Source organism: Klebsiella sp. 141161 (assembly GCF_050600815.1).
GTDB classification, from domain to species: Bacteria; Pseudomonadota; Gammaproteobacteria; order Enterobacterales; family Enterobacteriaceae; genus Klebsiella; species Klebsiella aerogenes.
In genome coordinates, this window is record NZ_JAQIRN010000003.1 from 230687 (window position 1) to 346029 (window position 115343).

General features: G+C 55.1%; 107 protein-coding genes, 1 tRNA gene and 1 other annotated feature (1 of these 109 cut by a window edge). Of the genes, 56 read left to right on the top strand and 52 right to left on the bottom strand.

The features are described 5' to 3' along the window. Nucleotides 1-686 carry the start of an EAL domain-containing protein gene (locus PGR79_RS09430; protein ID WP_087860361.1) on the bottom strand. It extends 874 nt beyond the left edge of the window, so only the first 686 of its 1560 coding nucleotides appear in the window; the start codon lies at nucleotides 684-686; its stop codon lies beyond the left edge, outside the window. 222 nt (nucleotides 687-908) lie between these two features. Here PGR79_RS09430 and PGR79_RS09435 point away from each other — a divergent pair, with 222 nt between their 5' ends. Together PGR79_RS09435 and ykgO are read left to right on the top strand one after the other, a co-directional pair. Next, complete coding sequence (locus PGR79_RS09435) at nucleotides 909-1169, top strand: type B 50S ribosomal protein L31 (RefSeq protein ID WP_015367923.1); 261 nt, start codon at nucleotides 909-911, stop codon at nucleotides 1167-1169. Between the two features lie 2 nt (nucleotides 1170-1171). Further along, complete coding sequence (ykgO, locus tag PGR79_RS09440; protein WP_003859006.1) at nucleotides 1172-1312, top strand: type B 50S ribosomal protein L36; 141 nt, start codon at nucleotides 1172-1174, stop codon at nucleotides 1310-1312. On the opposite strand, the gene PGR79_RS09445 is transcribed toward ykgO, so the two are convergent. Continuing rightward, nucleotides 1309-2019, bottom strand: coding sequence for a GNAT family N-acetyltransferase (locus PGR79_RS09445; RefSeq protein WP_087860360.1), 711 nt, complete (start codon nucleotides 2017-2019; stop codon nucleotides 1309-1311). The two genes, ykgO and PGR79_RS09445, sit on opposite strands and share 4 nt — an antisense overlap. Nucleotides 2020-2121: 102 nt before the next feature. On the opposite strand from PGR79_RS09445, the gene PGR79_RS09450 reads away from it, so the two are divergent. Beyond that, on the top strand, nucleotides 2122-3576 hold the full coding sequence (locus PGR79_RS09450) for a PLP-dependent aminotransferase family protein (RefSeq protein ID WP_308958850.1): 1455 nt from the start codon (nucleotides 2122-2124) through the stop codon (nucleotides 3574-3576). On the opposite strand, the gene PGR79_RS09455 is transcribed toward PGR79_RS09450, so the two are convergent. The 6 genes from PGR79_RS09455 to acrA form a co-directional block, all read right to left on the bottom strand. Next, nucleotides 3551-4015, bottom strand: coding sequence for a YlaC family protein (locus PGR79_RS09455; protein WP_087860358.1), 465 nt, complete (start codon nucleotides 4013-4015; stop codon nucleotides 3551-3553). The genes PGR79_RS09450 and PGR79_RS09455 overlap by 26 nt on opposite strands. A 128-nt stretch (nucleotides 4016-4143) precedes the next feature. Further along, on the bottom strand, nucleotides 4144-4704 hold the full coding sequence (maa, locus tag PGR79_RS09460) for a maltose O-acetyltransferase (protein WP_087860357.1): 561 nt from the start codon (nucleotides 4702-4704) through the stop codon (nucleotides 4144-4146). 131 nt (nucleotides 4705-4835) lie between these two features. Continuing rightward, nucleotides 4836-5054, bottom strand: a complete 219-nt coding sequence (locus PGR79_RS09465; protein ID WP_015367918.1) for an HHA domain-containing protein — start codon at nucleotides 5052-5054, stop codon at nucleotides 4836-4838. Nucleotides 5055-5080: 26 nt separating this feature from the next. Beyond that, nucleotides 5081-5455, bottom strand: a complete 375-nt coding sequence (gene tomB / locus PGR79_RS09470) for an Hha toxicity modulator TomB (protein WP_015367917.1) — start codon at nucleotides 5453-5455, stop codon at nucleotides 5081-5083. Nucleotides 5456-5927: 472 nt separating this feature from the next. Continuing rightward, nucleotides 5928-9074 (bottom strand): multidrug efflux RND transporter permease subunit AcrB, encoded by a 3147-nt coding sequence (gene acrB, locus PGR79_RS09475; RefSeq protein WP_015704610.1) that lies wholly within the window; start codon nucleotides 9072-9074, stop codon nucleotides 5928-5930. A 22-nt stretch (nucleotides 9075-9096) separates the two neighbouring features. Then, a complete protein-coding gene (gene acrA / locus PGR79_RS09480; RefSeq protein ID WP_087860356.1) occupies nucleotides 9097-10296 on the bottom strand; it encodes a multidrug efflux RND transporter periplasmic adaptor subunit AcrA in 1200 nt (399 codons plus the stop codon). A 141-nt stretch (nucleotides 10297-10437) separates the two neighbouring features. On the opposite strand from acrA, the gene acrR reads away from it, so the two are divergent. Together acrR and mscK are read left to right on the top strand one after the other, a co-directional pair. After that, on the top strand, nucleotides 10438-11088 hold the full coding sequence (acrR, locus tag PGR79_RS09485) for a multidrug efflux transporter transcriptional repressor AcrR (protein WP_045393528.1): 651 nt from the start codon (nucleotides 10438-10440) through the stop codon (nucleotides 11086-11088). A 129-nt stretch (nucleotides 11089-11217) separates the two neighbouring features. Next, complete coding sequence (gene mscK, locus PGR79_RS09490) at nucleotides 11218-14562, top strand: mechanosensitive channel MscK (protein ID WP_430921529.1); 3345 nt, start codon at nucleotides 11218-11220, stop codon at nucleotides 14560-14562. Between the two features lie 37 nt (nucleotides 14563-14599). Here the strand turns inward: mscK and rsmS are convergent, their stop codons facing one another. Next, nucleotides 14600-14773: a pleiotropic regulatory protein RsmS gene (gene rsmS / locus PGR79_RS09495; protein WP_015704613.1), complete on the bottom strand. Its 174-nt coding sequence runs from the start codon at nucleotides 14771-14773 to the stop codon at nucleotides 14600-14602. A 12-nt stretch (nucleotides 14774-14785) separates the two neighbouring features. After that, nucleotides 14786-15313 carry a primosomal replication protein N'' gene (gene priC, locus PGR79_RS09500; protein WP_015367910.1) on the bottom strand — a complete coding sequence of 176 codons (528 nt, stop codon included), beginning with the start codon at nucleotides 15311-15313 and terminating at the stop codon, nucleotides 14786-14788. Nucleotides 15314-15382: 69 nt separating this feature from the next. Here priC and PGR79_RS09505 point away from each other — a divergent pair, with 69 nt between their 5' ends. The 9 genes from PGR79_RS09505 to PGR79_RS09545 all read left to right on the top strand — a co-directional run bounded on the left by PGR79_RS09505 (nucleotide 15383) and on the right by PGR79_RS09545 (nucleotide 24795). Then, a complete protein-coding gene (locus PGR79_RS09505; protein ID WP_015704615.1) occupies nucleotides 15383-15760 on the top strand; it encodes a DUF454 family protein in 378 nt (125 codons plus the stop codon). Nucleotides 15761-15910: 150 nt separating this feature from the next. Beyond that, on the top strand, nucleotides 15911-16462 hold the full coding sequence (gene apt, locus PGR79_RS09510; protein WP_047076200.1) for an adenine phosphoribosyltransferase: 552 nt from the start codon (nucleotides 15911-15913) through the stop codon (nucleotides 16460-16462). 92 nt (nucleotides 16463-16554) lie between these two features. After that, a complete protein-coding gene (gene dnaX / locus PGR79_RS09515) occupies nucleotides 16555-18465 on the top strand; it encodes a DNA polymerase III subunit gamma/tau (RefSeq protein ID WP_213794242.1) in 1911 nt (636 codons plus the stop codon). Continuing rightward, nucleotides 17798-17862 (top strand) — a sequence feature (DnaX frameshifting element). Its footprint overlaps the gene before it by 65 nt. Nucleotides 18466-18522: 57 nt before the next feature. Then, nucleotides 18523-18855, top strand: a complete 333-nt coding sequence (locus PGR79_RS09520; RefSeq protein WP_008805448.1) for a YbaB/EbfC family nucleoid-associated protein — start codon at nucleotides 18523-18525, stop codon at nucleotides 18853-18855. Further along, complete coding sequence (recR, locus tag PGR79_RS09525; RefSeq protein WP_430921532.1) at nucleotides 18855-19460, top strand: recombination mediator RecR; 606 nt, start codon at nucleotides 18855-18857, stop codon at nucleotides 19458-19460. The genes PGR79_RS09520 and recR overlap by 1 nt, the downstream gene beginning before the upstream one ends. 114 nt (nucleotides 19461-19574) lie before the next feature. After that, nucleotides 19575-21467 carry a molecular chaperone HtpG gene (gene htpG / locus PGR79_RS09530; RefSeq protein WP_430921534.1) on the top strand — a complete coding sequence of 631 codons (1893 nt, stop codon included), beginning with the start codon at nucleotides 19575-19577 and terminating at the stop codon, nucleotides 21465-21467. Between the two features lie 224 nt (nucleotides 21468-21691). Then, nucleotides 21692-22336, top strand: a complete 645-nt coding sequence (gene adk / locus PGR79_RS09535; protein WP_015367904.1) for an adenylate kinase — start codon at nucleotides 21692-21694, stop codon at nucleotides 22334-22336. 128 nt (nucleotides 22337-22464) lie between these two features. Then, nucleotides 22465-23427: a ferrochelatase gene (gene hemH / locus PGR79_RS09540; RefSeq protein WP_430921536.1), complete on the top strand. Its 963-nt coding sequence runs from the start codon at nucleotides 22465-22467 to the stop codon at nucleotides 23425-23427. Nucleotides 23428-23490: 63 nt separating this feature from the next. Further along, nucleotides 23491-24795 (top strand): inosine/guanosine kinase, encoded by a 1305-nt coding sequence (locus tag PGR79_RS09545; RefSeq protein ID WP_015367902.1) that lies wholly within the window; start codon nucleotides 23491-23493, stop codon nucleotides 24793-24795. 40 nt (nucleotides 24796-24835) lie between these two features. On the opposite strand, the gene ybaL is transcribed toward PGR79_RS09545, so the two are convergent. Together ybaL and PGR79_RS09555 are read right to left on the bottom strand one after the other, a co-directional pair. After that, nucleotides 24836-26512 (bottom strand): YbaL family putative K(+) efflux transporter, encoded by a 1677-nt coding sequence (ybaL, locus tag PGR79_RS09550; RefSeq protein ID WP_015367901.1) that lies wholly within the window; start codon nucleotides 26510-26512, stop codon nucleotides 24836-24838. Between the two features lie 235 nt (nucleotides 26513-26747). Further along, on the bottom strand, nucleotides 26748-27968 hold the full coding sequence (locus PGR79_RS09555; RefSeq protein ID WP_045393513.1) for an MFS transporter: 1221 nt from the start codon (nucleotides 27966-27968) through the stop codon (nucleotides 26748-26750). Nucleotides 27969-28263: 295 nt separating this feature from the next. On the opposite strand from PGR79_RS09555, the gene ushA reads away from it, so the two are divergent. Further along, nucleotides 28264-29916 carry a bifunctional UDP-sugar hydrolase/5'-nucleotidase UshA gene (gene ushA / locus PGR79_RS09560; protein WP_430921538.1) on the top strand — a complete coding sequence of 551 codons (1653 nt, stop codon included), beginning with the start codon at nucleotides 28264-28266 and terminating at the stop codon, nucleotides 29914-29916. A gap of 57 nt (nucleotides 29917-29973) precedes the next feature. Here the strand turns inward: ushA and ybaK are convergent, their stop codons facing one another. The 3 genes from ybaK to copA form a co-directional block, all read right to left on the bottom strand. Continuing rightward, nucleotides 29974-30453, bottom strand: a complete 480-nt coding sequence (gene ybaK / locus PGR79_RS09565; protein WP_015367897.1) for a Cys-tRNA(Pro)/Cys-tRNA(Cys) deacylase YbaK — start codon at nucleotides 30451-30453, stop codon at nucleotides 29974-29976. A gap of 201 nt (nucleotides 30454-30654) precedes the next feature. Then, nucleotides 30655-31449, bottom strand: a complete 795-nt coding sequence (locus tag PGR79_RS09570) for a TraB/GumN family protein (RefSeq protein WP_113373765.1) — start codon at nucleotides 31447-31449, stop codon at nucleotides 30655-30657. Nucleotides 31450-31582: 133 nt separating this feature from the next. Further along, nucleotides 31583-34084: a copper-exporting P-type ATPase CopA gene (gene copA / locus PGR79_RS09575; RefSeq protein WP_430921540.1), complete on the bottom strand. Its 2502-nt coding sequence runs from the start codon at nucleotides 34082-34084 to the stop codon at nucleotides 31583-31585. Nucleotides 34085-34189: 105 nt separating this feature from the next. Between copA and cueR the strand changes: the two genes are divergently transcribed. Next, nucleotides 34190-34600: a Cu(I)-responsive transcriptional regulator gene (gene cueR, locus PGR79_RS09580; protein ID WP_087860348.1), complete on the top strand. Its 411-nt coding sequence runs from the start codon at nucleotides 34190-34192 to the stop codon at nucleotides 34598-34600. On the opposite strand, the gene PGR79_RS09585 is transcribed toward cueR, so the two are convergent. Both PGR79_RS09585 and PGR79_RS09590 read right to left on the bottom strand, forming a co-directional pair. After that, on the bottom strand, nucleotides 34597-35055 hold the full coding sequence (locus PGR79_RS09585) for an NfeD family protein (RefSeq protein ID WP_430916998.1): 459 nt from the start codon (nucleotides 35053-35055) through the stop codon (nucleotides 34597-34599). The two genes, cueR and PGR79_RS09585, sit on opposite strands and share 4 nt — an antisense overlap. Further along, a complete protein-coding gene (locus PGR79_RS09590) occupies nucleotides 35052-35969 on the bottom strand; it encodes an SPFH domain-containing protein (protein WP_020079443.1) in 918 nt (305 codons plus the stop codon). The genes PGR79_RS09585 and PGR79_RS09590 overlap by 4 nt, the downstream gene beginning before the upstream one ends. Nucleotides 35970-36108: 139 nt before the next feature. On the opposite strand from PGR79_RS09590, the gene fetA reads away from it, so the two are divergent. Together fetA and fetB are read left to right on the top strand one after the other, a co-directional pair. Beyond that, complete coding sequence (fetA, locus tag PGR79_RS09595) at nucleotides 36109-36786, top strand: iron efflux ABC transporter ATP-binding subunit FetA (protein WP_087860346.1); 678 nt, start codon at nucleotides 36109-36111, stop codon at nucleotides 36784-36786. Continuing rightward, on the top strand, nucleotides 36773-37555 hold the full coding sequence (gene fetB, locus PGR79_RS09600) for an iron efflux ABC transporter permease subunit FetB (protein ID WP_015367890.1): 783 nt from the start codon (nucleotides 36773-36775) through the stop codon (nucleotides 37553-37555). Before fetA ends, fetB begins: the two co-directional genes overlap by 14 nt. Before the next feature lie 94 nt (nucleotides 37556-37649). Here fetB and PGR79_RS09605 read toward each other — a convergent pair whose 3' ends face one another. From PGR79_RS09605 to tesA, 3 genes are read right to left on the bottom strand one after another with little or no spacing between them, the layout of a single operon-like run. After that, nucleotides 37650-38504, bottom strand: coding sequence for a co-chaperone YbbN (locus PGR79_RS09605; protein WP_430921543.1), 855 nt, complete (start codon nucleotides 38502-38504; stop codon nucleotides 37650-37652). Between the two features lie 58 nt (nucleotides 38505-38562). Continuing rightward, on the bottom strand, nucleotides 38563-39369 hold the full coding sequence (locus tag PGR79_RS09610) for an SDR family oxidoreductase (protein ID WP_430921545.1): 807 nt from the start codon (nucleotides 39367-39369) through the stop codon (nucleotides 38563-38565). Continuing rightward, the gene (gene tesA, locus PGR79_RS09615; protein ID WP_087860429.1) at nucleotides 39359-39985 is read right to left on the bottom strand and encodes a multifunctional acyl-CoA thioesterase I/protease I/lysophospholipase L1; all 627 of its coding nucleotides are present in this window, start codon (nucleotides 39983-39985) and stop codon (nucleotides 39359-39361) included. The genes PGR79_RS09610 and tesA overlap by 11 nt, the downstream gene beginning before the upstream one ends. Here tesA and ybbA point away from each other — a divergent pair. From ybbA to PGR79_RS09630, 3 genes are all read left to right on the top strand, one after another. Beyond that, nucleotides 39953-40639 (top strand): putative ABC transporter ATP-binding protein YbbA, encoded by a 687-nt coding sequence (gene ybbA / locus PGR79_RS09620; protein ID WP_047049495.1) that lies wholly within the window; start codon nucleotides 39953-39955, stop codon nucleotides 40637-40639. The genes tesA and ybbA overlap by 33 nt on opposite strands. Then, nucleotides 40636-43050, top strand: coding sequence for a putative ABC transporter permease subunit YbbP (ybbP, locus tag PGR79_RS09625; RefSeq protein ID WP_430921547.1), 2415 nt, complete (start codon nucleotides 40636-40638; stop codon nucleotides 43048-43050). Before ybbA ends, ybbP begins: the two co-directional genes overlap by 4 nt. Nucleotides 43051-43231: 181 nt before the next feature. Further along, the gene (locus PGR79_RS09630; protein ID WP_087860342.1) at nucleotides 43232-44377 is read left to right on the top strand and encodes a porin; all 1146 of its coding nucleotides are present in this window, start codon (nucleotides 43232-43234) and stop codon (nucleotides 44375-44377) included. 107 nt (nucleotides 44378-44484) lie between these two features. On the opposite strand, the gene mnmH is transcribed toward PGR79_RS09630, so the two are convergent. The 7 genes from mnmH to ppiB form a co-directional block, all read right to left on the bottom strand. Further along, nucleotides 44485-45561 (bottom strand): tRNA 2-selenouridine(34) synthase MnmH, encoded by a 1077-nt coding sequence (mnmH, locus tag PGR79_RS09635; protein WP_113373772.1) that lies wholly within the window; start codon nucleotides 45559-45561, stop codon nucleotides 44485-44487. Nucleotides 45562-45670: 109 nt separating this feature from the next. Then, nucleotides 45671-46738, bottom strand: a complete 1068-nt coding sequence (gene purK, locus PGR79_RS09640; RefSeq protein ID WP_087860340.1) for a 5-(carboxyamino)imidazole ribonucleotide synthase — start codon at nucleotides 46736-46738, stop codon at nucleotides 45671-45673. After that, the gene (gene purE, locus PGR79_RS09645) at nucleotides 46735-47244 is read right to left on the bottom strand and encodes a 5-(carboxyamino)imidazole ribonucleotide mutase (protein WP_087860339.1); all 510 of its coding nucleotides are present in this window, start codon (nucleotides 47242-47244) and stop codon (nucleotides 46735-46737) included. The genes purK and purE overlap by 4 nt, the downstream gene beginning before the upstream one ends. Before the next feature lie 96 nt (nucleotides 47245-47340). Then, nucleotides 47341-47679 (bottom strand): hypothetical protein, encoded by a 339-nt coding sequence (locus PGR79_RS09650; protein WP_113373773.1) that lies wholly within the window; start codon nucleotides 47677-47679, stop codon nucleotides 47341-47343. Nucleotides 47680-47687: 8 nt separating this feature from the next. After that, on the bottom strand, nucleotides 47688-48029 hold the full coding sequence (locus PGR79_RS09655; protein WP_430921550.1) for a hypothetical protein: 342 nt from the start codon (nucleotides 48027-48029) through the stop codon (nucleotides 47688-47690). Between the two features lie 105 nt (nucleotides 48030-48134). Beyond that, a complete protein-coding gene (gene lpxH / locus PGR79_RS09660; protein WP_087860336.1) occupies nucleotides 48135-48857 on the bottom strand; it encodes a UDP-2,3-diacylglucosamine diphosphatase in 723 nt (240 codons plus the stop codon). A 3-nt stretch (nucleotides 48858-48860) separates the two neighbouring features. Next, nucleotides 48861-49355, bottom strand: coding sequence for a peptidylprolyl isomerase B (gene ppiB / locus PGR79_RS09665; protein WP_015367878.1), 495 nt, complete (start codon nucleotides 49353-49355; stop codon nucleotides 48861-48863). A 173-nt stretch (nucleotides 49356-49528) separates the two neighbouring features. Here ppiB and cysS point away from each other — a divergent pair, with 173 nt between their 5' ends. Further along, nucleotides 49529-50914 carry a cysteine--tRNA ligase gene (gene cysS, locus PGR79_RS09670; RefSeq protein WP_045393462.1) on the top strand — a complete coding sequence of 462 codons (1386 nt, stop codon included), beginning with the start codon at nucleotides 49529-49531 and terminating at the stop codon, nucleotides 50912-50914. A gap of 45 nt (nucleotides 50915-50959) precedes the next feature. On the opposite strand, the gene PGR79_RS09675 is transcribed toward cysS, so the two are convergent. The 5 genes from PGR79_RS09675 to folD all read right to left on the bottom strand — a co-directional run bounded on the left by PGR79_RS09675 (nucleotide 50960) and on the right by folD (nucleotide 53960). Continuing rightward, a complete protein-coding gene (locus tag PGR79_RS09675) occupies nucleotides 50960-51790 on the bottom strand; it encodes a DUF2145 domain-containing protein (protein WP_113373775.1) in 831 nt (276 codons plus the stop codon). Then, nucleotides 51787-52218 carry an STM0539 family protein gene (locus PGR79_RS09680; RefSeq protein ID WP_113373776.1) on the bottom strand — a complete coding sequence of 144 codons (432 nt, stop codon included), beginning with the start codon at nucleotides 52216-52218 and terminating at the stop codon, nucleotides 51787-51789. Before PGR79_RS09680 ends, PGR79_RS09675 begins: the two co-directional genes overlap by 4 nt. A gap of 9 nt (nucleotides 52219-52227) precedes the next feature. Then, nucleotides 52228-52761 carry a metal-dependent hydrolase gene (locus PGR79_RS09685; RefSeq protein WP_430921552.1) on the bottom strand — a complete coding sequence of 178 codons (534 nt, stop codon included), beginning with the start codon at nucleotides 52759-52761 and terminating at the stop codon, nucleotides 52228-52230. A gap of 118 nt (nucleotides 52762-52879) precedes the next feature. After that, nucleotides 52880-53092 (bottom strand): ribosome-associated protein YbcJ, encoded by a 213-nt coding sequence (ybcJ, locus tag PGR79_RS09690; protein WP_015367876.1) that lies wholly within the window; start codon nucleotides 53090-53092, stop codon nucleotides 52880-52882. Nucleotide 53093: 1 nt separating this feature from the next. Next, on the bottom strand, nucleotides 53094-53960 hold the full coding sequence (gene folD, locus PGR79_RS09695) for a bifunctional methylenetetrahydrofolate dehydrogenase/methenyltetrahydrofolate cyclohydrolase FolD (RefSeq protein WP_087860332.1): 867 nt from the start codon (nucleotides 53958-53960) through the stop codon (nucleotides 53094-53096). 319 nt (nucleotides 53961-54279) lie between these two features. On the opposite strand from folD, the gene PGR79_RS09700 reads away from it, so the two are divergent. The 6 genes from PGR79_RS09700 to PGR79_RS09725 all read left to right on the top strand — a co-directional run bounded on the left by PGR79_RS09700 (nucleotide 54280) and on the right by PGR79_RS09725 (nucleotide 59586). Then, nucleotides 54280-54356, top strand: a tRNA-Arg gene (locus tag PGR79_RS09700). Between the two features lie 160 nt (nucleotides 54357-54516). Next, nucleotides 54517-54918, top strand: coding sequence for a hydroxyisourate hydrolase (gene uraH / locus PGR79_RS09705; RefSeq protein ID WP_015367872.1), 402 nt, complete (start codon nucleotides 54517-54519; stop codon nucleotides 54916-54918). A gap of 401 nt (nucleotides 54919-55319) precedes the next feature. Beyond that, the gene (gene kdgT / locus PGR79_RS09710) at nucleotides 55320-56318 is read left to right on the top strand and encodes a 2-keto-3-deoxygluconate transporter (protein ID WP_411325652.1); all 999 of its coding nucleotides are present in this window, start codon (nucleotides 55320-55322) and stop codon (nucleotides 56316-56318) included. A gap of 58 nt (nucleotides 56319-56376) precedes the next feature. Then, entirely contained in the window at nucleotides 56377-57213 is an 837-nt protein-coding gene (gene kduI, locus PGR79_RS09715) for a 5-dehydro-4-deoxy-D-glucuronate isomerase (protein WP_113373778.1), read from the top strand. 255 nt (nucleotides 57214-57468) lie between these two features. Next, entirely contained in the window at nucleotides 57469-58776 is a 1308-nt protein-coding gene (locus tag PGR79_RS09720; protein ID WP_087860327.1) for an MFS transporter, read from the top strand. Nucleotides 58777-58785: 9 nt separating this feature from the next. After that, nucleotides 58786-59586, top strand: coding sequence for a substrate-binding domain-containing protein (locus tag PGR79_RS09725; protein ID WP_430917023.1), 801 nt, complete (start codon nucleotides 58786-58788; stop codon nucleotides 59584-59586). Here PGR79_RS09725 and PGR79_RS09730 read toward each other — a convergent pair whose 3' ends face one another. Together PGR79_RS09730 and PGR79_RS09735 are read right to left on the bottom strand one after the other, a co-directional pair. Then, complete coding sequence (locus tag PGR79_RS09730; protein WP_213317136.1) at nucleotides 59587-60486, bottom strand: LysR family transcriptional regulator; 900 nt, start codon at nucleotides 60484-60486, stop codon at nucleotides 59587-59589. Between the two features lie 118 nt (nucleotides 60487-60604). After that, nucleotides 60605-61471 carry a GNAT family N-acetyltransferase gene (locus PGR79_RS09735; RefSeq protein WP_020079430.1) on the bottom strand — a complete coding sequence of 289 codons (867 nt, stop codon included), beginning with the start codon at nucleotides 61469-61471 and terminating at the stop codon, nucleotides 60605-60607. A 603-nt stretch (nucleotides 61472-62074) separates the two neighbouring features. On the opposite strand from PGR79_RS09735, the gene PGR79_RS09740 reads away from it, so the two are divergent. From PGR79_RS09740 to PGR79_RS09750, 3 genes are all read left to right on the top strand, one after another. Further along, the gene (locus PGR79_RS09740; protein ID WP_045393439.1) at nucleotides 62075-62911 is read left to right on the top strand and encodes an alpha/beta fold hydrolase; all 837 of its coding nucleotides are present in this window, start codon (nucleotides 62075-62077) and stop codon (nucleotides 62909-62911) included. 287 nt (nucleotides 62912-63198) lie between these two features. Next, a complete protein-coding gene (locus PGR79_RS09745; protein ID WP_087860324.1) occupies nucleotides 63199-64119 on the top strand; it encodes a Kdo(2)-lipid IV(A) acyltransferase in 921 nt (306 codons plus the stop codon). Between the two features lie 228 nt (nucleotides 64120-64347). Beyond that, entirely contained in the window at nucleotides 64348-64620 is a 273-nt protein-coding gene (locus PGR79_RS09750) for a DUF1471 domain-containing protein (RefSeq protein WP_015367862.1), read from the top strand. Nucleotides 64621-64730: 110 nt separating this feature from the next. Here the strand turns inward: PGR79_RS09750 and PGR79_RS09755 are convergent, their stop codons facing one another. Beyond that, complete coding sequence (locus PGR79_RS09755) at nucleotides 64731-65837, bottom strand: alkene reductase (protein WP_087860323.1); 1107 nt, start codon at nucleotides 65835-65837, stop codon at nucleotides 64731-64733. Nucleotides 65838-66042: 205 nt separating this feature from the next. Between PGR79_RS09755 and cadC the strand changes: the two genes are divergently transcribed. From cadC to lysS, 5 genes are all read left to right on the top strand, one after another. Beyond that, a complete protein-coding gene (gene cadC, locus PGR79_RS09760) occupies nucleotides 66043-67569 on the top strand; it encodes a lysine decarboxylation/transport transcriptional activator CadC (protein ID WP_087860322.1) in 1527 nt (508 codons plus the stop codon). Between the two features lie 365 nt (nucleotides 67570-67934). Then, complete coding sequence (gene cadB, locus PGR79_RS09765; RefSeq protein ID WP_015367859.1) at nucleotides 67935-69272, top strand: cadaverine/lysine antiporter; 1338 nt, start codon at nucleotides 67935-67937, stop codon at nucleotides 69270-69272. A gap of 82 nt (nucleotides 69273-69354) precedes the next feature. Beyond that, entirely contained in the window at nucleotides 69355-71502 is a 2148-nt protein-coding gene (gene cadA, locus PGR79_RS09770) for a lysine decarboxylase CadA (RefSeq protein ID WP_015367858.1), read from the top strand. A gap of 60 nt (nucleotides 71503-71562) precedes the next feature. Then, nucleotides 71563-73035 carry a dipeptide permease DtpD gene (dtpD, locus tag PGR79_RS09775; RefSeq protein WP_032705564.1) on the top strand — a complete coding sequence of 491 codons (1473 nt, stop codon included), beginning with the start codon at nucleotides 71563-71565 and terminating at the stop codon, nucleotides 73033-73035. 204 nt (nucleotides 73036-73239) lie between these two features. Next, nucleotides 73240-74757: a lysine--tRNA ligase gene (gene lysS, locus PGR79_RS09780; protein WP_015704650.1), complete on the top strand. Its 1518-nt coding sequence runs from the start codon at nucleotides 73240-73242 to the stop codon at nucleotides 74755-74757. Between the two features lie 58 nt (nucleotides 74758-74815). On the opposite strand, the gene PGR79_RS09785 is transcribed toward lysS, so the two are convergent. From PGR79_RS09785 to PGR79_RS09810, 6 genes are all read right to left on the bottom strand, one after another. Continuing rightward, on the bottom strand, nucleotides 74816-76204 hold the full coding sequence (locus PGR79_RS09785) for an amidohydrolase family protein (protein WP_430921556.1): 1389 nt from the start codon (nucleotides 76202-76204) through the stop codon (nucleotides 74816-74818). A gap of 17 nt (nucleotides 76205-76221) precedes the next feature. Then, nucleotides 76222-77172 (bottom strand): carbamate kinase family protein, encoded by a 951-nt coding sequence (locus PGR79_RS09790; protein ID WP_430921558.1) that lies wholly within the window; start codon nucleotides 77170-77172, stop codon nucleotides 76222-76224. A gap of 127 nt (nucleotides 77173-77299) precedes the next feature. Beyond that, a complete protein-coding gene (locus PGR79_RS09795) occupies nucleotides 77300-78718 on the bottom strand; it encodes a DUF1116 domain-containing protein (protein WP_015367853.1) in 1419 nt (472 codons plus the stop codon). Beyond that, nucleotides 78718-80265: an acyl-CoA synthetase FdrA gene (gene fdrA, locus PGR79_RS09800; RefSeq protein WP_271032029.1), complete on the bottom strand. Its 1548-nt coding sequence runs from the start codon at nucleotides 80263-80265 to the stop codon at nucleotides 78718-78720. Before fdrA ends, PGR79_RS09795 begins: the two co-directional genes overlap by 1 nt. After that, nucleotides 80255-81118: a DUF2877 domain-containing protein gene (locus PGR79_RS09805; protein ID WP_430921560.1), complete on the bottom strand. Its 864-nt coding sequence runs from the start codon at nucleotides 81116-81118 to the stop codon at nucleotides 80255-80257. Before PGR79_RS09805 ends, fdrA begins: the two co-directional genes overlap by 11 nt. Before the next feature lie 39 nt (nucleotides 81119-81157). Then, on the bottom strand, nucleotides 81158-81763 hold the full coding sequence (locus tag PGR79_RS09810) for an ankyrin repeat domain-containing protein (protein WP_430921728.1): 606 nt from the start codon (nucleotides 81761-81763) through the stop codon (nucleotides 81158-81160). A 259-nt stretch (nucleotides 81764-82022) separates the two neighbouring features. Between PGR79_RS09810 and PGR79_RS09815 the strand changes: the two genes are divergently transcribed. Together PGR79_RS09815 and PGR79_RS09820 are read left to right on the top strand one after the other, a co-directional pair. After that, nucleotides 82023-82508 (top strand): DUF1097 domain-containing protein, encoded by a 486-nt coding sequence (locus tag PGR79_RS09815; protein WP_271032031.1) that lies wholly within the window; start codon nucleotides 82023-82025, stop codon nucleotides 82506-82508. A gap of 110 nt (nucleotides 82509-82618) precedes the next feature. Further along, a complete protein-coding gene (locus PGR79_RS09820; protein ID WP_430921562.1) occupies nucleotides 82619-83557 on the top strand; it encodes a LysR substrate-binding domain-containing protein in 939 nt (312 codons plus the stop codon). Between the two features lie 78 nt (nucleotides 83558-83635). Here PGR79_RS09820 and PGR79_RS09825 read toward each other — a convergent pair whose 3' ends face one another. Continuing rightward, complete coding sequence (locus tag PGR79_RS09825) at nucleotides 83636-84646, bottom strand: acyltransferase family protein (RefSeq protein ID WP_430921564.1); 1011 nt, start codon at nucleotides 84644-84646, stop codon at nucleotides 83636-83638. Nucleotides 84647-85067: 421 nt separating this feature from the next. Here PGR79_RS09825 and PGR79_RS09830 point away from each other — a divergent pair, with 421 nt between their 5' ends. The 5 genes from PGR79_RS09830 to PGR79_RS09850 all read left to right on the top strand — a co-directional run bounded on the left by PGR79_RS09830 (nucleotide 85068) and on the right by PGR79_RS09850 (nucleotide 88475). Further along, entirely contained in the window at nucleotides 85068-85724 is a 657-nt protein-coding gene (locus PGR79_RS09830) for a helix-turn-helix domain-containing protein (protein ID WP_430921566.1), read from the top strand. A 93-nt stretch (nucleotides 85725-85817) separates the two neighbouring features. Continuing rightward, nucleotides 85818-86153 (top strand): DUF3302 domain-containing protein, encoded by a 336-nt coding sequence (locus PGR79_RS09835; protein WP_015367844.1) that lies wholly within the window; start codon nucleotides 85818-85820, stop codon nucleotides 86151-86153. Continuing rightward, nucleotides 86153-87295, top strand: a complete 1143-nt coding sequence (locus PGR79_RS09840; protein WP_430921568.1) for an HlyD family secretion protein — start codon at nucleotides 86153-86155, stop codon at nucleotides 87293-87295. The genes PGR79_RS09835 and PGR79_RS09840 overlap by 1 nt, the downstream gene beginning before the upstream one ends. Nucleotides 87296-87410: 115 nt before the next feature. Next, nucleotides 87411-87836 carry a hypothetical protein gene (locus PGR79_RS09845; RefSeq protein WP_045393394.1) on the top strand — a complete coding sequence of 142 codons (426 nt, stop codon included), beginning with the start codon at nucleotides 87411-87413 and terminating at the stop codon, nucleotides 87834-87836. A gap of 174 nt (nucleotides 87837-88010) precedes the next feature. Then, nucleotides 88011-88475, top strand: a complete 465-nt coding sequence (locus PGR79_RS09850; RefSeq protein WP_113373789.1) for an RcnB family protein — start codon at nucleotides 88011-88013, stop codon at nucleotides 88473-88475. A gap of 89 nt (nucleotides 88476-88564) precedes the next feature. Here the strand turns inward: PGR79_RS09850 and PGR79_RS09855 are convergent, their stop codons facing one another. After that, a complete protein-coding gene (locus tag PGR79_RS09855) occupies nucleotides 88565-89155 on the bottom strand; it encodes a YSC84-related protein (RefSeq protein ID WP_430921570.1) in 591 nt (196 codons plus the stop codon). A gap of 236 nt (nucleotides 89156-89391) precedes the next feature. Between PGR79_RS09855 and PGR79_RS09860 the strand changes: the two genes are divergently transcribed. From PGR79_RS09860 to PGR79_RS09870, 3 genes are all read left to right on the top strand, one after another. Continuing rightward, nucleotides 89392-90570, top strand: coding sequence for a M20 aminoacylase family protein (locus tag PGR79_RS09860; RefSeq protein ID WP_087860309.1), 1179 nt, complete (start codon nucleotides 89392-89394; stop codon nucleotides 90568-90570). A gap of 19 nt (nucleotides 90571-90589) precedes the next feature. Beyond that, a complete protein-coding gene (locus tag PGR79_RS09865) occupies nucleotides 90590-91366 on the top strand; it encodes an ABC transporter substrate-binding protein (RefSeq protein WP_113373791.1) in 777 nt (258 codons plus the stop codon). Between the two features lie 129 nt (nucleotides 91367-91495). Continuing rightward, entirely contained in the window at nucleotides 91496-92449 is a 954-nt protein-coding gene (locus tag PGR79_RS09870) for an aldo/keto reductase (RefSeq protein WP_113373792.1), read from the top strand. Nucleotides 92450-93225: 776 nt separating this feature from the next. On the opposite strand, the gene PGR79_RS09875 is transcribed toward PGR79_RS09870, so the two are convergent. The 4 genes from PGR79_RS09875 to PGR79_RS09890 all read right to left on the bottom strand — a co-directional run bounded on the left by PGR79_RS09875 (nucleotide 93226) and on the right by PGR79_RS09890 (nucleotide 97873). After that, a complete protein-coding gene (locus PGR79_RS09875) occupies nucleotides 93226-94017 on the bottom strand; it encodes a MoaF C-terminal domain-containing protein (protein ID WP_113373794.1) in 792 nt (263 codons plus the stop codon). A gap of 25 nt (nucleotides 94018-94042) precedes the next feature. Beyond that, on the bottom strand, nucleotides 94043-94819 hold the full coding sequence (locus tag PGR79_RS09880; RefSeq protein ID WP_113373795.1) for an SDR family oxidoreductase: 777 nt from the start codon (nucleotides 94817-94819) through the stop codon (nucleotides 94043-94045). A gap of 88 nt (nucleotides 94820-94907) precedes the next feature. Further along, nucleotides 94908-96641 (bottom strand): arylsulfatase, encoded by a 1734-nt coding sequence (locus PGR79_RS09885; RefSeq protein WP_113373796.1) that lies wholly within the window; start codon nucleotides 96639-96641, stop codon nucleotides 94908-94910. Between the two features lie 44 nt (nucleotides 96642-96685). Next, nucleotides 96686-97873, bottom strand: a complete 1188-nt coding sequence (locus PGR79_RS09890) for an anaerobic sulfatase maturase (RefSeq protein WP_430921574.1) — start codon at nucleotides 97871-97873, stop codon at nucleotides 96686-96688. A 425-nt stretch (nucleotides 97874-98298) separates the two neighbouring features. Here PGR79_RS09890 and PGR79_RS09895 point away from each other — a divergent pair, with 425 nt between their 5' ends. From PGR79_RS09895 to PGR79_RS09915, 5 genes are all read left to right on the top strand, one after another. Further along, nucleotides 98299-98982: a helix-turn-helix transcriptional regulator gene (locus PGR79_RS09895; RefSeq protein WP_015367829.1), complete on the top strand. Its 684-nt coding sequence runs from the start codon at nucleotides 98299-98301 to the stop codon at nucleotides 98980-98982. Nucleotides 98983-99099: 117 nt separating this feature from the next. After that, nucleotides 99100-100293, top strand: coding sequence for an MFS transporter (locus tag PGR79_RS09900; RefSeq protein WP_113373798.1), 1194 nt, complete (start codon nucleotides 99100-99102; stop codon nucleotides 100291-100293). Next, nucleotides 100290-101405 carry a class II histone deacetylase gene (locus PGR79_RS09905; protein WP_430921577.1) on the top strand — a complete coding sequence of 372 codons (1116 nt, stop codon included), beginning with the start codon at nucleotides 100290-100292 and terminating at the stop codon, nucleotides 101403-101405. Before PGR79_RS09900 ends, PGR79_RS09905 begins: the two co-directional genes overlap by 4 nt. Before the next feature lie 116 nt (nucleotides 101406-101521). Continuing rightward, nucleotides 101522-101824, top strand: a complete 303-nt coding sequence (locus PGR79_RS09910) for a type II toxin-antitoxin system HigB family toxin (RefSeq protein WP_045393363.1) — start codon at nucleotides 101522-101524, stop codon at nucleotides 101822-101824. Further along, entirely contained in the window at nucleotides 101825-102187 is a 363-nt protein-coding gene (locus tag PGR79_RS09915; RefSeq protein WP_172408062.1) for a helix-turn-helix domain-containing protein, read from the top strand. Nucleotides 102188-102205: 18 nt separating this feature from the next. On the opposite strand, the gene PGR79_RS09920 is transcribed toward PGR79_RS09915, so the two are convergent. The 4 genes from PGR79_RS09920 to PGR79_RS09935 form a co-directional block, all read right to left on the bottom strand. Continuing rightward, entirely contained in the window at nucleotides 102206-102760 is a 555-nt protein-coding gene (locus tag PGR79_RS09920; RefSeq protein WP_113373800.1) for a DUF3156 family protein, read from the bottom strand. Then, a complete protein-coding gene (locus tag PGR79_RS09925; protein WP_087860299.1) occupies nucleotides 102738-104237 on the bottom strand; it encodes an APC family permease in 1500 nt (499 codons plus the stop codon). The genes PGR79_RS09920 and PGR79_RS09925 overlap by 23 nt, the downstream gene beginning before the upstream one ends. A 373-nt stretch (nucleotides 104238-104610) precedes the next feature. Next, nucleotides 104611-104976, bottom strand: a complete 366-nt coding sequence (locus PGR79_RS09930; protein ID WP_430921580.1) for a cupin domain-containing protein — start codon at nucleotides 104974-104976, stop codon at nucleotides 104611-104613. A gap of 13 nt (nucleotides 104977-104989) precedes the next feature. Next, complete coding sequence (locus PGR79_RS09935; RefSeq protein ID WP_113373802.1) at nucleotides 104990-106291, bottom strand: NAD(P)/FAD-dependent oxidoreductase; 1302 nt, start codon at nucleotides 106289-106291, stop codon at nucleotides 104990-104992. Nucleotides 106292-106449: 158 nt separating this feature from the next. Between PGR79_RS09935 and PGR79_RS09940 the strand changes: the two genes are divergently transcribed. The 5 genes from PGR79_RS09940 to pheP all read left to right on the top strand — a co-directional run bounded on the left by PGR79_RS09940 (nucleotide 106450) and on the right by pheP (nucleotide 114758). Further along, complete coding sequence (locus tag PGR79_RS09940; RefSeq protein WP_430921582.1) at nucleotides 106450-107934, top strand: aldehyde dehydrogenase family protein; 1485 nt, start codon at nucleotides 106450-106452, stop codon at nucleotides 107932-107934. A 327-nt stretch (nucleotides 107935-108261) separates the two neighbouring features. Beyond that, the gene (locus PGR79_RS09945) at nucleotides 108262-109566 is read left to right on the top strand and encodes an NAD(P)/FAD-dependent oxidoreductase (protein WP_113373804.1); all 1305 of its coding nucleotides are present in this window, start codon (nucleotides 108262-108264) and stop codon (nucleotides 109564-109566) included. Between the two features lie 368 nt (nucleotides 109567-109934). Then, nucleotides 109935-111017, top strand: coding sequence for a YncE family protein (locus tag PGR79_RS09950; RefSeq protein ID WP_113373805.1), 1083 nt, complete (start codon nucleotides 109935-109937; stop codon nucleotides 111015-111017). A 59-nt stretch (nucleotides 111018-111076) separates the two neighbouring features. Further along, a complete protein-coding gene (locus PGR79_RS09955) occupies nucleotides 111077-113275 on the top strand; it encodes a TonB-dependent siderophore receptor (RefSeq protein WP_113373806.1) in 2199 nt (732 codons plus the stop codon). Between the two features lie 106 nt (nucleotides 113276-113381). Further along, nucleotides 113382-114758 (top strand): phenylalanine transporter, encoded by a 1377-nt coding sequence (gene pheP, locus PGR79_RS09960; RefSeq protein ID WP_047054926.1) that lies wholly within the window; start codon nucleotides 113382-113384, stop codon nucleotides 114756-114758. 36 nt (nucleotides 114759-114794) lie between these two features. On the opposite strand, the gene PGR79_RS09965 is transcribed toward pheP, so the two are convergent. Beyond that, nucleotides 114795-115211 (bottom strand): Exc2 family lipoprotein, encoded by a 417-nt coding sequence (locus PGR79_RS09965; protein WP_113373807.1) that lies wholly within the window; start codon nucleotides 115209-115211, stop codon nucleotides 114795-114797. Nucleotides 115212-115343 lie beyond the last annotated feature (132 nt).

Genomic DNA, 115343 nt, shown 5'->3' on the forward strand with positions numbered 1-115343 from the left:
CAACTTGCGACGCCAAGACCCAGTTCCGGGATAATATGCACGCGATAGACGGTGTTATTCAGCGTTAGCGTCTCGCTATGGAGGTTTTTAATTCGCGTCCAAACCGCGGGATCGAGAGGTTGGCTGCTGATCACCACCTGATCGTGCTCAGTGCCGAATAATATCGTATGGATCTTTTCCTGGCCGCTGGCAATAACATCAATAAATGATATCGGGTCGATCATCACAATATGATTTTTGTTGCCGAAGGCGGTCATGCGATGTTGCAGGCCGAGGTCATTGATCGAGGTAAGCCAGGTACTGTAGCCGTCGGCGGTCACGTGATCGGGTTGTGGGAATGTCACTGAAACCCGATGATCTTCAAGTGATGAGCACATCGGTACCGAATTACGCAACCATAGTACCTCCTGCACGTAGCGATGGGTGTAGGCAATGCGGCGCATATTCAGCAAATGTTCTGGTGAACAGGCGGTGGCGCTGTGAGCATCGGCTTCTTGTAATGCTTCTTTGGCCTGAGTGGCGACCTGTTCCACGCGCATCACAATACGCTTTGAGTAGTGGTCGAGCTCGCTATAAAACTGCGCCTGCGCCTGACGCATTGCCAGCCAGATGCTTAGGGCGATGGGGAGTACGATAGCGAGAATAAGCACCCCTGTAACCAGACTCATTAAATGGCGAGTCGTCATGGGTATGTCCTTATTTTAACGGGGATTGCACAGAGTATACGCGAAAGCGGAAAAAAGACTCGGATCGCGAATACCGCGATTTGGAGGGGAGGGGGCCGCAAATCATCGTCCATTGAGGCTCCGCGTGGTGCTCGTTGAAGCCGCTAATTTCGTATGGTTGATCTTTAGCTATGAACGGTGTACCTTAATTGTTATGTTATAACGTATTGATTGAGGTTCGCCATGAAAGCTAATATTCATCCGCACTACCGTACCGTCGTTTTCCACGATACGAGCGTGAACGAGTACTTCAAAGTGGGATCCACCATTAAAACCGAGCGTGAGATTGAACTGGATGGCGTGACCTATCCGTATGTCACCTTAGATGTTTCGTCTAAATCCCATCCGTATTACACCGGTAAGCAGAAAACGCATGCCACCGAAGGTAGCGCCGCCCGTTTCCGTCAGCGCTTCGGTGGTTTTATTGATGCCAAAAGGAGCTAAATATGCAGGTACTGAACTCATTGCGTAGCGCTAAACAGCGCCACCCGGATTGCCAGATAGTGAAACGCAAAGGGCGGTTGTACGTTATCTGCAAAAGTAACCCGCGCTTTAAAGCGGTGCAGGGGCGTAAAAAACGGCGTTAATTCGTAGGCTTGCGAAAGCTCTCCAGCGTGCGATATTGCTGGCCGTTGGCATCAAAATTACCGGCGGCCAGCCACTGACGCATTGCGCTATCCACCTGCGGCCACTCGCTATCAATAATGGAAAACCAGTCGGTATCGCGATTGTGGCCTTTTATCACCAGCGCTTGTCGAAAGCGCCCCTCGAACTGAAAGCCTAAGCGCAGCGCCGCGCGCCGCGATGGTTCATTCAGGCTATTGCATTTCCACTCATAGCGGCGGTAGCCGAGCGACTCAAAGACATAACGCATCAGCAGCCACTGTGCTTCGGTGGCCATTGCTTTGCGGCTTAGCAGCGGCGAAAAGTGAACATGGCCGACTTCAACGACGCCGTTTTTGGCGTCAATACGCATCAGCGCTAGCGATCCGACCGGTTGCCCACTGCGTTCATCAATCACCGCGAAGTGAAGCGGATCGTTTAGCTCGCTGATGCTGGCAATCCAGGCGCTGAACTCGGCAACGCTGTTTTCCGGTTCACGCAAAAGCCAGGTCCAGGCGCGGGTATCAGGCGCCTGTCGATAGGCGTTGAACAGCGCTTGCGCGTGTTTGACGGCAAGCGGTTCCAGGCGGCATGACTGTCCTTGCAAGGTCTGGCGCTGCGGCCAGGGACGCGGCTGCCAGTCAGGTAAAGCGTCGCCAACGAGTTGGTTAAATTGGTTGTATTGCGTCATCGGTCAAGTCCTGTTTGCGGGAAGAGTCCTGAGATTAAACGTCTACTGGTTCCATAAAAAGGGCCATAAGGGTATCTTTTGATGGTGCCACGAGGAGCCATGATGAATATTCCGGATGATGCTTTTTTTACCCTGCTGACGCGCGGGATACAGCAGCGGGGAGACGCGACGCTACAGCGCGCGCTCTATCAGGCGCTGCGCGAGGCCATTTTACAGGGCGAGCTACTCAGTCATAGCCGGTTGCCGGGGGCGCGCGTTATTGCTCAGCGTGCTGGCGTATCGCGCAATACCGTAAACAGCGCGCTGGAACAGCTGGCGATAGAGGGATATCTGATCCGCAGTCGTCAAGGGACGTATGTCGCGGCGCTCAATACGCTGGTGGAAAGCGAACCGACGCCGCCAAAGGTTGTGTTACCTGAGCGCTTGCGCGCACTACCGCTGCCGGGGCGACGGGATTCGCCGGCACTGTTGCTGACTACCGGCATGCCCGCGGTGAACTACTTCCCGCTGGCTATCTGGCGCCGTTTGCTCGATCGGGTGCTGCGCGAGGACGGCAGCACGATTCTTGGGTATGGGGAGGCGGCCGGTGAACCGGCGCTGCGCGAGGCGATTGCCCGTCATCTGGCCTTATCCCGGGGCATTCGCTGCACAGCGCGGCAAATTGTGATCACTGAAGGCGCGCTGGAGGGGGTTAATCTTTGCACGCATCTGCTGAGCGAGGCGGGGGATACCGCCTGGGTCGAAGAGCCCGGTTATTTCGGCGCCAAAAGCGTGTTTATTAAAGCCGGTCTGCAAATAAAGGGAATTGCGGTTGATAGCGATGGCATGCGGCCAGATACCGCGGAAGAGCGGGCGCCGAGGCTTATTTTTACCTCACCTTCGCACCAGTATCCGAGCGGGGCGGTGATGAGCGCCGGGCGCCGTCTGGCGTTGCTGGAGTATGCCCGCCAGCATGATGCGTGGATTATTGAAGATGACTATGACAGCGAGTTTCGCTACAGCGGCGAACCCATTCAGGCGATGCTCGGCATGGTGGCGCAGGCGCCGGTGGTTTACCTTGGTACCTTCAGTAAAACGCTCTTCCCGTCACTTAGGATAGGATTTGCAGTAATGCCTCCGGCGCTGGCCGAGGCGGCGCAGGAGGCGATCGGCGCGCTGTTGCGCGGCGGCCATCGGCTGGAGCAGCGTGCGCTGGCGCTGTTCATCGAAGAGGGGCATTATGCGCGCCATCTGGCTTCAATGCGCCGGTTGTATCGTCGGCGTCAGCAGCTGTTACGCGAGGCGGTCGCAAGCGAATTCGCGCTGGCGAATGAGATTTGGGGCGGAGAGGGCGGGCTGCATTTAACCGTCGCCATTGATGGCATCGACGATGTGCAAATTGTCGAGCAGGCGCGACGTTATCAAATGGCGCCAGCGGCGCTAAGCCGCTTTTATCTTAACCAGCAGACCGCGCGTAGCGGCCTGGTGTTGGGATATGGTAATACGTCAGCGGCGCATTTCGTACCGGCGCTGCGGACGTTGAACCGGCTAATCAAGCAGCAACGCGGGTCAAGGTGAAAACATCGTAGAACGAGAGTTCACCTTTCGTGGCGATCATTTTCTGCAGTTGGGCTTTCTGCTCATGAGCGACCTGCGGCGATTGCAGAATACCGTCAATCAGCTGCTCAGGGACGAAACGGGTGTTATACCATTCGCCGTTATAACAGACGCGAAAATCGAGCACGTCGATATCTTCATAACGGTAACGCGGGTAGACGTCAAAGAAGAAAAAGCCGTTCAACAGAACAAACAGGACGACCAGCAGCCATACGGAATCAACCAGCGTCTCAGAGCGCAGCATGACGACGAGAGTGGCCAAAAAGGCGGCGTACATGGCGACAAATAGCCACGGGTGATTGCGAATAAAACTGATACTAAAACGCGGGCGATTATCGCGTTTTTCTTTTTCGTTCAGTTCCTCAATGGTGTTGGTTAGCAGGCGCTGTATTTCTGTCATTTTAATCCCCGAATTCTTCGTAGAGCCCGGCATTTCAGGCTCTACGGCTCAGTTTGGCAGTTATTTTATGTTGCCGGAGACTGGGGTTAAAGTAACAGATCAGTTACAGAAAAGCATAACAGTTACTATTATTCGGTTAATAGCTGCTTGATGATTTTTGCAGGATTACCGCCGACCACCGCATTGGCCGGCACATCTTTCACCACCACGGCGCCGGATGCGATAACCGCGTTGTCGCCGATTGTTACGCCGGGGTTGATAACCGCCCGGCCGCCAATCCACACGTTATGGCCGATAACCACCGGTTTTCCGTACTCAATACCGCTATTGCGTTCCGTCGGATCCAGTGGATGGGTGGCGGTATAGATATGGACGCCCGGCGCCAGCATACAGTTATCGCCAATCCGGATCGGGCAAACATCGAGCATCACGCAGTCAAAGTTAGCGTAAAAATTGGCGCCGAGGCTGATGTTATAGCCGTAATCGCAGCGGAAAGTGGGTTCAATATAGGCGTCGGTCGCCTTGCCAAAAAGTTCAGCCAGCAGCGTGGCGCGTATTTCGCGTTCATCCGGCGCAGAGTGATTGTAACGGTGCAGTACCTGCCTGGCGTGCAGGCGGTCTGCTTTTAAGGTGGCGTCTCCAGCCAGATATGGCTCGCCGGCGATCATTTTCCTTTTCTCTTCGCTCATGGTCTTCTCCTGGTTAAAGAAGAAACAGTATAAAGCGAAACCGGTTTCATATGCAGCAATACGGGACTCAGACGTTTAATATTCTGATCAATCCCTGTTGAGGTGCCGTTGTATTAATGACAGAAAATAAACTAGCGGATAAATTTCCATACTGAAGTTGGGATTTTGTCGTATAGCTTATTCATGGTCAATTCAGCAAGACGATGATCGGCTGCTGAGTAAAATACCGCCAATTCATTGTCGGAAAGTTCATATTTATTCTTTTCAATTACGCGCTCCAGCGTATCAATTGTCTGACAGCGGCGTAAACGCATCAAATAGTCTGTTTTAGTTAATGGTTTACCAGACATCATTTCACCTTTTGAATGTAATAATTCTAACAAGAAAGACTCGCCGGGTTCTCCCGGCTGGCGTTGACAAAGCATCGGAATAGGCGATTGCCTGATTTGCGCCATTTTTGGAGATCGCTTGTGTTTATGCCATAACTACTGAACAGCATAAAAGTGTCATCCAGGTATTCGTCAAGCTGAGAAATCAGCTTATTATCCTCAGCATACTTAATTTTATAATTAAGCGCGTAAGTTGCTATGTGCTCGATCAATTCATTTAATTGAAGATTCACCGCCGAAGTGGGGTCGTTAACCCAGCCGCGGTTGCTCTCTTCCAGGTTTGCAAGGCAGTCATGATACAGGGTTTCGCAGAGAAATCTAAGCTGCGCGATATCATGTCTTTTTGGCGAGTACTCGTCCATAACACATCCCCTTGTAAGTGGTTTAAACGACGACTAACAAACACCGTTGTGGGATGAAGACCAGGCTCAAACATTGTAATCCTGTGATTTAACTATAATCCAGTCTCAAAAACATTTCACCGTGCTATTACGAAAAATTACAATAAATACGGTTAATTTATCTTAAAAAAACAGATCCTATTATACGGATTCCTTTTATGTTTGGCGAAACTGGAACGTCAGCCTTATATATCATCAGTTTATCTGATTGACGCCTGCCTGCAGCGAGAAGGTTGTCGGGAAGTTGTTGGTGATTAAGAATATTCTGAATAAAGCCTGATGGTGAAGCCGATAACGGAAATCTTAATAAAGATAGAACAACGTTCATCAATGTATATTATATGTCAGAACGTAAAATAAACAATAACAATGTGTGCGTTTAAATACCCCTAAAGAAAAAGGGCCGCAAACGCGGCCCTTAGCTTAAGCAAGATTAATGATGCTCAACCGGATGGTTATGCTCAATATCTTCAGTTTTCTTACTGAAGCGGCGACGAACCACCACGAAGAACACCGGCACGAAGAAGATCGCCAGAACCGTCGCGGTCACCATCCCGCCCATTACGCCGGTACCGACAGCGTTCTGCGCGCCGGAACCTGCGCCTGAGCTGATAACCAGCGGCATGACCCCGAGGATAAACGCCAGAGAAGTCATCAGGATTGGGCGCAGACGCATACGAACCGCTTCCAGCGTCGCTTCAATCAGGCCTTTGCCTTCTTTTTCCATCAGGTCTTTGGCGAATTCAACGATAAGTATCGCGTTCTTCGCCGACAGGCCGATGGTCGTCAGCAGGCCGACCTGGAAGTAAACGTCGTTAGTCAGCCCGCGGAAGGTTGCCGCTAACAGCGCGCCAACAACACCCAACGGTACCACCAGCATGACGGAGAACGGAATCGACCAGCTCTCGTACAACGCCGCCAGACACAGGAAGACGACGATAAGCGAGATAGCATACAGCGCCGGGGCCTGGTTGCCTGACAGGCGTTCCTGATAGGACATACCGGTCCAGTCGTAACCGACGCCTGAAGGCAGTTTGCTTGCCAGCTGTTCCATCATCGCCATCGCTTCACCCGTACTGCGGCCCGGGGCTGCCTGACCGAGGATTTCCATCGATGGCAGACCGTTGTAACGCTCCAGACGCGGTGAACCATATTCCCAGTGGGAAGTGGAGAAGGCGGAGAACGGCACCATTTGGCCATCGCTGCCGCGTACATACCAGTTGCCGATATCTTCTGGCAGCATACGGTATTTCGCTTCAGACATGACGTACACTTTCTTCACGCGACCGCGGTCGATGAAGTCGTTGACGTAGCTGCCGCCCCACGCTGCGCCGAGGGTGGTGTTAATGTCGCTAATTGAAACACCCAGCGCCTGCGCTTTTTCCTGATCGATATCGATCTTGAACTGCGGCGTATCTTCCAGGCCGTTAGGACGCACGCCGACCAGCAGATCGGGATGCTGCGCGACCATACCAAACAGCTGGTTACGCGCCTGAGTTAATTTCTCATGCCCTAAACCACCCTGATCGATAAGCTGGAAGTCAAAGCCGGTAGCGGTACCCAGTTCGACGATCGCCGGCAGGTTAAAGGCGAAGACCATCGCATCTTTAATCTGCGAGAAACGGGCCATCGCGCGACCGGTAATCGCTTCAACTTTGTTTTCTGAACCCGGGCGTTCGCTCCAGTCTTTTAACGACACGAAGGCGATACCGGTGTTCTGACCGCGACCTGCAAAACCAAAACCGTTAACCGCGAACACCGATTCAACGTTGTTCTTCTCTTTGGTCAGGTAGTAGTCAGTCATCTCGTCGAGGACTTTCTGCGTACGTTCCTGACTCGCGCCCGCCGGAAGCTGCGCCATACTCAAGAACACGCCCTGGTCTTCGTCCGGCAAGAAGGAGCTTGGCAGACGAACGAACAGGTAGGCCATACCGACGACGATAATCAGATACAGCACCAGGTAACGACCGGTACTACGCAGAATGTTGCCTACGCTGTCGGTGTAATGGTGCGTGCTCTTATCGAACATGCGGTTAAACCAGCCAAAGAAGCCTTTGTGCTCGCCATGGCCGCCTTTCTGAATCGGTTTCAGCATGGTGGCGCACAGCGCTGGCGTCAGAATCAGCGCTACCAGTACCGACAGCGCCATCGCGGAAACGATAGTGATCGAGAACTGGCGATAAATCGCGCCGGTTGAACCGCCGAAGAAGGCCATCGGGATAAATACCGCAGACAGCACCATCGCGATACCGACCAGCGCGCCCTGAATCTGACCCATCGACTTACGGGTCGCTTCTTTCGGCGGCAATCCTTCCTCCGCCATTACGCGCTCGACGTTTTCTACTACCACGATGGCGTCATCCACCAGCAAGCCGATGGCCAGCACCATCCCGAACATCGTCAGGGTGTTTATCGAGAAGCCAAACACCGCCAGGATGGCGAATGTCCCAAGCAATACCACCGGTACTGCAATGGTCGGGATCAGCGTGGCGCGGAAGTTCTGCAGGAACAGATACATGACCAGGAACACCAGGATGATCGCTTCCACCAGCGTTTTTACCACTTCATGAATAGAGATTTTCACGAACGGGGTAGTATCGTACGGGTAGACGATTTTCAGGCCTGACGGGAAGTACGGTTCCATCTTCGCCAGCTCGGCACGGATGGCGTTGGCGGTATCCAGGGCGTTAGCGCCGGTGGCCAGTTTAATCCCCAGACCGGAAGCCGGTTGGCCGTTAAACTTCGCGATGATGTCGTAGTTTTCGCCGCCGAGCTCAACTTTCGCCACGTCGCGCAGACGAACCTGTGAACCATCCTGATTGACTTTCAGCAGAATCTTACTGAATTCATCAGCGGAAGTCAGACGCGTCTGGGCGATGATCGAGGCGTTCAACTGCTGGCCTTTCACCGGCGGCGTACCGCCTAACTGACCTGCCGCGACCTGGGCGTTCTGCGCTTTAATGGCGTTGATGACATCTACCGGAGTCAACTGGAAGTTGTTTAGCTTCGTCGGGTCCATCCAGATACGCATCGCGTACTGGGAACCGAACAGCTGAACGTCGCCGACGCCGGAGGTACGGCTGATGGCATCCTTCATATTGGCGCCCACGTAGTCGGAAATATCCTCCTGCGTCATGGTGCCGTTAGTGTTGATAACCCCGACAACCATCAGGAAGCTACTGGAGGATTTCTCCACGCTCACGCCCTGTTGTTGTACTTCCTGCGGCAGCAGCGGCATCGCCAACTGCAGCTTATTCTGCACCTGTACCTGGGCGATATCTGCGTCAGTACCGGACTGGAAGGTAAGGGTGATCTGCACCGTACCGGTGGAGTCACTGTTCGAGGACATGTACATCAGGTTATCGATACCGTTCATGTTCTGTTCGATAACCTGTGTCACGGTATCCTGCACCGTTTTCGCATCAGCCCCCGGGTAGGTGGCCGAGATCGTCACTGCTGGCGGCGCAATCGTTGGATATTGCGCCACGGGGAGTTTCATAATTGAAAGCCCCCCGGCCAACATGATGATTATGGCGATCACCCATGCAAATATGGGGCGATCGATAAAGAAATTAGGCATGTCTTAACGGCTCCTGTTTAAGTTAAGACTTGGTTTGTTCAGACTGAGCGTTCGCGTTGCCGGCGGTTTGCTGTTGGTTGTCTGAAGCTACTTCCTGCGCTTTTACCTGTACGCCTGGTTTGACTTTTTGCAGGCCAGCGACGATCACGCGATCGCCTGATTTCAGACCCTCGGTCACTAACCACTTATCGCCGATAGCCTGAGTTGCGGTGACCTGGCGAACTTCAACTTTGTCGCCTTCGCCGACCACCATTACGCTGGCATCGCCGCGCGGGGTACGGGTAACGCCCTGTTGTGGAACCAGCAGCGCATCCGGGTTAATACCTTCTTCCAGACGTGCGCGGACGAACATCCCTGGCAGCAGAGTGTGGTCCGGGTTCGGGAAGATAGCGCGCAGCGTGATAGAACCGGTGGTCTGGTCAACGGTAACATCGGAGAATTCCAGCGTACCCTCTTGCGGGTACTTCAGACCGTCATTGGTGACCAGTTCGACTTTGGCCTTACCGTTTTCCTGCTTCAGTTTACCGTTCGCCAGTTCCTGTTTCAGACGCAGGAAATCGTTGCTCGATTGGGTAACGTCAACATAGATAGGATCCAACTGCTGAACGGTAGCCAGCGCGGTGGTTTGCCCGTTTTGCACCAGCGCGCCTTCGGTGACCGTAGATTTACCGATGCGTCCGCTGATTGGCGAAGTCACTTTGGTATAAGCCAGATTGATACGCGCAGTTTCAACAGCAGCCTTGGCGGCAACGACGGCGGCGTTGCTTTGCTGAGCATCGGCAACGGCTGAATCATATTCTTGTTGGCTGATGTATTTGGTACCAACCAGTTTCTGGTAGCGTTTAACCGTCAACTGAGCGATGTTTGCGGCGGCCTGGGCTTTCGCTAAGTCGCCTTTGGCGCTTTCATAGCTTGCCTGATAGGTTGCCGGATCGATCTGATAAAGAGACACCCCCGCCTGAATATCGCTGCCTTCAGTGAAGTTACGTTTCAGAATAATGCCACTTACCTGAGGACGGACTTCTGCGACACGATAAGCATTGGTACGACCAGGAAGTTCAGTGGTGATTTGTAGAGGTGCGGATTTGAGCGTGACAATACCGACTTCCGGCATTTGCTGGGCTCCTTGTTGAGCCGGTTTATCGTCACATCCTGTTAGCGCTAAGCTGCCTGAGAGCATCAGAACGACCGCCAGAGGCGTTAACCCTCTGTTTTTGTTCATATGTAAACCTCGAGTGTCCAATTTCAAATTTTCAGTGGCTCAAACGTCCACAAACCCACTTCAGTCTTTCTATTATGGTCATGCTATGGTACATACATTCACAAATGTATGTAAACGCAACCTCTGTAAAGTCATCAACCTATGGCACGAAAAACCAAACAACAGGCACTTGAAACCCGGCAACTGATTCTTGACGTTGCCCTGCGTTTGTTTTCGCAGCAAGGCGTATCATCTACCTCGTTGGCCGCGATTGCAAAAGCTGCCGGAGTGACCAGGGGCGCGATTTACTGGCATTTCAAAAACAAATCCGATCTGTTTAATGAAATATGGAGTCTCTCTGACGCCAGCATTAGCGATCTCGAAGTTGAGTATCGGGCAAAATTCCCTAACGATCCACTGTCAGTTGTTCGCGAAATACTGGTCTATATCCTCGAAGCGACGGTAGTAGAGGAACGTAGACGCCTGATGATGGAAATCATCTTCCATAAATGCGAATTTGTCGGAGAAATGGCCGTTGTCCAACAAGCACAGCGCAGTTTATGGCTTGAAAGCTACGATCGTATTGAGCAAACATTAAAAGAGTGTATCACTGCTCAACAATTACCTGCGAATTTACTCACTCGCCGTGCGGCAATTCTGATGCGCAGTTATCTTTCCGGATTAATGGAAAATTGGCTCTTTGCGCCCGAGACCTTTAATCTCCATGCGGAAGCCCGCGCTTATGTAGACACGCTCATTGAGATGTACCAAACCTGTCCATCGTTGCGTAGCCCGTCTGCAATTGTGGCCTGACGACCAGCAGTAAATAAAGGTAAATTTTACTTATCTCTGCCGCTATTCGTGCGCAGGGAGAAGTGCTATTCTGCGCGCTGCGACGACCCCCGGTATTCTCCGGCATTTGCAACCATTCATGTTAATACTATGCAGCATACAAATCGTTGGCCTCATGCTATTTCCACCATTGTCTTTGCACTGGTCCTTATAGTTGGCACTCTGAGCTTCAGCCAGGTTCAGGCTGCAGATTTACCTGACCGTTCTGACATTCAAAGCCAGCTCACTACGCTAAATAAGCAAAAAGAACTCACGCCGCAGGAAAAATTAGTTCAGCAGGACCTGACCCAGACTTTAGAAACGCTCGATAAGATTGAACGTATAAAGTCTGAAACCGTTCAACTGCGTCAGCAGGTTGAACAGGCGCCGGCGAAAATGCGTCAGGCGGTAGACAGTCTGAATGCGCTGAGCGACGTTCCTGATGATGAAGTCACCCGTAAAAGTCTGAGCACGTTGTCGCTGCGACAGCTTGAGTCGCGCGTGTCCCAGGCGCTCGACGATCTGCAAAGCGCGCAGAACGATCTGGCGACCTACAACAGCCAATTAGTTTCGCTGCAGACTCAGCCGGAGCGCGTGCAGAACGCGATGTATTCTGCCTCTCAGCAATTACAGCAAATTCGTAACCGCCTCAACGGCACCGCGCCGGGCGAAGAGACGTTGCGCCCGACGCAGCAGGGGTTGCTGCTGGCGCAGCAGGCGTTGCTGAATGCGGAGATCGAACAGCAGCGTAAGAGCCTGGAAGGCAATACCGTTCTGCAGGATACGCTGCAGAAACAGCGCGACTACGTCACCGCCCACAGCAACCGGCTGGAACATCAGCTACAGCTCTTACAGGAAGCGGTGAACAGCAAGCGGCTGACGCTCACCGAGAAAACCGCTCAGGAAGCGGTCTCGCCTGAGGAGACTACGCGGATCCAAAATAATCCGCTGGTTAAGCAGGAGCTTGATGTCAACCACCAGCTCAGCGAAAAGCTGATTCAGGCGACCGAAAACGGCAACCAGCTGGTGCAGCGTAATATCAGAGTCAAAAACTGGCTCGACCGCGCGCTGCAGTCCGAACGCGATATCAAAGAGCAGATTTCCGTATTGAAAGGCAGCCTGCTGCTGTCGCGTATCCTTTATCAGCAGCAGCAAACGTTGCCATCAGCGGATGAGCTGCAGGATATGACCAACCGCATCGCCGACCTACGCCTGGAGCAGTTTGAAGTTAACCAGCAGCGCGATGCGTTATTCCAGAGCGATGCCTTCGTGGCAAAACTGGAAGAGGGCCATAGCAGCGAAGTCACGCCGGAGGTTCACGCCGCCCTGTTGGAGGTTGTGGACATGCGCCGTGAATTGCTCGACCAGTTTAACAAACAGCTGGGGAACCAGCTGATGATGGCCATCAACCTGCAGATTAACCAGCAGCAGTTGATGAGCGTCTCCAGCAATCTGAAATCAATTCTGACCCAGCAGATTTTCTGGGTGAACAGCAATAAACCGATGGATTGGGAGTGGATTAAATCCTTCCCGGAAGCGCTGAAAGGCCAGTTCAAATCGATGAAAATCACCGTCAACTGGGAAAAAGCCTGGCCGGCGGTGTTTATCGCGTTCCTTGCCGGGCTGCCGCTGCTGCTGATTGCCGGTCTCATCCGCTGGCGCCTGCAGTGGCTGCGTGATTACCAGGCGAAGCTGGCCTCTCAGGTAGGTCAGTTACGCAACGATACCCAGCTCAACACGCCAAAAGCGATCCTGATTGATTTGATCAGAGCGCTGCCGGTGGTGCTGCTCATCCTCGCCGTCGGGCTTATCCTGCTGACCATGCAGCTGAATGTCAGCAACCTGCTGTGGGCTTACAGTAAGAAGCTGGCGATGTTCTGGCTGGTGTTCGGCCTGTGCTGGAAGGTACTGGAAAAAGACGGCGTGGCGGTGAAGCATTTCAATATGCCCGCGCAGCTAACCAGCCACTGGCGACGGCAGATCGTCCGCGTCAGCCTGGCGCTGCTGCCGCTGAATTTCTGGTCGGTTGTTTCTGAGCTCTCTCCGCTTAATTTGATGGACGATGTACTTGGGCAGTTTGTTATCTTCGTCAACCTGCTGCTGATTGCGGTGCTGGTGTGGCCGATGTGCCGCGAAAGCTGGCGTGACAAAGAGTCGCACAGCCTACGCCTGCTGACGGTGACCGTGCTGTCGATTGTACCCGTCGCGCTGATGGTCCTCACGGCGACCGGTTACTTCTATACCACGCTGCGTCTGGCTGGCCGCTGGATTGAGACCGTCTATCTGGTAATGATGTGGAACCTGCTGTACCAGACCGTGCTGCGCGGCCTGAGCGTAGCGGCGCGACGTATTGCCTGGCGCCGGGCGCTGGCGCGTCGCCAGCATCTGGTGAAAGAAGGGGCGGAAGGCGCTGAACCGCAGGAAGAGCCAACGATCGCGCTCGAACAGGTTAACCAGCAAACGCTGCGTATCACCATGCTGGTGATGGTGGCGCTGTTCGCGGTGCTGTTCTGGGCGATTTGGTCCGATCTGATAACCGTGTTCGCCTATCTCGACAGCATTACGCTCTGGCACTACAACGGCACTGAAGCCGGGGCCAGCGTGGTGAAAAGCGTGACCATGGGCAGCCTGCTGTTTGCGATTGTTGCCTCGATGGTCGCCTGGGCGCTGATCCGTAACTTACCGGGCCTGCTGGAAGTGCTGGTGCTGTCGCGTCTTAATATGCGCCAGGGCGCTTCCTATGCGATAACGACGATCCTCAACTACGCGATTATCGCCATCGGCGCGATGACGGTATTCGGCTCGTTAGGCGTGTCGTGGGATAAATTGCAGTGGCTGGCCGCGGCGCTGTCGGTTGGTTTAGGTTTTGGCTTACAGGAGATCTTCGGTAACTTCGTCTCCGGCCTGATCATTCTCTTCGAACGCCCGGTGCGTATCGGCGATACGGTCACTATCGGTACCTTCTCAGGCACCGTCAGTAAGATCCGTATCCGCGCGACGACCATCACCGATTTCGATCGCAAAGAGGTGATTATTCCAAACAAGGCCTTCGTGACTGAACGGCTGATCAACTGGTCGCTCTCCGATACCATCACCCGCGTGGTGATCCGCCTGGGCGTGGCCTACGGATCCGATCTCGATAAAGTTAAAGAGGTGCTGCTGCAGGCGGCGCATGAACATCCGAAAGTGATGCAGGAACCGGCGCCGTCGGTCTTCTTTACCACCTTCGGCGCCAGCACGCTGGATCATGAACTGCGCCTCTACGTGCGTGAACTGCGCGATCGCAGCTACGCGGTGGATGAGCTTAACCGCTCTATCGATCGCCTGTGCCGTGAAAACAATATCGATATTGCCTTCAACCAGCTGGAAGTTCATCTGCGTAACGAGAAGGGAGATGAAGTGACGGAAGTGAAGCGCGATAATAAAGGAGATGATACGGCGCCAGGCGTCGCATAATCGCTAATCGGGGCGGCATATGCCGCCCCGAATCGTTTTATTCTTCTGACAGGGGCGCGTCAGGTTGGGCGTTTTTCAGTTTGTTTTCATAGTCGCGCTTAATAATATCCAACGCTCCCAGCACCGTTTTTGCGCTGACCCGGTTTTCCTCCAGCAACATGATTAAATCGACGGCCAGTTTGACCTCGTCCGGTGCATTTTCCAGCGACATAATCCTCTCCTGTTAGCGCGTTAAACGCGCCAGTACGTTTTCAATATTTTCCAGCGCATCGCGACAGCGGGCCAGGCGCCCGGCATAGGCCTCGACCTCTTTCGTTAGCCGTTGCTGTTCGGCAAGCGTCGTTGCCGACGCCAGCTGACGTTGGCGATCGTTGCGCATTGCTAGCAGGCGGCGTTCATACTCCTGGTGCTGCAGGCGGCGGCGTTGCCAACGGTTTAACGTCGGCGAGGCGCTGTCCCATTGGCGTAACGACCAGGTCGCCGTCTCACGGCTAATGGCGGCAATCTGCGCCACCAGCCGCTCGGCGAGCCAGGCGACCTGGGGCAGATGCTGATGCTCAACGGCATGCTGGAGCTCGGCGAGATTATGCTGTGCTTCGTCGAGATACGCCTGCATCTGGGTGTCGCGGGTACGGAACAGCTGGCGGTCGAAACGCGGGCTCAACGTAGCGTGGCTGGACAGCGGCGCCACCTGAAGCGCCAGTTCAGCCAGCTGATTTTTCAGCGTTTGTAAAAGCCGGGTTGTTTTCAAATAACTCCTCCATTCCCTACTCAGCAACTGTGCTACAGTAGCGACATCTGCTTGATAACGATTCGCATTATGCCACGTATTATTTTAATCATCATTGGCTGGCTGGCGGTAGTGCTGGGGACGCTGGGCGTCTTCTTACCGCTGTTACCGACAACGCCATTTATCCTGCTCGCCGCATGGTGTTTTGCCCGCTCGTCGCCGCGCTTTCACCACTGGCTGCTGTATCGCTCGTGGTTTGGCGGCTATCTTCGCCACTGGCAGCAGTACCGGGCGATGCCGCCGGGGGCCAAGCCGCGAGCCATTATCATGATTTTACTGACCTTTGCCATTTCTCTGTGGCTGGTTAAGCTTATGTGGGTGCGCATCCTGCTGCTGGCAATCCTCGCCTGCCTGCTGATATTTATGTGGCGCATTCCGGTGGTTGACGCAAAGCAACAAAAGCACTGATGCGCAATAATGCCTGTTGCAATTGTTGGCGACAGCCAGTAAATTCTGGCGTTTTCGAGCGCGGGTAAGCCTGGTCAAAGGTTAAACAAATGTTTCTTTGGCCCATTTTGCACGCCCGTGGGTAACACCGTTTCAATCAGGCATACACTTATGACCGCAACTGCACAGCAGCTTGAATATCTGAAAAACAGCATCCAAAGCGTCCAGGATTATCCGAAACCGGGCATCCTTTTCCGCGATGTCACCAGCTTGCTGGAAGACCCTAAAGCCTATGCGCTTAGCATTGAACTGCTAACCGAGCGTTATAAAGACGCCGGCATCACCAAAGTGGTGGGGACCGAAGCGCGTGGTTTTCTGTTCGGCGCCCCGGTTGCGTTGGCGCTGGGCGTTGGCTTTGTTCCGGTTCGTAAGCCGCGCAAGTTGCCGCGCGAAACCATCGCCGAAAGCTATGAGCTTGAATATGGCACCGATCAGCTGGAAATCCACGTTGATGCCATCAAAAAAGGCGATAAAGTGCTGGTCGTTGATGACCTGCTGGCGACCGGCGGCACCATTGACGCCACCGTGAAGCTGATTCGTCGCCTGGGCGGCGAAGTTCACGATGCCGCTTTTATTATCAATCTTTTCGATCTGGGCGGCGAACAGCGCCTGGAAAAACTGGGCATCAATTGCTTTAGCCTGGTGCCTTTCCCGGGCCACTAAGCAAATCCCGACACATAGCCTCGCCGATCCGGCGGGGCTGTGATAGCATTACCCCCTCGTGAATTCACCTTCCAGCGTTTCAGAGCCAGCCCATGAGTTATCAGGTCTTAGCCCGTAAATGGCGCCCACAAACCTTTGCTGACGTCGTCGGCCAGGAACATGTGCTGACCGCACTGGCGAACGGCTTATCGTTAGGGCGCATCCATCACGCATATCTCTTTTCCGGTACCCGCGGAGTAGGGAAAACTTCCATCGCCCGGCTGTTGGCGAAGGGGTTAAACTGCGAAAGCGGTATTACCGCGACGCCGTGCGGCGTCTGCGATAACTGTCGCGAAATAGAACAAGGCCGCTTTGTCGATCTGATCGAGATCGATGCCGCCTCGCGCACCAAAGTGGAAGATACCCGCGATCTGCTTGACAACGTCCAGTACGCGCCGGCCCGCGGTCGCTTCAAGGTCTACCTGATCGATGAAGTGCACATGCTGTCGCGTCACAGCTTCAACGCGTTATTGAAAACGCTGGAGGAGCCGCCCGCGCACGTCAAATTCCTGCTGGCGACTACCGATCCGCAAAAGCTGCCGGTGACGATTTTATCCCGCTGCCTGCAGTTCCACCTCAAGGCGCTGGATGTCGAACAGATCCGCCATCAGCTTGAACACATTCTTGGCGAAGAGCAGATCGCGTTTGAGCCGCGCGCGCTGCAGCTGCTGTCGCGCGCCGCGGATGGCAGCCTGCGCGATGCGTTAAGCCTGACCGATCAGGCCATCGCCAGCGGCGATGGCCGCTTAAGCGCGCAGTCCGTCAGCGAAATGCTCGGCACCCTCGATGACGATCAGGCGCTATCCTTGATAGAAGCGCTGGTGGCCGCCGACGGCGAGCGCGTGATGGCAGGCGTCAGCGACGCCGCCGCGCGCGGCGTTGAGTGGGAAGCGCTGCTGGTGGAAATGCAAAGCCTGCTGCACCGTATCGCGATGGTCCAGCTCTCGCCATCGGCGCTGGGGGCGGATATGGCCGCCGTCGAGCTACGAATGCGCGAGCTGGCTCGTACCGTACCGCCGGCTGATGTGCAGCTTTACTATCAGACGCTGCTGATTGGCCGCAAAGAGCTGCCTTATGCGCCGGACCGGCGTATGGGAGTTGAAATGACGCTGCTGCGCGCGCTGGCTTTCCATCCGCGTCAGCCGCTGCCGGAGCCGGAAGTGAAGCCCGTTCAGGTTCCAACCTCTGCGCCGGTACAACAAGCGGCACCGCCCGTATCGTCGCCATCAGCGCCGCCGCAGAATCTACCGCAAAGCACCAGCCAGGTGCTGGCGGCGCGTAGTCGGCTGCAGCGAACCCCGGGAGCAACCACCCCAAAAAAGAGTGAACCGGCAGCCGCATCCCGCGCGCGGCCGGTGAATAACGCTGCGCTGGAACGACTGAGTTCGATTACCGAGCGCGTACAGGCTCGTCCGGCTGCGGCCGCGCTTGAGCAGGCCCCGGCGAAAAAAGAAGCCTATCGCTGGAAATCGACGGCTCCGATTGAAGAGACCAAAGTCGAAGTCGCCACGCCAAAAGCGTTGAAAAAAGCGCTGGAGCATGAAAAAACGCCGGAGCTGGCGGCGAAACTGGCCGTGGAAGCGGTCGAGCGCGATAGCTGGGCGGCGGAAGTGAGCCAATTGGTGGTACCGAAACTGGTTGAGCAGGTCGCGCTGAACGCGTGGAAAGAGCAGGACGGCAACCGCATTTGCCTGCATCTGCGCCCGAGTCAGCGCCATCTCAACTCCGCCGGCGCGCAGCAAAAACTGGCCGAAGCGCTGGGCGTGTTGTACGGCGCGCCGGTTGAATTGACCATCGTTGAAGACGATAATTCGGCGATGCGCACGCCGCTGGAGTGGCGACAGGCAATTTATGAAGAGAAGCTCGCGCAGGCGCGCGAGGCAATTATTGCGGATAACAACGTTCAGACCCTGCGAAGATTCTTCGACGCCGATCTGGATGAAGAGAGTATCCGCCCCATTTGATCGCCAGTCTGACTGGCGTTCAGTACCCTTAACGATGACTTACTGAGAGAGAAGCCTATGTTTGGTGGAAAAGGCGGCCTGGGTAACCTGATGAAACAGGCCCAGCAGATGCAAGACAAAATGCAGAAAATGCAGGAAGAGATCGCGCAGCTGGAAGTGACCGGTGAGTCCGGCGCGGGTCTGGTAAAAGTGACCATCAACGGCGCGCATAACTGCCGTCGCGTGGAAATCGACCCAAGCCTGCTGGAAGACGACAAAGAGATGCTGGAAGATCTGGTGGCTGCCGCGTTCAACGACGCTGCGCGCCGCATTGAAGAGACCCAGAAAGAGAAAATGGCCTCCGTTTCTGCCGGCATGCAGCTGCCGCCAGGCTTCAAGATGCCGTTCTGATGCAAACCAGCCCGCTGTTAACTCAGCTTATGGAAGCGCTTCGCTGTCTGCCGGGCGTTGGCCCCAAGTCGGCGCAGTGCATGGCGTTTACGCTACTGCAGCGCGATCGCAGCGGCGGTATGCGTCTGGCGCAGGCGCTGACGCGCGCAATGTCGGAAATCGGCCACTGCGCTGATTGCCGCACCTTCACCGAGCAGGAGGTGTGCAATATTTGCAGCAATCCGCGTCGCAAGGAAAACGGTCAGATCTGCGTGGTGGAGAGTCCAGCGGACATCTACGCCATTGAGCAGACCGGGCAGTATTCCGGCCGCTACTTCGTGCTGATGGGCCACCTGTCGCCGCTTGACGGCATCGGGCCGGATGACATCGGGCTCGATCGTCTTGAACAACGTCTTGAAGCCGAGTCAATCAGCGAGCTGATCCTCGCCACCAACCCAACGGTTGAAGGCGAGGCGACGGCCAACTACATCGCTGAGCTCTGCGCGCAGTATGGCGTTGACGCCAGCCGCATCGCCCACGGCGTACCGGTTGGCGGCGAGCTGGAAATGGTCGACGGCACCACGCTGTCGCACTCACTGGCCGGGCGTCACAAGATTATTTTCTGAACAAATGGAGGCTGCGTTCGCCGCCTCCGCTTGAAAAATCTCGCACCTATCCCCATCTCCTCCCCAACACGTTATTTCCATTAATAATAAATGGCATTGTTGAGGTCGACTTACATGAAAGGACAAGAAACCCGTGGTTTCCAGTCAGAAGTGAAACAGCTTCTGCACCTGATGATCCATTCTCTTTATTCCAACAAAGAAATCTTCCTGCGCGAGCTCATCTCCAACGCCTCGGATGCGGCGGATAAGCTGCGTTTCCGCGCGCTTTCCCAGCCGGATCTGTATGAAGGCGACGGCGAACTGCGCGTACGCGTATCGTTTGATAAAGACAACCGTACGCTGACCATCGCCGATAACGGCATCGGCATGAACCGCGACGAGGTCATTGACCATCTCGGAACCATCGCCAAATCCGGCACCAAGGCGTTCCTCGAATCAATGGGCTCCGATCAGGCGAAAGACAGCCAGTTGATTGGCCAGTTCGGCGTCGGCTTCTATTCGGCCTTTATCGTTGCCGACAAAGTCACCGTGCGCACCCGCGCCGCGGGCGACAAACCGGAAAACGGCGTGTTCTGGGAATCGGCTGGTGAAGGCGAATATACCGTCGCCGATATCACCAAAGCCGATCGTGGGACCGAAATCACGCTGCATCTGCGTGAAGGCGAAGATGACTTCCTTAACGACTGGCGCGTGCGTTCTATCATCAGCAAATACTCTGACCATATCGCGCTGCCGGTTGAGATTGAAAAACGCGAAGAAGTGGACGGCGAAACCGTTATTTCGTGGGAAAAAATCAACAAGGCGCAGGCGCTGTGGACCCGCAGCAAATCTGAAGTCAGCGACGACGAATACAAAGAGTTCTATAAGCATATTGCCCATGATTTCAGCGATCCGCTGACCTGGAGCCACAACCGCGTCGAAGGTAAGCAGGAGTACACCAGCCTGCTGTATATTCCGTCGCAGGCGCCGTGGGATATGTGGAACCGCGATCATAAGCACGGCCTGAAGCTGTACGTACAGCGCGTCTTCATCATGGACGACGCCGAGCAGTTTATGCCGAACTACCTGCGTTTCGTTCGCGGCCTGATAGACTCCAACGATCTGCCGCTGAACGTGTCGCGTGAAATCCTGCAGGATAGCAACGTTACCCGCAACCTGCGTACCGCGCTGACCAAACGCGTGCTGCAAATGCTTGAAAAGCTGGCGAAAGACGACGCCGAAAAATATCAGACCTTCTGGAAACAGTTTGGCCTGGTGCTGAAAGAAGGCCCGGCGGAAGATGCCTCCAACCAGCAAGCCATTGCTAAACTGCTGCGCTTCGCCACGACGCATACTGATTCTTCCGCGCAGACCGTGTCGCTGGAAGAGTACGTTTCGCGCATGAAAGAAGGACAGGAGAAGATCTACTACATCACCGCCGACAGCTATGCGGCGGCGAAGAGCAGCCCGCATCTCGAGCTGCTGCGTAAGAAAGGTATCGAAGTTCTGCTGCTGTCCGATCGCATTGACGAGTGGATGATGAGCTACCTGACCGAGTTCGACGGCAAGGCGTTCCAGTCGGTCGCCAAAGCCGACGAGTCGCTGGAGAAACTGGCGGACGAAGTTGACGAATCCGCCAAAGAAGCTGAAAAAGCGCTGGAGCCGTTCGTTGAGCGCGTGAAAGGCCTGCTTGGCGAGCGCGTGAAAGAGGTGCGTCTGACGCATCGTCTGACCGACACTCCGGCGATTGTCACCACCGATGCCGACGAAATGAGCACCCAGATGGCGAAGCTGTTCGCCGCTGCCGGTCAGGCGGCGCCGGAAGTGAAGTACATCTTCGAGCTGAACCCGGCGCATCCGCTGGTGAAACGCGCCGCCGATACCCAGGACGACGCGCAGTTTGGCGAGTGGGTTGAGCTGCTGCTGGATCAGGCGCTGCTGGCGGAACGCGGCACGCTGGAGGACCCTAACCAGTTCATCCGTCGTATGAACCAACTGTTGGCATCCTACGCTTTACCCTCACCCTAACCCTAACCCTCTCCCTAAAGGGAGAGGGGACTGCTCGCCGCAGAGGGGCTTTTCTCCCTCTCCCTGCGGGAGAGGGCCGGGGTGAGGGCCTTAATCTTCCTCAACCGTAAAATATCTCACCATTAACCGTTTCAGCCGCACCGCCTTCCTTGAGCCATGGCCGTTCTGGTGGTATGGTTTAGCGTTTTTTGAAAATTGAAACGACATTTGAGGGGATTTTCGTAATGCGTATTATTCTGCTTGGCGCTCCGGGCGCGGGTAAAGGAACTCAGGCTCAGTTCATCATGGAGAAATACGGTATTCCGCAAATCTCCACCGGCGATATGCTGCGCGCCGCGGTAAAATCCGGCTCCGAGCTCGGTAAACAAGCGAAAGACATTATGGACGCCGGCAAACTGGTTACCGATGAGCTGGTCATCGCGCTGGTGAAAGAGCGTATCGCCCAGGAAGATTGCCGTAACGGTTTCCTGCTGGATGGCTTCCCGCGCACTATCCCGCAGGCTGACGCCATGAAAGAAGCCGGCATCGCCGTTGACTACGTGCTGGAGTTCGCGGTACCGGACGAACTGATCGTCGATCGTATCGTGGGCCGCCGCGTACACGCTGCTTCCGGCCGCGTCTATCACATTAAATTCAACCCGCCGAAGGTGGAAGGTAAAGACGATGTGACCGGCGAAGAGCTGACCACCCGTAAAGACGATCAGGAAGAGACCGTCCGTAAGCGTCTGGTGGAATACCATCAGATGACTGCGCCGCTGATCGGCTACTATCAGAAAGAAGCGCAGGCGGGTAACACCCAGTACGCGAAAGTCGACGGCACTAAAGCGGTGGCAGACGTGCGCGCCGATCTGGAAAAAATCCTCGGCTAATTAAGCCCTTTCTCATCCTGCTGCGGCAGGATGAGAACACCTCTCATTTCTACCTTTTGCTATGATTGGTTCCGTTTAACGCCATTTACGCTACAATTGTCAGCGATTCAAATGGTTAAGAGGCGGTAATGCATCAGACGAAAACAGGTATTTTGCTAGCCAATTTAGGCACTCCCGATGCGCCCACGCCCGATGCGGTGAAGCGCTATCTGCGACAATTTCTTAGCGACAAACGGGTAGTGGATACGCCTCGTCTGCTGTGGTGGCCGCTGCTGCGCGGCATCATACTGCCGATTCGCGCTCCCCGCGTGGCGAAGCTCTATCAGTCCGTATGGATGGCGGAAGGCTCGCCGTTGATGGTGTATAGCCGTCAGCAGCAGCAGGCGCTGGCGGCCAGATTACCGGATGTCCCGGTGGCCCTGGGGATGAGCTATGGCTCGCCGTCGCTGGCAAGCGCTGTCGATGAGCTATTGGCTCAGGACGTTGACCATATCGTGGTATTGCCGCTGTATCCGCAATATTCGTGTTCTACCGTGGCGGCGGTATGGGATGAACTGGCGCGGATCCTCGCGAAAAAGCGCGCCATCCCGGGCGTTTCGTTTATCCGCGACTATGCCGATGACGCTGACTATATCCACGCGCTGGCGGCCAGCGTGCGCGCTTCGTTTGCCGTTCACGGCGAACCGGATGTGCTGCTGCTCTCCTATCACGGTATACCGCAACGCTACGCCCATGAGGGCGATGATTACCCGCAGCGCTGCCGGGTAACGACCCGCGAGCTGGTCTCAGTGCTCGGGCTGCCGCCGGAGCGGGTGATGATGACCTTCCAGTCGCGCTTTGGCCGTGAACCCTGGTTGACGCCGTACACCGACGAAACGCTAAAAATGCTCGGCAAGAAGGGCACAAAGCACGTTCAGGTTATCTGTCCGGGCTTCTCCGCCGACTGTCTGGAAACGCTGGAAGAAATCGCGGTGCAGAACCGGGAAATTTTCCTTGAGGCCGGCGGTAAGCAATATGAGTATATTCCGGCGCTTAATGCCGATCCTGCGCATATTGAGATGATGGTGAACCTGACCGCGTCGTATCGCTGATCGCGCGCGTGGCGGGGAATATGCTACTATTCCCCGCTTGTTCCCTGTCATTAAATCGCCACTATGAAATTTCCCGGTAAACGCAAATCTAAACACTATTTCCCCGTTAGCGCTCGCGATCCGCTGCTGCAACAAATTCAGCCAGAAAATGAGTCCAACGTCTCCTGGGTGGTTGGCATCGACCAGACGCTGGTGGATATCGAAGCGAAAGTGGATGAGGCGTTTATCGTACGCTACGGCCTGAGCGCCGGTCATTCGCTGGTGATTGAAGATGATGTCGCCGAAGCGCTGTATCAGGAACTGGTACGCGACGGCCTGATCACCCATCAATTTGCCGGCGGCACCATTGGCAATACCATGCACAATTATTCGGTGCTGGCGGACGACCGCTCGGTGCTGCTCGGCGTGATGTGCAGCAACATTGAGATCGGCGGCTACGCTTATCGCTACCTGTGCAATACTTCCAGCCGTACCGATCTCAACTACCTGCAGGGCGTCGATGGCGCCATTGGCCGCTGTTTTACGCTGATTAGCGATAGCGGCGAACGTACCTTTGCCATCAGTCCAGGCCACATGAACAAGCTGCGTCCGGAAAGCATCCCGGAAGAGGTGATTGCCGGCGCTTCCGCGCTGGTGCTGACCTCCTACCTGGTGCGCTGTAAGCCGGGCGAGCCGATGCCGGACGCGACGATGAAAGCCATTGAGTATGCCAAAAAGCATGATGTGCCGGTGGTGCTGACGCTGGGAACGAAATACGTGATTGCCGACAACCCGCAATGGTGGCAGCAGTTCCTCAAGGAACACGTTTCGATTCTGGCGATGAATGAAGAAGAAGCGGAAGCGCTGACCGGTATCGCCGACCCGCTCACCGCGGCGGATAAAGCGCTGGACTGGGTTGACCTGGTGCTGTGTACCGCAGGACCGGCGGGTCTCTATATGGCGAGCTTCACCGAGGAGGAAGCGAAGCGTAAAACGCAGCATCCACTTCTGCCGGGGGCGATTGCCGAGTTCAACCAGTATGAATTCAGCCGCGCGATGCGCCATCAGGATTGTGTTAATCCGCTGCGTATCTATTCGCACATCGCGCCTTATATGGGCGGCCCGGAGAAGATCATGAACACCAACGGCGCAGGCGACGGCGCGCTGGCGGCGTTGTTGCATGATATCACCGCCAATAACTACCATCGTAATAACGTGCCGAATTCCAGCAAACATAAATGCAAATGGCTGACCTACTCATCGCTGGCGCAGGTGTGCAAATACGCCAACCGCGTCAGCTATCAGGTGCTGAATCAGCATTCACCGCGTTTAACGCGTGGCCTGCCGGAGCGGGAAGATAGTCTGGAAGAGGCCTACTGGGACCGTTAATCCCGTGGATAAGAGTACGCCCCGCGAGCGGGGCGTCGTATCAACCGGTAACAATCTCGCCAGCCGGCGGCGTTTCCAGCAGACGTAACATCGCCCGTGCGATTTCGCGTTCCCCCATCACCACCTGATTGGCTCCGCGTTCGGTAATATAATCGACCTCATCGTCGTAATGGGCACGGGCGATAATCTCAATGTTCGGGCATTTTTCCCGCGCTGAGGCGACAATTTCACCGGCTTCATAGCCGTTAGGAATGGTCAGCAGCAGCCAGCGGGCGCAGTCGAGATGCGCCAGATTCATGATCTCTTCGTTGGCGGCATTGCCCAACACGGCGCTGATGCCGCGCTCACGCAGCTCATCCACGCGGGTGCGGGAGGTTTCAATTACTACCAGCGGGATCCCCTGGGCCATCAGTTTCTCGCCAAGCAGGCTGCCGACGCGGCCGAAGCCGACCAGCAGCGCATGGTTGCAGATATCCACCGGCACCTGTTTTTCGTCTTCCAGCACCTCTTCCAGCGTCTGTTCGTCGAGCGTTTCGGTTTTATCGAGATATTTTTCCAGCAGGGTAAACAGCACCGGGTTGAGCATAATCGAAATTATCGCCCCGGCCAGCACCAGGTTCTGCCCGGCCTGCGGCAGCAGATCCAGCGCCATGCCGAGACCGGCAAGAATAAAGGCGAATTCCCCGATTTGCGCCAGGCTGGCGGCGATGGTCAGGGCGGTACGCGGCGAGTGACCGAACATACGTACCAGGAAGAAAGCGGCGGCGGATTTACCAAAGATGATAATCGCCAGCGTCGCCAGCACCGCCAGCGGCTGTTCGACCAGGATCATCGGGTCAAATAGCATCCCGACGGAGACAAAGAACAGCACCGCGAAGGCGTCGCGCAGCGGCAGCGTATCGTGAGCGGCGCGGTGGCTGAGTTCGGATTCGTTAAGCACCATCCCGGCGAAGAATGCGCCAAGGGCGAAGGAGACGTCGAACAGCTCAACGGCACCGAAGGCGATGCCGAGCGCCAGCGCCAGTACCGACAAGGTAAACAGTTCGCGAGAGCCGGTTGCCGCGCTGCGCGACATGATCCACGGCACCAGACGGCGGCCCACCAGCATCATAATGGCAATAAAGGCGACGACTTTACCGATGGTAATACCCATATCGAGCGCCAGCGATGCCAGCCCAACATCGCCTTTTTCCACCATTCCGGCGATAGCGGGCAGCAGCACCAGCGTCAGTACCATCACTAAATCTTCAACGATCAGCCAGCCGATGGCGATTTGCCCACGCTGGCTATCAATAAGCTGCCGTTCCTCCAGCGCGCGCAGCAACACCACGGTGCTGGCGGTGGAAAGACACAGACCAAAGACGATGCCGGTCATCAGCGACCAGCCGAGCAGGGAAGAGAGCGCCATCCCGAGCAGCGTCGCCACGGCTATCTGGGCGATGGCTCCGGGAATGGCTATCGACTTTACCGCCATGAGATCTTTCAGCGAAAAGTGCAGCCCGACGCCAAACATCAGCAAGATGACGCCAAGTTCGGCCAGTTCAGGCGCAAGCTTGGTATCCGCAACAAAACCAGGAGTAAATGGACCGGCCAGCACGCCCGCTAATAAATATCCTACCAGTGGAGAAATACGTAGCTTATTGGCAATCATGCCGAGAATAAAGGCGAGCACAAGGCCGCCGACAATGGTGGTGATTAGCGGTGTTGCGTGATGCATTCCGTCTCCTTGCGTGTGGTGAGCCGATCCATTTTCGCTACTTAAAGCAAAAAACCGATTAATAGTTTATGACACTTTTGCTCGTTTTGTTTATGAATAATTATTGAAATTTGCGAAAAATTGGAATTACGGCAGAAAAAAGCACAGACAGGAAAATGGCGGCAGGTCATGGCGGCGTAATGCTGATGGGATAAGGGATTGCGGCGGCCAAACTTTCACTTTGGCCGCCAGATACTCAGGCTTTTTGATGGTTATTAGGCAGGAATATCGTCAGAATGCCAAGAAGCGGCAGGAAAGCACAGATTTTATAGACCAGATCGATACTGGTATGGTCGGCTAACAACCCCAATACCGCGGCGCCAAGGCCGCCCATGCCAAACGCGAATCCGAAGAACAGGCCGGAAACCATACCGATTCTCCCCGGCAACAGCTCCTGGGCATAGACCAGGATAGCGGAAAAGGCTGATGCGAGGATAAAACCAATTATCACCGTCAGGATCCCGGTCCATTCCAGCGATGCGTACGGTAAAATAAGGGTAAATGGCGCCACACCGAGGATAGAGCCCCAAATTACATATTTACGACCTATCTTATCGCCAACAGGCCCGCCAATCACCGTACCTGCGGCTACTGCAAACAGGAAGGCGAACAAGTGAAGTTGGGCGTTTTGCACCGATAATCCGAACTTATGCATAAGATAAAAGGTGTAATAGCTACTGATACTCGCCATGTAGAAGTATTTGGAGAAAATCAGCATTAACAGGATGCAGACGGCAAGGATGACCTTGTTACGCGGCAGCGGATTAACGATAACCGGCTTCGGTTTGCCTTTATTCATCCGGTGTTGCGCGGCGTACCAGCGGCTGATTTGCGACAGCACGACGATCGCCAGCAGCGCGGCCAGCACGAACCAGGCGACGTTGCCTTTGCCGTAGGGAGCGATGATCACCGCCGCCAGCAGCGGCCCCAGCGAGCTGCCGAAGTTGCCGCCAACCTGGAATAGTGATTGCGCCAGACCGTGACGGCCGCCGGAAGCCATCCGCGCCACGCGTGAGGATTCCGGATGGAAGACCGAAGAGCCGGTGCCGACAAGCGCAGCGGCCAGCAGCACCATGCCGAAGCTGCCGGCCAGCGCTAACAGAATTAAGCCGCAGAGGGTGAAACACATCCCCACCGGTAATGACCACGGCATCGAGCGTTTATCGGTGATGTAGCCAATCACCGGCTGGAAAAGCGATGACGTCAGCTGGAAAGTGAGGGTGATCATGCCGATCTGCACGAAAGTTAACGAGAATTCCGCCTGCAGCAGCGGATAAATCGCCAGGATGAGCGACTGGATCATGTCGTTTAGCAGATGGGAGAGGCTGATTGCCCCCAGGATGCCAAATGAGGTGCGCGCTTTTTGCGGCGGCGCGCCGGTACCGGGTAAGGACTGAGCGGATTGGTTGGTTGTCATAGGTTCACTTCAGCGAGTTCTATTTGTTGTAGAGAATGCAGGTTGATACCCTAAATAATTCGAGTTGCAAGAAGGCGGCGACACAGAGAATCCCCAGGAGCTTACTCTAGTAAGTGACTGGGGTGAGCGAGGAAAGCCAACGCACATGCAACTTGAAGTATGACGGGTAGAATTATTATCAGACTAACATACCTGTCCCCAAGGTTTGAAGGAAGTCGCAATTCTGAAAACATATTTGTCAAAGCGACTGACTCGCTATACTTTCGGCACTTGTTATTAAGTCAGGGAGTGAAACATGCATTATTTAAAACGCGGCGTGGCGCTGGCGTTATTCGCCGCCTTATCGCTGGGAAGCCTGTCAGCGCAGGCCTATGAGCAGGACAAAACCTATAAAATCACCATCCTGCACACCAACGACCACCACGGTCATTTCTGGCGCAACGATTATGGCGAATATGGCCTTGCGGCGCAGAAGACGCTGGTGGACGGTATCCGCAAAGAGGTGGCGGCCGAAGGCGGTAGCGTCCTGCTGCTGTCCGGCGGCGATATCAATACCGGGGTGCCGGAATCCGATTTACAGGATGCAGAACCTGATTTTCGCGGCATGAACCTGATAGGTTACGATGCCATGGCGGTCGGCAACCATGAGTTTGATAACCCGCTCAGCGTGCTGCGCCAGCAGGAAAAGTGGTCGAAGTTCCCTTTCCTGTCGGCCAATATCTATCAGAAAAGCACCGGCGAACGCCTGTTTAAACCTTGGGCGCTGTTTAAGCGCGGCGGGCTGAAGATTGCGGTGATTGGCTTAACCACCGATGATACGGCGAAAATCGGCAACCCGGAATATTTCACCGATATCGAATTCCGTAATCCGGCGGCAGAAGCCAAGCTGGTTATCCAGGAATTACAGCAAAATGAAAAGCCGGACGTGATTCTGGCGACCACCCACATGGGCCACTATGACAACGGCAATCACGGCTCTAACGCGCCGGGCGACGTTGAAATGGCGCGGAGCCTACCTGCGGGATCGCTGGCGATGATCGTCGGCGGCCACTCGCAGGATCCGGTATGCATGGCGTCGGAGAATAAAAAGCAGGTCGATTATGTCCCCGGAACCCCGTGCGCGCCGGATCGCCAGAATGGCATCTGGATCGTGCAGGCTCACGAGTGGGGTAAATATGTCGGCCGCGCCGATTTTGAATTCCGCAACGGGGAGATGAAGCTGGTGCACTATCAGCTAATCCCGGTCAACCTGAAGAAGAAAGTCACCTGGGATAACGGTCAGAGCGAGCGCGTGTTGTATACGCCGCAAATTGCTGAAAACCCGCAGATGCTCTCGCTGTTAACGCCGTTCCAAAATAAAGGCAAGGCGCAGTTACAGGTGAAAATAGGCAGCGTCAACGGCCATCTTGAAGGCGATCGCAGCAAAGTTCGCTTCGTACAAACCAATATGGGGCGTCTGCTGCTGGCGGCGCAGATGGCGCGCAGCAATGCTGATTTCGCGGTGATGAGCGGCGGCGGTATTCGCGACTCCATCGAAGCGGGTGATATTACCTATAAAGACGTGATGAAAGTGCAGCCGTTCGGCAACGTGCTGACTTACGTCGATATGAGCGGTAAAGAGGTGATTGAGTACCTGACCGCCGTCGCGCAGATGAAGCCGGATTCCGGCGCTTATCCGCAGTTCGCCAATGTCAGTTTCGTTGCCAAAGACGGCAAGCTTAACGATCTGAAAATCAAAGGTGAACCGGTTGAACCGGCGAAAACTTACCGTATGGCGACGCTGAGCTTTAACGCCACCGGCGGTGACGGCTACCCGCACATCGATAATAAACCGGGATACGTCAATACCGGTTTTATCGATGCCGAGGTGCTGAAAGAGTACATCGAGAAGAACTCGCCGCTGGATGCGGCGGCCTACGAGCCGAAGGGCGAGGTCAGCTGGCAGTAAGCCATCGCTTACCGGGGCCCGGATAGGGCGCGTGCGCCGCTATCCGGGACGGTGTGCTTAATCGCGGCGGGCGATATCGGCGAACTTCGCGTCCAGAAGCTTCGCCAGATCGCTTGCCGCCAGTTCAATATCCAGCCCGCGTTTGCCGCCGGAAATATAGATGGTGGCAAACTCCTGCGCCGGGGCATCAATCACCGTCGGCAGACGCTTTTTCTGCCCAAGTGGGCTGATGCCGCCGACCAGATATCCGGTGATCCGCTGTGCGACCATTGGGTCGGCCATATCTACCTTCTTGGCGCCCAGCGCTTTGGCCACTTTTTTCAAATCCAGTTGACCGGCAACCGGGGTGACGGCGACCGCCAGATGTTTCATATCGCCGTTAACGGCCACTAATAGCGTCTTGTAAACCTGATCCGCATTGAGCCCCAGCTTGCGAACCACTTCATCGCCAAAATTGGTCTCTTGAGGATCGTGTTCGTAGCTGTGGATCTGAAAGGTAATTTTGTTTTTTTCGAGTAATTTAACGGCGGGAGTCATAGTAATCCTTCTTACCAACCGACCTAACGTATGACCAGCATACGCGTGAGGGTTGTATAAAAAATAGTACCATCTTGCGCAATAGTATTGGCAGTGATGGTCACTTTGAGCGACAATCAGACGATCCGGGATGTATATCCCGGGATAATAATAATGATGAAATTCCTCTTTGACGGGCCAATAGCAATATTGGCCATTTTTTTACGTCAACATATCCGGCAGGTTCCCTTCGCCATACAGATGCAGCGCGCCGACGGCGACGACGTAACGCCCCGGCGGCAGGGCAAGCAGCGTGTCGCGCCAGGCTATGTTGCGCTGATGCATCAGTACATCATATAAAGACTGGCTGAAGGTCGTCGGCAGCGTTTCCGCGCCGCGCGACGGCGGTTGTTCCAGCCACCAGCCGATCATGACCTGCAGTAAACGGGCGTTGGTGCGCCAGTGGCTCAGCGTATCTTCCAGCAGCGCCTTACCGCCGTCAGGCAGATTGCGTAACAGCGCGATTTGGCTATCGGCGCCTTCCAGCTCCATTACCCTTATGTTGCTCTCGCGGGCAGCCATCAGCAACTGATAATCAATGCCGTAATCGGGTCGTAACCCCAGCTTTTGCGCCTGAGTGGCTTGTAGCACCATCGCCACCTGCCATAGCGGCTGGCTATCGAAAAGATCGACCGACAAACCCAGTTCGCCGGCGCGTGAGCGTAATTCTGCTAATTGTGTTTCGCTCAGACGTTCAGCCAGCGGGGGATAAGAGGGGAGATTACTGAAAGGCGTTTCATTACCGGTGATATCTGCTTCGACGATTAAGGCGTCGGCCTGACGTATCTTTTTCAGTAGCTTAGCCGGCGGCGGCGCCATGTCGCGGGTGCCCATATGGATGCTGCCGACGAGGTGTAAATAACGGTCGCCGGGCAGGACGATATCCATTGCAGGCCAGGAATAAGACGAGCCGACGGCGGCTCGCCACAGCATTTTTATTCGGTTTAACAGGCCCATACGCGCTCCGAAGTGTGAGGCATTCATGCTAGCGCATCTGGTGGTGGCCGTCATCTTTCCCGCGGGTTTTTATTGTCGCCAGGAAATAAACGGGCGCTGAGTAACCTCAGCGCCCGTTTTCCTGTGGCTGTGCCTATTCTTTCGGTTTAAAGCGCAGCAGGCGGTTAGCGTTACTCACCACGGTGATTGACGACAGCGCCATTGCCGCGCCGGCGACCACCGGGTTCAGCAGGGTACCGGTCAGCGGCCAGAGGATCCCAGCGGCAATCGGGATGCCTAACGAGTTATAAACAAATGCGCCAAGCAGGTTCTGTTTCATATTGCGTAACGTCGCCTTCGAAATCGCTAAAGCATCGGCCACGCCGTTAAGGCTATGGCGCATCAGGGTGATCGCCGCAGTTTCAACCGCGACATCACTGCCGCCGCCCATGGCGATACCGACATCCGCCTGCGCCAGCGCCGGGGCGTCGTTAATACCGTCGCCGACCATCGCCACTTTGTGCCCCTGGCTCTGCAGACGTTTAATGGCATCGGCTTTGCCGTCCGGCAGCACGCCGGCTATCACTTCATCAATGCCCGCTTCTTTGGCGATGGCATTGGCGGTGGTCGGGTTATCCCCGGTCAGCATCACCAGCCGGTAGCCCTGATGATGCAGGCGCGCCAGCGCGTCGATGCTATCTTCACGTAGCGGGTCGCGGATGGCGAACAGCGCGGCGGCCTGACCATCGATCGCCAGCAGTACCGGCGTGGCGCCGCGCGAGGCCTGTGTCGTCATCTCGCTTTCCAGCTCGGCGGTGGCGATATGCTGCTCGTTAAGCAGCGCCTGGTTGCCGAGCAGCAGTCGATGGCCTTCCGCTTCACCGCTGACGCCGAGCCCGCGCAGGGTACGGAAGCCGCTTACCTCCGGTAAAGTGCTGTCGGCGGCTTTATCAAGGATCGCCCGCGCCAGCGGATGGCTCGAACCCTGCTCGAGCGCGGCGGCAAGACGCACCGCGGTTGTTTCATCAACCCCTGCAAAGGTTTTCACGGCCACCACCTGCGGCTTGCCTTCGGTCAGGGTGCCGGTTTTATCAAACACCAGCGTATCGAGTTCGCTGGCGCGCTGCAGAGCATCGGCGTCACGCACCAGAACGCCATATTCTGCCGCCCGGCCAACGCCGGAAATAATCGACATCGGTGTTGCCAGGCCTAACGCGCATGGACAGGCGATAATCAGTACCGTGGTGGCAATGACCAGGGTATAGACGATTTGCGGCGCCGGGCCGAAGAAGTACCAGATAGCGGCGCTAATCAGCGCAATGGCTACCACTGCCGGAACAAATACCGCCGAGATTTTATCCGCCAGTTGGCCGATTTCCGGTTTGCTACTTTGCGCCTGGCGCACCATGCGAATAATCCGCGCCAGCGTGGTCTGGCTGCCGACGGCGCTGGCGGTAAACAGCACGCTGCCGTCCTGCACCACGGTACCGGCATGAATGGCGTCGCCATCGCCTTTTTGCTGCGGTATCGGTTCGCCGGTAAGCATGGCTTCATCAAACCAGGCTTCGCCCTGGCTTATCACGCCGTCAACCGGAACGCGATCGCCAGTGGTCAGGCGCAGCGTCATACCCGCCTCAACTTCCGCGAGCGGCAGATCTTTCTCGCCTTCAGGCGTCACGACGCGTGCCGAAGGCGGCGTCAGGTCGAGCAGTTTTTCCAGCGCTTTCGAGGAGCGCTGGCGCGCGCGGGCTTCCAGCATATGGCCGAGGTTGATAAGACCAATGATCATTGCGCTGGCTTCGTAATACAGGTGGCGCGCTTCCATCGGAAACCACTGCGGCCACAGGTTGACGCTCATTGAATATAGCCAGGCGACACCAGTTCCCAGGGCGACCAGCGTATCCATGGTGGCGGTGCCGTTTTTCAGGCTTTTCCAGGCGCTGCGGTAGAAGTGACCGCCTGCGAAGACCATCACCGCGAGGGTGATAAGGCCGATGACCAGCCACAGCGATCGATTGTCGTCGCTGACCATCATGTTATCGCCGATCATGCCCCAGACCATAACCGGTACGCCGACCAACAGGGCGACAATCGCCTGCCAGCGAAAACGTTTCATGGTGGCGATGGCGGTTTCCTGCTGTCGTTCGCGGCGTTCGAGATCGTCTTCGATCGCCTCCGCGCCGTAGCCGGCTTTTTCCACCGCCTGCACTAATTCGGCGGCGGACGCACTGCCCATTACCAGCGCCGTGCGTTCCGCCAGGTTTACCCGCGCCTGTGAGACTCCCGGCACCGCGGCAAGCGCGTTTTGTACCCGGGAAACGCAACTGGCGCAGCTCATGCCGTTGATCAGCAGCTGTTGACTGTCATCCTCGTCATGGGCTGCCGGAAGCTCGGGAGTGGCCGCTGTCAGTGCTTCCGACGGGATTGATGATTCTGCCAGCGGTTTAGCCTTTGGGTGGCTCAGCTCCGCGCCGTATCCGGCTTGTTTGATGGTCTCAATCAGGGCTGCAGCGCTGGCGCTGCCCGTGACGTGGGCTTCGGTAACGGTAACATCAGCCTGTTCAACGTCGGGACGTTGTTCGAGGCTCTCTTTCACGCGTTTAACGCAGTGGCCGCAGGAGAGGCCATCAAGCGTCAGGTCGATAGTGTTAGACATAAAAAACTCCTGAATAATTTCCGGTTAATGATTGACCGAACACACTCTTTCATCGAGTATTAAGAAGGTTAAACCTTCCAGCAAGGGGAAGGTCAAGGGGGAAAAATGAATATTAGCGATGTGGCGAAAAAAACCGGCTTAACCAGCAAAGCGATTCGTTTTTACGAAGAGAAAGGGCTGGTGACGGCGCCGCTGCGTAGCGATAACGGCTACCGTACCTATAGTCAGAAGCATCTGGATGAACTGACGCTGCTGCGCCAGGCGCGGCAGGTGGGATTTAATCTGGAAGAGTGCCGCGAGCTGGTGGCGTTATTCAACGATCCGTCACGGCACAGTGCCGATGTGAAAAAAAGAACGCTGGAGAAAGTCGCGGATATTGAGAACCATATCCGCGAGTTGCAAAACATGCGCGCGCATCTGCTGGCGCTGGCGGACGCCTGCCCAGGCGATGACAGCGCGGATTGCCCAATAATGGATAACCTCTCCGGCTGCTGTCACCGCAAAGCGCAGGCTTAACGGACGGCGGCTCTTACCCGCAAGGTAATTCCTTCGATGGCGACCACTTCAACCTTGCTGCCCGCCGCGAGGTCCTCATCGGCAATCACCGGCCAGGAGCTATCGCCGACGCGGACGTGGCCACGACCGTTTTCCAGCGCGTTGTCGAGAGTAAAACGGCGGCCAACCAGCTGCTGGCCGCGCTGGTTAAGCTGCGCGTCGGCGGGGCGCTGCTGCCTCATACGTTTACGCAGCCATTTTGACCACAGCCAGGCCGCCAGCAGGGTAAGAACGGCAAACAGCGTCCCTTGCCATTCCCAACTGAGTGGAATAGCCCATATTAGCAGGCCGGTGACGACGCCAGCTACGCCGCTCCACAGCAGGTAGCCATTGCTGCCGAGCATCTCTGCCGCCAGCAACAGCCCGCCAAGGGTCAGCCAGAAAATATGCGGATGGGCGAGGATCAGGGCGATCATGATTTTTTCCGCTCGGCGCTACTCTCTTTCAGCAGTTCGCCGATCCCGGCTATCGAGCCCATCAGGCTGCTGGCATCCAGCGGCATCAGTACCACTTTGCTGTTGTTGGCGGCGCCAATCTGCTGCAGCGCGTCGGTATATTTCTGCGCCACGAAGTAGTTAATCGCCTGAATGTCCCCTGAGGCAATCGCCGATGACACCATCTGGGTGGCGCGGGCTTCCGCTTCGGCGGAACGTTCGCGGGCTTCCGCCTGCAGGAAGGCTGACTGACGTTCACCTTCGGCTTTGAGGATTTGCGACTGCTTTTCGCCTTCGGCTTTGAGAATTTCCGCCTGGCGCACCCCTTCAGCTTCCAGGATGTAGGCGCGTTTGGTTCGCTCGGCTTTCATCTGGGCGTTCATTGAGGAGATAAGTTCCGCAGGCGGACGAACGTCGCGGATTTCGACGCGGGTGATTTTTACCCCCCACGGATTGGTGGCGTCGTCGACGATATGCAGCAGGCGGGTGTTAATGCTATCGCGCTGGGAGAGCATTTCATCCAGCTCCATCGAGCCGAGCACGGTACGAATATTGGTCATCGTCAGATTGACGATCGCCAGCTCAAGATTGCTGACTTCATAGGCGGCTTTTGGCGCATCGATAACCTGAATGAAGCACACGGCGTCAATGGTGACGTTGGCGTTATCGCGGGAGATGACCTCCTGTGAAGGGATATCCAGTACCTGCTCCATCATGTTCACTTTACGGCCGATGCGGTCCATAAACGGCACCACTAAACTTAAGCCCGGCTGCAGGGTCTGCGTGTAGCGGCCAAAGCGTTCGACGGTCCATTGATATCCCTGCGGCACGATTTTTACTGCCGCCCCCACAATGACCAGCGCGACAAAAATAAGAACGGGGATAAAAATCAGCATCAAAAACCTCCTGTCTTGTTGCCTGATGGGCGCCGCAGCGAAATGGCGCATGTTTAAACAGAGTATAACTTTCTCCTTGTTCCGGTGAAAGAAAACTGGAGTAAACTGTCTGGGTTTGAGGAAATAAACTGGACATATAATGAAGGAAAATAACGCGATTTTACGTCTCGAGGGTGTTGGTTTTAAAACCGACGACGCGGTCATCCTCAATAATATCGATCTCCGGATTGCGGCCGGGGAATTTAAGTTGATTACCGGGCCATCCGGATGCGGCAAAAGTACGCTGCTGAAAATTATCGCCTCGCTGCTGAGCCCGACCAGCGGAGAGATTTTTTTCAATGACAAAGATATCACTACGCTGACGCCAGAAAACTATCGCCAGCAGGTCTCTTACTGCGCGCAAACCCCGGCGCTATTCGGCGATTCGGTCTATGACAACCTGGTCTTCCCATGGCAGATCCGCAACAAACAGCCGGATCCTAAAGCGCTGATTGCCGACCTCGAACGATTCGGGCTGGCGGATAACACGTTGGAGAAATCCATTAATGAGCTTTCCGGCGGTGAAAAGCAGCGGGTCTCGCTCATTCGTAATTTGCAGTTTCTACCGCAGGTTTTGCTGCTTGATGAAATTACCAGCGCGCTGGATGAAAGTAATAAGCGCAACGTTAACGAGATTATTCATCGCTACGCGACGGAAAAAGGGATGGCCATTCTGTGGGTCACTCACGACCAGAACGAAATTGCCCATGCTGATGAAGTCATTACGCTACAGCCTGCCGGCGGGAAAATGCAGGAGGTGAAAAATGAACGGGCATAATATTACTAACGAATCACTGGCGCTCTCGATGGTGCTGGTGCTGGTAGCGATCGTCGTCAGCTATCGGGAAAAGCTAGCGCTGGAAAAAGATATCATCTGGAGTATTTGCCGGGCGATAGTGCAATTAATTATCGTCGGCTACGTGCTGAAATATATCTTTAACGTCAACCATGCGGTGTTGACGCTATTGATGGTGCTGTTTATCTGCTTCAACGCGGCGTGGAATGCGAAGAAGCGCAGTAAATATATCGACAAAGCTTTTGTTTCATCGTTTATCGCTATTACCACCGGCGCTGGACTAACGTTGGCGGTACTGGTCTTCTCGGGGTCGATCGCCTTTGTGCCGATGCAGGTTATTCCGATTGCCGGCATGGTGGCCGGTAACGCTATGGTGGCGGTAGGACTGTGCTACAACAATATGGGCCAGCGTTTTAACAGCGAGCAGCAGCAGATTCAGGAGAAGCTAAGCCTCGGCGCGACGCCGAAGATGGCCTCCGCGCGGCTGATTCGCGACAGCATACGCGCTTCGTTGATTCCCACGGTAGATTCGGCGAAAACGGTCGGGCTGGTGAGTTTACCGGGCATGATGTCGGGACTGATTTTCGCCGGGATTGACCCGGTGAAGGCGATTAAGTATCAGATTATGGTCACGTTTATGTTGCTATCGACCGCCAGCCTGTCGACGATCATTGCCGGCTATCTGACCTATCGGAAGTTCTTCAATGCCCGCCATCAATTGGTGGTGACGCAGTTAAAAAAGCGCCCGTAAGTATTCCCGGGTTGCGGCTTACGCCTTACCCGGGCTACCACGGCGTAATCTGTAGCCCGGATAAGCGTAGCGCTATCCGGGTCAGCGCCTCTGATTAATACAGCAGTGAATACAGCTGGCGGCGGTACTTCGCCGCCAGGGCGTCGCCGGTGCCGAGCGCCGCGAGGATCTCTTGCAGCATTTTGCGCACCTGGCCATCGCCGGCGCCTAAATCTTTTTGCAGATGCGTGAAGAGCAGCGCCAGCGCTTCTTCGTTGCGCCCGACCTGGTGCAGCTGCAACGCCAGCTGCGACGCCAGCGCCGCGTCGTCCGGGTTCTGCTCGACCTGCTGCTGAAGTTGCTGGATTTCCGGGGTATCAGCGGCCTGCTTAAGCAGGTCAATCTGCGCCACCAGCCCCTGATAACGGGTGTCTTGATCCTGCAGCGGCACGGTTTTCAGCACACCTTCGGCCTCATCGGAACGCTGCAGGGCAATTAGCGTTTCCGCCAGCAGCAGGCCAATCTGGCTATCCTGGTTAGACAACTGCCAGGCGTCTTTCAGCAGCGGCAGCGCGTCGGCGTATTTTTCTTCCTGCATCAGCGCCAGCGCTTCCTGCGCTTTCAATTCTTCTTCGCGCGGCAGCACTTTATCCAGCAGGGCGCGGATAGCCTCTTCCGGCTGCGGGCCTTCAAAACCATCTACCGGCTGGCCGTTCTGGAACAGATACACCGTTGGGATCGCGCGCAGACCAAACTGCGAGGCCAGCATCTGCTCCGCGTCGCAATCTACTTTCGCCAGCGTAAACTGACCGTGATATTGGGCGGCCAGGCGCTCAAGCACCGGCGTCAGCTGTTCGCAGTGCTGGCTGCGGGCGGACCAGAAGTAAAACAGCACCGGCGCATTCATGGATTGCTGCAGCGTCTGCTGCAGATTAGCTTCGGTAATATTGACAATATTCTGTTCGGACATGAGCGTATCTCGTTGGTCGATTTCTGTTTTAGATGGGGGCGACATTCAGCGCTTCAACTCAGCCCTGGATAATTTTGTCCATCGCACGGGCCGGTAGCAGGCGTTTTAACCAGCCTACTGTGTGGGTGACCAGCGTCACCGGATAGCGTAGTTTCGGTTTGTCGCTGACGAAGGCATGACGCACTTTTTCCACCACCGCCTCCGGGCCGAGCGTAAAGCGCGCGGCAATACCGGGATTTTCTACCGTCTTGTCGCCGGTCTGGTTAACATTGTTGGTAAAGCGGGTGCGGATTGGCCCAGGCTCAATCAGGCTGACTTTTATGCCGCTGTGGCGGAGTTCCATACGCAGCGCATCGGACCACGCCTCCAGCGCGTATTTACTGGCGGCATAGGCGCCGCGACCGGGGCTGGAAATCAGGCCCATCACCGAAGAGGTCATCACGATGCGGCCTTCGCCGTGCGGCTGCATGGCGGGCAGCAATAGCATGGTGAGCTGATGGGCGCCAAAAAAGTTGGCGGAAAACTGCTGTTCCATCTGCTGACGGCTGATGGTGGTGAGCGGGCCATAGACGCCGTAGCCTGCATTATTGAACAGGCCATACAGGCGGTTATCGGTCAGCGCGATGACTTCGGCGGCGGCATTTTCGACGCTTTGCGGGTCATCAAGATCCAACAAAATACCGGTCAGACCCAGTTCCTGCATACGAGCGACATCCTCCCCCTTACGGCAGGCGGCCAGTACGCGGAAGCCCTGGCGCTTTAAATCAAGGGCGCTTTCGAGGCCAATTCCGCTGGAACATCCTGTAACTAAAACCGATTTTTGCATAACTTTACCTGTGAATGACTCCCGGCGTTCAGGAGTCATGATTAACTAAGGGAGCCAACCGGGTTGCCATCCAGTCGGCAATAAACGGTTGCGCATCGCGATTAGGATGAATGCCGTCGTCCTGCATCCATTGTGGCTTGAGATAAACCTCCTCCATAAAAAAGGGCAGTAGAGGAATATCGAACTCTTTGGCCAGTTGCGGATAAATCGCGCTAAAGGCTTCATTATAACGGCGCCCATAGTTAGCGGGCAGGCGTATTTGCATCAGCAGCGGCTGGGCCTTCGCCGCTTTGATATCCTGAATAACGGTGCGCAGCGTCTGCTCCGTTTGCTGCGGCGGGAAACCGCGCAGCCCGTCGTTGCCGCCCAGCTCCACCAGCACCCAGCGCGGCTGGTGCTGCTTCAGTAGCGCCGGCAGGCGCGCCAGTCCCTGCTGCGAGGTGTCGCCGCTGATACTGGCATTGATCACCGTCGTTTTGGCCTGCCACTTGTCGTTGAGCAGAGCAGGCCAGGCCGTATTGGCCGCCATTCGATAGCCGGCGCTCAGGCTATCGCCAAGCACTAACAGCGTATCCGCCGCCATCGCGCGACAGGTAAACAGAACCATAAACAGGAAAGGCAAATGCCAGCGGAAAACATACTTGAAGTTCATCATCTTAAGAAATCCGTCGGTCAGGGAGAGCATCAGTTGTCCATCCTTACCGGAGTTGAGCTGGTTGTCAAACCGGGGCAAACCATCGCCCTGATTGGCGAGTCTGGTTCCGGGAAATCCACGTTGCTGGCCATTCTCGCCGGGCTTGATGATGGGAGCAGTGGCGAAGTGTCTCTTTTGGGGCAACCGCTGCATCAGATGGATGAAGAGGCGAGGGCGACGCTACGCGCAAAGCACGTAGGTTTTGTCTTTCAATCGTTTATGTTGATTCCGACGTTAAACGCCCTTGAGAACGTCGAGCTGCCGGCATTGCTGCGCGGCGCCAGCGATAGCCAGAGCCGTGGCGATGCGCGCGCGCTGCTTGAACAGCTGGGGCTTGGCAAACGCCTGCACCATTTGCCGGCCCAGCTTTCCGGCGGCGAGCAGCAGCGGGTGGCGCTGGCCCGCGCCTTTAACGGCCGTCCGGCGCTGCTGTTTGCCGATGAGCCGACCGGCAATCTTGACCGTCATACCGGCGATAAAATCGCCGATCTGCTGTTCTCGCTTAACCGCGAACACGGCACCACGCTGATTCTGGTGACCCACGATCCGCTACTGGCGGCGCGCTGCGATCGTCGCTTACGCCTGGTGGATGGCAAGTTGCAGGAGGAAGCATGATAGCCCGCTGGTTCTGGCGCGAATGGCGCTCGCCTTCGCTGCTCATCGTCTGGCTGGCATTAAGCATGGCGGTGGCCTGCGTGCTGGCGCTGGGCTCAATCAGCGACCGTATGGAAAAAGGGTTGAGCCAGCAAAGCCGCGATTTTATGGCCGGGGATCGCACTCTGCGCAGTTCGCGCGAAGTGCCCGCCGAGTGGATCGCCGAGGCGCGTACGCTAGGGTTAACCGTGGGCGAACAGCTGAGCTTCGCCACCATGACTTTCGCTGTAGATACCCCGCAGCTGGCGGACGTGAAGGCGGTTGATGATAGCTACCCGCTGTACGGCACGCTGGAGACCGCTCCGGCGGGATTAAAACCGCAGCGCGGCAGCGTCCTGCTGGCCCCAAGGCTGATGGCGCTGCTGAATCTAAAAACCGGCGATAACATTGATGTTGGCGACGCTACCTTGCGCATCGCTGGCGAGGTCATTCAGGAGCCTGACGCCGGCTTCAACCCCTTCCAGATGGCGCCGCGGTTGCTGATGAATATCGCCGACGTGGCGAAAACCGGCGCAGTACAGCCCGGCAGCCGCGTCTCCTGGCGCTATAAGTTCGCCGGTAGCGCGCAGCAACTGGCGGCTTACGAGCGGTGGCTGCTGCCGAAACTTGGCGCGGAACATCGCTGGATTGGTCTGGAGCAGGATGATAGCGCGCTGGGGAAATCTCTGGAACGCTCGCAGCAATTTTTGCTGCTGTCCGCGTTATTAACGTTGCTGCTGGCGGTCGCTGCGGTAGCGGTCGCGATGGGGCATTACTGCCGCAGCCGCTATGATTTGGTCGCCATCCTTAAGACGCTGGGCGCCGGGCGGGCGCAGCTACGTAAACTTATCGTCGGTCAGTGGCTGATGTTGCTGGCGCTGGCGGTGGCGGCGGGGGGCGCGATGGGGCTGCTGCTGGAAAAAGCCCTGCTGTTGATGCTTAAACCGGTGCTGCCCGCCGCGCTGCCGCCGGCCAGCGGCTGGCCGTGGCTATGGGCTATCGGCGCGATGGTGGTAATTTCGCTGCTGGTTGGTTGGCGGCCCTATCGGCTGCTGCTGGCGACCCTGCCGCTACGGGTATTACGGCAAGATGTGGTGGCTAACGTCTGGCCGCTGAAACACTATATTCCCGTGGTCTGCGCGGTTGTCGTGGGCGGACTAGCCTGGCTGATGGGCGGTAGTCCGCTGCTATGGTCGGTGCTGGTCGGGGCGCTGGTGCTGGCGCTGCTGTGCGGGCTGGTAGGCTGGGCCTTGCTGTGGTTGCTCAAGCGCTTAACGCTGAAAGCGTTACCGCTACGCCTGGCGGTGAACCGCCTGTTGCGCCAGCCGTGGTCAACGCTGAGCCAACTGGCGGCGTTTTCACTGTCGTTTATGCTGCTGGCTCTGCTGTTGGTGTTACGCGGCGATCTGCTCGAACGCTGGCAGCAGCAGTTACCCCCGGAAAGCCCGAACTACTTCCTGATTAATATCGCTCCCGAACAGGTTGTGCCGGTGAAGACATTCCTGGCCGAACACCAGACCCGGGCGGCGGAGTTTTATCCCATCGTGCGCGCGCGTTTGACGCAGATTAACGGTCAGACGACGGAAGGGAATAAAGACGAAGCGCTGAATCGCGAACTGAATCTCACCTGGAGCGAGCAGCGCCCGGATCATAATCCGCTGGTGGCCGGAAGCTGGCCGCCGAAGGCGGGCGAGGTGTCAATTGAAGAGGGGCTGGCGCAGCGGTTGGGCGTCAGGATCGGTGATAGCGTCACCTTTACCGGCGACACCCAGCAATTTAACGCTAAGGTGACCAGCGTGCGCAAAGTTGACTGGGAGAGCCTGCGACCAAACTTCTTCTTTATTTTCCCGCCAGGGGCGCTGGATGGGCAGCCGCAAAGCTGGCTCACCAGCTTCCGCTGGGATAATGGCAACGCGATGCTGACCCAGCTTAACCGCGAGTTTCCCACCGTTAGCCTGCTGGATATCGGCGCCATCCTGCGCCAGGTCGGCCAGGTATTGACGCAGGTAAGTCGGGCGTTGGAAGTCATGGTGGTGCTGGTCACCGCCTGCGGCGTATTACTGCTGCTGGCTCAGGTGCAGGTCGGGATGCGTCAGCGGCATCAGGAGCTGGTCGTCTGGCGGACGCTGGGGGCTGGAAAAAGCTTGCTGCGTACCACGCTGTGGGCGGAGTTCGCCCTGCTTGGCGTGGTGTCGGGGCTGGTGGCGGCCATTGGCGCCGAGGTAGCGCTGGCGATGCTGCAAACAAAAGTGTTTGATTTCCCATGGACGCCGGACTGGCGGCTGTGGGTTATGCCGCCACTCTCAGGCGCTATTTTATTATCATTATGCGGCGGATGGTTGGGATTACGCTTATTAAAAGGCAAAGCGTTATTCCGACAATTTAACCAGTAAATAGATTTCATTTTTATGAAGCGCCGCGCAATTTCGCGGCGCTTTTATTTTAACGGCACAAAATGATAATTCCTTGATTTTTAAGCGCACAAAACATTAAAAAACCAACAACACGTCGTGCTAATTCGCAGTTAATATTCAACTGGCAAATATAAGGTTGCTTATTACTCAAGGAAAAAGCATGGCACATAAAATAAAAGCGCTGGCGATCTCGATCGGCGCAGCATTAGCGTTAACCTCTTTTGCATCCCAGGCTGAGATTACGCTGCTGAAACAAGATCCGCAGGCGGGCGATCCGTTAAGTCGCCTTAACTTTACCGTCGGCGGCAGTATTCGTCCGCAGTTCAATATGATGACCGGCGATGGCGATAAAGGTTCCTACAAGCGTAACGGTTTTGATGGCGGCACCCGTTTCCGTTTTGCGGCTGATTACTATCTGTTTGATGATATTAGCTGGATCAGCTACTACGAACTGGGCGTCAATATTCCGGCGCTGTTCGATTGGGACAATCACTACGCGGAAGGGGCGAACAATACCTCCCGTCGTATGCTCTATACCGGTCTGAAGAGTGATACCTGGGGTACCTTAACCTACGGTCAGCAGAACAGTATTTACTATGATGTCGTCGGCGTGAAAACCGATATCTGGGACTACGATATGATTGGTCAGGCCCCGGGTAACGGTATCAATGGCGACTACGATGGTTCTTATCGTTCACGCAATATGTTGAAATATAAGAAAACCGTGGGCGATGTCGATCTGTACGGATCCTATTTGTTTGAAGATAGCGAATATCTGCCGGGTAATGGCCTACGCTACAAGCGTAAAGGCGGCGGTTCTATCGGTGCGGATTACCACATCATGAAGGACCTGACCTGGGGTACCGCGTGGAACTACACCCGCGCCGAAATGCGCGACCCGTCAAGCTCCGATAGCAAAACCTATGACCAGAATATTGTTGGTACCGCGCTGAGCTGGACCCCGGATAACTGGACTTTCTCCTTCGGCGGCGGCTGGTATCAGAACTTCCTGACTACCAAGAAAACCGATGTTCATAACTACTTCGCCGGCGATGCCTGGGGTATTGAATACTTTGCCGGCTATAAATTCCCGATCAATCAATACGCTGTTAAATCTATTCAGCCGTACTTTATGGGCGACCGCCTGGAGTATGTGAATGGCCGCAACTATCAGCGTATTGATAACGGTTTAGGTATTAGCTTCCAGCTGGATTACGGTTTCCGTGTTGATTACGAGCACGTGTTTACCTCCAGCACCGATGATCTGGGCGACATGAACCTGGTGCGTCTGCGCTACGACTTCTGACGATGAGCTGCCGCAAGCTGGGAATTTCCCCGGCTTGCGCTGCGTTAAGCGGGGGGAGCCCGGATAAGGCGCCAGCCGCTACCCGGGAAGCCGTCTGGTTGGGGGAACTACTTCGCCAGCCAGGCGGCGACCTCTTGCCAGTTGCCGCGAAAAATGATTTTTCCGGTTTTTTTCCCCAACTGATAGCGATACATCGGGTCGTAGTATTCATTCAACAGCGGTACCAGCCAGGCGAAGTGCGCCTCGGTACTGGCGGAACGCTGCTGCTGCAACAGCGCCGCGTCGAGCAGTTCGGTTAACTGGGCAAAGCGCTGTAGCCCCAGCCGTCGCCGGATGGCAAACAGCCCATGATGCAGATACTCGCTATATTCCTGCCAGCCTTTCTCTTCGCCATAGGCGGTAATAAAGTCGCGATGCATACGATCGAAGTACTCTTCGCGCAACCGTTCGAGACGAACGTCAAAGGGATCCTCCACCACCGCCAGCGGCGATTGCGCCATGCGGATGCGCAAGCACTCCGGCAGGTGGTTCGCGCCGATCATATGGCCTTCATCTTCCAGCACCCAACGTGTTTGTTGTTCCGCCTTTTTAAGCAGGGAGACCGCCAGATGGTTTTCGAACGTCGCCTGTGGGTGTTGCTGCAGCAGCGTTCGGCCAAATGACGAGCCGCGGTGGTGGGCGTGGCCTTCGAGATCGATACCGTCCGGGCGCGAGCAAACCAGTTGGGTTTTGCCATTGCCGGTGCAGCCGCCAATCAGCACGATGGGGCGCTGTACCAGCTCCTCGGTAGCCTGTATTGCCGCCTGGCGTAGCGCTTTGTAGCCGCCGACAATCAGCGGATAATCGACGCCCGCTTCCCGCAGCCACTTCTGCACGATATGCGAGCGCTGGCCGCCGCGGGCGCAGCACAGATAACCCTGTGGATAGCGGGCGCAGGCTGTCAGCCACGCCTTCAGGCGGCTGGCGCGCAGGTCGCCATCGACCAGCTTATGGCCGAGGGATAATGCCGCTTCCGGCCCCTGGCGCTTGTAACAGGTACCGACGGCGGCGCGTTCTTCGTCGTTCATCAGCGGCAGGTTAATCGCCGCGGGCATCGCGCTTTGCTGGAATTCCACCGGCGCGCGAACGTCGATAAGCGGCGTATCCGCGCAGAGGATGGCGCGATAGTGTGTCCCATTTTCCATGGGTCGTCCTTTTGAGTTAAAACCAGATGTGCTTACTGCGAGGTGGGGATTCTACGCGCCGAAGGGCGTGCCGGGGAAGGGGATAGAGCAAATCCCCGGCACGAATGGCTTAATTAAGCTGCGACTGCGCCCAGAAAACGCCGCTGGCGTATTCAACCGGCAGGAGTGGTTTTAGCGCTTCCAGCGTGGCGCTCAGGCGATCGGTATCGCTGTCGGTTAGATTCAGGTGCCCGACTTTACGCCCCGGACGGACTTCTTTGTCGTACCAGTGCAGATGCACCAGCGGCAGCTTCAGCCAGTCGTAGTTCAGATCGCTGCCGATCAGGTTGATCATCACCGACGGGCTATTGACCACCGGCGGCGGCAGCGGTAAATCGGTAATGGCGCGCAGATGCAGTTCAAACTGGCTAATGGAAGCGCCGTTTTGCGTCCAGTGGCCGCTGTTGTGCACGCGCGGCGCCAGTTCGTTGATCAGTAGTCCCTCGGCGGTGACGAAGCACTCCATGGCCATCACGCCCACGTAGTCGAGCTCGTTCATGATCGCCGTCAGCATGCTTTCGGCCTGCGCCTGTTGGCGCGCATTGGCTTGCGGGAAGGCGACGCTGGCGCGCAGAATGCCGTCCTGGTGCAGGTTGCGGGTCAGCGGATAAAACACCGTACTGCCGTCGCGGCCGCGGGCGCCGACCAGCGACACTTCGCCGGAGAAGTTAATTCCCTGCTCGACGATGCACTCGCCGTAGTTATCATCCGGCAGTTGTGCGGTTTCGTCAGCGCGCAGGCGCCACTGCCCGCGGCCATCGTAGCCGCCGACGCGGCGCTTGACGATAGCCAGTTCGCCCAGGCGGGCAAACACGGCGGGCCACTCGCTTTTATCCGCCAGTAGCTGCCACGGCGCGGTGGCGAGGCCAAGTTTGTCGAACAACTGTTTCTGGGTCAGGCGGTCGGCGATGATCGGAAAAACGTCGCGGTTGACGAAAGCCGGATGGCGCGCCAGTTCGCGGGTCAGGGCGGTTTCCGGCCAGCGTTCGATTTCAGCGGTGATGACGCTTTGCTGGAATGGTACCGCTTCCGGGTCGGCTTCGAGACCGACCGGCCAGACGGCGATGCCCAGCGGTTCACCGGCCTGACGCAGCATGCGGCCTAACTGTCCGTTACCGAGGACGCAAACCTGTTTCATGCCGCACCTCGCGGGTCCGGGTTATCCAGCACTTCATCGGTCTGCGCCTGACGCCAGGCGCTCAGGCGCTGGTGCAGTTCGGCATCATGCTGGGCGAGAATTTGCGCGGCGAGCAGGGCGGCGTTAGCGGCGCCGGCTTTACCGATGGCCAGCGTGCCGACCGGGATGCCGCGCGGCATTTGAACAATAGAGTAGAGGCTGTCAACGCCGCTTAACGCTGCGCTCTGAACCGGCACGCCGAGCACCGGCACCAGAGTTTTCGCTGCAATCATGCCCGGCAAATGCGCCGCGCCGCCCGCACCGGCGATGATCACCTGATAACCGTTGTTTTCCGCGCCTTCGGCGAAGCTAAACAGTTTATCGGGCGTACGGTGGGCGGAGACCACTTCAACATGGTGCGGAACGTTCAGGGTATCAAGGATTTCTGCGGCGAACTGCATGGTAGCCCAGTCGCTTTTGGACCCCATCACGATGGCGATACGCGCCGGATTATTGCGGGAAGACATGCGTCTGAAAACTCCTGTGGGTGTGCTTCACACTGCTTTAGAGGCCACAGAGAATAGCACGATATCCCGGCAAGGAAAACGGTTGCGTACGCGTGATTAGCCGTCTTTTGTCTCGCTTGTCGACGATGAAGTACGTTGTTTATTTGCCTTTATCTCATTCATGATACAGGTGATAAGCAGCACCAACCCCCAGGGCAGCATAAGGACGCCCATAATTAGCATATATATTTGTACAAAGCGGCTATCATGTGGGCGGGTAAAGAGCAGGTAAATCGCATAGAGCCAGAGCAACCATAGAAACATCGCATATAAAATCACAGCATATGTGCCAGCTATATACAGGAAAACCAAACCGTAATAGCTGACGCCAAGTGGACTAATAATTGAAATAATCAATCCCCAGATTAGGGGCTGGTTCCATTTTTTCATACTCATTCCCTGAGTTAGTCACTATTAGACGCATTTGTGCGTGATGACATAAGTTGGTTTTTAGCTTTTGTCTTACTGGCATAATAGGCACATATCAACATAAATCCCACTCCCCAAAATAACACCGTAAGGATCCCTAAAATTAAGACAAAGTTTTGGATAAAAGGGTCTTCAGGAGGACGGGTGAAGAACCGATAAAGTGCATAAAAATAGAGCACCCATAGCAGTACTGCGCACCAGACAAAATTAAGCGAGTTGCCTATAAATACGCCGATTAACGCCATATAACTTGCGCCTAGCGAGCAGATGGAAGCGACTATCATTCCCCACACCAGAGGCTGGTTCCATTTTTTCATACTCGTTCCTTGAGTGAGATTTAGCCAAAGGCTAGCATGCGGAGAACAGATAGCGTCAGTCATTCTCCCCTTCAGATGAAGGTTTTCGGAATTGTGCCTGGGGGATTAAAACGGGAAATAGATGAGTTCGACGCCGTCGGCGCTGACTTTAACCATTGACCCTTCGCTGTGCCACGCGCCGAGGACCACGCGCCACGCGGGCTGCCCGTTGGCCAGCAGTTCATGGACGGCCGGGCGATGGGTATGGCCGTGAATCAGCCACTGCACCTGATGCCGCTCCATCGCGTCAATTACCGCCTGCGGATTCACATCCATAATTTCCATCGATTTGCTGCTGTTGGCGGCTTGGCTATCGGCGCGCATTTTGGCGGCGATGCGGCGGCGGATAAACAGCGGCAGGGCGAGAAACAGACGTTGGATCCACGGGGTGTGAACTTTAGCGCGAAACGCCAGGTAACCGGGGTCATCGGTACATAAGGTGTCGCCATGCATAATCAACACTTCACGGCCATAGAGGTCCAGCCGCTCTTCTTCGGCGAGCAGGATCATGCCGCTCTGGCGGGCGAAGCGCTGGCCGACGAGAAAATCGCGGTTGCCGTGGATGAAGTAGCAGGGAACGCCGGCGTCGACGACGGCTTTGATTGCCGAAGCGATTTGCTGATGCAGCGGGTTCGGGTCGTCATCGCCGATCCAGGCCTCGAACAGGTCGCCGAGAATATACAGCGCGTCCGCTTCGCGGGCGCTGCCGGCTAAAAAGCGCAGAAAACCGGCGGTGATCGCCGGTTCTTCTGTTTGCAGATGCAGGTCTGCAATAAAAAGTGTCGCCACGAATTATTCGCTGACGGTGACGCTTTTGATCACAACATCTTCTTTCGGCACATCCTGGTGCATGCCGCTGCGGCCGGTGGCAACCGCTTTGATTTTGTCGACCACGTCCATACCTTCAACCACTTCGGCAAAGACGCAGTAGCCCCAACCCTGCAGGCTTTCGCCAGAGAAGTTCAGGAAGTCGTTGTCGACCACGTTGATGAAGAACTGCGCGGTGGCGGAGTGCGGGGCCTGAGTACGGGCCATCGCCAGCGTACCACGGGTGTTTTTCAGACCGTTGTTGGCTTCGTTCTGAATCGGAGATTTGGTCGCTTTCTGATTCATGCCCGGTTCAAAACCGCCGCCCTGAATCATGAAGCCGTTGATAACACGGTGGAAAATGGTGTTGTCGTAGAAACCTTCGCGGCAGTAGTCCAGGAAGTTTTTAACTGTTTCCGGCGCTTTGTCGTCAAACGTTTTGATTACGATATCGCCATGATTGGTGTGGAAAGTAACCATTTTTGCATCCTGTTCCGATGATTGTAGTGCTGAACCCAAGGTTGGGTATGACATAGGTGGCTGTTATAGCATAACCGCGGGGGTCGATGCACCTTGCAATGTGTGCTGCTTCCGGTTTGAATTAGGGTTAGAATAAGCGACTTATATCCACACACGTCTACACGGAATCTTCGATGTTAAAAATTTTTAATACACTGACGCGCCAAAAAGAAGAATTTAAACCTATTCATGCCGGGGAAGTTGGCATGTACGTGTGTGGAATTACCGTTTACGATCTCTGTCATATCGGCCATGGCCGCACCTTCGTCTCCTTCGACGTTGTCGCTCGCTACCTGCGCTTCCTTGGTTACAAGCTGAAGTACGTGCGCAACATTACCGATATCGACGATAAAATCATTAAGCGCGCTAATGAAAACGGCGAAAGCTTTGTCGCGCTGGTCGATCGCATGATCGCTGAAATGCACAAAGATTTTGATGCCCTCAACATTCTGCGCCCGGACAACGAGCCGCGCGCCACCCACCATATCGCCGAAATTATCGAAATCACCGAGCAGCTGATCGCCCGTGGTCACGCTTATGTGGCGGATAACGGCGACGTGATGTTCGACGTACCGACCGACCCTAACTACGGTCTGTTGTCGCGCCAGGATCTCGACCAGCTGCAGGCGGGCGCTCGCGTCGACGTGGTTGACGTCAAGCGTAACCCAATGGACTTCGTCCTGTGGAAGATGTCGAAAGAGGGCGAGCCGAGCTGGCCGTCTCCGTGGGGCGAAGGGCGTCCGGGCTGGCACATTGAGTGCTCGGCGATGAACTGCAAACAGCTGGGTAATCACTTTGATATTCACGGCGGCGGTTCGGATCTGATGTTCCCGCATCACGAAAACGAAATCGCGCAATCGACCTGCGCCCACGACGGCGAATACGTCAACTACTGGATGCACTCCGGAATGGTGATGGTCGATCGCGAGAAAATGTCGAAATCGTTGGGTAACTTCTTCACCGTCCGCGATGTGCTGAAGTACTACGATGCCGAAACCATCCGCTACTTCCTGATGTCCGGCCACTATCGCAGCCAGTTGAACTACAGCGAAGAGAACCTCAAGCAGGCGCGTTCGGCGCTGGAGCGTCTGTACACCGCGCTGCGCGGGACCGACAAATCCGCACAGCCTGCGGGCGGCGAAGCCTTCGAAGCACGCTTTATCGAAGCAATGGATGACGACTTCAACACCCCGGAAGCCTATTCGGTACTGTTCGATATGGCGCGTGAAGTAAACCGTCTGAAAACGGAAGACGCGGCTGCCGCGAACGCGCTGGCGGCCCATATGCGTAAGCTCTCATCGGTGCTGGGTCTGCTTGAACAGGAACCGGACGCTTTCCTGCAGAGCGGCGCGCAGGCCGATGATGGCGAAGTGGCGGAAATCGAAGGGCTTATCCAACAGCGTCTGGATGCGCGTAAAGCGAAAGACTGGGCGGCGGCGGATGCGGCGCGCGACCGTCTTAACGAGATGGGTATCGTGCTGGAGGATGGTCCGCAGGGTACCACCTGGCGCCGTAAGTAAGCGCCATTGCTAATGAAAAGGCCACGCTTGCGTGGCCTTTTTGCGTTAGGGACTGGCTTCCAGTGGTGTTGGCTGAAAAACGCATACGGATTCGGGCAGATTCAGATGCTGGCAGGAGGATATTTTGCGGCTGTAACGGGCAATAAACTGAATAACGCTATCGCCGCTGTTTAAACCTACTTTGCCATTTGCTAATAGTTGTTCCGGCTGATCGTCGGTAAAAACATTGCTGGCAACCATTTTTGCCCCAAGGCGTTCGAAAAGCGTGACCTTAACTAACGAGGGTTGATAACCCTGCTGTAAGAGCCAATGTCTGGCCTGTTCACGTGACCAGATATTGCTATCGCCCGCTCGGGCAAAGACTTCCAGCAGCCAGCCGTTAGAGTTTTGATACGGTCCGGAGAAGGGCCAGGCGATCAGGTTATAGCGCGGGCTGTGGAACAGGTTCAGTTTGACAGGACTGTGCAAAAGCGCTTGTAAGGCGGCGTTAAGTTCGCCGCGCGGGCGTAAAACCGCTATCTGCTGGTTAACCAGTTCATCGGCGAGAAACTCATATAATCCCTGCACGTACAGCGCTGACCGCGCGGTGCCGCAGGTATTCAGATTATGATAAACCCGCCAGCTGTTATCGGGCTGTCGCAGGGCGTAGCCGGCATGGGACCAGGTTAACCCGCGGCTGGACATATCCTGACCCTGGCGGACTAAAATAACCACCGCTTCCGGCTCGCTATTTAATTGTTGTTTGAGCAACTGTGCCTGATGCATGGTTGCGGCAATGGTTTCCGCTGATGGCGACCCCGTGCCGCAATCGGTGCTGGCGGCCGTTGCGCTTACTGATGTCACGCTCAGGCACAAGGCGAGCGCCAGGCGCTTCATTTCGCCGACAACGGTTGGTTAGCGGAGAGCGAGGCGTCCTCTTGATTCACCATATGGGCCAGGACTTTATCTTCTTTTTTCAGCAATGCGCCGGTGCCTTCCGGGGCTTTCTCCAGCGTCAGCTTGTCCCCGGCTTTAAGCTCCGCCTCTTCGACCACCTGCAGCGGCAGCACCATTTTGACGGTGTTCTGCTTAAGATCTTTGGTGGTCAACAGCGCGGTTTTCTGCTCTTTATTTTTGTCGACAGAAGCGGCGATCAGCGCGGCGGGAAGCAAGACCGGGGAGAGAATGATACCGCTCACCAGCACTGAACTGCCGATACTGGTAATGGTCGAAGAGACGGCATAGGCGTTGGTATGATCCTCGGCGCGAATGGTGGAAGAAACCGCCAGCAGTGCTGCAGCGGCGAGGATGGTCGTTTTATGCATGTTAATCCCTTAACGTTGAATAGATTGACGATACAACCAGAGTAGTAACGCCAGTACGCAACTAGGCAGCCAGACCCACTGCAGCTCGGAGAGGATCACCTGATGTCCATAAGGCGTGGCATAGCGTGATAGCGCGAATGGTGCCACTTTAATCACCTGCCAGGGCAGGAAGAAGCGTTGATCGGACCAGGGCCACAGCCAGCCGACGCCTTTACCACCATCGGTGATGGCATCGAGCAGGCTATGGGATAACAGGCAGACACTAAGAAATGCCCAACTGCGCGCCGGCCCGCAGTGAAACCTCCTGCCAACCATCACCATGCACAGCAAAGGAACCACGAAGGCGAACAATAAAGAGTGGGTAAATCCGCGGTGGCCGAAAATATTGCCGTAGGCGACGCCGAATTTAAACGCCAGCACGTCGGCATCCGGCAATATTGCCAACGCCACGCCAGCCAGCAGCAGGCGAGGAGGAATGATTTTGCATCCCAGCCCTAACCCCAGACACAGTGGAACAGCGGCATGAGTGACGATAGTTGGCATTGGCTTATATTCTACAAATAAAAGCCTATTATCAGTAGGGTATTTGAGAATTACATCCCCGCATTTTTCTGATTTTCCAGCGGGAGAGCGCTGGCGCCGGGACCGGCGCCAGAGAGGGTTAGGCGATAACGGTAATGCTTTGACCGTCAAAGGTCACCGTTTGGCCGGCGACGATTTTACAGCGTTTGCGGGTTTCCACCGCGCCGTCGACTTTCACCAGCCCTTCAGCGATAAAGATTTTGGCCTGCGCGCCGCTTTCGCTCCAGCCTTCCAGCTTCAGCAGATCACACAGTTCAACATGCGGGTGTTTGCCCAGAGAAAAATTCGCCATCTTAGGCCTCCTGAATGTCGTGATACTCTTCGCACGCCTGCAGCGTATTCTGAATGAGGGTCGCTACGGTCATTGGGCCAACGCCGCCAGGCACGGGCGTAATGTAGGACGCGCGTTCCGCTGCATCTTCAAACACTACATCGCCGACCACTTTGCCGCTTTCCAGACGGTTAATGCCGACGTCCACCACGATGGCGCCTTCTTTAATCCATTCACCCGGAATAAAGCCTGGTTTACCAACCGCGACAATCAGCAGATCGGCATTTTCGACGTGGTGGCGCAGGTTTTTGGTGAAACGGTGGGTGACGGTGGTGGTGCAGCCCGCCAGCAGCAGCTCCATGCTCATCGGACGGCCGACAATGTTAGAGGCGCCGATCACCACCGCGTTGAGGCCATAGGTGTCGATATTGTAGCGCTCAAGCAGGGTGACAATGCCGCGTGGCGTACAAGGACGCAGGCGCGGTGCGCGCTGACACAGGCGACCAACGTTATACGGATGGAAGCCGTCGACGTCTTTGTCCGGGGCAATGCGCTCAAGGACTTTAACGTTGTCGATACCGGCGGGCAGCGGCAACTGCACCAGGATGCCGTCGATAGTGTTATCGCCGTTAAGCGTGTCGATAAGTTCCAGCAGCTCGGCTTCGCTGGTGGTTTCCGGGAGATCGTAAGAGCGGGAGACGAAGCCCACCTCTTCACATGCCTTGCGTTTGCTGCCGACATAAATCTGCGACGCAGGGTTGCTGCCGACCAGCACAACGGCGAGCCCGGGGGCGCGTTTTCCGGCCGCTACGCGAGCCTTCACTTTTTCCGCGACCTCAGAGCGCACCTGCTGCGCAATCGTTTTACCGTCAATAATTTTTGCTGCCATCAGAGAGAGGATTCCATCTGTCACTTTACGAAAGGGGGATGCGGATATTTTGTCAGAAGCCAGCCCCGCTGTCAGTTATCGTTTGCGTTTTTATCGGTTTTCCGCCGCGAGGAGGTAAAAACAGGCTATTTTTCCGCGCCGTGGCGGCGGAAGGGGCCAGTCGCGAACGAACGGGGCGAACAATCCTTAACCAGACATCGCGTTAATAATCGACAAGCTCGCTATGCCGCTGTCTTTTCCCGGCAAAATGCATTGACTCACCGGAGGTTGACCGTATAATTTCACGCGATTGCACCTCCCGAAGCTCCCGCTTCTCAGTGCGCCCTTAGCTCAGCTGGATAGAGCAACGGCCTTCTAAGCCGTAGGTCACAGGTTCGAATCCTGTAGGGCGTGCCATTATCGCTTCTCTTACGCTCGATTCCTCCATCCAACACAAGCCTCTGACGTAGATCCGCGCTGCTATTACCCGTTAATTAATAACGAAAAGTTTAATTTTATTTCCCATCGTGCTGACTATAGTGATGACACATTCACTTGCTTATTAAGGTCATCGCTCATGAAGTTAATTATTGCCTCCGTTATTTCATTGTTGAGCTTCAGCGCGCTTGCGGCGCCGGAAGGGACACTAAGCGTACATATTCTCAATCAGCAGACCGGTCTGCCTTCTCAAGGGGTGCAGATTGAGCTCGATAAGCAGCAGGGCAGCGGCTGGCAGCATATCGCCAGCGGTAAAACGGATGCCGATGGCCGTATCAAGTCGCTCTATCCGCAGGCCGATAATATGGAACCAGGGGTGTATAAAGTGACCTTCAAAACCGGTGACTACTTTAAAAGTCATAATATGAGCACCTTCTTTCCCGTCATTCCGGTTATTTTCAGCGTAACCGAACAGAACCAAAAGCTACATATCCCGCTGTTGTTGAGCCAGTATGGCTACTCTACCTACCGCGGTAGTTGATCCACGCACATTTCCTGCCGGACAAAGCGAAGACCGTCATTTCTTGCTTTGTCCGGCGTAGGTCACGGAACTAACTAAAACATCTATTTAACATCTCATCCTTTCTTTGATTGCCGCAACGTCGTGGCTACTCCTCCCTTTTGTTTTCAATAAACCATCCATCGTTCGATTTCTTTTTGATATGTGATGACGGTAACTAAAACACTGTTTTGTTTTCGTTGAATCATTATTTCACATGATCAATGATAACGGCATGGTATCAGTGTGGTGCGCACAACCCTGAGACTCCTGACTTTTCTCATCTGTTCGTAATGCAATGAACAGAAAGAATTTTTTCAAACGCTATTGAAAGAATAAGTCACATCCTTGCCGTTCAGGTGGGGTGGAGATGAGGATAAGAAATGAAAATCAAAGCAACCATTGAACGTATCCCTGGCGGCATGATGCTGGTCCCATTGCTGCTTGGCGCGCTTCTCAATACCCTGGCGCCGGATACCGGTAATTACTTTGGTTCATTCACCAAAGGCATGATTGGCGGCACGGTGCCGATCCTGGCGGTGTGGTTTTTCTGTATCGGCGCATCGATTGATTTGCGCGCCACCGGCACCGTATTACGTAAATCCGGCACGTTAGTGATCACCAAAATTGCCGTCGCCTGGATTGTGGCCTTTATCGCTGCGATGGTCATTCCGGAAAATGGCGTCCAGACCGGTTTCTTTGCCGGACTGTCGGTGCTGGCTATTGTCTCAGCAATGGATATGACCAACGGCGGCCTGTACGCCAGCCTGATGAATCAGTACGGCAGTAAAGAAGAATCCGGCGCGTTTGTATTGATGTCGCTGGAGTCCGGCCCGCTGATGACCATGGTTATCCTTGGCTCCGCCGGGCTGGCTTCCTTCGAGCCTCACCATTTTATCGGCGCGGTGCTGCCATTCCTGGTGGGCTTTGCCTTAGGTAACCTCGACCACGACTTCCGCGCCTTCTTTAGCAAAGCCACCCCGGTGCTGATTCCGTTCTTTGGCTTTGCGCTGGGCAACACCATCAACCTGAGCGTGATTCTGGATACCGGACTGCTGGGGATTGTGCTTGGCGTGGCGGTCATCATCATTACCGGCATCCCGCTGATTATTGCTGATCGGGTTATCGGCGGCGGTAACGGGACGGCTGGCGTCGCGGCCTCTTCCGCAGCGGGCGCGGCGGTCGCGAACCCGGTGATCATCGCGCAGATTAATCCGGCCTTTGAACCGGTGGCGGCTTCGGCGACGGCGCTAGTCGCGGCAAGCGTCATCGTCACCGCGATTTTAGTACCGATTATTACCGCGCTGTATGCCAGACGCTTTGGCAACGTGCAGGCGGTGAAAGCACCTGCGGTAAATGTTGCACCATCCGCGAATCACTAACTTATTCTCGCCCTCCGCAGGAGGGCTTTATCATTCAAGAATCTGCCTGGAGGCTAACGTGGACGTAAGACAAAGTATCCACAGCGCGCATGCGAAAACTCTGGATACCCAGGGGCTGCGTAATGAATTTTTAGTTGAACACGTGTTTGTGGCTGATGAATACACCATGGTGTACAGCCATATTGACCGCATTATTGTTGGCGGCGTTATGCCGGTGCAGCGCGGCGTGTCGGTGGGCGGAGAAGTCGGTAAACAGCTTGGGGTAAGCTATTTCCTCGAACGCCGTGAGTTAGGGGTGATTAATATCGGCGGCCCGGGTTGTATTACCGTTGATGGCCAATGTTATGAAATCGGCCACCGTGAGGCGCTGTACGTCGGTAAGGGGGCGAAAGAGGTGGTGTTTACCAGCATCGACCACGCAAAACCGGCGAAGTTTTACTACAACTGCGCCCCGGCGCATACCACTTATCCGACGAAGAAAGTCACCCCTGCCGATGTAGCGCCGGTGACGCTGGGTGACAACCTGACCAGCAACCGCCGCACCATCAATAAGTATTTCGTGCCGGATGTGCTGGAAACCTGTCAGCTCAGCATGGGCCTGACCGAACTGGCGCCGGGCAACCTGTGGAACACTATGCCTTGCCATACCCATGAGCGGCGGATGGAGGTCTATTTCTATTTCAACATGGATGAGGACGCCTGCGTCTTCCACATGATGGGGCAGCCGCAGGAGACCCGTCATATTGTGATGCATAACGAGCAGGCGGTAATTTCGCCAAGCTGGTCGATTCACTCAGGCGTAGGTACCCGCGCTTATACCTTCATCTGGGGGATGGTCGGCGAGAACCAGGTCTTTGACGATATGGATCACGTCGCCGTACGCGATCTTCGTTAAAACTCCCCCTCAAGCCCGGATTGCCTTGGGGGGAAATGCAGCGGAGTTCACACTATCAGTGTTAAGAGGCGGGGTGGGGGGTAAGACCCTTTGCCCCGTCATTGTTGGTGTCGCGTAGATAGCCGACTTTATTAATGTGTCTTACGCATCAATAGATGCGCAAAATGCGCTTATTCTCTTTCGCAACTTCCCGCACTCTTACGGTTACCTAAATGTTAATGAGAGTTAACTATTCAGTTAATCAGGGAGAGTGTGATGTCCGCAACTGCCGCTACTTCAGTGTTTCGTGCCAGGGCCAAAGTGATCCTGCAAGTGACCTCAGGGAATTTTCTTGAGCAGTTTGACTTCTTTTTATTTGGTTTTTACGCCACCTATATCGCCCATACTTTTTTTCCTTCCGAAAATGAATTCGCCTCATTAATGATGACCTTCGCCGTTTTCGGCGCCGGGTTCTTGATGCGGCCCGTGGGCGCCGTGGTGTTAGGCGCCTGGATTGACAAGGTCGGCAGACGCAAAGGCTTAATCGGCACGCTGTCGATTATGGCGATGGGGACCATCCTGATCGTGCTGGTGCCAGGTTATCAGACTATCGGTTTGTGGGCACCGGCGCTGGTGCTGTGCGGCCGACTGTTGCAGGGTTTTTCTGCCGGTGCTGAGCTGGGCGGCGTCTCGGTTTACCTCGCTGAAATGGCGACGCCAGGACGTAAAGGGTTTTATACCAGCTGGCAATCCGCCAGTCAGCAGGTCTCGATTATGGTGGCCGCTTCACTGGGCTATCTGCTCAATATGCTGCTCAGTGAGTCGAGTTTGCATCAGTGGGGATGGCGAATTCCGTTCGCGATTGGCTGCCTGATCGTGCCTTTCATCTTCTTTTTACGCCGCAACCTGAATGAAACCGCGGAGTATTCGGAGCGTAAGGAACATCCGACGTTAGGACAATCGCTGACGATTCTGCTGGCAAACTGGCGGGTGGTGATCGCGGGGATGTTAATGGTGGCCATGACCACTACCGCGTTCTATTTGATCACGGTCTACGCGCCAACCTTTGGCAAAAACGTGCTGTTATTAAGCGCCTCGGATAGCCTGCTGGTCACGCTGTTGGTGGCGATCTCTAATTTCATCTGGCTGCCTATCGGCGGCATGCTTTCCGATAAGTTTGGGCGTAAACCCGTGTTGGTCAGCATGACGTTGCTGGCTATTTTCACCAGTTGGCCTGCGTTATCGTTGCTGGCCCGCATGCCGGACTTCGCCATGATGTTGTCCGTGCTGCTGTGGCTCTCTTTTATTTACGGCATCTACAACGGCGCGATGATCCCCGCGCTGACGGAAATTATGCCCAGGTCGGTCAGGGTCGCTGGTTTTTCTCTGGCTTACAGCCTGGCGACCGCTCTGTTTGGCGGTTTCACGCCGGCGATGTCCACCGCGCTAATTAAAGTCACCGGGGATAAGGCGGCGCCCGGCTACTGGATGAGTTTTGCGGCAATCTGCGCGCTACTGGCGACGCTGTATCTCTATCAACGCGTTTCCCGACAGTCATTGAAAACGCAAAATTCTTTAGGTTAAGAGGTGAATATGCAACGTAAATCATGGATTTTCTCGTTAGTGATATTCACCTGCGGCTATGCGCATGTTGCCGCCGCGCAGGAGATCACGGTGATGATTTCCGGCGGCTTCTCCGCGGCGTTGGATAAACTGGCGCCCGACTATCAGCAAAAAAGCGGCAATACCTTACATATCATTCATGGTCCCTCGATGGGGAAATCCGCGGAGGCGATACCGAACCGCCTGGCGACAGGGCAAAAAGCGGATGTGGTGATAATGGTGGGATACGCCCTGGATGATTTGCAGAAGCAGGGCAAAGTGATGCCGGGGTCGCGTATTGAACTGGCGGACTCACGAATTGGCGCCGTTGTGCCAAAGGGCGCCCCGGTGCCGGATATCAGTAGCGTTGCCGCGTTGAAACAAACATTGCTGCAGGCGAAATCCATCGCCTATTCGGATAGCGCCAGCGGGCGTTATGTTGAAAAGGAACTGTTCCGAAAACTGGATATCGCCGCGCAGGCAAGCCCCAAAGCAAAAATGATCGAAAAAATCCCCGTTGCTTCGCTGGTGGCGAAAGGGGACTACGCGATAGGGTTTCAGCAGGTTAGCGAGCTGTTGCCGGTCAGCGGCGTGACGTTCGTTGGCCGTCTGCCGGATGAAGTGCAATACGTTACTCGCTTCGCGGGCGCCGTGGTTGCCGATTCATCCGCGCAGTCCCAGGCGAAGCAACTGCTGTGCTATCTGGCTTCAGTCCCTGCGCAGGCGGAAATTCGTCGCACAGGCATGGATCCTTTACCCTCCAACGCTTGTGAATTACCGGAAGAGGGCTAATCATGCAGTGGGATGGTAAAAATCGGTAATGGCTTTTTCGAGCTCCGCGGCCAGAGGGGGTAACGCTCTGCCCGCTTTTTTTATCAGTCCCACCTGTCTTTTCACTTCAGGTTCCACTAGCGGAATACTGGCTAACGCGTGGTGTGCATAGGCCGGCAGCGCCATCGCCGGTATTGCCGCGATACCAAGGCCGGCATCCACCATACCCAGCATCGTCGTGACATGGCGGGTTTCACAAACCGCAGTGCGTCGTGGCCCTACATCGCTCAGGGCGCCATCCAGCAGGTGGCGATTGCCGGAGATCTTATCGAGCCAGATATAATCGCGGTTAAAAAACTCCTGCCAGCTGAGGCTGTTACGCTGCGCCAGCGGATCGTCGCGTCGGCAAACCGCCAGGTAACGTTCATGAACCAGCGGCGTAAACACCACATCAGACGCGATCTCAGAGAGAAAACTCAGGCCGAAATCCGCCTGGCGATTTTGCACGGCGCTATAAACATTTCCGGCGCTGGTATCAATAACCTTGATCCGCGCCTTAGGAAAACGTTGACGGAATTGCGTAATGACCTGCGGCATAAAATAGTTGGCGGCTGAGGGGACACAGGCAACCGTCACCAGCCCGTTGCCGAAGGCGGCGCGGTCGCTAATACCGTCCAGGGCATCTTCGAATTCGGAAAGCAGATGCTGCGCCTTTGGGGCGAAAGCTCTGCCGGTTTGCGTGAGGGTCACCCGGCGAGTGGTTCTTTCAAACAATCTCACCCCTAAAGCGGTTTCCAGCTTCTCAATTCGCCTGCTTAACGCCGATTGCGAAATGCAAATCGCCTCGGCGGCATAGCGAAAGCTGCCGTGCTCGCTGAGGGCTAAAAAGGCGTAGAGATCCTGCAGGTCAAAAAGGGGCAAGTGGCGTTTCTCCTGGATTTAACAAAAAAACAACAATTGATTGTACTGTTTATTTTGTTTTCCAGGAAGAAACAACGCCGACCAGCCGCAGGTTAAATAGATGACCTGCGGCCCGGCATCAGGCGTGCGCCAGTAGCGGGAACATTAATTTGTTGTCGTGGAAGATGTTCTCTTTAGTCGAATAGATAAACAACATATCGTCGCCGTCTATTTTTTCGTACTCGCCAAGGCGCGCTTCCTTCGGCGTAAAACCGAGCACCGCCTGTTGCGATTGCGGTTGGGCGAGTTCATTGATAATGGTCGCCATGGATTGTCCGGCATCGCAAAAAATATCAAAGCAGATCAGCTCATGGGCGCTTTGCATCGCAATGGCGACGGCCTGGTTTTTCTCCGAGTAGTAAACAAAATGCTTCATAAACGCCGAACAGTAAAACATCAGCAGACCGAAGTTATTTTCCACTCGTAGCTGTGAAAAGGGGTTGGATTTCTGGTAGTAGTGCTTAAGCAGGGCGATATCCTGCGCACTATCCATATCCAGTTTACGGAAGTCGCCGGGTGTAGGCGAAACGGGCGCAACATATTGATATTCGTCGGTCCGCGTAAAGCCAAATTTGGGATAGAAGTCGACGGTAGTAGAATTGGCGAACAGGAAAAAAGCATCAGCTTTGTCACGCCAGTCATCAAGAATATGTTGTATCAACTGTCCGGCAAGCCCTTTATTACGGTAATCAATGTTGGTCATTACCGTACCTATTTGAATATAGCGTCGGGGTTGGCCTTGCCAGACCAGATCAATAATATTCGCGGAGGCGTTGGCGATAACTTTATTCTTATCAACGAAAGCGTAAGGGATATAGGATTCACTCCAGTACCCCTGCTGATACCAGGCGTCAAAGGATAGATCGAACGTTTTGATGGCTAAATCAATAAAGCTCTTTCTTAATGTATTATCATCTTTGAGTTGCTTAACCAATTTGTAGTGCATCGCAGTCATTCCTTTCTTATTCGTTTTACTATCCGGGATTGCTACAGGCAAATTTTACCCCTTGAAAATCACAGGCTTTGCGCCTGAGTATGGCGGTTTTCTGCGGTTTGTACAGCATTGGCGGAAGGGCATCGCTCAGGACGTTGCCTGGCTCACAATTAATAGCAAATATTCTGCGTGGATAAGGTCAGTGAGACGCACGAGCGGTGGAATTTGGTTTATTCTTTTTTCTCGGGGAATAATCTGAAGAAATCTATTTGAGAGAAATTTACAGTAAAACGTAAGTATAAGAGGAAAATATTTTAATTATTTCTTTTTGACATAACGCACTGATATTTATCTATAAATAAAAAATATCGGAAAGGCATATTTTATCAATAGGTAATATGCACTAACGCTCAACAGTATATGGCGTATTTTAGTTGCTGCGTTGATATTAAATTGCTGAGAGATGAGCTAAATGAGCCATCATCTTCTACACTTTATGGCGCCGTTGCCATTGAGGTTTTTCGCAAGCAAGGGAAAGGCTTCATATCAGCGCTGAATGTAACCAATTGAATGTTAATGAGAAGTTGTCATATTTTCAAGAGAGGAGTTCCTGATATGGCATTCGTAACAACTAAAGATGGCGTTAATATTTATTTTAAAGACTGGGGTCCGAAGGAGGCTCAGCCGATTGTGTTCCACCATGGCTGGCCGTTAAGCGCTGATGACTGGGATAACCAGATGCTGTTTTTCCTCGCACAGGGTTTTCGCGTCATCGCTATCGATCGCCGTGGACATGGGCGCTCCGACCAGGTAAGCGAAGGCCATGATATGGATCACTATGCGGCCGATGCTTCGGCGGTAGTGGAAAGTCTGGATTTGCATAACGCTGTCCACGTTGGCCATTCAACCGGTGGCGGCCAGGTCGCGCGTTATGTGGCCAAGTACGGCCAACCGCAGGGCAGGGTAGCTAAAGCGGTATTAATCAGTTCCGTACCGCCGCTGATGGTCAAAACCGACAATAACCCTGGCGGTACGCCCATCGAAGTGTTTGACGGTTTCCGCAAGGCGCTTGCCGCCAATCGCTCGCAGTTTTATCTCGATGTTGCCAGTGGACCGTTCTACGGCTTTAATCGCGATGGCGCAGAGGTTTCGCAAGGTACCATTCAAAACTGGTGGCGCCAGGGGATGACCGGTAGCGCGAAAGCCCACTATGAAGGGATTAAAGCCTTCTCTGAAACCGACCAGACAGAAGATCTGAAAGCGATTACGGTGCCAGTGCTGGTTATGCAGGGTGACGACGACCAGGTCGTTCCTTATAAAAATGCCGCGATTCTGCAGGACAAACTATTAGCGAATAGCGAGCTTAAAATTTATCCGGGCTTACCGCATGGTATGCACACGTCACATGCGGATGTGATTAACGCCGATCTGCTGGCCTTCATTCGTTCATAACGATATTCAGCCTTCGAAGACGTTTCTTCGGAGGCTATTTATTTATTGTTGAAGATGAATAACGCAAACTTTAGTTTGCGTGCCGCTGTACGAAAAAATTAATAATAAATTTGTTACATAGTTCGTTTAATACCAGGGCAGTGTACAGGTTATAGTCTACGCTTGTATGCGTATTACCGCACGAATAGGAAAAAACTAAATGTTATGGATCGGGTACCTTATCCGCAAATTCGGACTGAGGCCTCCCGCTGGTATGTAAATCAAGGATCCTGAAGAGCAATACTCAGATGTCGCATTTACCCAAATTCTCTCTTTCATTATTACACCCGCGTTACTGGCCGGCATGGCTGGGTATTGGCTTATTGTGGCTGGTGGTACAACTACCTTATCCGCTGATCTATCGTCTGGGCCATGGGTTAGGGCGTTTATCCATGCATTTTTTGCGCGGAAGGGTACGTATTGCGAAGCGCAATCTTGAGCTCTGTTTTCCACATCTCAGCCCGGCGCAGCGTCATGAAATGTTGGTTAAGAATTTTGAATCTCTGGGCATGGGGTTGATGGAAACCGGCATGGCATGGTTCTGGCCGACCCATCGCGTCGAGCGCTGGACCGAGACCAGCGGCGTCAACGAAGTCGTTGAACTGCAGGAACAGAAGCAGGGTATTTTGCTGATTGGCATTCACTTTCTGACTCTGGAGCTCGGCGCGCGGATGTTTGGCATGTTCACGCCGGGGATTGGCGTTTACCGGCCAAACGATAATCCGCTGATCGACTGGCTACAAACCTGGGGACGACTGCGTTCTAACAAGACGATGTTGGATCGTAAGAACTTGAAAGGTATGGTTAAGTCACTGAAAGAGGGAGAAATTCTCTGGTACGCTCCGGATCATGATTATGGTCGCGCCAGCAGCGTATTTGTTCCCTTTTTCAATGTTGATAATGCTGCGACTACCACCGGGACCTGGATGCTGGCGAGAATGTCAAAAGCCACCATCGTTCCTTTTGTTCCGCGAAGAAAGCCCAACGGCGCCGGGTATGAGCTGATTGCGCTGCAGCCAGAGGCGACGCCGCCGCTGGATTCCCCGGAAACTACCGCCAGCTGGATGAACAAAATTATTGAGCAATGTATCCTGATGGCGCCGGAACAGTACATGTGGCTGCACCGTCGTTTTAAGACCCGTCCGGAAGGGGTTCCGTCGCGGTACTAAGCGCGGTGGCCGGTGAAAAATAATCCGATAAATAGCGCGCTTATTAATCTAGTGTCTATACTCTAGATAATTCGAGTTGCAGGCAGGCGGCGACGCAGAGAATCCCCAGGAGCTTACTCTAGTAAGTGACTGGGGTGAGCGAGGAAAGCCAACGCACATGCAACTTGAAGTATGACGAGTATATAGTGAAAGAGCCTCAATTAGGCTCTAATCCAAGGAGAATGTAGGATGAAAAAGGTATTAGTCGCTTTAGCTCTTTCTGCTGTTGCCTTTGGCGCCTCTGCTGCGCAATTAATTACTAAAGAAGAAGCTTCGCATTTCAAACTGACTCACGTGGGCAGTATTTCTGTGGGGCCGTCTGGCGGGCAATTCTCTTCACCTTCTGATCTTCACGATCAGCTTTCTAAGCTGGCAGATGAGAAGGGCGGTAAATATTACATTATTACCGCGGCGCGCGAACACGGGCCGAACTTTGAAGCAACGGCGGAAGTGTATAAATAATTAATCACGTTGATTAATTATATATAAACGTCGAAAGTCTGATTTTTAACCCGGCATGCCACCGCGCTGCCGGGTTTTTTATTTAAGTACTGTGAAGCGATATATCCTGTTTACTTCGCGTCGACGGTAGGGTAGTCGAGGTAGCCCTCTTTACCACCGCCGAAAAACTGCTCTCTGATTGGCTGATTGAGCGGCAGGTTGTGCTGCAGACGATACGGCAGATCCGGGTTGGCGATAAACGGGCGACCAAAACCAATCAGGTCGGCCCAGCCTTTGGCCAGCGCTTCTTCGGCACGTTCTACGGTGTATTTCCCCGAATAAATCATTGTGCCGCGGAACACCTGTCGTAGCGCTTCCTTAAAGGCAGCGGGCATCACTGGCGCATCATCCCAGTCGGCTTCGGCGATATGGATATAGGCGATGCCGATATCATTGAGGACGCTGGCCGCCGCCAGATAGGTGGCTTCCGGCGTATCATCTTTCGACCCCATCAAGGTGGTCAGCGGCGCCAGGCGGATGCCCAGTTTCTCTTTACCAATCGCATCGGCAACGGCTTGCGCCACTTCTTTGAGGAAACGCAGGCGATTGGTTAACGAACCGCCGTACTCATCGGTACGCTGGTTTTCACGAGAATCAATAAACTGATTGATCAGATAGCCATTCGCACCGTGTAGCTCAACGCCATCAAAACCGGCGGCAATAGCGTTACGCGCGGCCTGTGCATATTGTTCGATGATAGCCGGGATCTCTTCGCGAGTCAGGGCGCGCGGCATCGAGTGCTGCACCATTTCACCAACGCCGTTTTCCGGACCGCGTCCTTCGACATCGACAAAGACCTTCACTCCTTCAGCCTGAATTGCAGATGAAGAAACCGGTGCGGCATTACCCGGCTGCAGTACGGTATGGGAGACACGCCCTACGTGCCAGAGCTGGGCAAAAATTTTGCCTCCCGCCTGGTGTACCGCGGCGGTGACTTTTTTCCAGCCGGCGATCTGCGCTTCATTATAGATGCCAGGCGTCCAGGCATAACCCTGTCCCTGTTGGCTAATCTGCGTGCCTTCGCTGATAATTAAACCGGCGCTGGCGCGTTGGGCGTAATACTCCGCCATCTGATCGGTAGCGACGTCACCGGCCCCGGCGCGGGAACGCGTCATCGGCGGCATCACGATACGGTTGTTTAACGGTAGGGCCGGCAAAGAATAGTGGTCGAATAACATAATGCGTCTCCTTAACGACTTGATGGACGCAGCATAGACCCTGGCTATTTTGGATTAAATGACAACGATGTTCATAGACTGTTAACTGATTTGTATATAAAGGGGGTAGCGTATGCCAAACGTGTGGGGTATTGACCACCCGCATAATTAGGTAGGCGAAATGTGGTATTATCGCGCCTTTCCCTTTTCGTCCTGGGGTTTTTTTATGCAACAACCTGTTGTTCGCGTTGGGGAATGGCTCGTTACTCCTTCTGTAAACCAAATTAGCCGGAACGGACGTCAGCTTACTCTCGAACCGCGTTTAATCGATCTTCTGGTCTACTTTGCTCAACATCCTGGCGAGGTACTTAGCCGGGACGAGCTTATCGATCACGTCTGGACGCGCAACGTGGTGACCAGCCATGTCGTCACCCAGAGTATTTCCGAGTTGCGTAAGTCACTGAAAGACGGCGATGACGGCAGCATGGAATATATTGCGACGGTGCCCAAACGCGGTTACAAGCTGACGGTCCCGGTAATTTGGTGTACGGAAGAGGGCGAAGAGTTGGCGCCGGTTGTCCCGCCAGTAGCCCCTGTCACCGTTCCTGAAACGTCGCCACCGACTATTTCTCCTTCATCTGCCTCGCCTGCGGCGGCGGCAGTGCCGGAAAAACGTAAACGGATCACCACCTTCTGGGTGTGGACGCTGTTCCTGCTGGCGTTGGGCAGTTGCGTCGCGTTAGTCGCCTTGTCGTCGATAGAATCGCGGCCGCCGGAAACCAAAACTCGCCTGCTGCTAAACCCGCGCGATATCGACATACACCTGGTAAACGGCAGTTCATGCAACAACTGGGCATCGCAGCATGCCTATGCGGTAGGGTTGGGCAGCCTGGTAACCACCTCGCTCAACACTTTCTCGACCTTTATGGTCCACGATAAAACCAACTACAACATCAACGAGCCCAGCAGTTCGGGTAAAACGTTGACCATCGAATTCGTAAATCAGCGCCACTATCGCGCCCAGCAGTGCTTTATGTCGGTGCAACTGGTCGATAACGCCGACGGCTCGACGATGCTCGATAAACGCTACTTTATTACCATGGATAACCAGCTCACCATTCAGAATGACCTGCTGGATAGTCTGTCAACCGCGCTAATGCAGCCGTGGCCGGATCGCATGAAAGCGATGCTGAAACAGTATCAACCCGCGCAAAGCCCTTCATTAACCCGTCTTTATCAGGCCCATCAGCTGTTAATGAAAGGTGATGTCGATTCATTAGGTAAAGCCAGCGATATACTTGATGACGTCATTAAACAATCGCCGGACTTTATTTATGCATACGCCGAAAAAGCGCTGGTGGATGTATTACGTCATTCGCAGCAGCCGTTGGATGAAAAACAATTAGCGACGCTGTATGCCGAGGTTGAAAAAGTAGGTGAAATGCCCGGCATTAAAGATATGGCGATTTTCTACCAGATAAAAACGGTAGATATGTTAGGCAAAGGGAAAATAGATGAAGCGTACAGCGCTATCAACACAGGCATTGATTTAGAAATGTCGTGGATGAATTACGTGCTACTCGGAAAAGTCTATGAGATGAAAGGACAGAACCGCGAAGCTGCGGATGCCTACCTGACGGCGTTTAATTTACGCCCTGGCGAAAACACCTTGTACTGGATTGAAAACGGAGTATTCCAGACCTCCGTCACCCGCGTAGTACCGTATCTCGACAATTTCCTCGCTTCAGAATAAGTAAACCCTCATCATGCTCATGGTTTTGAGTATGATGAGGTTAAATTTATGTATCTCATGAGCACTCTGATTGTTACCTGAAATAAGCGTTATTTTCCTGCCTGGTAACACAATTTCAACACCAGTATGCACGTCTAACTCTTTGTAAGTAGGCGATGTTTATCTTTTTTTGATATCAACATGTCATGTTTATATGTTAATCGAAAAAGGTCAAAATATCATTTGTCTGATGTTTGTAGTTATTTCACTTTATCTTTAGGATTTATCTCGTACGAATCAGTAATCTTGTTGGCAGTTGGTCGGGTCAATAAATGGTTCTATATCATGATCTGTACCTCCCAAATAAACTTAGGAGAAAAACAACCATGAGTTCTGCCAAGAAGATCGGGCTATTTGCCTGTACCGGCGTAGTCGCCGGTAATATGATGGGGAGCGGTATTGCACTATTACCTGCGAACCTCGCCAGCATCGGTGGTATTGCCATTTGGGGTTGGGTGATTTCTATTATTGGCGCGATGTCTTTGGCTTATGTTTATGCCCGACTGGCGACCAAGAACCCGCAGCAGGGTGGTCCAATTGCTTACGCAGGGGAAATTTCTCCGGCCTTCGGTTTCCAGACCGGCGTCCTTTATTATCATGCAAACTGGATTGGTAACCTGGCAATCGGTATTACCGCCGTCTCTTATCTCTCTACGTTCTTCCCAATTTTAAATAACCCGGTGCCAGCAGGTATTGCCTGTATTGCCATCGTGTGGATCTTTACTTTCGTTAATATGCTCGGCGGGACCTGGGTAAGCCGTCTGACCACTATTGGTCTGGTACTGGTGCTTATTCCGGTGGTGATGACAGCGGTCGTCGGCTGGCATTGGTTTGACGCGGCAACTTATCAGGCGAACTGGAACACCTCCAGCACCACTGATAGCCACGCGGTCATCAAAAGTATCCTGCTCTGCCTGTGGGCCTTCGTTGGTGTAGAATCCGCCGCAGTGAGTACCGGGATGGTGAAAAACCCGAAACGTACCGTACCGCTGGCAACCATGCTGGGTACGGCGATGGCCGGTATCGTCTATATCGCCGCGACTCAGGTTATCGCCGGTATGTATCCTGCTTCTCAGATGGCCGCGTCCGGTGCGCCGTTCGCGATTAGCGCCTCTACCATTCTCGGCGGCTGGGCTGCTCCGATGGTTTCCGCTTTCACCGCTTTCGCTTGCCTGACTTCTCTGGGCTCGTGGATGATGCTGGTTGGCCAGGCCGGTGTACGTGCCGCCAACGACGGTAACTTCCCGAAAGTGTATGGCGAAGTCGATAGCAACGGTATCCCGAAAAAAGGCCTGCTGCTGGCCGCGGTGAAAATGACCGCGCTGATGGTGCTGATTACCCTGATGAACTCCGCCGGTGGTAAAGCATCTGACCTGTTCGGCGAGCTGACCGGTATCGCGGTACTGCTGACCATGCTGCCTTACTTCTACTCCTGTGTTGACCTGATTCGTTTCGAAGGCATCAACATCCGCAACTTCGTTAGCCTGATTTGTTCGGTACTGGGTTGCGTGTTCTGCTTCATCGCGCTGATGGGCGCAAGCTCCTTCGAACTGGCCGGCACCTTTATCGTTAGCCTGATTATCCTGATGTTCTACGGTCGCAAAATGCACCAGCGCCAGCAGAACAACGCAACGGATAACAACAGCCCCGCTAACGCGCACTAATCAGTAACCCTTTTTCCTGAGGCTCCTTCCATCACCTGTCACATCGAGACGGGAGGGGCTTTCTACATCTGGAGATTTGACTATGAACGTTATTGCAATCATGAATCACATGGGGGTTTACTTCAAAGAAGAACCCATCCGTGAACTGCATCGTGCTCTCGAACGCCTGGACTTCCGTATTGTCTACCCGAACGACCGTGACGACTTATTAAAACTTATCGAAAACAACTCTCGTCTGTGCGGCGTGATCTTCGACTGGGATAAATACAATCTCGAACTGTGCGAAGAAATCAGCAAAATGAACGAGTACATGCCGCTGTACGCTTTCGCTAACACCTACTCCACCCTGGACGTTAGCCTCAACGATCTGCGCATGCAGGTTCGCTTCTTCGAATATGCGCTGGGCGCCGCTGAAGATATCGCGAACAAAATCAAACAGAACACTGACGAATACATCGACACCATTCTGCCGCCGCTGACCAAAGCGCTGTTCAAATATGTACGTGAAGGCAAATACACCTTCTGTACCCCAGGCCACATGGGCGGTACCGCGTTCCAGAAAAGCCCGGTAGGCAGCATCTTCTATGATTTCTTTGGTTCCAACACCATGAAATCCGATATCTCCATTTCGGTTTCTGAACTGGGTTCACTGCTTGACCACAGCGGCCCGCACAAAGAAGCGGAAGAGTATATCGCTCGCGTCTTCAACGCTGAACGCAGCTACATGGTGACCAACGGTACATCAACCGCTAACAAAATCGTCGGTATGTACTCCGCGCCTGCCGGCAGCACCGTGCTGATTGACCGTAACTGCCACAAATCGCTGACTCACCTGATGATGATGAGCGACATTACGCCTATCTACTTCCGTCCGACCCGTAACGCCTACGGTATCCTCGGCGGTATCCCGCAGAGCGAATTCCAGCACGCGACTATCGCCAAGCGTGTGAAAGAGACGCCGAATGCGACCTGGCCGGTACACGCGGTTATCACCAACTCAACCTATGATGGTCTGCTGTATAACACCGACTTCATCAAGAAAACCCTGGATGTGAAATCCATCCACTTTGACTCCGCATGGGTGCCTTACACCAACTTCTCGCCGATCTATGAAGGCAAATGCGGGATGAGCGGCGGTCGCGTTGAAGGGAAAGTGATCTACGAAACCCAGTCCACGCATAAACTGCTGGCGGCATTCTCTCAGGCTTCGATGATCCACGTGAAAGGCGACGTTAACGAAGAAACCTTCAACGAAGCCTACATGATGCACACCACCACTTCTCCGCATTACGGTATCGTGGCTTCCACCGAAACCGCGGCGGCGATGATGCGCGGTAACGCCGGTAAACGCCTGATCGACGGTTCTATCGAACGTTCGATCAAGTTCCGTAAAGAGATCAAACGTCTGAAAGGCGAGTCTGAAGGCTGGTTCTTCGATGTATGGCAGCCGGAACATATCGATGGCGCTGAATGCTGGCCGCTGCGTTCCGATAGCGCATGGCACGGTTTCAAAAACATCGATAACGAGCACATGTACCTCGACCCTATCAAAGTCACGCTGCTGACTCCGGGGATGAAGAAAGACGGCACCATGGATGATTTCGGTATTCCGGCAAGCATCGTGGCGAAATATCTCGACGAACACGGCATCGTGGTTGAGAAAACCGGTCCGTACAACCTGCTGTTCCTGTTCAGCATCGGTATCGATAAGACAAAAGCGCTGAGCCTGCTGCGTGCGCTGACCGACTTCAAACGCGCGTTCGACCTGAACCTGCGGGTGAAAAACATGCTGCCGTCTCTGTACCGTGAAGATCCTGAATTCTATGAAAACATGCGTATTCAGGACCTGGCGCAGAACATTCATAAACTGGTTGAGCATCACAACCTGCCGGACCTGATGTTCCGCGCATTCGAAGTGCTGCCATCCATGGTGATGACCCCGTATGCCGCGTTCCAGAAAGAGCTGCACGGTCAGACTGAAGAAGTTTACCTCGAAGAGATGGTAGGCCGCGTCAACGCCAACATGATCCTGCCGTATCCTCCGGGAGTACCGCTGGTTATGCCTGGTGAGATGATCACCGAAGAAAGCCGCCCGGTACTGGAATTCCTGCAGATGCTGTGCGAAATCGGCGCTCACTACCCGGGCTTCGAAACCGATATCCACGGCGCATATCGTCAGGCGGATGGTCGTTACACCGTTAAAGTGCTGAAAGAAGAAAACAACAAGTAATAGACGCACACAAGGGAAGTGGCTTGCCACTTCCCTTTTTTCACGCTGCAAGGAGAACCTATGAAAACACCCTCACAGCCGCGCGCGATTTACTACATCGTAGCGATCCAGATCTGGGAGTACTTCAGCTTTTACGGCATGCGCGCCTTACTCATCCTTTATCTCACCCACCAACTTGGCTTTGACGATAGCCACGCCATCAGTCTGTTCAGCGCCTACGCATCTTTAGTTTACGTAACCCCCATTCTCGGCGGCTGGCTTGCCGACCGCCTGCTCGGCAACCGCACGGCGGTGATTGCCGGGGCGTTGTTGATGACCCTCGGCCACGTGGTGCTGGGCGTCGAATCTGATTCAACCTGGAGCCTCTATCTGGCGCTGGCGATCATTATCTGCGGCTATGGTCTGTTCAAATCCAATATCAGCTGCCTGCTCGGCGAACTGTACGCCGCTGACGACCATCGTCGCGATGGCGGTTTCTCGCTGCTGTATGCCGCCGGTAACGTCGGTTCGATAGCCGCCCCCATTGCCTGCGGGCTGGCGGCGCAGTGGTACGGCTGGCATATCGGCTTTGCGCTGGCGGGGATCGGCATGTTTATCGGCCTGATGATTTTCTTAAGCGGCAGCCGCTACTTCCGCGACACCCGCGGCGTCGACAAACAGGCGCTGCGCGCGGTGAAATTCGTGTTGCCGACCTGGGGCTGGCTGGTGGTGATGCTGTGCCTGGCGCCGGTCTTCTTCACCTTGCTGTTAGAAAACAACTGGTCCGGTTATCTGCTGGCGATTGTCTGCCTGTTCGCCGCGCAAATGGTGGCGCGGATCATGATCAAATCGCCGCAGCACCGCCGCGCGCTGTGGCAAATCGTTCTGCTGATGTTGACCGGAACGCTGTTCTGGGTACTGGCGCAGCAGGGCGGCAGCTCGATTAGTCTGTTTATCGACCACTTTGTTGATCGCCGGCTGTTCAATATTGAAGTACCGACCGCGCTGTTCCAGTCGGTTAACGCGGTGGCGGTGATGGCCGCCGGCGTGATCCTGGCGTGGCTTATCCGCCCGGAAGGGCGAACCCGCTCGGTGTTAAAAGTGTGGCTGAAATTTGCTTTCGGCCTGCTGCTGATGGGCGGTGGATTTATGCTGCTGGCGCTGAATGCCCGCCACGGCGCGGCTGACGGTCAGGCCTCGATGGGCATGATGGTCGCCGGGCTGGCGATGATGGGCTTTGCCGAACTGTTTATTGACCCGGTGGCGATGGCGCAGATAACCCGTCTGAACATGCCCGGCGTCACCGGCGTATTAACCGGCATTTATATGTTGGCCACCGGCGCGGTCGCCAACTGGCTGGCCGGGGTGGTGGCGCAGCAAACCACCGAATCGCAAATCAGCGACACGGCGATTGCCGCCTATCAGCATTTCTTTTCGCAGATGGGCGAATGGACTATCGGCTGCGTGGCGGTGATTGTCATTGTCGCCTTTGCCGCGATTTGCAGCCCCGGCCAGCGCAGCGCGACCGGGGACATTAACTCAACAGCCAAGTGAACAGGAGGTGGATATTCTGGCAGGCGCGGAAGCCAACGATAAAAAATACCGTTAGTGAAGCCATAGCTGAGTGAGATCAGCTTGTAGTGAATCCAGAGTCGTTAAGATTGTTCTCTGGTGTGTTACCAGAGACAGGCCGCGCTGAATGGTGACCTGGTTCAATTTATCGAAGCTAGTTTGAAAGCAGGGTTATGAGGAACCAACATGTCTGAACAACAAGCACAAGGTGCCGATGAGGCAATTGACCTTAATAATGAACTGAAAACTCGTCGCGAAAAATTGGCTGCGCTGCGTGAGCAGGGCGTCGCTTTTCCGAACGATTTCCGTCGCGATCATACCTCTGACCAATTGCACGCTGAATTCGATGCGAAGGATAACGATGAACTCGCTTCCCTGAACGTTGAAGTCTCTGTTGCAGGCCGTATGATGACCCGCCGCATCATGGGTAAAGCCTCTTTCGTCACTCTTCAGGACGTCGGCGGCCGCATTCAGCTGTACGTCGCGCGGGATGACCTGCCGGAAGGCGTCTACAACGAACAGTTTAAAAAATGGGATCTCGGCGACATTATCGCCGCCCGCGGTAAGCTGTTCAAAACGCAAACCGGCGAACTCTCCATTCACTGCACCGAGCTGCGTCTGCTGACCAAAGCCCTGCGCCCGCTGCCGGATAAATTCCACGGCCTGCAGGATCAGGAAGTCCGCTATCGCCAGCGTTATCTGGATCTGATCGCCAACGAAGAGTCGCGTCATACGTTCCGTATCCGTTCGCAGATCCTCGCCACCATGCGTCAGTTCATGGTTGCTCGCGGCTTTATGGAAGTCGAAACCCCGATGATGCAGGTGATCCCCGGCGGCGCTTCCGCCCGTCCGTTCATCACCCATCACAACGCGCTGGATCTGGATATGTACCTGCGTATCGCGCCGGAACTGTATCTGAAACGTCTGGTGGTTGGCGGCTTCGAACGCGTCTTCGAAATCAACCGTAACTTCCGTAACGAAGGGATCTCCGTACGCCATAACCCAGAGTTCACCATGATGGAACTGTACATGGCGTATGCGGATTACAAAGACCTGATCGAACTGACCGAGTCGCTGTTCCGCACTCTGGCGCAGACGGTGCTGGGCAAAACCGAAGTGCCGTATGGCGACCAGGTGTTTGACTTCGGCAAGCCGTTTGAAAAACTGACCATGCGCGAAGCCATCAAGAAACACCGTCCGGAAACCAACATGGCGGATCTGGATAACTTCGACGCGGCGAAAGCGCTGGCGGAATCTATCGGTATTCAGGTAGAGAAAAGCTGGGGTCTGGGACGTATCGTGACCGAGATTTTCGATGAAGTGGCGGAAGCGCATCTGATCCAGCCGACCTTCATCACCGAATATCCGGCGGAAGTTTCTCCGCTGGCCCGCCGTAACGACGTGAACCCGGAAATCACCGACCGCTTCGAGTTCTTCATCGGCGGCCGCGAAATCGGTAACGGTTTCAGCGAGCTGAACGATGCGGAAGATCAGGCGCAGCGTTTCCAGGATCAGGTCAATGCCAAAGCGGCGGGCGATGATGAAGCGATGTTCTATGACGAAGACTACGTCACCGCGCTGGAGTACGGCCTGCCGCCGACCGCCGGTCTGGGGATTGGTATCGACCGCATGGTGATGCTGTTCACCAACAGCCACACCATCCGCGACGTTATTCTGTTCCCGGCCATGCGTCCGCAGAAGTAATCGCGTCTGGTAAATGACAAAACCCCGGCTTGCCGGGGTTTTTTACATGACGCTGGCTTCAGGTGCCGACGCTGCCCCAGACCATCTTACCGTTATGGAAGGTGGCGGTGCGCGGCGAAATTCGCGCCACGGCTTCGGCGGAACAGGAGGCATCGACCAGCACAAAGCTGGCGTCGTCCTGCGCTTTTGGCCATACGCGCTCGCCCTTGTCATTCAGCGGCAGCACGTCGCCGGTGGCGATGGCCAGCGCGCGCGACAGGGTCTGCTCATTGGGGCGGATATACAGCTGGGCGTAGAGATTGGCTTTCTCCAGCATGTCGCCCAGTCCGTACGGCGACCAGTGGTCAATTACGCTATCGGTACCGGTCATCACGAAGACGCCTTTTTCGCGCAGTTGCTTGAGCGGCATGTGCAGAGTGCCGATCGGCACGGTGGAGGCGATGGTGATCTGCTGCGCCGCCATGCGGGTCGCGATGGCATCGACCTGCTGCTCGTTGAGCGTCGCCAGCGCAAAAGCGTGGCTGATGGTCAGCTTGCCTTTCAGCGCCGGGGTCTTCTCCACGGTTTCCACCATATAGTTCACCGCCGCCACGCCCGCCGGGCTGGTTTCATGCAGATGAATATCCACCCCTTTGTCGTAATCGAGCGCAATCTGGAACATGGTATCGAGCGATTTCTCCATCGCGCCATCGACGTTAGTCGGGTCGAGGCCGCCGACATAATGGGCGCCGGCCTGCATCGCTTCGCGAACCAGCGATTCCGATTTCGACAGCAGCAGCCCGTGCTGCGGAAAAGCGACGATTTCGCAGTCAAAGCCTGGCTTACGCCGCGCCAGTACTTCCTGCAGATTCTCAAGGTTCTTCAGCCCGGACACCGGCTCAATATTGCAGTGGCTGCGGGCGATAGTGGAGCCTTTGGATTGAATCAGGTCGATAAGCTTCTCGGCGTGCGCCTGCGTGTAAGGCTGGAGTTCCGGCAGCAATTTCTGCTCAAGCTTGATCATATCCTGAATGGTGGTGCCCGCCGGGCGGTTAAGCGAGCGCCACGGGCCGCCGTAAAACGTTTTGTCCAGATGGATATGCATGTCGCGCATGGCAGGCAGCATCAGTTTACCACCCGCGTCATAGCGCGGCAGCGTGGCGTCCGGGTGGCTCAGATTGCTGCGCAGGGCGACGATTTTGCCGTCTTTTATTTCCAGTGTTTGCCGCTCGGTCCGGGTGTGAACCACCACGCCGTTTTCATATTCGAAGCCGCTTTCCAGCAGCACGTTATCAAGGTAGTAATGTTTATCGGCGACGTTGACCGCGCCTTTATTATCGCAGGTGGCCGCGGATGGCGGGTTGCTTGCGGCATACGACGCCGGCGCGCCTGCCGCCAGCAGCGCGGCGGCGGTGACCATTTTTCCACTTTGGGTAAGAAATTCACGGCGGCTATTGTCTTTATTCATTCTTTCTTCCTTTTGTGTCAGTCATGCACAATATGAGTTCCCGTTTCGCCGCGTAGCGCGGCTGGCAGACATTCCGGCGTAGTGATGATCACCCGCTTGCCGCCGTGTTGCAGGAACGCGAGGCTGGCGACGATTTTTGGCAGCATGCTGCCAGCCGGGAAATGTCCTTCTTGCATATAGCGGCTCATCTCGTCGATACCGACGCGACCCAATGCCTGCTGATTAGGCTTGCCGAAATTCACGCACACTTTCTCCACCCCGGTGGTGATCACCAGAATATCAGCATCAATTTCGCGGGCCAGCAGGGCGGTTGAGAGATCTTTGTCGATCACCGCATCCACGCTCTGGTAGTCGCCCTGCGGGCTGCGCACCACCGGGATCCCGCCGCCGCCGGCGCCGATCACCACAAAGCCTTGCCGGGTCAGCGCCTTGATAGCTTCCGCTTCGACAATGCGTTTCGGCTCCGGCGAGGCGACCACCCGGCGATAGCCGCGACCCGAATCTTCCACAAAGCGCCACTCAGGATGCGCCTGCTGCAATTCATCGCGCTGGCTTTCGCTGAAGAACGCGCCGATAGGCTTGGTCGGATGGGTAAAGCCGGGATCGTTTTTATCGACTTCAACCTGGGTGACGACGGTGACCGCCTTTTGTCCGCCGCGCTGGGCGAGGCGGTTATTCAGCGCCTGCTGAATGAGGTAGCCGATGCCGCCCTGGGTATCGGCGACGCAGTTAGCCAGCGGCGTCAGCGGCAGACCTTCTCGTTCATGGGCTATCTCCGAGCGGCGTAAATCCAGCCCAACCTGCGGGCCGTTACCGTGGGTTAGCACCACGTTATAGTCCGAAGCCAGCATCTCCAGCACCGTGCTGGCCACCGCTTTGACCGCCTCGGCCTGATGCTCGATCGACTGGCTGGCGTTATCTTTGATAATGCTGTTGCCGCCAATGGCAACGACGATAAGTTCTTTCATATCCGGCTTCCGCTACAGAAGGTGATGTGGTTATTGTTATTGTGTGGTCGTGGTAGTCGCCCGGCCAGGCGTAGGGCTGCCGGGGATTTCCCGGGGTCGGCGTAAACGCCTCGCCCGGGCTACAACGCTAAACGTCGTAACGATCGCACCAGCTGAGGATCGCTTTTTCGAAACAGGCAAACGGCGGATGAACGATCCCGGCGCCGATCATGCCGATCCCGGCGTCTTTGTGGGCGATAGCGGTGTTGATCACCGGTAAAATACCGCTGCTGCCGACGCGGGTGATGTCGATCGCGGTCGGGATCCCCATAAAGCCGAGCAGCGGAATGGTGACGTTCGGGTTTTCGCCAAGGGTGATTTCACGCATCTGGCGCGAGAAATCGACCGCTTCTTCTACCGTTCCGCCGACCAGCGCGACGATAGCCGGCGCCGTCGCCATGGCGAAACCGCCGATGCCATAGGTTTCGGTAATCGCGCTGTCGCCGATATCGAGGCCGGAGTCTTCCGGTTTAAAACCGGCAAACATCGGGCCTATCACCTGCTGCGCCGGGCCGGTAAACCATTGTCCCGGCAGGCCGCTGACCCGCAGTCCGAACTCGACGCCGTTACGCGCCATGGTGGTCACCACGGTGCTGTATTCAATACCGTGGGCCGCGTCCATCGCCGCTTTGCACATCGCCATCCACGTCGGCCCGGAGAAGTAATCGCTGCTGGCGACAAATTCGAACACTTCGCGCTGCTGCTCTACCGGATAACCGGCCTGAATAATCCCCGGCGTGAGCGCCTGAATCAGCAGGGTGGTGCCGGCGTTGTTGCGGTTATGGCACTCATCGCCCATGTGTAGCGCCTGCGCCAGCATTAAGCGCAGATCGATTTCGCCGATGATCTTCATGGCGTCGCGCAGCATGGGGCCCTGCACGTCGCGCATCCAGTTCAGACGATCGATCACGCTCTTATCGTTAGCCCCCATGCGCAGGATCTTCGCCATCTGCTCGCTCATGTTGGTATAAGCGATATTGCCGTAGGTTTTGTTCTCGACGATGTGCATGAACATCGACGCCGACGTCACGCCCGCCATCGAACCCACGCAGTCGTGTTCGTGACAGGGTGAGAAGGTAATTTCACCGGAGGCGGCAAGCTCGGCGGCTTCATCCAGATCTTTTGCCAGCCCTTCAAAGACCAGCGCGCCGGTGACCGCGCCTTTCATGGCGCCGCACATGTTTTGCCATTCCACCGGCGGGCCGGCGTGCAGAATAGTTTTTGGCGTCATGCCCGGCACGACGTTAATGGCCTGATCAAAGCCGATGAGTACCGGGTGCGACTGAATAATACGCTCCAGCGCCTGCTGGTTGGCGGCGGCGATTTTATCCGCCAGCGGCGAGTCGGCGATGCGATCCAACGCCTCGACCACCTGCATATTGCCCTGGCCCGGCGGCGTCCAGTCGAGCTGGGTGACGGCGGTATGCTGCTTTTTCAAATCGTCGCTGAACATGGCGATACCGACGTTAATTACGTTCAACGGCTGGTTAAATAGCGACTGGCTCATCAGGCTTGCTCCCCTTTGCAGATAAATTCACGCGCCAGCAAACCGGTATTGGTGCTGCTGCTGGCCAGAATGACGCCAGCGTCAAGTAGCATCTGGCGCTGTTGCTCCAGCGACGGCGTATCGATGTCTGTACCTAACACGTAAGCGAGGATCGTCAATGGGCGCCCATCGGCGGCGGCAATGGCTTTGGCCTCTTTGATCGCCGCGATCGTCGAACCCACCGGATCTTCATGCGATCCGAAGCCCAGCACGAAGTCCATGACGATGACCGCCACTTCGGGATCGCGCGCCTCCTGCAGCAGGCGGCTGATGCGGTTGGTCGGGTCGATCATCGGGTGCGGCTTACCGTTGGTGAAGTCGTCATCGCCGAAATCGAGGAAAGTGTGCTTGATGCTGCGATTGATATCGCTCAGACGATAGGCCGGATCCGGCTGAATGTTGCTATAAACATCCGCGTGTTTTTCCAGTACCGCGAACATGGTTTCATCGCACAGGGTACCGCCGCAGAACAGGCCGCGAATGTACTTTTGCCGTGGCGTGAGCTGCGCGCGAACGTCAGCAATCAGCGCCTGGTTCAGCGGATGCACATCGAGATTTTCCTGCTTAATACCGCTCAGCAGGACAGCCTTCAGCGCCGCGTCTTTAGTGCCGCGGGCGAACTGCAGACCTTGCTCATCGGCGGGAGGCTCGGCGCGGCCAAGGAAGCACGCCACTACCGGTTTACGGCAGGCGCGAGCGCGTTCGAGCACTTTTTTCGCCACCGCTGGAGCCGGTGGTTTAGAAACAAGGACGATGATTTCCGTTTGCGGATCGGCTTCCAGCATCTGAATAGCGTCGAGCATCATCAGGCCGCCGATTTTCTCACTCAGATCGCGACCGCCGGTACCGATTAACTGCGAGATCCCGCCGCCGAAATCATGGATACGGACGCTCAGCTCCTGGCTACCGGTACCAGAGGCACCGATAATACCGATGTTGCCGCGGCGAACCGCGTTACCGAAGCACAGCGCCGCGCCGTTAATAATGGCGGTGCCGCAGTCTGGCCCCATCATCAATAACCCTTTTTCGTGGGCCAGCTGTTTCAGCGCCAGTTCGTCGTCAATAGAGACGTTATCGGAAAACAGCATCACGTTAAGATCGTTTTGCAGCGCCTGGCGCGCTTCGCGAGCGGCAAACAGACCGTTGACCGAGATAATCGCTAGGTTACTTTGCGGAAGATGTTTTTTGGCGCTGGCGAGAGTGGCGTAGCGCGCTTCGTGCTGGCCGCTGTCGGCCTTTTTGCTGAACAGCGCTTCTATTTCACCGAGTATCTGTTCGCTATCGGCGCCGTCTTTGCCCTTGATAACAATCATCAGGTCGCCGTTTTTCGCCGCTTCCAGCTCCGGCGTCAGCAGTCCCAGGTTATTCAGCACCCCTTTGTTCATTTCCGTCGCCATCGCCACAAATGCCTGCTCTACGCCATCGAGCTTATTAGCGCGGGTGGAAATCGACATTAATGAGACGGAATCAAAATAGGTATTCTTCTTCACCACTATTTTAACTGACATTATTCCCTCCATACGTTTGGCTCAGCGCGCAGGCATCCGCCATGCCCAATAGCATGTCGCTGCCGGAACTTGAGCCAATATTTTTAATATCGGCAATTGCCTCAATAGAAAAGGTTGTCGATTGATTAACCATCAGATTAATCAACACGGCGATACTTTCGCGATAACGTTGGTTTATCGCTGCCTCCAGCGTTATCGCGCTGAGCGGCGTAGTATTTTGTCGGGCGCTCTGCAGCGCGGTTATAAATGCTTCCCGGTATTGATTAGCCGGGTGCCCCTTTATGAATAAAATAACGCTTAGACCTAGCAAATAATCATCCGCCGATGGCGTCAGGCCAATGCCTAATCCGATCATGTTCGCCACGGCGGCGCTGATATTTTTATTTTCGCGAAGCGCTTTAAATAAGGTTTCCCGTCGCTGCTGGAGTTCATGACGCATCGCGTGATAAAAGGGATTGTCGCCGCGATAGAGAAATAACGTGTCATCCTCATGTAACTGCGTAACGATAATGTTGCGCCATCGTCGCCAGGCTATCTGGCTAAATGTTGCCGCGTTTAATACTGCCTGCGGCGTTTGCCAGCGCTCACAACGGTGGATGTCTATCCATGTATTATCGCCAATGTAAATCCCTGAATCGGTAAACCGGACGCTTTCCCCTGGCCGGAGCAGGTTGTCAAAGTGGGTGAGTGCTAACCTACAGCTATTGGGCGCATTATCAGAAGTTTCACACAGCAGCGTCAGAAGCCCTGGTTTGCCGGGGATGAGCAGGTTCACCGCATGAGTGAAAACCTGCTCGACCTGTCCGCCGCCGCGCTGCGAGAGAAAGCTCTCATCCGCAGTTAGCGCTTGCACACACCGCCGCGAGGAGGTGTTTATGGCGATTCTCCTTCCTCAGGCTCCGGCGGCGACCAGCAGGTGGGCGATTTCACTGAATCCCTTATCCCATGCCAGCTCCAGCGGCGATTTACCATACTTATCGGTCATATGCGGGTTGGCGCCGTGCTCCAGCAGCAGTTTGACGATCTCCTGCTGCGTCGCGCCGCCGTCGTTTAAGACAATCGCTTCCAGCAGCGGCGTCCAGCCAACAAAATTGGTGTGGTTAACGTTAATGTCAGTTTCCGCCAGCAATATTTTTACGATTTCAATATGACCTTTTTCACAGGCCGGCGTCAGGCCTACGCCGCCGAAACGCGTTAATCGTTCGAGGTCGGGTTTTGCCGGTAAAATTAAGCGCAGTAGTTCGACGTCGTTATTCAGACAGCTGATTAAAAACGGGTTAAAACAGGTCTGGTCCTGCTTATTAATATCGGCGCCAGCGGCAATAAGAACAGAGACACAAGCATAATGTTTATTCAGGCTGGCGAGGGTAATAGCGGTTCGCCCCTGGCGATTACTGGCATTAATATCGACACCGCTTGCGAGGCAGGCTTTTAGTTTCGCGATATTTCCCTGCTCTGCAGCCAAAAGATAGTCAGCAATAATATTTTCCGTGGCCATCATCTTGCTCCTGTTGTTGCGGCTGAGACTTTCTTGATGGCTTGAGCATAGCAACCAGAAAAAGATAAAAGAACCCGCTTAAATTTTATTCGCCATAATCCGGGGGATTATTGAATAAATTTCAATAATTGATGCAGACTGTGCGGCAGAGCAATGTTTACTTCTTTACACTTATACCCCTTAACGCAATCGGGGTTTCTTTCGATATAGTTACCGTCAGAAAGCAATGTCATCGATCTATTTTTCAGAGGGGAAAGAGATGAACGGACTCACCGCTACGGGGATCACCGTCGGGATTTGCGCAGGCGTTTGGCAGCTGATTTCCTCGCACGTTGGGCTGCAGCATGGTTGGGAATTATTGGGAACCATCGGCTTCGTGGCGTTCTGTAGTTTCTATGCGGCAGGGGGAGGCCAATCCGGCTTTGTCAAAAGCCTGTGCGTTAACTATTCCGGAGCGGTGTGGGCGTGGCTGGCGGCGCTGGCCGCCGGCGCTCTCGCCTCAGCCAGCGGTATGTCGGGATTCTGGGCAAGCGTCATTACCACGGTGCCGTTTTCGGCAGTCATCGTCTGGCAGGGGCGCTTTACGCTAACCTCGTTTATTCCCGGCGGTTTCCTCGGTATGACGCTCTTTTTCGCCACCGGTTTGAACTGGACGGTGACGCTGTTGGGATTTCTGGCGGGAAATTGTGTCGGCTTTATTTCAGAATATAGCGGGCGCAAACTCAGCGAGGCGACCAGTAAGTAGCGTGCCTGAAGTCGCGACGGGTATTAAGCATTGTTCAAAAATGATTGCCCCTCGCCACAGTAACCAATACATTCAGCTCAGGTATGGTTTAGCGGAGGCGGGAAGGGCGCATGAACTCGATTTTTACTGAAGAAAATCTGCTGGCATTCACCACCGCGGCGCGTTTTGGCAGCTTCAGCAAGGCGGCCGACGAGCTGGGGTTAACCACCTCAGCCATCAGCTATACCATCAAACGGATGGAAGCCGGGCTGGACGTGGTGCTGTTTACCCGCAACACCCGCAGCATTGAACTGACGGAATCCGGCTACTATCTGTTTCGCAAGGCTACCGATCTGCTTAATGATTTCCATGCGATAAAGCGCAGCATAGATACTATCTCGCAAGGTATCGAAGCGCGGGTGCGCATCTGCATTAATCAACTGCTATACACGCCGCGCCATACCGCCCGCCTGCTGCAGGTGCTGAAAAAACAGTTTCCCACCTGTCAGATAACCGTCACCACCGAGGTATACAACGGCGTTTGGGATTCGATCATCAATAACCAGGCGAATATTGCCATCGGCGCGCCGGACACGCTGCTCGACGGCGGCGGTATTGATTACACCGAGATCGGCGCGATCCGCTGGGTGTTTGCTATTGCCCCGGATCATCCGCTGGCGTTTATGCCCGAACCTATTTCGGAAAGCCAGTTACGCCTCTATCCCAATATCATGGTTGAGGACACCGCCAGCACGATCAATAAAAAGGTCGGTTGGCTGCTGCATGGTCAGGAGGCGATCCTGGTCCCTGACTTCAATACTAAATGCCAGTGTCAGATCCTCGGTGAGGGGATCGGTTTTTTACCTGACTATATGGTGAACGAAGCGATAGCTGAGAAACTGTTGGTGATCCGTCAGATCCACAATCCGCGTCAGGATTCCGGCATGCTGCTGGCGACGCAGCATGCCGCCACCGGCCAGGTGACGCAGTGGATAAAAAAGCAATTTCGCCCCGGCGGGATTTTAACGGCTGTATATGCTGATTTATTGCATCGTGGAGAGGGAAAGTAAGTACCATTCAACGATGATTATTTATCATTTGATATTTTCTACATAAGTTGTCGCCATTAATAAATGGCGACAACTTAGTTAGTGATGAATTTTCTTTTCAATTAACTTATATAATATTAGTCCGAATGGAATGCATATTGCGATTGTAATAGCTCCGGCAATGGTACAACCCCAAGGGTTTGGGAATTTTTTGACAAATATCCCATATGCCATCACGATAAAATTATGTGTTAAATATATAGTATAAGAAGCATCACCAATTTTTAAAAGTAAGTTGTGTTTTTTTCTTACGGGTAATATAAATATCAAAATAGCTGCGCTTATTAAACAATCGATATATATAGGTTTTTCGATATAAATAGCTATGCAAACAAGAAAAGCAGCTAAGGCCCAACATATTGTATCACTGAGTTTTGATGTTAAGTTTTGTAAGATGTTTTCGTTTCGCTCAATAAACACTCCAATTATAAATAGGAATATAATCCATTTGGAAAAGAATGCATTGGCTTCAGCAGTTGGTAGGGCATTCAGTGATGAGGTAATAAACAGTAAAGTAAAAATAAAAATCAGGCTTGCTATAATTCTTTCTTTTTTGATGCGTATAGAAATTAATAGAGCAAAAGTGAAATAGAAAAACATTTCATACGATAATGTCCAACTTTGTGACATTACGGGGGTGTCGATCTTATTATCAGTTGCACCGAAAGGAATTAGTAGATATGAGAAGAATATTTTTTCTGCATTAATATCTTGTGATCTTAGCGCTATTCCTGCAGCCCATAATATAACTAGTAAAGTAAAAAATATCCAATAAATAGGATAGATTCGGAGGAGGCGTTTTTTTATGAAGGTTGATGCATATTCTACCCCAAAATCTTTGTTTTTAGTGGTGTAAGACATTATGTATCCACTAATGACAAAGAAAACATAAACCCCAAAATCACCTAAATGTGTCGTTCTCCGTATTATTTCATCAAATAATTTATTACCTGTGGTGCTATACATGTAAAATTGATTAACAGTATGAGCTATTATGACAAATATAGCGGCAAATGCTCTCGCATATTGTAATGAATCAAGCTTTTTCATTCATAACCCTGTTAAATTATTGAGCCCATATAATCGTTAAAATATTAAATTTGCTAATTTGCATATTAGCTTACTAGCATACTCAAGGTTTGAGTATATAACATAAAATTCACAAAGGAAATCAACTTGCAAGCTTTGTTTCTGAGTCAGAAAAATCCTTCAATCTATTTATGTAATTGGATTCTTCCGATTCAGTGCTTGAGGATGGAATAGAACTAGTCACTACGCCATATCCATTGTAATTGAGGGGTTTTTGCGGGGGGCATACTATTTAGATATAGCTAACCAGCATCAGGAAGTCGTCGGGTTAAGTTTACGACCCTCAAATCTTAAAAAAACGCCAAAACTCCAGCTGTGGACTTTTCCCCTCGCTTTGCCTTATATATATTTGATGACGTCGGTGATACGGGAATGTACGGCAATGGATACGGGGAAGTTGAATAGCAGTTTTGGTCGTATTCATGCGTGCTACCAGAAGCTACAGTTAAATGCGCATCTCCCACACGTCATCGCCTGTAGCGAAAACGTCGAGTGCGCCGCCGGCGAGCGTTTTCAGCCGCAGGATGGGTTCATTTACTTTCTGCTGTCCGGGCAAATCACCCTCGCAGTCAACGACCCTGACAACCTGTTGGGTATTGTGATTGAGCATATGCCTCTGGGCCTGCTTGAGTATTACTGCCCGGCGGTAGAGCTGCTATATCAATGCCTCGACCGCTGCCGTTTCGCCAGAATCAGCGTGGAGGATTTCGAGCGTATCTTCTTTTACTCTTCGCCGGAGTATATGAAAGAGCTGACGACTATTCTGGCCTACATGGGCATTTTTGCTCTTGATGCGCACAACGAGCGCGGCAACCTGTCCGGTTTTCAGACCATAAAATCGATGCTATCGCGTTATCTGTACCGTAACGAGATCGATTGTGGAAAACGTGAAAGCCTGTCCGCTTTTATTATTAAACGGACCAATCTTTCGCGCAGCTATGTATATCAGGTTTTAGCGGCGTTAAAAGAAGGCGGCTATATCACGGTGAAAAAAGGTCAACTCATTTCTATCGACCGAAAAATACCGGATAAATTCTGATTAATATGGTCAGTTGTCAGGGCGATTATGCCCGGCTTGCTGACGCCTGTATAAAGTGAATGTGAAATACGTCACACATTCTGGAGTTATTTTATGACCCTGGATTATATTGCTTTAGCCATCCTGATTGCGGTGGTGCTGATTTTATTTTATGGAATTATCATGATCCACGATATTCCTTATGAAATAGCCAAAAAAAGAAATCATCCGCACCAGGATGCGATTCATTACGCTGGCTGGGTGAGCTTGTTCACCCTGCACGTGCTGTGGCCGCTGCTGTGGATCTGGGCCACGCTGTGGCGAGAAGACCGCGGCTGGGGAATGCAGCAGTTAAAGACCGACCAGCACGATTTACATCAGCGTCTGGATGCGATGCAGGCGGAATTAAACCGTCTGAAAAATAGCGCCGTCAATCAGGAGGGTAAATAATGGAAACGTTATTACTGCTGTGTTATGCCGCCTTGTGTATCGTGATATTTAAAGTATTCCGTATTCCATTAAATAAATGGACGGTTCCCACTGCGGTATTAGGTGGCGTGATACTGATTGGCATGTTAATCCTTGGTATGAATTATAACTTCCCCTATAGCGAAGTCGGGAAGCAGGTTTATCGCACGGTGCCCATTGTTTCGCAAACCCGCGGTCGAGTCACCAGCGTGCCGGTGAAACCAAATCAGATGCTGCATGAAGGCGACATCTTGTTCACCATCGACCCAACCCCGTTCCAGGCGAAAGTCGACGACCTGACTGCTCAGGTGAAAGCGGCCAGCCAGGATGCGTTGTCGCTGGATGCGGGGTTAACCAGCGCGCAGGCTGATTTAAGCAAAGCGGTCGCCGAGCGCGACCAGGCCCAGCGTGAATACGCCCGCTTCCAGGCAGGTCATGATAAAGGGGCCTTTTCCGATCAAATGGTCGATACGCGTCGCCAGAACTGGAAAGCCACGCAGGCGGCGGTTGACGCCGCCCGGGCAAAGGTCGCACAGGCGCGTAACGATCTCAATTCGGTGGTGCACGGCGAGAACACCAAAGTTGCTTCGCTGCTGGCGCAGCTGCGTGAGGCGCAATTTAAGCTCGATAACACGGTGGTACGCGCGCCGTCTGACGGCTACGTCAGTACCGTCGGTCTGCGTCCTGGGACCATGTCCACCGCGTTGGGGTTGAAGCCGGTGATGACGTTTGTGCCAACGGATAATGTGAATTCACGTGAATACGTCGCCGCATTCCGCCAGAACGCGCTGCAGCGTTTGCAAAAAGGTGAACAGGCTGAATTGCTGTTCCCCTCTATTCCCGGAACCGTGTTTAAAGCGCAGGTAGCGGAAGTGCTGCCGGCGATTGGCGAAAGCCAGTTTCAGGGGCAGGGAACGTTGCTGACGGCCAACGATCTGGCGGCGCGCGGTCGAGCGCTGGTGGTATTAAAAGTGACCGACGATCGTCTGGCAAATTATCAGCTGCCGCAGGGCGCGGACGTCGAAGCCGCCGTCTATTCGCAGCATTTTGAGCACCTGTCGCTGATAAGAAAGATCCTCATCCGCATGAAAAGCTGGGAAAGCTATCTTTATCTCGATCACTAAAACGACGGAATAGCGATGAGGCAGTTTTAAGAACTTTTCCTAATGCTAAGCGCAGGAGCTTATGCCATGCTGAATGTGACTCGTAACATAAAGCACGCGTTAAGAGAGGAAAAATATGAAAAAAGCAATGATTGCACTATCCGCTATTCTGGTCGCTTCTCCGGTATTCGCAGCAACCACTACACATGCAACCGATGACACCGTGGCCGCAGCGCATGAGAATGCCAACACGGCGAAAGAAAAACTGCACCAGGCGCAGAATCAGGGCGAAGAGATGAAGCTCAAGTCCAAACATGCTGCTGAAGGGAAAAGCGATAGCGTCGGCAGCCAGGTAAGTGAAGGCACGCAGAAAACCTGGAACAAAACCAAAGAAGGCGCCGAGAAGGGTTGGGATAAGACCAAAGAAGGCACTGAGAAAGGCTGGAACGCCACTAAAGAAGGCGCCAGCAAAGGTTGGGATAAGACCAAAGAAGTCAGCGAGAAAGGCTGGGATAAAACCAAGCAAGGCGCTGAAGAGTTAAAGAATAAAGTCTCTGAGTAAAACGGACTCACTGAGAATAAAATGGCCGCGCAAGCGGCCTTTTTTACGTCTGGCGCTCGCTGAATTTATTGTTTGCTGCCTTCCTGATTTAGCCAGGAATAGTCCTGGATAGCTTGCTAATCACTATTTCTCCACATTTGCAGGGTAAAAAAGAAATATATCAGGAGGTGTACTATGAAAAAGATTATTTCTCTGGCGGTTATTTTATCCTGCGTGCTGAGCGCTCAGGCTTTTGCCGATGGCCCAAATGATGACCATCGTCCGGGGCAACAGCAGGTATGGCAGAATGGCCCGAAACAGGGCGACCAAAACGGACGCCACCAGCCGGGCGGTCCTGGCGATAACCATCAGGACAACAATGACCACCGCGGCCCGGAGCGTAGCGGTCATGACGATCGTCGCCAGGAACGCCATGAGCAGGATCATTTCGCCTGGAGGGGGAACGATTTCCGTAAAGGCCATCCGGCGCCGGAGCGTTATCGCGGTGATGAATATCGCGTCAGTAACTGGAACGAGCGTGGCCTGCCGCGCCCGCCGGAGGGCCATCATTGGTCTTATATCGATGGCAATTACGTGCTGATCGCCGCGGCGACAGGAATCATTACCTCAATACTGGTAAGCGGCGCCCTTGGTCATTAAATAATGATATCAGTGGCATGGCATTCGCGCCGGGTCAGGCTAACGTCTGACCCGGCTTATTGATGCTAACTTGTACGGACCGCAAAGCCCTACCTTATATTCAGCTCGTCATCCGGCCAGTATTTATAACCGTTGACCATTGCCTGAGCCGCCAAACCTTTCTCGGTGATTTCATAAACGTTGACTTTTGACGGCAGCGAGGCGGTATCTTTCGCCACGCCGTTGGCCGACGCGCCTATCGGGGCGATGCCGTTGTCGTCATATTTCGCTGCCGCGTTGGCATCCGCGCCGACCATATAGCCTTTAGTAATGAAAGTATTCAAGGCGTCTTTATCGTGGAATACCAGTACGGTGCGCAGCTGTTTCACGCCCATACCCACACCGGCGCCGCCCTGGGCCATTTTCATATAGGTATCTTTGCCGGTGGCGCTATTTTTAACGACGCCGTAACCGCTGCCGAAGCCAAAGACTAATATCTTGCTACTGTTGCTGGCGAAGACCGCGTAGCCCTTTGAATGCTGGATATCGCTACGTGCTTCCGGGTACAGGCTATAGAGTTTACTGAGCGTGTTGGTACGCATCTTTTGAATACTGGCGCGTTGCTGGCTGGCGGTGTCGCCCTCAGCGCTGCAGCCTGTCAGCGTCAGCGCGCAGGCAAGTAAAAGTAAATGATATTTCATGGCTGTTTATTTTTATTTAAAACTGAATTAAAGCGGGGATGGTAGAGTAAGTGTTGGTATGTAACCCATAAAATAAACGTTTATATTTAAATTTTTCCAGTTTTAATGGCTATTGTTCTGCGATTTTTCTGTATTAAAAATATGATGGATGACGTTCCAGCAATTAGAAATGCTACTTGCATAAACTTTGAGCCAGGATAACTTGTTAAGTTCTTAATCTATTCCCGGAGAACGGCATGTCTGATTGTGTAATTCCAGAAATTAAAGCCACGGAAGATGAAATGATTTCTATCCGTCATTATTTACATGCCAATCCGGAATTAAGTCTGGAAGAGTTTAATACCAGCGAGCTGGTTGCCGGTAAGCTGACAGAATGGGGCTATCAGGTGACCCGTGGCCTCGGTAAAACCGGCGTCGTCGGCAGCCTGAGTAAAGGCGATTCGCCGCGCACTATTGGCCTGCGTGCCGACATGGACGCATTACCGATTTATGAAACCACCGATTTACCCTGGGCCAGCACGGTACCTGGAAAAATGCACGCCTGCGGCCATGATGGACATACCACGATTTTGCTCGCGGCGGCGAAATATATCGCCTCGCCGGCCTGCCAGTTTAACGGCACGGTGCATCTGATTTTCCAGCCCGCGGAAGAAGCCATCGGCGGCGCGGATCTGATGATTAAAGATGGCCTGTTTGAGCAGTTCCCCTGCGAACGCATCTTCGGCCTGCACAATATGCCGGGGCTACCGGTTGGCAAGCTGGGCTTCTATGCCGGCAACTTTATGGCCTCGGCGGACACGGTCAAAATCACGATTACCGGCTACGGCGGCCACGGCGCGCATCCGGAACGCACCGTCGACCCTATCGTGGCCGGCGCGGCGCTGGTGATGGCGTTGCAGAGCATCGTCGCGCGCAACGTGCCGCCGGGTGAAACGGCGGTCGTCAGCGTGGGGACTTTCCAGGCCGGCATCGCCTCGAACGTGATTCCTGAGAGCGTGGTGATGGAGCTCAGCGTGCGGGCGATGAAACCGGAAATTCGCGATCTGCTGATTAAGCGTATTCAAGAGCTGACCGAGTTTACCGCCAAAAGCTATGGCGCCAGCAGCGACGTCGAGATTTACGACTCCTATCCGGTATTAACCAACAGTAATGAAGAGACCGATTTCGCCCAGGCGCTGGCGCTGGAAGTCTTTGGCCGCGAAGGGGTGCTGGAGTCGGTATCGCCAATGAACGCCAGCGAAGATTTCGCTTTTATGCTGCGCGAACGTCCGGGCTGCTACTTCCTGCTCGGCAACGGTGAAAAAGGCGAGAAGGGCGGCTGCATGGTGCATAACCCCGGTTATGACTTTAACGATGACATTATCAGCACCGGCGCGACGCTGTTCGCGCGTTTAGTGCAAGCGCACTGCCGTTAATCCCTGGAGAAAATCTCGAATGAAAAAATCACTGTTGTTATGTTTGGCATTAATGGCGTCGACGTCGGCGCTGGCCGCCGGGGCGAAAGAGCTCCGTTTTGGCGTTGACCCGACCTTCGCGCCGTTTGAATGGAAAGATCCGCAGGGCAAGCTGGCGGGATTTGATATCGATTTAGGCAACGCGATTTGTCAGCAGCTGCAGGCGAAGTGCGTGTGGGTGGAAAGCAACTTCGACGGCATCATCCCGGCGCTGAAGGCGCGTAAATTCGACGCGATCCTCTCAGGGATGTATATGACCGAAAAACGTAAAGAGCAGATTGCCTTTAGCGATAAGCTGTACAACGGGCCGGTGTTTCTGGTGGCGCGCAAAAATACCCTCAAAGGCAATACGCCAGAGCAGTTGAAGGGGAAAACTATCGGCGTCGAGCAGGGGTCGGCGCAGGAAACTTACGTTAACCAGTACTGGCGGCCGCAGGGGATTAACATTGTCGCCTATCAGGGGGCCGATAGCGTCGTTCGCGACCTTGAATCAGGTCGTCTCGATGGCGCGGTGCTCTCCGGCATGATGGCCGATTATAGCTTCCTGCAGCAGCCGCAGGGCAAGGATTTCGCCTTTGTTGGCGGACAACTGCAGGATAATAAACTGTTTGGCGCCGGGGCGGCGATTGGCCTGCGTCAAGGCGACGATGCGCTGCGCGAAGAGATAAATGGCGCGATTGCGAAAATGCTTGCCGACGGCACCTACAAAAAACTGGCCGGGAAATATTTTAGCTTTGACGTTTATTCCGGGACATAATGTCAGAGTGTACCCTGCGGGCATGGACTGCCCGCCGCAAGATTCCTTTTCTGATTATCCACTCGACATCCTCTTCAGACCCCCTGCGGTTATCTGAGGGAAACAGAATATAAGCTAAGGAGTATCGGCATGATGACACGTCCATTGGGCAAAAGCGGATTTTCCATCGCCCCATTAGTCTTTGGCGGCAACGTCTTTGGCTGGACCACCGATGAGAAAACCAGTTTTGCCATTCTTGATGCTTTTGTTGACCACGGTTTTGATGCTATCGATACGGCGGATGTGTACTCCCGCTGGGCGGAAGGCAATCAGGGCGGTGAATCCGAAACCATTATTGGCCGCTGGCTACAGGCGCGCCCCGGCATACGCGATAAAGTCAAAATCTTCACCAAAGTCGGATCGGATATGGGGCTACCCGGCCATAAAGGGTTGAAAAAAGCCTGGATCCAGCAGGCGATTGACGACTCGTTGCGCCGCCTGAATACGGATTACGTCGACCTCTATTTCGCCCACTGGCCGGATCCTGAAACGCCGATCGATGAAACGTTAGAAGCATTCCAGGCGCTGCAGCAGGCCGGCAAGGTGCGGGCGATTGGCGCTTCAAACCTCGACGCCGGACAGCTGTCATCGGCGCTGGAAGTGGCGCGTAAAGGCGGCCTTCCGGCCTGGCAGGTGTTGCAGCCGGAATATAACCTCTATCACCGCTCCGCCTTTGAAGGGGCGCTACGCGATCTCTGCGTCAGCCGCGATATAGGCGTGGTGACCTACTACAGCCTGGCTTCCGGCTTCCTGAGCGGCAAGTATCGCCAGTCGTCCGATTTAGCGCAAAGCCAGCGCGGCAGCGGCATCGCTAAATATCTCAATCCACGCGGAATGCGGATTATTGACACGCTGATCGCGGTGGCGGAAGAACAGCGCGCGAAGCCTGCAGAAGTGGCGTTAGCGTGGCTGATGAGCCGGGAAGGCGTTACCGCACCGATTGCCAGCGCCACCAGCCTGGCGCAGGTGGAAAGCTTCGCCCGCGCGGCGGCGCTGAACCTCGGCAGCGAACAACTGGCGCGGCTCGACAGCGCCAGCGCCTGAGTCAGTCGCTCATCCCCGGAGGCGGCGCGTTGCGCCTTGTCCGGGCTACCAAATCGTACAGTGCCGTAGCCCCGGTAAGCGCTAGCGCCACCGGGGATTTTGCGGCCCCCAACCTCGACAGTTTCAGCCAGCGTGGTGAATAATTAATGGCAGACCACCCGGACCGTAGATACTGTTACCACTTTTCAAATTTTTTAGCCTGAGAAAAGCGTTTATCCCGTGGCGCTTCGGAGTATATTGCGCTCCCGGTTAATTTTTCTGCAATATGTTTTCTGTGGCGCAGGGAGCGCACAGAGGGCGGCCAGTCGCCGCCGCCCTCTGTACTCCCGGGCTCTGGCCGCCAAAATCGCCACTTCGTGGTGCCTTCGACTTATCCCGGCAGGCTTCGGGTCGGGCCGAGGCTGCGTCCCTGCAAATCACGGCCCTCAGCCCGCATCCATGCGGGCTGCCCCGGCCTGCCGGGAACGTCTCAGCGATTTTGAGGCCACCAACACCGGCAGTTTCAGCCACCATGGTGAATAAATTAACGGCGGGCTCCACGAACGGTAGGCCGGATAAGGCGCAGCCGCCATCCGGCGCAAAGCTGCTCCTTATCCGCGGATGTTGCCCGGCGTAGCGACACATGACCCCCTTTACTCATCAGGCTCACCCGCCGTTTCTGCTCCTGAACATGCATTTCCGTCAGTGCCTGATGCCGAAGCACCCGCACCCGCATGGCCCGTTCAACCGGATGGGGCACTTCCGGTTGAACGGGCGCGTCTCCCGGCCACGCAATATTATTCCTGATGGCGGGTGACGTTGAGGATCTTCGCGCTCGCGCCGACCGGGAAATTGCTCAAGGCGCCAAAATCACTGCCCTGATAACCCATGATCTTGCCATCGGTTCGCATCTGCTGAAGATCGATAAGGATCACCCCCAGCGTAGGAATGATTTTCTCCCGCCAGACGAACAAATAGAGATCCTCAGCCACCTGCACGTAATGGCAGCGATCGACATCCGCCAGCCCCTTTTCCACGCCATCGAGACACTGCCAGGCGTAAAAATTATCGTTGAGATAGATGTGTTCATAACGCTCGGTCGGGCTATAGGTGTACTGATTGCGCATGCCGACCAGCGCGGTGGTAAAGTCAGGCAGCGGTCCCGGCTGGGCATCCAGGCGGGCGAAGACAAATCGCGCCTCGACGGCGGTCAGCGGCAACCCTTGCTCTACCCGGCTGAAGGCGTCCAGCCGCGCGGCGGCTTCGTCAGGTAGCTGGCCGTATACCAGCGTGGCGTTGCGCTGCGTCAGGTTGCATACCGCGCTGATACTGGCGTTATCGCGCTCCGGGTCAAGAAAATCGATAAACAGGATATCGGGGCGCAGGGCGGTTGCCCGCCAGGGCGCGCGTTTGCCGTTCCAGCTAAGCGTTTGTTCATCTTCGATAATCAACTGCTGCGGCTCGCTCCCGGCGGCATAAAAGGTAAAGCGTTCGCCTGCGGGAAGGCTGGCGGTGGCCAGCAGGTTGCCGTGCGGGGCGAAACCATCGGCCAGCGCGCCGACCTGGATAAATACGGCTTCTGAAGTCATATAAGCTCCTGAGTAGAGTGGGGCGCTAAGTAAACGCCAGCGTTGGAACATCGACGATGCTGGACCCGCCATCGGCGACCAGCGTCGCGCCGCTGATGATGGCGGCCTGCGGCGAGCAGAGAAACTGACAGGCCTGGGCTATCTCCTCGGGGCTGGCGGGGCGGCGTAGCGGAACGTCGCGGCACACCCGTTGATAGGCTTCGGTAAGCGACAGCCCGTGTTGCTGCATCAGTGGGATCATCTCTTCATCCGCCATCGGGGTGGTGACCCAGCCGGGACAAATCGCATTGGCGCGGACGTCCTGTGGGCCGTAATCGCGGGCGATGGAGCGCATCAGGCCGATTAACGCGTGTTTGGCGGCGACATAGCCACAGGCCTGCGGCCCGGCGGCGAGCGAGGCGATGGAGGCGACGAACAGCACATTGCCGCGGCTGGCGATAAGCGAAGGCAGGCAGGCGCGCACGCTGGCGAAAGCGCTGTTTAAATTCGCGTCCAGCGCCTCGCGCCATTGGCGATCGCTGGTATCGGCGGCGGCGCTATTGCCCATGCCGCCGGCGCTGCAGATGAGTACATCAATACCGTGAGTCTGGTCGAGAATCGGCGGTAGCAGCCGTTCCCGCCAGACGTCGCCGTCGGCGACATCGCCCACCAGCGCCGTCGCGCCGGTTTCAACGGCGATCTTGTGTAGCGGCGCTTCGCGTCTGCCGGTAATAAACACCCGATCGCCCGCCGCGCTCATCAGCCGCGCGCAGGCGGCGCCGATCCCGCTTCCACCGCCGGTAATCACTACGACTCTCGCCATTCGCTCTCTCCAGTAATGGGGTTCAGGATTACCTTAGAAAGCGAGTTAGCTTCCGGCTATCGCCCGGAAGAACGATAGCCGGGTTCGTTTATTTGCCCTCGCTCACAGGAATGGCCAGCGGCGCGGGCACCGGCTTCATGGTCGCCGGATCGACCGCCAGATAACGCCCGGTTTTGTTATCGATACCGACGTAATCGATCATCTTGCCCTGCGCTTTGGTGACCATGGTACGTTTGGCGAATGCCTCGTAAGCGTCGCTCATCGTTTTGACCCGATCGGCATGTTGGGCCGCGACGTCATGCGTTTCCAGCGGATCGTCATGCAGGTTAAACAGCTGCCACGGCGCATCGCCGGCGTTGAGGCCGCGAGGTACCAGCCGCCGCAACTTCCATTCGCCATCGACCCAGGCCGCCTGATTATGCAGTTCAACCCCGTAGTTGCCGCGCGGCGGCTGCTGGACTTCACCGGTTAGATAGCGCTTAAAGCTGACGCCAATCATCGGTAACACGGGTTTCTTCGCCAGCGATTTATTGGGATCGATGCCGGCGAATTCATATAGCGTCGGCGCCACGTCGTACACCGCCATCGTTGAGGCGTCAATTTTACCGCGCCGGGTAATGCCGGGACCGGAGATCATAAAGTCGGTATTGATGCCGCCCTGGGCGCTGGTGGTTTTGTGATAGTTAGCGTAGGGGGCATTGCTGACGTTCGCCCAGTGGGGGCCGTAGGAGACAAATGATCCTTTGCGGCCCACGTTGTCATAGCTGTTATCGAACTGCTTCCAGAATTCGGAGGTAGATTCGTAATAAAAACCCTGTGCCGGGTTGGCGCCGTTATCGGTTAAAAACACCAGCAGGGTATTTTTATCGCGCCCGGTTTGTTTCAGCGTCTCTATCAGCGTGCCGATTTGCGCGTCCATATTGGCGATCATCGCCGCATATACCTGCATCACTTTCGCCGTATATTTCTGCTGCTCTGGCGTTAGCGCTTCCCACTCTTTATCCAGCTCCAGATGCGGCAGCGGGGTGTCGTCATGAATAATTCCTAACGCTTTCAGGCGGGCGATACGCTGGCGGTAGACCTCGGCGTAACCCTGCTCATACTGGCCTTTAAAGCGCTTAATCCACTCGTCCGGCGCCTGCAGGGGATCATGAGGGGCGGTGAAAGCCAGCCAGGCGAAGACCGGCTGCTCCTTCGGCGTCGCTTTAATCCAGCTATTCATCTGGCGGGCGTAAGCTTCGCTGGAGTAAAAATCATCTGGCAGGGAGACGCGCTCGCCATCGCGGGTATAGTAAGTGTGGAACGCCTCGACGGTTCCGAGCGGTATCGCATCGTTAAAATGGCTGGTGCCGCCGCCCATAAAGGCGAAGGAGTGGTTAAAACCGCGGTCCTTCGGCGTGGCGCCGGGAACAAAACCGAGATGCCATTTGCCGGCCATCAGCGTGTTATAGCCGGCATCTTTAAAGCGCTCGGCCATGGTGGTGACGCGGTCGGTCAGCCGCAGCTCGTAACCCTCTTTGCCTATGGTACTGTCGTACCACCACATGCCGCCCATCCCGGCCTGCTGGTTACTGTTGCCGGTCAACAGCATCGAACGCGCCGGGGCCGACATCGGCGAGGTGTAATACTGGCTCATGCGGATACTTTGCTCCGCCATGGCTTGCAGGTTGGGGGTGGGGATCTCACCGCCGAAGGGGCTGATATCGGAATAACCCATATCATCGGCGATAATCACGATGACGTTTGGATGCTCATTCTGCGCGCCGTGCGCGCCGCCGGCGAGGATCATGCTGACCGCCGCGGCCATGGCTTTTTTGTTCACGACTGACTCTCCTGTTCAGAGGGGGATATCATCAGGGTAAGGCGCTACGCAGTATGCGCAGACCCAACAAACGCGGCCCGCCAGGCCTTCAGGCCGTTAAGGTCGCGGGAAAAGGGGCGTACTGGCGCGAGGATTTCGCTAAAGAACCGGTAATAGCCGCCGCAGAGGCGGTTGTTGCCAGCGGCGTTGAGATGCGCGGGGCAGCCGCCCTGGCAGACCATTTTTACAGCGCAAGTCTGACATTCGCGGCGCCGGCTTTTTTGCTGGCCAAAAGGGAGCTGAACTGAAGCGTCAACTGCGGCGGCAAGCGTCTGCTCGTCAAGGCGACCCAGCCGATGTTCGGCGTTGATCTGATGATCGCAGGCGTAAAGCTGTCCGTCAGACTCCATCACCAGATTGCTGCCGCAGCGGGCGCTATGCACGCAGCTGCCGCTGCTATGGGTAAAGTACTGCGCCCACGCCTGTTCGATATTGATGACGAACACCCGCCCCATATCGCAGCGCTTTTGCCACTGTCGCCAGATACCGACCATAAAACGCCCCCAGTTATCGGCGCTGAGCTGATAACCTTCGCGCAGCGCCGCGCCTTCGCTCATTAGCGGCTGGAACTGCAGATAGCGCGCGCCAAGCGTGACCATCCGGTCATAAATCGCCCCCGCGTGGGCGGCGATTTCGTTATGCACCACCACCAGCAGATTAAACTCCACCTGATGCTGGTGGAGCAGGGCGATACCGCGCAGCGCAGCCGGCCAGGAAGCCTGCCCGCGTTTATCAGGACGGTGGTGGTTTTGCAGCGCTTCGCTACCTTCGAGGCTGACGCCGATAATAAAGCGATGTTCGCGAAACAGCCGGCACCAGGCGTCGTTGATCAGCGTCCCGTTGGTTTGCAGGCTATTGCTGATGGTTACGCCATCAGGGGCGTAGCGCTGCTGCAGGGCGAGCGCTTTTTTATAGAAACTTAGCCCGGCCAGTAGCGGCTCGCCGCCCTGCCAGACAAAGTTGATTTCCCGCGCGCTGACGGGCTGGGCGGCAATATAGCGGCGGATAAACTGCTCCAGCCGCGCCTCGTCCATCTTCCTGACCGGCGTTTCATCCTGCGGGTAGTAGCAGTAGCGGCAGGCGAGGTTACAGGCGGGGCCAATCGGTTTCATCAGAATATGAAACGGCAGCGATGAACGCGGTTCGACGGCCAGCGGAATTTGCTGCTGGCGTAAGGCGGCGATATTCAGCATCGGCTTATCCTCTATTAATTGCTGGCCTGGGGCGGCATATTTGGGCAATAGCAAGTCAGGCGTAATCCGTTGATTAAGCCGCGGCGTTAAATTATCGACATCCTTTTTAGGGTATAAATGAAAAAATGCAAAAAACTATCGTTCTTAAGGATGAGATCGGACCTGCCAATATAAGGGTTTTTAATCCTTGCCGGAAAATAACGCGTGGTGTTAATAACTTTTGTTTATGTTTTAACGTGTCCACGTTAACAGAACGCTGGCTTGTTTTTAAATGCTTTAAATAACAATGCATTGATGAAAATAATGTAATCGATATCACATTGTTAACATGTTAATGATTGTGTTACTTAAATGTGAAATGTATGCTTCATCTTACTCTGGTAATCCGCGTGTTACGCACCACCACCTTGACGGGGGGAAATATCATGTCTGCTTTATTAAAAGCCAGTCGTAATGATGCGATAATAGCCCGTTGTTTACAGACTATTTCACAGTTAATTCCACTGTCTTCAGCGGTTTTTTATCGAGTAAATAATCGTTTAAAACCTGAAAACTATATATTGCATAATATTTCGGATAATACACACCAACAATATCTGGAGAGCTTCCAGCCGTTGGATCCACACCTGCCGGCGCACTTTAGCCACCAGAGCACGACCATGGCGGCGATGACGCCGCGACTCTGTGACCGTAACCGGCACTACTACCATGAATTTATGTTGCCGAATAACGTACGCGACATGACCGAAATCTTTATTCGCCGCGAACGGCGGATCGTTGCCGGTATCTCGCTGATGCGCGACGTGCCTTTTTCCAGCGAAGAACGGTTGCGGGCCCAGGCGGTACTGCCGTTGGTGGAACTGGCTATTCGCGATTTCCTGCAGGAAGAGGATGAACTCCCCGCCATCCTGACAGCCAAAGAGCGCGAAATCGTCGGCATGGTGCGTGAAGGCGCCAGCAACAAGCTGATTGCCCGCCAGCTGGATATCTCGCTCTCGACGGTGAAAACCCATCTGCGCAATATTTTCGCCAAGACTGAAGTCGTCAACCGGACTGAACTCGTTTCCCGAACCTGGATGCCTGCCGCTCAGCGTACGCTGCATCTGTAATCTGACTATCGCATCCCGCGCGCGCCGTGGCAGCACGGCGTTTTCCTGATGCCTGAGGGTATCACTCCCTGGATAACCGTCCGGGGGGAGGCTTTTTTGACTGGAGCACGCCCTACGATGTCGAGTACACCTTTTTCTGATAATACTCTTTCGCGGCCTGGCAGGCTGGTGGTGTCGCTGCGTTTGCTGGCGGCGATTGTCATTTTCGCCGCCATTGCGCCGGGGATTTTAATGACCGCGCCGGCGGTGGCGGCGCAACTGGGCAGCGAATGGCACCTTAAACCCGGGCAGATCGGTTGGTTGTTTTCGGCGGAGCTCGGCGCGATGAGCCTGGCGACGCTCCCGGCGTGGTGGTGGATGAGCCGCCTCGACTGGCGGCGGGTCGCGCTCGTTGCCTGTGCGGTATTTCTGCTCGCTAACCTTGCCTCGGCGGCGGTAACCCAGTATTCGTCTCTGCTGGCGGTACGCTTTATTGCTTCCCTGGCGGGAGGCACGCTGATGATCTTGTGCATCAGCTGCGCGGCGGGAACGCCGAATCCATCACGGGTGTACGCATTCTGGGTACTGGGGCAACTGCTGTTAGGCATGCTTGGCCTGCTGGTGTTGCCCGGCCTGTTCGTGACCTTTGGCCTGAAGGTCGTTTATCTGCTCCTCGCCGCCATCATGCTCTGCTGTTTGCCGCTGGTTTCTGCCTTCCCGTCGCGTTTTCAAGCGCAATCGGCTTCCCATCGCCAGCCGTCTGCGGCGTCGTGGCGAAAGGCGCTGGCGGTGCTGGCGGTTCTCACCTTCTATATCAGCCTCAGCGCGGTATGGACCTTTATCGGCACCATCGGCAGCGGGGCGGGGTTGAGTCCGACACAGGTCGGTCTGGTGCTGGCGGCGGCGACGGTGTTCGGCATTATCGGCGCCGGCGGCGCGGCGCTGCGCGGTACCCAACGTCCGGACTGGCTGGCGGTGTGGCTGGGATACGCGCTGCTGATCGCCAGCGTGCTGTTACTGACAGGTCATCCGCTGCTGGTGCGTTACGCCATCGCGGCGCTGCTGTTTAAGTTCACCTGGACTTTCGTGTTGCCCTTTATCCTCGCTCGCGTGGCCGCGCTCGATAACAACGGCCGGTTGATGAACAGCATCAATCTGGTGATCGGCGGCGGAATGGCCGCCGGTCCGGCGATCGCGGGGGCCTTACTGCAACACTTCGCCAGCGCCAATCCGCTGCTGGCGGCGGCAGGCGCCTGCGCGCTGCTGTCGCTGATTTTGATTGCGGCGGCGTCGTCCGCCGGGAAAGGTTTAGCCAACGGGAGGATAGAGTGAAAAGAAAAACCGGTTTCTTCTTTGATGAACGTTGTTTCTGGCACAGTACCGGCCTGCACGCGGTAACGCTGCCGGTCGGTGGTTGGGTACAGCCGCCTGCCGGCGGCGGCCATGCCGAGTCGCCGGAGACCAAACGGCGGATGAAAAACCTGATGGACGTCTCCGGGCTGACGCCGCAACTGGAACTACGCAGCGCGGCGGCAGCGAGCCTGGAAGACCTGCGGCGGATCCATCCCGATAGCTATCTTGAGGGCTTTAAGGCAATCAGCGATAACGGCGGCGGCATGCTCGGCAAAGAGGCGCCGCTGGGGCCGGGGAGTTATGAAATCGCCTGCCTTTCCGCCGGGCTGGCCTGCGCCGCCGTCGAGGCGGTGCTTAAGGGCGAACTGGATAACGCTTATTCGCTGTCGCGGCCGCCAGGACACCACTGCCTGCCGGATCAGTCGATGGGGTTTTGTTTCCTCGCCAATATTCCCATTGCCGTTGAACGGGCGAAAGCGTTGCTGGGGCTCGGCAAGGTAGCGATTATTGACTGGGACGTTCACCACGGTAACGGTACGCAGCATATCTATCTGCAGCGCGATGACGTGCTGACTATCTCATTGCATCAGGACGGCTGCTTCCCGCCGGGCTACTCCGGCGAGGACGATCGCGGCGTTGGCGCCGGCGAAGGTTACAATATCAATATTCCGCTGCTGGCCGGGGCGGGCGAAGATAGCTGGCGCTATGCGCTGGAAACTATCGTCATTCCCGCGCTGGCGCGTTTTGAGCCGGAACTGATTATTATCGCCTGCGGCTATGACGCCAACGCGATGGATCCATTGGCGCGGATGCAGCTACATAGCGACAGCTTCCGGGCGATGACCGAACAGGTCCAGCAGGCGGCGGATCGCCTGTGCGGCGGCAAACTGGTGATGGTGCACGAAGGCGGCTATGCCGAATCCTACGTGCCGTTCTGCGGCCTGGCGGTGATGGAAACGCTGAGCGGCGTGCGCACCGAGGTTCAGGATCCGCTGCTGGAATTTATTCAGCAGCAGCAGCCGCGCGCCGCGTTCGCGCAGTTCCAGCGCCAGGCTATCGATCGACTGGCTCAGCAGTTCGGTCTGCTATAAACCACCTCAGCCTCCCCGCTGTGATGGCGGGGAAGGGCAAGACGCAATGTGGCTCAAAAGTCCCAGTTTGGGACTTTTTTCTTTACCTGGTCCCGAATTGGGACTAATATCCGTCCATGAAGATAATCTCAGTGAAAGTACTCAGGGATTTCTGGGCGGAGAATCCCGACGCGGAACAACCGCTAAAGGCTTGGGTGGACGAGGCAATAAAGGCTGACTGGAAAACCCCGGCGGAGATCAAGGACCAATACCGCAGCGCAAGCATATTGAAAAATAAGCGGGTGGTATTCAACATAAAGGGAAATGATTATCGGTTAATTGTAGCTGTTGCTTATCTGCGGGGATGGATGTTCGTTAAGTTTATCGGAACGCATAAGGAATATGACGTGATAAACGCTGAGACGATAGAGAGGAAGTAAATGATGAATGTTAAGCCTATCCGCACTGAACAAGATTACGAAGCCGCGTTAAGCGCGGTTGAACCTTTTTTTGATAATGAACCAGCGCCTGATACGCCAGAGGGCGATTTTTTTGAGGTGATGTGCTTGCTCATTGAAGAGTATGAGAAAAGGCACTATCCCATCGAGCCGCCCACCCCCATTGAAGCCATAAAATTTCGTATGGAGCAGCAGGGGCTTACCGTAAAAGATCTGGAACCGGCGATTGGTAAATCTAATCGCGTTTATGAAATTCTCAATGGCACGCGCAACCTGACGCTCCCGATGATTCGCCGGCTTCATGCACAGTTCGGCATTCCTCTGGAGAGTCTGATCGGTGCGTGATGTCATGGCCATAAGCTCTTAATCATTGGTTTTTTCAATCATCCACTGACTTACCGCCTGATTAATCATCGCCATCACGCTGAGCAGCAGCATCCGCTGCTGCGCTTCGAGCTTCAGATAACGGCGCAGCGGCGGCATTTTGCAGACCACTTCGCTGGCGGCCCAGGGTTCAATGCAGCAGCGCCAGCCGCTACCGTCAAAGGTCAACGAAAAACGGCGGTAGTCCAGCTCGCTTAAGGTCTGCTGAAGATTAGGAAAACCGTTGAGATAGCCGGCGAGTTCCGCGCTCTCTTTACCGCCGATAAAGCGGACTGGCTGACGTTTCAGCCAGCCGGATTGGTGAGCGCGGATCTTACCGCGAGCGGGCCGGGTAACCGGCCCCTCGACGACAAACTCGCAGCTGTGAATGCTGGCCATAAATAGTCGCTTCTGACGCACCCTGTAGGTGACGAAGGTGGCGTCGTTCAAGCGCAACATCGCGCTGCTTTCGCTCAGTTTTTCGCTCGGCCAGCCCGCTAAATCGCGCTGCACCGCGTTCATTAATGGCGTTTCAAACCAGGGGACGGAGGGCATCAGGCGTCATCTCCCCGCGGGTCTGTTTCTCATAGTTGCCGATAGCGCGCTCGACCACCTCTTCTACCGCCAGCGGCTTGAACGGATTAACGCGCTGTACGCACAGCGTCCAGAACAGGGCATAGGCGGCGGTCAGGCCGAGCATAATCCCGAACGGCACCAGCACCTCGCGGCTGTCCATCCCCGGTGGGGTAATATTCACGATAGCGATGATAATCCCGACGCTGGAGATAATCTGCGGTAGCGGGAACCACGGCGAGCGGTAGGCGCGCGGTAGGTCCGGGCGGCGAATGCGCAGCATCACCACCGACAGCGTCACCAACAGATAGGCCACGCCCCAGGCGCAGACCGCGGCGAGGATCAGCGGCACGATGCGGTCCAGATCGCCGTTCAGGTACCAGGCGTGCAGGCAGGGGATGGCCACGCCGATGGCAATCGCGATCACCGGCGTTTTGAAGCGCGGATGCAGCCAGGTAAGAAAACGCGGCAGCGCGCCGTCCAGCGCCATACCGTAAATAATACGTGGCACCGCGGCCATCAAGGTATTAATCGTGGCGCAGCCCGCCAGCAGCAGGCCGACTCCGAGCCAATACTGGCCGGCGTGGCCCATCACCCGCTCGGCGAAGGCCGGGATAGCCATCGGCGTGTCCAGCAGATGGACGTTATTCGCCGCATCGACCACCACGTTTTCCACCTGGCGGTTAATCGCCGCGCCGTAGATAAACATGCAGCTGGCGACGCCCAGCAGACCCAGCGCCATCGCCCGCGGAATGGTGCGGTGGGCTTTTTTGATTTCCGGCGCCATCGGCGTCACCAGTTCGCAGCCGACGAACATAAACATCGCCATGCCGATATAGCCGAACAGGCCGGAGATATCGCTAACGTTCAGCGGCGTGCCGAACCAGCCGGAAAGGTGAGTCACCGGCGCCATAAAAATGCCGCACAGGCCGAAAATGGTCAGCGTCGTCCACATGCCAAAGGTAAGCACCACTTCGACCTTGCCGAAAATTTCCACGCCAATGGCGTTGAGCAGGCCGAAAATGACCACCATACCGACGCCCACCATCCAGGTGTTTTGATGGGCGGCCATCTGCGCATTGACCGATTCGAAGTTCACCAGCGCCATAATGCCGGCGAGAATGGTCTCCGCGGTTCCGGCGAAGATATGGACGATAAGATAGGCGCACAGCGCGCCGGTAATGGCGAAGAAGCGGCCCATACCGCAGGAGATATAGTCGTACACCGAACCGGTGGTGGGGATTAACGTCGCGGCTTCGGCGAAGGTAGTGACCTGCGCCTGCATCATAATAAAAGCCAGCAGTACCGCCAGCGCGAAGGTGTCGCCGCCCATGCCAAATCCGCTGGTGACCGTCAGGATCACCGGGCTTGCCATAATCAGCCCAACCGAGCTGGCGAGGGTCGTCGGAAAGCCGACGACGCCGCGTTCAAGATGGCTGGCGAGTCTGTTACTAAACATAGTCAACCTCTGCACAATGTAGGGGAGGGCAGGGAATAGCCAGCGCCACTCCCGGATAGTCATAATTTAGGCGGGCATCCTGCTCAACGAATATCGTCCGGAAGGTGGAGAGCAACGGGTGAATCTGTGACGTAGTCCATGAATGTGGCGACTGATAAACAAGATGGCCCCGAAAACCGGGGCCATCTGTCTTGCCACGTTGCGCGTATTTCTGCCGGGTGGCGGCTAGCGCCTTACCCGGCCTACGGTCCGTGCGGCCTGCCTTTAATTTGGCCTCAAAACCCCGGTGGCGCTGCCGCTTACCGGGGCTACAGCGCTGTGCGATTTGGTAGCCCGGAGAAGGCGCAATGCGTCGCCGAGCATTATCAGCGTGTTAGCGCGTCTCAATGTTCGCCAGATAGTGTTTGACGAAACGCGGGGTGAGAATTTTCCACTCCACTTCGGTGCCTTGTTTGACAAACCAGCTGTCGCCCGGCGCGAAGCGCTGCGGCTCGCCGCCGGCGACGGTCAGTTCTACTTCGCCCTCCAGCACGGTGGCGTGTTCGGTAAATGGATAGGTCATGGTGAAGCTCCCTTCGGTGGACGAAAACAGTCCGCAGGTAAAGGCGTCCTGCGGCTCGCCATATATCATCGCGCCCGCTACCTGCGGGTCGCCGGCGGTCGGCGTCGCGCCGAGCAGACTTACGCTGCCGATCGGCTGCAGTTCAGGTACCGGTTGTTCGAGTTTAAAAGCGTACATTGCGTTCTCCTGATTAACTCCGGCCTTTCCAGAAACCGGCGGTTTGATGCATCAGTTTTCCGGCGGTGACTAATAACAGACGCAGGCTGTCACGGCCGTGGATGGTCGCGTGGGGAATGCTGCTTAGCAGGTGATAGCGGTCGGAACCGCCATTGATCCCTTCGGCGAGGATTTTGCACACGATGTGCGAGGGGGTGACGCCGAAGCCGGAGTACCCCTGGACGTAAAAGACGTTGTTATGGTCGCGTAAGGTGCCGATCTGTGGGAACAGGTTGGCGCTGCAGGCCATCGGCCCGCCCCAGGCGAAGTCGATCTTCACATCTTTCAGGTACGGGAAGACCTCCGCCAGCAGCGTACGATTCCAGGCGGCGAAATCGTTCGGCGTATATTCCACGAAGCGGGTAGCGCTGCCGAACAGCAGGCGGTTTTCGCGGGTGACGCGGTAGTAGTTAATCACCGGGCGAATATCGCTGAAGGCGCCGCGCAGCGGGCTGATGCGCTCGATCAGTTCATCGGAGAGCGGCTCGGTCGATATCTGATAAGAGTAAGTGACCAGCGTTTTGTTGTAGATCTCCGGCTCCATATTGTTGAGGAAGCTGTCGCAGGCCCACAGCAGTTTGGCGGCTTTAACGCTGCCCATCGCGGTGCGCACCCGTACCTGTTTGCCGTAATTCACTTCCACCACCGGCGAGGATTCGAAAATCTTCACCCCCAGAGAATGCGCGGCCTGCGCCGAACCAAGCAGCATATTGAGCGAATGGATCTGCCCGCCGCCCATATGTTTCAGCGCGCCGCAGTAGACCTCGGAGCCGACCACCTGCTGTACCTCTTTGCCGGTATACAGTTCGATATCTTCATCCGGGGTGGCGGCTTTAAACTCCTTCTCCCACTGGCGTAGCGTTTTGAGCTGCCGCTGGTTATAGGCCAGGTAGCCGTAGCCGGGGACGAAATCGGCGTCGATGTTGTATTTGCGGATGCGTTCGCGAATGATGCCCGCGCCGAGGTTGGCGATTTTAAATAGCGTCTCCAGCCCCTCTTTGCCGACGTGTTTTTTCACCGCTTCGATATCGTGGCCGATCCCGGCCATCACCTGGCCGCCGTTGCGCCCGGTGCCGCCATAGCCAAGATGGCGCGCTTCCAGCACCACCACGTTGGTGATCCCCTGTTCCGCCAACTCCAGCGCGGTGTTAATACCGGAAAAGCCGCCGCCGATAATCACCACATCGGCTTCGATATCTTCCCGCAGCGCCGGAAAATGGAGCTGGTATTTCTTCGTCGCGCCGTAGTAGTTCAGCGCATCGATTTTAATATTCATCGCGTTACCCTGTCGTCTTGCCTGGCTCAATGTCCTCATCACAGCACGCCGCGCGGGCGTTGAATATCGTCCGGAAGAATGACGTTCTTTAGAACGATGGGCGGCGCGGCGCAACCGTGCTGTGATGGGCTAACTTTGCTAAAAAACGGGTGCTGACGATGAGCGAGATAACCATACTGGCGGAAGTGACCGCCTTTTTACGCCAGCCGCACGGGCAGTTTATTGCCGGCCATCGTGAGGCGGGCCACGGCGCGCCGTTCGCTGTGATAAACCCAGCGACCGGAGAGTCAATCGCCGAAGTCACGGCGGCGGATGTCGGCCAGGCGGACCGCGCCATGGAGAGCGCCCGCCTGGCGTTTAATCAGTGGCGCGAGATGCCGACGCTGGCCCGCGGCGCGCTGCTGCTAAAGCTGGCGGACACGCTGGCAGAGCATCGCGAAGAGCTGGCGCAACTGGAAAGCCTCTGCTCCGGTAAGACCATCACCCTGGCGCGGATGCTCGAGCTGGATCAGTCGGTAGCGTTTTTGCGCTACTTCGCCGGCTGGGCGGGGAAAATCACCGGAGAAACCCTGGATGTGTCACTGCCGTCGATGGCCGGGGAAAGATATACCGCCTTTACCCGCCGCCAGCCGTTGGGCGTGGTGGTCGGCATCGTGCCGTGGAACTTCTCGATTATGATTGCCATCTGGAAGATGGCGGCGGCGCTGGTCTGCGGCTGCACTATCGTCCTCAAGCCGAGCGAGTATACGCCGCTGACGCTGCTGCGGGTGGCGGAACTGGCGAAGGTAGCCGGTATTCCGGATGGCGCGATTAACGTGGTCAACGGCGCCGGCGGCGAAATCGCCCAACGCCTTATCACGCATTCGGCCTGCGCCAAAGTGAGCTTCACCGGCTCGGTGGCGACCGGGGAAAAAGTCCAGCAGTCGGCCAGTGCGTCAGGTAAACGGGTTACGCTGGAGTTGGGCGGTAAAAACGCCGCACTGTTCCTCGATGACCTGCCGCCAGAGGCCATGGTGAACGGCATTATCGAAGCCGGTTACCTCAACCAGGGGCAGATTTGCGCCGCCGCTGAGCGCTTTTATCTGCCGCAGGGAAAACTGGATGCGGTGCTGGCGCTGCTGAAAGACAAGCTCAGCGCTTTCGCCCCGGGGTCGCCGCTGGATGAACAAACGCTGATGGGGCCGCTGGCTAACCGCCAGCAGTATGACAAAGTCTTGCGTCTCATTCAGACCGCGCGCGAAGAGGGTGATACCATCGTTTGCGGCGGCGAAGCGCTGCCTGGCGAGGGCTATTTCCTGCAGCCGACGGCGGTTAAGGTGCGCAGCGAAGAGAGCACCCTGATGCGCGAGGAGACCTTCGGCCCGGTATGCAGCTTTATTGGCTATCGCAGCGAAGAAGAAGCGCTGGCCCGAATTAATGCTTCCCCATTTGGACTGGCGGCCAGCGTCTGGTCGGATAATATCCGCCAGGCGCTGCGCTACTCGCAGGCCATTGACGCCGGGATCGTATGGGTCAACATGCATACCTTCCTCGACCCGGCAGTGCCGTTCGGCGGCATGAAAGGATCGGGTATTGGCCGTGAGTTTGGTAGCGCGTTTATTGATGATTATACCGAACTTAAATCAGTGATGATGCGTTATTAAACCACAGGAATATCGGCATGCCGCTAATCACTATTAATTAATGAAAGATAAGACTTGCTGGTTATTATTATCTAACCCACCGCCAGGCCGCTAAATAATAATTTAGTGGCCTTTTTGTTTACCTCGAAGATGCGTTCAAGGAAAACGCCCGAAAACTTGTACAATAATATCCCGATTAAAAATTGCCGCCAATTAAATTTGCGATTACCAATATGCACTCCGTAATCATCTAATGGATGACTGGCATTTTATTGTTTGAATTATTGTTAACTAAAAATTATCTGAGAGTTTTTAATTAACATTTAATTAATTATTTGAGAGGTCACTTTGACTACGCTATTAAAAGAGATCGTTATTGTCGGCGGCGGCGCCGGCGGGTTGGAGCTAGCGACCCAGCTGGGACGTAAATTAGGGCGTCGGCGGAAAGCGAATATTACCCTTGTCGATCGCAGCCAGAGTCATCTGTGGAAACCACTGTTGCATGAAGTCGCCACCGGTTCGCTGGATGAAGGCGTGGATGCGTTGAGTTTCCTCGCCCATGCCAGCAAACACCACTTTTCCTTCCAGCACGGTTCGGTAATGGATATCGATAGGCAGAATAAGACCATTACTATCGCCGCGCTGCGGGATGAGCAGGGCGAAGTACTGGTGCCGGAACGCAAGTTGCGCTGGGATACGCTGGTGATGGCGCTGGGTAGTACGTCGAACGATTTTAATACGCCAGGGGTAAAAGAACACTGTATTTTCCTCGACAGCGCTGAGCAGGCAAAAGTATTTCATCAGCAAATGCTGAACCAATTTCTGCGCTATTCCGCCGACCCGCAGACGACCGGTAAGGTCAATATTGCCATTGTTGGCGGTGGCGCTACCGGCGTTGAATTATCTGCTGAATTACATAATGCGGTGAAAGAACTGCGCAGCTACGGTTATAAAGATCTGACCAACGAGGCGTTAAATGTCAGTCTGATAGAAGCCGGCGGCGGTATTTTACCTGCACTGCCAAAACGGATTTCCCGCGCCGCGCACGAAAAGCTGAGTAAACTTGGCGTGAATGTGATGACCAATACCATGATCACCGGCGTTGAAAAAGGTGGCCTGCAGACCAAAAATGGCCAGTTTATCGAGGCGAGTTTAATTGTCTGGGCGGCGGGGATAAAAGCGCCGGACTTCATGAAGGATATCGCCGGGCTGGAGACCAACCGTATCAATCAACTGGTGGTGACCCCGACGCTGCAGACGACGCGCGACGCTGATATTTTTGCTTTCGGCGACTGCGCGGCATGCCCGCGTCCGGAAGGTGGATTTATCCCGCCGCGCGGCCAGGCGGCGCATCAAATGGCGCTCTTGACCGCCGACAACATTATCGCCCGCATGAAGGGGCATAAGTTGAAATCGTTCTCCTATCGCGATCGCGGTTCGCTGGTTTCTCTCTCCGGCTACACGACCTTTGGCAGCATTATGGGACATCTACCGATTGGCCCGATGATGGTCGAAGGCCGTATTGCGCGGATGGTTTACGATTCGTTGTATCGGATGCATCAGGTGACGCTGCACGGTTATTTTAAAACCGGCCTGATGATGTTATCCGGGGGGATAAACCGGATTATTCGCCCGCGCCTGAAATTGCATTAAGCGTGTTAAGCCGCCCTTCGCAAGAAGCGTGCGGCATAGCCTCCTGTCGCCCGGATAAGGCGTAGTGCGCCGCTATCCGGGTATGTATCGATCCCGAAGTTTCTTTCTTCCCCTATCAATCCGCCATTCCACGTTAAAAAATCAGCAGATTATCTTTTTTGCCCGCCGGGGGTTGTCTGACGTCTGATAATGCGTATAGTTCTCATTCTCTTTTTTGTTCGCAGGCTAAGCAGGGATCGATCTGCGCCAGTGAGTCGTTCACAAGGAACAGCAAAGGCGTAGGGTGACGCAAAGACAGCAGGCCGGAAACACACAATATCGGCCACTGCGCGACCACCGGGTCATTGATTTTTTATAGGGTTGTTCCAATGAAATACACTCTTCCGGCGTTGGCGCTGGCCATCAGCGCGACGTTAGGCGGCTGCGCGACTCACCATTCCGCTGCCGTTGCGCAACCGGTTGTTAACTCTCCTGCGGCTAACGTGGCGCAACCGCTGCAGCGCCAGCTAGCGGAAGGGTTGTACGAGATGGCGCTAAGCCCGCAGGGCGATGCGCTGTACGTCGCCAGCGCCGAAGGCTTTAAAGATGTGCAGGGCGGGGCGGTTTACAAGCTGGATCCGCAAACCCTTAATACCATCGGCCTGACGCATACCGATCTGAAAAACTTCGCTTTGCAACTCTCTGCGGATGGTAAAACGCTATACGTCAGTAATTCGCTTGACGGCGGCATCAGCGCTATCGACACCGCCACCGGCAAGGTAAAAAACCGCCTGCTGTTCAGCGAGCGCAATGAAAAAGGGCTCCCCTATGGGGCGCGTCAGCTGCTGCTGCTAAATAATACCCTCTACGTTGGCGCAGTCGCCGACCCGGCGCAAATCTGGGTGGTTGACGCCACTACCATGAAGCTGAAAACGCGGATTAAAAACACCGGTAAATGGATGACCGGCCTGCACTATTCTGCACAAACCGGGCGCGTATACGCCGCCAACGGCAGCGGTGAAATTCTGGTGATCAACCCGCGTAACCAACGCATTGAACAGCGCTGGAAGCCGTTGGGCGACAAGCCGGCGCTGCTGCTTAATATGGCCGAAGATAGTGACACCGGTCGTCTGTTCGTGACCGATAACTCGAAAGCGAAAACCACCCTGGTGTTGGATATCCACAGTGGCAGACTGCTTAAACAGCTCGAGGTCGGTGATTCGCTGGCGGTGCAGTTCAATGGGAAACGCCACGAAATTTATATTTCACAGCGTGAATCCGGCAAGGTTATCAGCCTTGACGCCAGCCGCTACACGCTGAAGAAAAGCTGGGCGCTGCCGGCCAATCCCAACAGCCTGCTGCTTTCCGCCGATGGTCAGACGCTGTTTGTCACCGTCAAACAGCCCTTCAATAAAGACCACTCCACTAAAGGCCCGGACAGCGTCGTACGTATCGACCTGAACGCGCAATAAAAATAACTGGCCCGGCGACGGGTCCTTTGATCCATTTATCCTCATCCATGGGGCAAATTATGCACACCACGCACTATTCATCCTTCCCGCTGCGTAAAACGCTGTTGGCCTTAGCCATCGGCGCCGCCAGTCAAACGGCGATGGCCGCTGACGCTGCCGCCGCGGAGCAGCCTGGCGAAGAGACCATCATCGTCGAGGCTAACGAAAACGGCGATTTTAAATCCGGCGGCGACCTGGTGGTACCGGCATTCCTCGACGGCCAGATCGCCCACGGCGGCCGTCTGGGGATGCTTGGCGAACAAAAAGCGATGGACGTCCCGTTTAACGTCATCGGCTATACCTCGAAGCTGATTCAGGACCAGCAGGCGAAAACTATCGCCGATGTCGTCAGCAACGACGCAGGCGTGCAGGCCGTACAGGGCTACGGAAACTTCGCCGAGACCTATCGAATCCGCGGGTTTAAGCTCGATGGCGATGACATGACCATGGGCGGTCTGGCGGGCGTGGTGCCGCGTCAGGTGATGGACACTCAGATGCTGGAGCGCGTTGAAATTTTCAAAGGGGCTAACAGCCTGCTTAACGGCGCGGCCAGCAGCGGCGTCGGCGGGATGATTAACCTCGAGCCGAAACGGGCGGAAGATCTGCCGACCGCACGTGTTGGCGTCGACTATACCTCTGATTCGCAGGTTGGCGGTACCCTCGACCTGGGACGCCGTTTCGGCGATAACAACCAGTTCGGCGCCCGGGTCAACCTGGTGCATCGCGAGGGCGAAGGCGCTATCGATAACGATAAACGCCGTACCACGCTGGCTTCGCTGGGGCTTGATTACCGTGGCGATCGTTTCCGCTCCTCGCTCGATTTCGGCTATCAGAAGAAAACGTTCCACGGCGGTACGATGGGCGTCAATATCAGCGGCGTAGATTTCATCCCGGCGCTGCCGGACAACAGCAAAAACTACAGCCAGAAGTGGGGCTATAGCGATATTGAAAGCGAGTTCGGCATGGCGAAGGCGGAATATGACCTGAGCGATAGCTGGACGGTATACAGCGCCCTCGGCGGTCAGCATTCGCATGAAATCGGCACCTACAGCGCGCCGAAGCTGCTCAATAAAAACGGCGATGCAACGGTTGGCCGCCTTGATACTAACCGCATCATCGACGCGATCAGCGGCATGGGCGGGGTACGCGGCGATTTCAATACCGGCGCGATTTCGCATAAGGTGAATCTCGGCTATGCGGCGCAGGTGCATACCGATGCGACCGCCTGGCGGATGTCGGCGAAGAATCCGACCACCAATATCTATGACAACCACGATGTGGCAATGCCGGATAACGCCTATTTTGGCGGCAACTACCACGATCCGCTGGTCACCTCGCGCAGCCGTACGCAGGGCTGGCTGCTGAGCGACACTCTCGGCTTCTTTAACGATAAGGTGCTGTTTACCGCGGCTGCTCGTCATCAGAAAGTGGTCGTGCGCAACTACAGCAACGCCACTGGACTGGAAGATACCTCTTCGCGTTATACCCAAAGCCGCTGGATGCCGACGTTTGGCCTGGTGTACAAGCCGTGGGAGCAGCTGTCGCTGTATGCTAACCATACCGAAGCGCTGCAGCCGGGCTCTGTGGCGCCGACTACGGCGGCCAATGCCGGGCAGAGTACCGGGATCGCGCACTCGAAGCAGGACGAAGTGGGCGTCAAGATCGACTACGGAACGATCGGCGGATCGCTGGCGCTGTTTGAAATCAAAAAACCGAACGCCATTTCCGATACCTCTGGCAATTACGGCCTCGACGGCGAGCAGCGTAACCGCGGCGTAGAGATGAACGTCTTCGGCGAGCCGATGCTGGGGCTGCGTCTTAACGCCAGTACGGTGTGGCTGGATGCCAAACAGACTAAAACCGCTAAAGGCGCAACCGATGGTAAAGATGCCATCGGGGTGGCTAATTTCTACGCGGTGCTCGGCGCCGAGTATGATATTAAGCCGGTGGAAGGCCTGACCGCGACAGCGCGTGTCAATCATAGCGGCTCGCAGTATGCCGATGCGGCCAACACCAAGAAGCTGGATAGCTACACCACCCTGGATTTAGGCCTGCGCTATCGTATGCGCCTGAACGCCGACCAGAACGAAATGACCTGGCGCATCGGGGTGACCAACGTGACCAACGAGAAGTACTGGTCCGGCATTGACGATACCGGAACCTATCTGTTCGAAGGCGATCCGCGTACCGTTCGCGTCTCAATGAGCTACGACTTCTAACGCTAAAAAAGCGGGGCGGGCGGCTGATGCTTGCCCCGTGCAACTTGCGACAATTCCCCCTAAGTGATAAAAGGTGCCCCTTCACAAAAATACACAGGGGAACGACGTGAAAGACGCGTCAACGTCGTCGGATGCCGTGGAAGAGAGCGGCCCGACGCTTCATCGCGGTTTACAGAACCGACATATTCAACTTATCGCCCTTGGCGGCGCGATTGGCACCGGCCTGTTTCTTGGCATTGGTCCCGCGATTCAAATGGCTGGCCCGGCGGTATTACTGGGTTACGCCGTGGCCGGTATTGTGGCTTTTCTGATTATGCGCCAGCTTGGCGAGATGGTGGTGGAAGAGCCGGTATCTGGCTCTTTTGCCCACTTTGCCTATAAATACTGGGGCCCGTTCGCCGGCTTTCTCTCTGGCTGGAACTACTGGGTGATGTTCGTGCTGGTAGGGATGGCGGAACTAACCGCCGCCGGGATTTATATGCAGTACTGGCTCCCTGATGTTCCCACCTGGGTTTGGGCGGCGGCCTTCTTCATCATTATTAACGCCGTCAACCTGGTTAACGTGCGCCTGTACGGCGAGGCTGAGTTCTGGTTCGCGCTGATTAAAGTACTGGCGATTATCGGCATGATTGCCTTTGGCCTGTGGATGCTGTTCGGCGGCCACGGCGGCAGTAAGGCTGGATTCGACAATCTGTGGAAGCACGGTGGATTCCTCGCCACCGGCTGGCATGGCCTGGTGCTGTCGTTGGCGGTCATTATGTTCTCTTTTGGCGGCCTGGAGCTAATCGGCATTACCGCCGCGGAAGCGCAGGATCCGGAAAAGAGCATTCCGAAAGCGGTCAACCAGGTGGTTTACCGTATCCTGCTGTTTTACATCGGCTCGCTGGTGGTGCTGCTGGCGCTTTATCCGTGGGTAGAGATCAAATCCGATAGTAGTCCGTTTGTGATGATTTTCCATAATCTTGACAGCAACGTGGTGGCTTCCGCGCTGAATTTCGTCATTCTGGTGGCATCGCTGTCGGTCTATAACAGCGGCGTCTATTCTAACAGCCGCATGCTGTTCGGGTTGTCGGTACAAGGCAACGCGCCGAAGTTTCTCGCCCGCGTGAGCAAACGCGGCGTGCCGGTGAATTCGCTGCTGCTGTCGGGCGTCATTACCTCGCTGGTGGTGGTACTGAACTATCTGCTGCCGCATGAAGCGCTGGGGTTGCTGATGGCGCTGGTAGTGGCGACGCTGCTGCTGAACTGGATAATGATCTGTATGGCGCACCTGAAGTTTCGCGCCGCGCAGCGTCGTAAAGGTCGCGAGTCTAAGTTCAAAGCGTTACTGGCGCCAGCCAGCAACTACTTTTGCATCGCTTTTCTCGGTTTGATTCTGGTGCTGATGTGCACCATTGACGGGATGCGTCTGTCGGCGATATTGCTGCCGGTGTGGATTATCTTCCTGTTTGCCGCTTTCAAACTGCTGCGCCGCCCGGCGTAAGGCTTATCGCCCCGCGGAATGGCGGGGCGACATAACTTATTTTATCCCGTGGAAGCCATCCAGATAGGCGCCAGCCAGCTCATTGCCAAACAGACGAGCATCCTTCGCTTCCATCGTTTCGCTCCACCGATCGCTCGCATTACCGTTGAAGGAGTGTTGCGACTTCACCCCTTCCAGCGCCTGTTGCTTAATGGCGTCGGCAACTTGCTGCGCATCGCTTTCACTCACCCCTTTTTTCCGATCTTCTTGCCCGCGGGCGTAGATATCGCGGAAGTTAGGCAGGTTCATCTGATAATTTTGCTGACGGTTAACGGTGAAATTGCCGCCGACGAAATCAGAACGATGAGACACGAAGCTGTAAGCATGGCGTTCTGGCGAGGTCTTCGATGAGGTGCAACCGGAGAGGAGTGCTAAAGCGCAGCCAAGCGCGACAAACGTTGTGGTTAATTTCATTATGCAGAGCGTCCTTTGGCGATAATCCATGTTGGTGAAAAGATCATCTCCTTAAACAGTGTCGACGGCTAGCCCTGAGAAATGATAGTGGAGTGAGAGTACGCTGGCGCCCGCAATGCGCGCCAGCCGGGA

Coding starts and splice junctions, on each gene's coding strand:
- PGR79_RS09435 (WP_015367923.1), top strand. CDS start 909: ATGAAAGCTAATATTCATCCGCACTACCGTACCGTCGTTTTCCACGAT.
- ykgO (WP_003859006.1), top strand. CDS start 1,172: ATGCAGGTACTGAACTCATTGCGTAGCGCTAAACAGCGCCACCCGGAT.
- PGR79_RS09445 (WP_087860360.1), bottom strand. CDS start 2,019: ATGACGCAATACAACCAATTTAACCAACTCGTTGGCGACGCTTTACCT.
- PGR79_RS09450 (WP_308958850.1), top strand. CDS start 2,122: ATGAATATTCCGGATGATGCTTTTTTTACCCTGCTGACGCGCGGGATA.
- PGR79_RS09455 (WP_087860358.1), bottom strand. CDS start 4,015: ATGACAGAAATACAGCGCCTGCTAACCAACACCATTGAGGAACTGAAC.
- maa (WP_087860357.1), bottom strand. CDS start 4,704: ATGAGCGAAGAGAAAAGGAAAATGATCGCCGGCGAGCCATATCTGGCT.
- PGR79_RS09465 (WP_015367918.1), bottom strand. CDS start 5,054: ATGTCTGGTAAACCATTAACTAAAACAGACTATTTGATGCGTTTACGC.
- tomB (WP_015367917.1), bottom strand. CDS start 5,455: ATGGACGAGTACTCGCCAAAAAGACATGATATCGCGCAGCTTAGATTT.
- acrB (WP_015704610.1), bottom strand. CDS start 9,074: ATGCCTAATTTCTTTATCGATCGCCCCATATTTGCATGGGTGATCGCC.
- acrA (WP_087860356.1), bottom strand. CDS start 10,296: ATGAACAAAAACAGAGGGTTAACGCCTCTGGCGGTCGTTCTGATGCTC.
- acrR (WP_045393528.1), top strand. CDS start 10,438: ATGGCACGAAAAACCAAACAACAGGCACTTGAAACCCGGCAACTGATT.
- mscK (WP_430921529.1), top strand. CDS start 11,218: ATGCAGCATACAAATCGTTGGCCTCATGCTATTTCCACCATTGTCTTT.
- rsmS (WP_015704613.1), bottom strand. CDS start 14,773: ATGTCGCTGGAAAATGCACCGGACGAGGTCAAACTGGCCGTCGATTTA.
- PGR79_RS09505 (WP_015704615.1), top strand. CDS start 15,383: ATGCCACGTATTATTTTAATCATCATTGGCTGGCTGGCGGTAGTGCTG.
- apt (WP_047076200.1), top strand. CDS start 15,911: ATGACCGCAACTGCACAGCAGCTTGAATATCTGAAAAACAGCATCCAA.
- dnaX (WP_213794242.1), top strand. CDS start 16,555: ATGAGTTATCAGGTCTTAGCCCGTAAATGGCGCCCACAAACCTTTGCT.
- PGR79_RS09520 (WP_008805448.1), top strand. CDS start 18,523: ATGTTTGGTGGAAAAGGCGGCCTGGGTAACCTGATGAAACAGGCCCAG.
- recR (WP_430921532.1), top strand. CDS start 18,855: ATGCAAACCAGCCCGCTGTTAACTCAGCTTATGGAAGCGCTTCGCTGT.
- htpG (WP_430921534.1), top strand. CDS start 19,575: ATGAAAGGACAAGAAACCCGTGGTTTCCAGTCAGAAGTGAAACAGCTT.
- adk (WP_015367904.1), top strand. CDS start 21,692: ATGCGTATTATTCTGCTTGGCGCTCCGGGCGCGGGTAAAGGAACTCAG.
- hemH (WP_430921536.1), top strand. CDS start 22,465: ATGCATCAGACGAAAACAGGTATTTTGCTAGCCAATTTAGGCACTCCC.
- PGR79_RS09545 (WP_015367902.1), top strand. CDS start 23,491: ATGAAATTTCCCGGTAAACGCAAATCTAAACACTATTTCCCCGTTAGC.
- ybaL (WP_015367901.1), bottom strand. CDS start 26,512: ATGCATCACGCAACACCGCTAATCACCACCATTGTCGGCGGCCTTGTG.
- PGR79_RS09555 (WP_045393513.1), bottom strand. CDS start 27,968: ATGACAACCAACCAATCCGCTCAGTCCTTACCCGGTACCGGCGCGCCG.
- ushA (WP_430921538.1), top strand. CDS start 28,264: ATGCATTATTTAAAACGCGGCGTGGCGCTGGCGTTATTCGCCGCCTTA.
- ybaK (WP_015367897.1), bottom strand. CDS start 30,453: ATGACTCCCGCCGTTAAATTACTCGAAAAAAACAAAATTACCTTTCAG.
- PGR79_RS09570 (WP_113373765.1), bottom strand. CDS start 31,449: ATGGGCCTGTTAAACCGAATAAAAATGCTGTGGCGAGCCGCCGTCGGC.
- copA (WP_430921540.1), bottom strand. CDS start 34,084: ATGTCTAACACTATCGACCTGACGCTTGATGGCCTCTCCTGCGGCCAC.
- cueR (WP_087860348.1), top strand. CDS start 34,190: ATGAATATTAGCGATGTGGCGAAAAAAACCGGCTTAACCAGCAAAGCG.
- PGR79_RS09585 (WP_430916998.1), bottom strand. CDS start 35,055: ATGATCGCCCTGATCCTCGCCCATCCGCATATTTTCTGGCTGACCCTT.
- PGR79_RS09590 (WP_020079443.1), bottom strand. CDS start 35,969: ATGCTGATTTTTATCCCCGTTCTTATTTTTGTCGCGCTGGTCATTGTG.
- fetA (WP_087860346.1), top strand. CDS start 36,109: ATGAAGGAAAATAACGCGATTTTACGTCTCGAGGGTGTTGGTTTTAAA.
- fetB (WP_015367890.1), top strand. CDS start 36,773: ATGAACGGGCATAATATTACTAACGAATCACTGGCGCTCTCGATGGTG.
- PGR79_RS09605 (WP_430921543.1), bottom strand. CDS start 38,504: ATGTCCGAACAGAATATTGTCAATATTACCGAAGCTAATCTGCAGCAG.
- PGR79_RS09610 (WP_430921545.1), bottom strand. CDS start 39,369: ATGACTCCTGAACGCCGGGAGTCATTCACAGGTAAAGTTATGCAAAAA.
- ybbA (WP_047049495.1), top strand. CDS start 39,953: ATGCCAGCGGAAAACATACTTGAAGTTCATCATCTTAAGAAATCCGTC.
- tesA (WP_087860429.1), bottom strand. CDS start 39,985: ATGATGAACTTCAAGTATGTTTTCCGCTGGCATTTGCCTTTCCTGTTT.
- ybbP (WP_430921547.1), top strand. CDS start 40,636: ATGATAGCCCGCTGGTTCTGGCGCGAATGGCGCTCGCCTTCGCTGCTC.
- PGR79_RS09630 (WP_087860342.1), top strand. CDS start 43,232: ATGGCACATAAAATAAAAGCGCTGGCGATCTCGATCGGCGCAGCATTA.
- mnmH (WP_113373772.1), bottom strand. CDS start 45,561: ATGGAAAATGGGACACACTATCGCGCCATCCTCTGCGCGGATACGCCG.
- purK (WP_087860340.1), bottom strand. CDS start 46,738: ATGAAACAGGTTTGCGTCCTCGGTAACGGACAGTTAGGCCGCATGCTG.
- purE (WP_087860339.1), bottom strand. CDS start 47,244: ATGTCTTCCCGCAATAATCCGGCGCGTATCGCCATCGTGATGGGGTCC.
- PGR79_RS09650 (WP_113373773.1), bottom strand. CDS start 47,679: ATGAGTATGAAAAAATGGAACCAGCCCCTAATCTGGGGATTGATTATT.
- PGR79_RS09655 (WP_430921550.1), bottom strand. CDS start 48,029: ATGAAAAAATGGAACCAGCCTCTGGTGTGGGGAATGATAGTCGCTTCC.
- ppiB (WP_015367878.1), bottom strand. CDS start 49,355: ATGGTTACTTTCCACACCAATCATGGCGATATCGTAATCAAAACGTTT.
- cysS (WP_045393462.1), top strand. CDS start 49,529: ATGTTAAAAATTTTTAATACACTGACGCGCCAAAAAGAAGAATTTAAA.
- PGR79_RS09675 (WP_113373775.1), bottom strand. CDS start 51,790: ATGAAGCGCCTGGCGCTCGCCTTGTGCCTGAGCGTGACATCAGTAAGC.
- PGR79_RS09680 (WP_113373776.1), bottom strand. CDS start 52,218: ATGCATAAAACGACCATCCTCGCCGCTGCAGCACTGCTGGCGGTTTCT.
- PGR79_RS09685 (WP_430921552.1), bottom strand. CDS start 52,761: ATGCCAACTATCGTCACTCATGCCGCTGTTCCACTGTGTCTGGGGTTA.
- ybcJ (WP_015367876.1), bottom strand. CDS start 53,092: ATGGCGAATTTTTCTCTGGGCAAACACCCGCATGTTGAACTGTGTGAT.
- folD (WP_087860332.1), bottom strand. CDS start 53,960: ATGGCAGCAAAAATTATTGACGGTAAAACGATTGCGCAGCAGGTGCGC.
- uraH (WP_015367872.1), top strand. CDS start 54,517: ATGAAGTTAATTATTGCCTCCGTTATTTCATTGTTGAGCTTCAGCGCG.
- kdgT (WP_411325652.1), top strand. CDS start 55,320: ATGAAAATCAAAGCAACCATTGAACGTATCCCTGGCGGCATGATGCTG.
- PGR79_RS09720 (WP_087860327.1), top strand. CDS start 57,469: ATGTCCGCAACTGCCGCTACTTCAGTGTTTCGTGCCAGGGCCAAAGTG.
- PGR79_RS09725 (WP_430917023.1), top strand. CDS start 58,786: ATGCAACGTAAATCATGGATTTTCTCGTTAGTGATATTCACCTGCGGC.
- PGR79_RS09735 (WP_020079430.1), bottom strand. CDS start 61,471: ATGCACTACAAATTGGTTAAGCAACTCAAAGATGATAATACATTAAGA.
- PGR79_RS09740 (WP_045393439.1), top strand. CDS start 62,075: ATGGCATTCGTAACAACTAAAGATGGCGTTAATATTTATTTTAAAGAC.
- PGR79_RS09745 (WP_087860324.1), top strand. CDS start 63,199: ATGTCGCATTTACCCAAATTCTCTCTTTCATTATTACACCCGCGTTAC.
- PGR79_RS09750 (WP_015367862.1), top strand. CDS start 64,348: ATGAAAAAGGTATTAGTCGCTTTAGCTCTTTCTGCTGTTGCCTTTGGC.
- PGR79_RS09755 (WP_087860323.1), bottom strand. CDS start 65,837: ATGTTATTCGACCACTATTCTTTGCCGGCCCTACCGTTAAACAACCGT.
- cadC (WP_087860322.1), top strand. CDS start 66,043: ATGCAACAACCTGTTGTTCGCGTTGGGGAATGGCTCGTTACTCCTTCT.
- cadB (WP_015367859.1), top strand. CDS start 67,935: ATGAGTTCTGCCAAGAAGATCGGGCTATTTGCCTGTACCGGCGTAGTC.
- cadA (WP_015367858.1), top strand. CDS start 69,355: ATGAACGTTATTGCAATCATGAATCACATGGGGGTTTACTTCAAAGAA.
- dtpD (WP_032705564.1), top strand. CDS start 71,563: ATGAAAACACCCTCACAGCCGCGCGCGATTTACTACATCGTAGCGATC.
- lysS (WP_015704650.1), top strand. CDS start 73,240: ATGTCTGAACAACAAGCACAAGGTGCCGATGAGGCAATTGACCTTAAT.
- PGR79_RS09785 (WP_430921556.1), bottom strand. CDS start 76,204: ATGAATAAAGACAATAGCCGCCGTGAATTTCTTACCCAAAGTGGAAAA.
- PGR79_RS09790 (WP_430921558.1), bottom strand. CDS start 77,172: ATGAAAGAACTTATCGTCGTTGCCATTGGCGGCAACAGCATTATCAAA.
- PGR79_RS09795 (WP_015367853.1), bottom strand. CDS start 78,718: ATGAGCCAGTCGCTATTTAACCAGCCGTTGAACGTAATTAACGTCGGT.
- fdrA (WP_271032029.1), bottom strand. CDS start 80,265: ATGTCAGTTAAAATAGTGGTGAAGAAGAATACCTATTTTGATTCCGTC.
- PGR79_RS09810 (WP_430921728.1), bottom strand. CDS start 81,763: ATGGCCACGGAAAATATTATTGCTGACTATCTTTTGGCTGCAGAGCAG.
- PGR79_RS09815 (WP_271032031.1), top strand. CDS start 82,023: ATGAACGGACTCACCGCTACGGGGATCACCGTCGGGATTTGCGCAGGC.
- PGR79_RS09820 (WP_430921562.1), top strand. CDS start 82,619: ATGAACTCGATTTTTACTGAAGAAAATCTGCTGGCATTCACCACCGCG.
- PGR79_RS09825 (WP_430921564.1), bottom strand. CDS start 84,646: ATGAAAAAGCTTGATTCATTACAATATGCGAGAGCATTTGCCGCTATA.
- PGR79_RS09830 (WP_430921566.1), top strand. CDS start 85,068: ATGGATACGGGGAAGTTGAATAGCAGTTTTGGTCGTATTCATGCGTGC.
- PGR79_RS09835 (WP_015367844.1), top strand. CDS start 85,818: ATGACCCTGGATTATATTGCTTTAGCCATCCTGATTGCGGTGGTGCTG.
- PGR79_RS09840 (WP_430921568.1), top strand. CDS start 86,153: ATGGAAACGTTATTACTGCTGTGTTATGCCGCCTTGTGTATCGTGATA.
- PGR79_RS09845 (WP_045393394.1), top strand. CDS start 87,411: ATGAAAAAAGCAATGATTGCACTATCCGCTATTCTGGTCGCTTCTCCG.
- PGR79_RS09850 (WP_113373789.1), top strand. CDS start 88,011: ATGAAAAAGATTATTTCTCTGGCGGTTATTTTATCCTGCGTGCTGAGC.
- PGR79_RS09855 (WP_430921570.1), bottom strand. CDS start 89,155: ATGAAATATCATTTACTTTTACTTGCCTGCGCGCTGACGCTGACAGGC.
- PGR79_RS09860 (WP_087860309.1), top strand. CDS start 89,392: ATGTCTGATTGTGTAATTCCAGAAATTAAAGCCACGGAAGATGAAATG.
- PGR79_RS09865 (WP_113373791.1), top strand. CDS start 90,590: ATGAAAAAATCACTGTTGTTATGTTTGGCATTAATGGCGTCGACGTCG.
- PGR79_RS09870 (WP_113373792.1), top strand. CDS start 91,496: ATGATGACACGTCCATTGGGCAAAAGCGGATTTTCCATCGCCCCATTA.
- PGR79_RS09875 (WP_113373794.1), bottom strand. CDS start 94,017: ATGACTTCAGAAGCCGTATTTATCCAGGTCGGCGCGCTGGCCGATGGT.
- PGR79_RS09880 (WP_113373795.1), bottom strand. CDS start 94,819: ATGGCGAGAGTCGTAGTGATTACCGGCGGTGGAAGCGGGATCGGCGCC.
- PGR79_RS09890 (WP_430921574.1), bottom strand. CDS start 97,873: ATGCTGAATATCGCCGCCTTACGCCAGCAGCAAATTCCGCTGGCCGTC.
- PGR79_RS09895 (WP_015367829.1), top strand. CDS start 98,299: ATGTCTGCTTTATTAAAAGCCAGTCGTAATGATGCGATAATAGCCCGT.
- PGR79_RS09900 (WP_113373798.1), top strand. CDS start 99,100: ATGTCGAGTACACCTTTTTCTGATAATACTCTTTCGCGGCCTGGCAGG.
- PGR79_RS09910 (WP_045393363.1), top strand. CDS start 101,522: ATGAAGATAATCTCAGTGAAAGTACTCAGGGATTTCTGGGCGGAGAAT.
- PGR79_RS09915 (WP_172408062.1), top strand. CDS start 101,825: ATGATGAATGTTAAGCCTATCCGCACTGAACAAGATTACGAAGCCGCG.
- PGR79_RS09920 (WP_113373800.1), bottom strand. CDS start 102,760: ATGCCCTCCGTCCCCTGGTTTGAAACGCCATTAATGAACGCGGTGCAG.
- PGR79_RS09925 (WP_087860299.1), bottom strand. CDS start 104,237: ATGTTTAGTAACAGACTCGCCAGCCATCTTGAACGCGGCGTCGTCGGC.
- PGR79_RS09930 (WP_430921580.1), bottom strand. CDS start 104,976: ATGTACGCTTTTAAACTCGAACAACCGGTACCTGAACTGCAGCCGATC.
- PGR79_RS09935 (WP_113373802.1), bottom strand. CDS start 106,291: ATGAATATTAAAATCGATGCGCTGAACTACTACGGCGCGACGAAGAAA.
- PGR79_RS09940 (WP_430921582.1), top strand. CDS start 106,450: ATGAGCGAGATAACCATACTGGCGGAAGTGACCGCCTTTTTACGCCAG.
- PGR79_RS09950 (WP_113373805.1), top strand. CDS start 109,935: ATGAAATACACTCTTCCGGCGTTGGCGCTGGCCATCAGCGCGACGTTA.
- PGR79_RS09955 (WP_113373806.1), top strand. CDS start 111,077: ATGCACACCACGCACTATTCATCCTTCCCGCTGCGTAAAACGCTGTTG.
- PGR79_RS09965 (WP_113373807.1), bottom strand. CDS start 115,211: ATGAAATTAACCACAACGTTTGTCGCGCTTGGCTGCGCTTTAGCACTC.